Annotated in this window: 91 protein-coding genes and 3 tRNA genes (1 of these 94 running past the window's edge); 64 read left to right on the top strand and 30 right to left on the bottom strand. The window is 67.4% G+C overall.

Annotation, left to right across the window (positions count from 1 at the left end; all coding sequences use genetic code 11):
- From ACFO27_RS06590 to ACFO27_RS06780, 39 genes are all read left to right on the top strand, one after another.
- Positions 1 to 446 carry the 3' portion of a BRO-N domain-containing protein gene (locus ACFO27_RS06590; RefSeq protein WP_376816618.1) on the top strand. The gene continues 469 nt to the left of window position 1, outside the view, so the window shows 446 of its 915 coding nt (coding positions 470–915); the start codon falls outside the window, past its left edge; its stop codon occupies positions 444 to 446.
- Complete coding sequence (locus tag ACFO27_RS06595) at positions 443 to 1,066, top strand: hypothetical protein (RefSeq protein ID WP_376816619.1); 624 nt, start codon at positions 443 to 445, stop codon at positions 1,064 to 1,066. Before ACFO27_RS06590 ends, ACFO27_RS06595 begins: the two co-directional genes overlap by 4 nt.
- Positions 1,063 to 1,431 carry an ASCH domain-containing protein gene (locus tag ACFO27_RS06600; RefSeq protein ID WP_376816620.1) on the top strand — a complete coding sequence of 123 codons (369 nt, stop codon included), beginning with the start codon at positions 1,063 to 1,065 and terminating at the stop codon, positions 1,429 to 1,431. The genes ACFO27_RS06595 and ACFO27_RS06600 overlap by 4 nt, the downstream gene beginning before the upstream one ends.
- On the top strand, positions 1,421 to 2,797 hold the full coding sequence (locus tag ACFO27_RS06605; RefSeq protein WP_376816621.1) for a site-specific DNA-methyltransferase: 1,377 nt from the start codon (positions 1,421 to 1,423) through the stop codon (positions 2,795 to 2,797). Before ACFO27_RS06600 ends, ACFO27_RS06605 begins: the two co-directional genes overlap by 11 nt.
- The gene (locus ACFO27_RS06610; RefSeq protein ID WP_376816622.1) at positions 2,797 to 4,938 is read left to right on the top strand and encodes a phage terminase large subunit family protein; all 2,142 of its coding nucleotides are present in this window, start codon (positions 2,797 to 2,799) and stop codon (positions 4,936 to 4,938) included. Before ACFO27_RS06605 ends, ACFO27_RS06610 begins: the two co-directional genes overlap by 1 nt.
- 20 nt (positions 4,939 to 4,958) lie before the next feature.
- The gene (locus ACFO27_RS06615) at positions 4,959 to 5,489 is read left to right on the top strand and encodes a hypothetical protein (RefSeq protein WP_376816623.1); all 531 of its coding nucleotides are present in this window, start codon (positions 4,959 to 4,961) and stop codon (positions 5,487 to 5,489) included.
- A complete protein-coding gene (locus ACFO27_RS06620) occupies positions 5,486 to 5,809 on the top strand; it encodes a hypothetical protein (RefSeq protein WP_376816624.1) in 324 nt (107 codons plus the stop codon). The genes ACFO27_RS06615 and ACFO27_RS06620 overlap by 4 nt, the downstream gene beginning before the upstream one ends.
- Entirely contained in the window at positions 5,809 to 6,051 is a 243-nt protein-coding gene (locus ACFO27_RS06625; protein WP_376816625.1) for a hypothetical protein, read from the top strand. Before ACFO27_RS06620 ends, ACFO27_RS06625 begins: the two co-directional genes overlap by 1 nt.
- An 81-nt stretch (positions 6,052 to 6,132) precedes the next feature.
- Complete coding sequence (locus ACFO27_RS06630) at positions 6,133 to 6,411, top strand: hypothetical protein (protein WP_376816626.1); 279 nt, start codon at positions 6,133 to 6,135, stop codon at positions 6,409 to 6,411.
- Positions 6,412 to 6,487: 76 nt separating this feature from the next.
- Complete coding sequence (locus ACFO27_RS06635; RefSeq protein WP_376816627.1) at positions 6,488 to 6,745, top strand: hypothetical protein; 258 nt, start codon at positions 6,488 to 6,490, stop codon at positions 6,743 to 6,745.
- Positions 6,746 to 6,824: 79 nt separating this feature from the next.
- Positions 6,825 to 7,577, top strand: a complete 753-nt coding sequence (locus tag ACFO27_RS06640; RefSeq protein WP_376816628.1) for a hypothetical protein — start codon at positions 6,825 to 6,827, stop codon at positions 7,575 to 7,577.
- 95 nt (positions 7,578 to 7,672) lie between these two features.
- Positions 7,673 to 7,903 carry a hypothetical protein gene (locus tag ACFO27_RS06645; protein WP_376816629.1) on the top strand — a complete coding sequence of 77 codons (231 nt, stop codon included), beginning with the start codon at positions 7,673 to 7,675 and terminating at the stop codon, positions 7,901 to 7,903.
- Positions 7,900 to 9,372: a phage portal protein gene (locus tag ACFO27_RS06650; RefSeq protein WP_376816630.1), complete on the top strand. Its 1,473-nt coding sequence runs from the start codon at positions 7,900 to 7,902 to the stop codon at positions 9,370 to 9,372. The genes ACFO27_RS06645 and ACFO27_RS06650 overlap by 4 nt, the downstream gene beginning before the upstream one ends.
- A 50-nt stretch (positions 9,373 to 9,422) precedes the next feature.
- The gene (locus ACFO27_RS06655; RefSeq protein ID WP_376816631.1) at positions 9,423 to 10,505 is read left to right on the top strand and encodes a head maturation protease, ClpP-related; all 1,083 of its coding nucleotides are present in this window, start codon (positions 9,423 to 9,425) and stop codon (positions 10,503 to 10,505) included.
- A 15-nt stretch (positions 10,506 to 10,520) separates the two neighbouring features.
- Positions 10,521 to 11,522 (top strand): major capsid protein, encoded by a 1,002-nt coding sequence (locus ACFO27_RS06660; protein WP_376816632.1) that lies wholly within the window; start codon positions 10,521 to 10,523, stop codon positions 11,520 to 11,522.
- Between the two features lie 2 nt (positions 11,523 to 11,524).
- Positions 11,525 to 11,845: a hypothetical protein gene (locus ACFO27_RS06665; RefSeq protein WP_376816633.1), complete on the top strand. Its 321-nt coding sequence runs from the start codon at positions 11,525 to 11,527 to the stop codon at positions 11,843 to 11,845.
- Positions 11,845 to 12,336 (top strand): glycoside hydrolase family 108 protein, encoded by a 492-nt coding sequence (locus tag ACFO27_RS06670; RefSeq protein ID WP_376816634.1) that lies wholly within the window; start codon positions 11,845 to 11,847, stop codon positions 12,334 to 12,336. Before ACFO27_RS06665 ends, ACFO27_RS06670 begins: the two co-directional genes overlap by 1 nt.
- Positions 12,336 to 12,959, top strand: a complete 624-nt coding sequence (locus tag ACFO27_RS06675) for a hypothetical protein (protein WP_376816635.1) — start codon at positions 12,336 to 12,338, stop codon at positions 12,957 to 12,959. The genes ACFO27_RS06670 and ACFO27_RS06675 overlap by 1 nt, the downstream gene beginning before the upstream one ends.
- Positions 12,952 to 13,278: a head-tail joining protein gene (locus tag ACFO27_RS06680; protein WP_376816636.1), complete on the top strand. Its 327-nt coding sequence runs from the start codon at positions 12,952 to 12,954 to the stop codon at positions 13,276 to 13,278. Before ACFO27_RS06675 ends, ACFO27_RS06680 begins: the two co-directional genes overlap by 8 nt.
- Positions 13,275 to 13,811 carry a phage tail protein gene (locus tag ACFO27_RS06685; RefSeq protein ID WP_376816637.1) on the top strand — a complete coding sequence of 179 codons (537 nt, stop codon included), beginning with the start codon at positions 13,275 to 13,277 and terminating at the stop codon, positions 13,809 to 13,811. The genes ACFO27_RS06680 and ACFO27_RS06685 overlap by 4 nt, the downstream gene beginning before the upstream one ends.
- On the top strand, positions 13,808 to 14,320 hold the full coding sequence (locus tag ACFO27_RS06690; RefSeq protein ID WP_376816638.1) for a hypothetical protein: 513 nt from the start codon (positions 13,808 to 13,810) through the stop codon (positions 14,318 to 14,320). The genes ACFO27_RS06685 and ACFO27_RS06690 overlap by 4 nt, the downstream gene beginning before the upstream one ends.
- A complete protein-coding gene (locus ACFO27_RS06695; protein ID WP_376816639.1) occupies positions 14,317 to 14,982 on the top strand; it encodes a phage baseplate assembly protein V in 666 nt (221 codons plus the stop codon). The genes ACFO27_RS06690 and ACFO27_RS06695 overlap by 4 nt, the downstream gene beginning before the upstream one ends.
- 74 nt (positions 14,983 to 15,056) lie before the next feature.
- Positions 15,057 to 16,568 carry a phage tail sheath subtilisin-like domain-containing protein gene (locus ACFO27_RS06700; RefSeq protein ID WP_376816640.1) on the top strand — a complete coding sequence of 504 codons (1,512 nt, stop codon included), beginning with the start codon at positions 15,057 to 15,059 and terminating at the stop codon, positions 16,566 to 16,568.
- Between the two features lie 34 nt (positions 16,569 to 16,602).
- Positions 16,603 to 17,109, top strand: a complete 507-nt coding sequence (locus tag ACFO27_RS06705) for a phage major tail tube protein (protein WP_376816641.1) — start codon at positions 16,603 to 16,605, stop codon at positions 17,107 to 17,109.
- A gap of 13 nt (positions 17,110 to 17,122) precedes the next feature.
- A complete protein-coding gene (locus ACFO27_RS06710) occupies positions 17,123 to 17,332 on the top strand; it encodes a hypothetical protein (protein WP_376816642.1) in 210 nt (69 codons plus the stop codon).
- On the top strand, positions 17,329 to 17,574 hold the full coding sequence (locus ACFO27_RS06715; protein ID WP_376816643.1) for a phage tail assembly protein: 246 nt from the start codon (positions 17,329 to 17,331) through the stop codon (positions 17,572 to 17,574). Before ACFO27_RS06710 ends, ACFO27_RS06715 begins: the two co-directional genes overlap by 4 nt.
- A gap of 228 nt (positions 17,575 to 17,802) precedes the next feature.
- Positions 17,803 to 20,289 (top strand): phage tail tape measure protein, encoded by a 2,487-nt coding sequence (locus ACFO27_RS06720; RefSeq protein WP_376816644.1) that lies wholly within the window; start codon positions 17,803 to 17,805, stop codon positions 20,287 to 20,289.
- Positions 20,286 to 21,101: a phage tail protein gene (locus ACFO27_RS06725; RefSeq protein ID WP_376816645.1), complete on the top strand. Its 816-nt coding sequence runs from the start codon at positions 20,286 to 20,288 to the stop codon at positions 21,099 to 21,101. The genes ACFO27_RS06720 and ACFO27_RS06725 overlap by 4 nt, the downstream gene beginning before the upstream one ends.
- Positions 21,102 to 21,308 (top strand): tail protein X, encoded by a 207-nt coding sequence (locus tag ACFO27_RS06730; protein ID WP_376816646.1) that lies wholly within the window; start codon positions 21,102 to 21,104, stop codon positions 21,306 to 21,308.
- A gap of 3 nt (positions 21,309 to 21,311) precedes the next feature.
- Positions 21,312 to 22,349: a contractile injection system protein, VgrG/Pvc8 family gene (locus ACFO27_RS06735; RefSeq protein ID WP_376816647.1), complete on the top strand. Its 1,038-nt coding sequence runs from the start codon at positions 21,312 to 21,314 to the stop codon at positions 22,347 to 22,349.
- Between the two features lie 44 nt (positions 22,350 to 22,393).
- On the top strand, positions 22,394 to 22,738 hold the full coding sequence (locus ACFO27_RS06740) for a GPW/gp25 family protein (RefSeq protein ID WP_376816648.1): 345 nt from the start codon (positions 22,394 to 22,396) through the stop codon (positions 22,736 to 22,738).
- Positions 22,735 to 23,625 carry a baseplate assembly protein gene (locus ACFO27_RS06745; RefSeq protein ID WP_376816649.1) on the top strand — a complete coding sequence of 297 codons (891 nt, stop codon included), beginning with the start codon at positions 22,735 to 22,737 and terminating at the stop codon, positions 23,623 to 23,625. Before ACFO27_RS06740 ends, ACFO27_RS06745 begins: the two co-directional genes overlap by 4 nt.
- Positions 23,622 to 24,776: a phage tail protein I gene (locus tag ACFO27_RS06750; protein ID WP_376816650.1), complete on the top strand. Its 1,155-nt coding sequence runs from the start codon at positions 23,622 to 23,624 to the stop codon at positions 24,774 to 24,776. Before ACFO27_RS06745 ends, ACFO27_RS06750 begins: the two co-directional genes overlap by 4 nt.
- Entirely contained in the window at positions 24,754 to 25,134 is a 381-nt protein-coding gene (locus ACFO27_RS06755) for a hypothetical protein (protein WP_376816651.1), read from the top strand. Before ACFO27_RS06750 ends, ACFO27_RS06755 begins: the two co-directional genes overlap by 23 nt.
- A 12-nt stretch (positions 25,135 to 25,146) precedes the next feature.
- Positions 25,147 to 27,729 (top strand): hypothetical protein, encoded by a 2,583-nt coding sequence (locus tag ACFO27_RS06760; RefSeq protein WP_376816652.1) that lies wholly within the window; start codon positions 25,147 to 25,149, stop codon positions 27,727 to 27,729.
- Between the two features lie 80 nt (positions 27,730 to 27,809).
- Positions 27,810 to 28,412 carry a hypothetical protein gene (locus ACFO27_RS06765; RefSeq protein WP_376816653.1) on the top strand — a complete coding sequence of 201 codons (603 nt, stop codon included), beginning with the start codon at positions 27,810 to 27,812 and terminating at the stop codon, positions 28,410 to 28,412.
- On the top strand, positions 28,409 to 28,834 hold the full coding sequence (locus ACFO27_RS06770) for a hypothetical protein (RefSeq protein ID WP_376816654.1): 426 nt from the start codon (positions 28,409 to 28,411) through the stop codon (positions 28,832 to 28,834). Before ACFO27_RS06765 ends, ACFO27_RS06770 begins: the two co-directional genes overlap by 4 nt.
- Positions 28,831 to 29,196, top strand: coding sequence for a diversity-generating retroelement protein Avd (gene avd / locus ACFO27_RS06775; RefSeq protein ID WP_376816655.1), 366 nt, complete (start codon positions 28,831 to 28,833; stop codon positions 29,194 to 29,196). The genes ACFO27_RS06770 and avd overlap by 4 nt, the downstream gene beginning before the upstream one ends.
- A gap of 292 nt (positions 29,197 to 29,488) precedes the next feature.
- Positions 29,489 to 30,601: a reverse transcriptase domain-containing protein gene (locus tag ACFO27_RS06780; RefSeq protein ID WP_376816656.1), complete on the top strand. Its 1,113-nt coding sequence runs from the start codon at positions 29,489 to 29,491 to the stop codon at positions 30,599 to 30,601.
- Positions 30,602 to 30,642: 41 nt separating this feature from the next.
- Here the strand turns inward: ACFO27_RS06780 and ACFO27_RS06785 are convergent.
- The 3 genes from ACFO27_RS06785 to ACFO27_RS06795 all read right to left on the bottom strand — a co-directional run bounded on the left by ACFO27_RS06785 (position 30,643) and on the right by ACFO27_RS06795 (position 30,916).
- Positions 30,643 to 30,719 (bottom strand) — tRNA-Asp (locus tag ACFO27_RS06785).
- Positions 30,720 to 30,739: 20 nt separating this feature from the next.
- Positions 30,740 to 30,815, bottom strand: a tRNA-Glu gene (locus ACFO27_RS06790).
- A 25-nt stretch (positions 30,816 to 30,840) separates the two neighbouring features.
- Positions 30,841 to 30,916, bottom strand: a tRNA-Ala gene (locus tag ACFO27_RS06795).
- A 314-nt stretch (positions 30,917 to 31,230) separates the two neighbouring features.
- Between ACFO27_RS06795 and bioB the strand changes: the two genes are divergently transcribed.
- Positions 31,231 to 32,247 carry a biotin synthase BioB gene (bioB, locus tag ACFO27_RS06800; protein ID WP_376816657.1) on the top strand — a complete coding sequence of 339 codons (1,017 nt, stop codon included), beginning with the start codon at positions 31,231 to 31,233 and terminating at the stop codon, positions 32,245 to 32,247.
- 22 nt (positions 32,248 to 32,269) lie between these two features.
- A complete protein-coding gene (locus tag ACFO27_RS06805) occupies positions 32,270 to 33,169 on the top strand; it encodes an EamA/RhaT family transporter (RefSeq protein ID WP_376816658.1) in 900 nt (299 codons plus the stop codon).
- Here ACFO27_RS06805 and ACFO27_RS06810 read toward each other — a convergent pair.
- Entirely contained in the window at positions 33,155 to 34,510 is a 1,356-nt protein-coding gene (locus ACFO27_RS06810; RefSeq protein WP_376816659.1) for an MFS transporter, read from the bottom strand. The genes ACFO27_RS06805 and ACFO27_RS06810 overlap by 15 nt on opposite strands.
- A 109-nt stretch (positions 34,511 to 34,619) precedes the next feature.
- Between ACFO27_RS06810 and moaC the strand changes: the two genes are divergently transcribed.
- Genes moaC through ACFO27_RS06835 form a run of 5 tightly spaced genes read left to right on the top strand, consistent with a single transcriptional unit; the run spans position 34,620 to position 37,602 of the window.
- The gene (moaC, locus tag ACFO27_RS06815) at positions 34,620 to 35,114 is read left to right on the top strand and encodes a cyclic pyranopterin monophosphate synthase MoaC (protein WP_376816660.1); all 495 of its coding nucleotides are present in this window, start codon (positions 34,620 to 34,622) and stop codon (positions 35,112 to 35,114) included.
- Positions 35,092 to 35,346: a MoaD/ThiS family protein gene (locus ACFO27_RS06820; protein WP_376816661.1), complete on the top strand. Its 255-nt coding sequence runs from the start codon at positions 35,092 to 35,094 to the stop codon at positions 35,344 to 35,346. The genes moaC and ACFO27_RS06820 overlap by 23 nt, the downstream gene beginning before the upstream one ends.
- A gap of 35 nt (positions 35,347 to 35,381) precedes the next feature.
- The gene (locus ACFO27_RS06825) at positions 35,382 to 35,864 is read left to right on the top strand and encodes a molybdenum cofactor biosynthesis protein MoaE (RefSeq protein WP_376816662.1); all 483 of its coding nucleotides are present in this window, start codon (positions 35,382 to 35,384) and stop codon (positions 35,862 to 35,864) included.
- Positions 35,861 to 36,391, top strand: coding sequence for a molybdenum cofactor biosynthesis protein B (gene moaB, locus ACFO27_RS06830; protein WP_376816663.1), 531 nt, complete (start codon positions 35,861 to 35,863; stop codon positions 36,389 to 36,391). Before ACFO27_RS06825 ends, moaB begins: the two co-directional genes overlap by 4 nt.
- Positions 36,392 to 36,393: 2 nt before the next feature.
- Positions 36,394 to 37,602 carry a molybdopterin molybdotransferase MoeA gene (locus tag ACFO27_RS06835; RefSeq protein WP_376816664.1) on the top strand — a complete coding sequence of 403 codons (1,209 nt, stop codon included), beginning with the start codon at positions 36,394 to 36,396 and terminating at the stop codon, positions 37,600 to 37,602.
- A 13-nt stretch (positions 37,603 to 37,615) separates the two neighbouring features.
- Here ACFO27_RS06835 and mobA read toward each other — a convergent pair whose 3' ends face one another.
- The 5 genes from mobA to ACFO27_RS06860 form a co-directional block, all read right to left on the bottom strand.
- Positions 37,616 to 38,197: a molybdenum cofactor guanylyltransferase MobA gene (gene mobA, locus ACFO27_RS06840; protein WP_376816665.1), complete on the bottom strand. Its 582-nt coding sequence runs from the start codon at positions 38,195 to 38,197 to the stop codon at positions 37,616 to 37,618.
- Entirely contained in the window at positions 38,190 to 39,275 is a 1,086-nt protein-coding gene (gene moaA / locus ACFO27_RS06845; protein ID WP_376816666.1) for a GTP 3',8-cyclase MoaA, read from the bottom strand. The genes mobA and moaA overlap by 8 nt, the downstream gene beginning before the upstream one ends.
- A gap of 4 nt (positions 39,276 to 39,279) precedes the next feature.
- Positions 39,280 to 39,741 (bottom strand): universal stress protein, encoded by a 462-nt coding sequence (locus ACFO27_RS06850; protein WP_323026259.1) that lies wholly within the window; start codon positions 39,739 to 39,741, stop codon positions 39,280 to 39,282.
- A gap of 69 nt (positions 39,742 to 39,810) precedes the next feature.
- Positions 39,811 to 40,173 carry a protein tyrosine phosphatase family protein gene (locus ACFO27_RS06855; RefSeq protein WP_376816667.1) on the bottom strand — a complete coding sequence of 121 codons (363 nt, stop codon included), beginning with the start codon at positions 40,171 to 40,173 and terminating at the stop codon, positions 39,811 to 39,813.
- The gene (locus tag ACFO27_RS06860) at positions 40,164 to 41,057 is read right to left on the bottom strand and encodes a ChbG/HpnK family deacetylase (protein ID WP_376816668.1); all 894 of its coding nucleotides are present in this window, start codon (positions 41,055 to 41,057) and stop codon (positions 40,164 to 40,166) included. The genes ACFO27_RS06855 and ACFO27_RS06860 overlap by 10 nt, the downstream gene beginning before the upstream one ends.
- Here ACFO27_RS06860 and ACFO27_RS06865 point away from each other — a divergent pair.
- Positions 41,017 to 41,409 (top strand): GtrA family protein, encoded by a 393-nt coding sequence (locus tag ACFO27_RS06865; protein WP_323026256.1) that lies wholly within the window; start codon positions 41,017 to 41,019, stop codon positions 41,407 to 41,409. The genes ACFO27_RS06860 and ACFO27_RS06865 overlap by 41 nt on opposite strands.
- On the opposite strand, the gene ACFO27_RS06870 is transcribed toward ACFO27_RS06865, so the two are convergent.
- On the bottom strand, positions 41,369 to 43,015 hold the full coding sequence (locus ACFO27_RS06870) for an ArnT family glycosyltransferase (protein WP_376816669.1): 1,647 nt from the start codon (positions 43,013 to 43,015) through the stop codon (positions 41,369 to 41,371). The genes ACFO27_RS06865 and ACFO27_RS06870 overlap by 41 nt on opposite strands.
- Positions 43,012 to 44,121 (bottom strand): glycosyltransferase family 2 protein, encoded by a 1,110-nt coding sequence (locus tag ACFO27_RS06875; RefSeq protein WP_376816670.1) that lies wholly within the window; start codon positions 44,119 to 44,121, stop codon positions 43,012 to 43,014. The genes ACFO27_RS06870 and ACFO27_RS06875 overlap by 4 nt, the downstream gene beginning before the upstream one ends.
- A gap of 178 nt (positions 44,122 to 44,299) precedes the next feature.
- On the opposite strand from ACFO27_RS06875, the gene ACFO27_RS06880 reads away from it, so the two are divergent.
- From ACFO27_RS06880 to ACFO27_RS06890, 3 genes are read left to right on the top strand one after another with little or no spacing between them, the layout of a single operon-like run.
- Positions 44,300 to 44,722 carry a group III truncated hemoglobin gene (locus ACFO27_RS06880; RefSeq protein ID WP_376816671.1) on the top strand — a complete coding sequence of 141 codons (423 nt, stop codon included), beginning with the start codon at positions 44,300 to 44,302 and terminating at the stop codon, positions 44,720 to 44,722.
- A complete protein-coding gene (locus ACFO27_RS06885) occupies positions 44,700 to 46,004 on the top strand; it encodes an NnrS family protein (protein ID WP_376816672.1) in 1,305 nt (434 codons plus the stop codon). The genes ACFO27_RS06880 and ACFO27_RS06885 overlap by 23 nt, the downstream gene beginning before the upstream one ends.
- Positions 46,005 to 46,046: 42 nt before the next feature.
- Entirely contained in the window at positions 46,047 to 46,496 is a 450-nt protein-coding gene (locus tag ACFO27_RS06890) for an RrF2 family transcriptional regulator (protein ID WP_376816673.1), read from the top strand.
- A gap of 10 nt (positions 46,497 to 46,506) precedes the next feature.
- Here the strand turns inward: ACFO27_RS06890 and ACFO27_RS06895 are convergent, their stop codons facing one another.
- From ACFO27_RS06895 to ACFO27_RS06930, 8 genes are all read right to left on the bottom strand, one after another.
- Positions 46,507 to 47,253, bottom strand: coding sequence for a peptidylprolyl isomerase (locus ACFO27_RS06895; RefSeq protein ID WP_376816674.1), 747 nt, complete (start codon positions 47,251 to 47,253; stop codon positions 46,507 to 46,509).
- Positions 47,254 to 47,272: 19 nt separating this feature from the next.
- Positions 47,273 to 47,959: a respiratory nitrate reductase subunit gamma gene (narI, locus tag ACFO27_RS06900; RefSeq protein ID WP_376816675.1), complete on the bottom strand. Its 687-nt coding sequence runs from the start codon at positions 47,957 to 47,959 to the stop codon at positions 47,273 to 47,275.
- Between the two features lie 10 nt (positions 47,960 to 47,969).
- Entirely contained in the window at positions 47,970 to 48,668 is a 699-nt protein-coding gene (narJ, locus tag ACFO27_RS06905) for a nitrate reductase molybdenum cofactor assembly chaperone (protein ID WP_376816676.1), read from the bottom strand.
- 8 nt (positions 48,669 to 48,676) lie between these two features.
- Complete coding sequence (gene narH / locus ACFO27_RS06910) at positions 48,677 to 50,218, bottom strand: nitrate reductase subunit beta (RefSeq protein ID WP_376816677.1); 1,542 nt, start codon at positions 50,216 to 50,218, stop codon at positions 48,677 to 48,679.
- 12 nt (positions 50,219 to 50,230) lie between these two features.
- Complete coding sequence (locus tag ACFO27_RS06915) at positions 50,231 to 53,986, bottom strand: nitrate reductase subunit alpha (protein ID WP_376816678.1); 3,756 nt, start codon at positions 53,984 to 53,986, stop codon at positions 50,231 to 50,233.
- Between the two features lie 58 nt (positions 53,987 to 54,044).
- Positions 54,045 to 55,469 carry a NarK family nitrate/nitrite MFS transporter gene (locus tag ACFO27_RS06920; protein ID WP_376816679.1) on the bottom strand — a complete coding sequence of 475 codons (1,425 nt, stop codon included), beginning with the start codon at positions 55,467 to 55,469 and terminating at the stop codon, positions 54,045 to 54,047.
- Positions 55,470 to 55,802: 333 nt separating this feature from the next.
- Positions 55,803 to 57,002, bottom strand: a complete 1,200-nt coding sequence (gene serA / locus ACFO27_RS06925; RefSeq protein WP_376816680.1) for a phosphoglycerate dehydrogenase — start codon at positions 57,000 to 57,002, stop codon at positions 55,803 to 55,805.
- 83 nt (positions 57,003 to 57,085) lie between these two features.
- The gene (locus ACFO27_RS06930; protein ID WP_376816681.1) at positions 57,086 to 58,966 is read right to left on the bottom strand and encodes a sensor domain-containing diguanylate cyclase; all 1,881 of its coding nucleotides are present in this window, start codon (positions 58,964 to 58,966) and stop codon (positions 57,086 to 57,088) included.
- A gap of 176 nt (positions 58,967 to 59,142) precedes the next feature.
- Between ACFO27_RS06930 and ACFO27_RS06935 the strand changes: the two genes are divergently transcribed.
- Both ACFO27_RS06935 and ovoA read left to right on the top strand, forming a co-directional pair.
- On the top strand, positions 59,143 to 59,856 hold the full coding sequence (locus ACFO27_RS06935; RefSeq protein WP_376816682.1) for a ferredoxin--NADP reductase: 714 nt from the start codon (positions 59,143 to 59,145) through the stop codon (positions 59,854 to 59,856).
- Between the two features lie 102 nt (positions 59,857 to 59,958).
- Positions 59,959 to 62,115 (top strand): 5-histidylcysteine sulfoxide synthase, encoded by a 2,157-nt coding sequence (ovoA, locus tag ACFO27_RS06940; protein ID WP_376816683.1) that lies wholly within the window; start codon positions 59,959 to 59,961, stop codon positions 62,113 to 62,115.
- A gap of 81 nt (positions 62,116 to 62,196) precedes the next feature.
- On the opposite strand, the gene ACFO27_RS06945 is transcribed toward ovoA, so the two are convergent.
- The 5 genes from ACFO27_RS06945 to ACFO27_RS06965 form a co-directional block, all read right to left on the bottom strand.
- Positions 62,197 to 65,031, bottom strand: coding sequence for a bifunctional diguanylate cyclase/phosphodiesterase (locus tag ACFO27_RS06945; protein ID WP_376816684.1), 2,835 nt, complete (start codon positions 65,029 to 65,031; stop codon positions 62,197 to 62,199).
- 110 nt (positions 65,032 to 65,141) lie between these two features.
- On the bottom strand, positions 65,142 to 65,804 hold the full coding sequence (locus ACFO27_RS06950; protein WP_376816685.1) for a GntR family transcriptional regulator: 663 nt from the start codon (positions 65,802 to 65,804) through the stop codon (positions 65,142 to 65,144).
- Positions 65,804 to 67,111, bottom strand: coding sequence for a C4-dicarboxylate transporter DctA (locus tag ACFO27_RS06955; RefSeq protein ID WP_376816686.1), 1,308 nt, complete (start codon positions 67,109 to 67,111; stop codon positions 65,804 to 65,806). The genes ACFO27_RS06950 and ACFO27_RS06955 overlap by 1 nt, the downstream gene beginning before the upstream one ends.
- A 248-nt stretch (positions 67,112 to 67,359) precedes the next feature.
- Complete coding sequence (locus tag ACFO27_RS06960; protein WP_376816687.1) at positions 67,360 to 69,393, bottom strand: TonB-dependent copper receptor; 2,034 nt, start codon at positions 69,391 to 69,393, stop codon at positions 67,360 to 67,362.
- A gap of 98 nt (positions 69,394 to 69,491) precedes the next feature.
- Entirely contained in the window at positions 69,492 to 69,902 is a 411-nt protein-coding gene (locus ACFO27_RS06965) for a DUF2946 family protein (RefSeq protein WP_376816688.1), read from the bottom strand.
- Between the two features lie 245 nt (positions 69,903 to 70,147).
- On the opposite strand from ACFO27_RS06965, the gene ACFO27_RS06970 reads away from it, so the two are divergent.
- The 3 genes from ACFO27_RS06970 to ACFO27_RS06980 are packed head-to-tail and all read left to right on the top strand — an operon-like array spanning position 70,148 to position 72,417.
- Entirely contained in the window at positions 70,148 to 70,948 is an 801-nt protein-coding gene (locus ACFO27_RS06970; RefSeq protein ID WP_376816689.1) for an amino acid ABC transporter substrate-binding protein, read from the top strand.
- A gap of 36 nt (positions 70,949 to 70,984) precedes the next feature.
- Positions 70,985 to 71,665, top strand: a complete 681-nt coding sequence (locus tag ACFO27_RS06975; protein ID WP_376816690.1) for an amino acid ABC transporter permease — start codon at positions 70,985 to 70,987, stop codon at positions 71,663 to 71,665.
- Positions 71,662 to 72,417 (top strand): amino acid ABC transporter ATP-binding protein, encoded by a 756-nt coding sequence (locus ACFO27_RS06980; protein ID WP_376816691.1) that lies wholly within the window; start codon positions 71,662 to 71,664, stop codon positions 72,415 to 72,417. Before ACFO27_RS06975 ends, ACFO27_RS06980 begins: the two co-directional genes overlap by 4 nt.
- A gap of 18 nt (positions 72,418 to 72,435) precedes the next feature.
- Here the strand turns inward: ACFO27_RS06980 and ACFO27_RS06985 are convergent, their stop codons facing one another.
- Positions 72,436 to 73,407 (bottom strand): DMT family transporter, encoded by a 972-nt coding sequence (locus ACFO27_RS06985; protein WP_376816692.1) that lies wholly within the window; start codon positions 73,405 to 73,407, stop codon positions 72,436 to 72,438.
- Positions 73,408 to 73,557: 150 nt separating this feature from the next.
- Between ACFO27_RS06985 and ACFO27_RS06990 the strand changes: the two genes are divergently transcribed.
- Both ACFO27_RS06990 and ACFO27_RS06995 read left to right on the top strand, forming a co-directional pair.
- Positions 73,558 to 74,961, top strand: a complete 1,404-nt coding sequence (locus tag ACFO27_RS06990; RefSeq protein WP_376816693.1) for an aminotransferase-like domain-containing protein — start codon at positions 73,558 to 73,560, stop codon at positions 74,959 to 74,961.
- A 76-nt stretch (positions 74,962 to 75,037) separates the two neighbouring features.
- Positions 75,038 to 75,820 (top strand): uracil-DNA glycosylase, encoded by a 783-nt coding sequence (locus ACFO27_RS06995; protein ID WP_323026231.1) that lies wholly within the window; start codon positions 75,038 to 75,040, stop codon positions 75,818 to 75,820.
- Here ACFO27_RS06995 and ACFO27_RS07000 read toward each other — a convergent pair.
- Both ACFO27_RS07000 and ACFO27_RS07005 read right to left on the bottom strand, forming a co-directional pair.
- Positions 75,761 to 76,981 carry a GGDEF domain-containing protein gene (locus ACFO27_RS07000; RefSeq protein WP_376816694.1) on the bottom strand — a complete coding sequence of 407 codons (1,221 nt, stop codon included), beginning with the start codon at positions 76,979 to 76,981 and terminating at the stop codon, positions 75,761 to 75,763. The two genes, ACFO27_RS06995 and ACFO27_RS07000, sit on opposite strands and share 60 nt — an antisense overlap.
- A gap of 1 nt (position 76,982) precedes the next feature.
- Positions 76,983 to 78,188 (bottom strand): GGDEF domain-containing protein, encoded by a 1,206-nt coding sequence (locus ACFO27_RS07005; protein ID WP_376816695.1) that lies wholly within the window; start codon positions 78,186 to 78,188, stop codon positions 76,983 to 76,985.
- Positions 78,189 to 78,292: 104 nt separating this feature from the next.
- Here ACFO27_RS07005 and ACFO27_RS07010 point away from each other — a divergent pair, with 104 nt between their 5' ends.
- Complete coding sequence (locus tag ACFO27_RS07010; RefSeq protein ID WP_376816696.1) at positions 78,293 to 78,772, top strand: YbaK/EbsC family protein; 480 nt, start codon at positions 78,293 to 78,295, stop codon at positions 78,770 to 78,772.
- Positions 78,773 to 78,790: 18 nt separating this feature from the next.
- Here ACFO27_RS07010 and ACFO27_RS07015 read toward each other — a convergent pair whose 3' ends face one another.
- Positions 78,791 to 79,729: a Rossmann-like and DUF2520 domain-containing protein gene (locus ACFO27_RS07015; protein ID WP_376816697.1), complete on the bottom strand. Its 939-nt coding sequence runs from the start codon at positions 79,727 to 79,729 to the stop codon at positions 78,791 to 78,793.
- A 141-nt stretch (positions 79,730 to 79,870) separates the two neighbouring features.
- On the opposite strand from ACFO27_RS07015, the gene ACFO27_RS07020 reads away from it, so the two are divergent.
- From ACFO27_RS07020 to ACFO27_RS07040, 5 genes are all read left to right on the top strand, one after another.
- A complete protein-coding gene (locus tag ACFO27_RS07020) occupies positions 79,871 to 80,563 on the top strand; it encodes an AzlC family ABC transporter permease (protein ID WP_376816698.1) in 693 nt (230 codons plus the stop codon).
- Complete coding sequence (locus ACFO27_RS07025) at positions 80,556 to 80,876, top strand: branched-chain amino acid transporter permease (RefSeq protein ID WP_323026225.1); 321 nt, start codon at positions 80,556 to 80,558, stop codon at positions 80,874 to 80,876. The genes ACFO27_RS07020 and ACFO27_RS07025 overlap by 8 nt, the downstream gene beginning before the upstream one ends.
- Positions 80,877 to 80,954: 78 nt before the next feature.
- Complete coding sequence (locus ACFO27_RS07030) at positions 80,955 to 81,437, top strand: YajQ family cyclic di-GMP-binding protein (RefSeq protein WP_323026224.1); 483 nt, start codon at positions 80,955 to 80,957, stop codon at positions 81,435 to 81,437.
- Between the two features lie 126 nt (positions 81,438 to 81,563).
- Positions 81,564 to 81,935 carry an MbcA/ParS/Xre antitoxin family protein gene (locus tag ACFO27_RS07035; protein ID WP_376816699.1) on the top strand — a complete coding sequence of 124 codons (372 nt, stop codon included), beginning with the start codon at positions 81,564 to 81,566 and terminating at the stop codon, positions 81,933 to 81,935.
- Complete coding sequence (locus ACFO27_RS07040; protein ID WP_376816700.1) at positions 81,932 to 82,732, top strand: RES family NAD+ phosphorylase; 801 nt, start codon at positions 81,932 to 81,934, stop codon at positions 82,730 to 82,732. Before ACFO27_RS07035 ends, ACFO27_RS07040 begins: the two co-directional genes overlap by 4 nt.
- A 24-nt stretch (positions 82,733 to 82,756) precedes the next feature.
- On the opposite strand, the gene ACFO27_RS07045 is transcribed toward ACFO27_RS07040, so the two are convergent.
- The gene (locus ACFO27_RS07045) at positions 82,757 to 83,371 is read right to left on the bottom strand and encodes an FMN-dependent NADH-azoreductase (protein WP_376816701.1); all 615 of its coding nucleotides are present in this window, start codon (positions 83,369 to 83,371) and stop codon (positions 82,757 to 82,759) included.
- 114 nt (positions 83,372 to 83,485) lie between these two features.
- Between ACFO27_RS07045 and ACFO27_RS07050 the strand changes: the two genes are divergently transcribed.
- Positions 83,486 to 84,517, top strand: coding sequence for a LysR family transcriptional regulator (locus tag ACFO27_RS07050; protein WP_376816702.1), 1,032 nt, complete (start codon positions 83,486 to 83,488; stop codon positions 84,515 to 84,517).
- On the opposite strand, the gene ACFO27_RS07055 is transcribed toward ACFO27_RS07050, so the two are convergent.
- Positions 84,444 to 86,341, bottom strand: a 1,898-nt coding sequence (locus ACFO27_RS07055) for an ATP-binding protein (RefSeq protein ID WP_376816703.1), incomplete at its 5' end; no start/stop codon positions are given. The genes ACFO27_RS07050 and ACFO27_RS07055 overlap by 74 nt on opposite strands.

Below are 86,341 nucleotides of genomic sequence, written 5' to 3' on the forward strand. Positions count from 1 at the left end.
TGGACGCCATGGCGCTGCTGGGCATCGAGGCCCCGGCGCCCGAGGCGCTGGCCGCGCCCCGGCCCGAGGCCGAGTTCCTGCTGGCCTGGCAGCACGGCGCCGTGGTGCTGGCCGACGACGCCGACCCGCTGCCCTTCGTGCCCTGCACCGGGCGGCAACTGCACACGGCCTATCTGCTGTGGTTTCGCCGTGAAAAGCGCCAGGGCTGGCCCCAGGCTGAAACGCAGTTCGTGGGCTTCGTCGGCCGTCAGCCTGGCTGGGTGGCGGGCCGCCCGCAGCAGACCTACCGCGACCGCGCCCACGCCCAGCGCCTGGCCCGCAAGATGGTCATCCCCGCCAACCTCATGCCGCCCATGAGCCAGACCCGCACGGAATGGCTCACCGAGGGCTATTTCAACTTCCAGGCCGCGCTGGGCGCGGCGCAATCCACCGGAGACCAGGAATGAACCACGACGACATCTCTTACGCGCTGGCAAAGCAGCTTGGCAGCGCCTATGCCATCGAAAGCAACTACGGCGCCATCGAACTGGACGATGAACTGCGCCAGGCCATTGACGCCGCTGTGCGGCCGATCCTGCAGGCCCGTTTGGCCGCCGCCGGGAAACAGCCGGATTTCGCCGAATGGTTCGAGAAACAGCAGGGCGTCTCCCTTCTTGATGCCTATGTTGGCAAGAGGATCACGCCCGCGCTGACCAGGGAAATCATGACCCACGTCGAGAGCTATTGGTCATCCCTTCGGGCGCAAGCAGATCCATGCTCGCTGCCCGTTCCCGCTGTCTTTGATGTCCTGAACGAACGCACCCGGCAGGTCGAGGCCGAGGGGTGGACGTCGGAGCACGATGACGAACATGTGGGCGGTGAAATGGCAGTTGCAGCGGCCTGCTACGCCATGCACGGCACCAATCGTTCGGGCCGACTGTACGCCATTAAAACGCTTTGGCCGTGGGATCAGTCGTGGTGGAAGCCAGCCGGACACCGTCGCAACCTGATCAAGGCGGCCGCTCTGATTCTCGCCGAAATTGATCGCCTGGATCGCGCGGTCGCACGCCAGGGTGGCCCGCTATGAAGGTCTTGTCCATTCGCCAGCCCTGGGCTTGGCTCATCGTCAACGGCCACAAGCCCGTCGAGAACCGTGACTGGCCTACGCACCAGCGTGGCCCGATTCTGATCCACGCATCCAAGGGCATGACACGCGATGAGTACGATGGGTGCCAGGATCTGGCCCGATCTCTCGGCATCGCCATTCCAGCATTCGACGCGTTGGAGCGCGGTGGCATCGTCGGTCAGGCCGTGATCACCGGGTGTGTCACGGATCACGCATCCCCATGGTTCTTTGGTAGGTATGGGTTCGTGCTGGCTGACGCCAGGCCTCTGCCGTTTCGGCCGCTGCGCGGGCGGCTCGGGTTCTTCGAGGCCGACTATGCAGATTGAAAGCCTGCCCATCGACCGGCTTGTCCCGTATGCGCGCAACAGCCGCACGCACAGCGATGCGCAGGTGGCCCAGATCGTGGCGTCGATCCGGGAGTTCGGTTTCACGAACCCGATCCTGATTGACGCCGAGGGCGGCGTCATTGCGGGCCACGGCCGCATCCTGGCCGCCACCCGGCTGGGCATGGCCGAAGTGCCGTGCCTGCGCCTGGGCCACCTGACAGACGCCCAGAAACGCGCCTACGTGATCGCCGATAACAAGCTGGCGCTGAACGCGGGCTGGGACGAGGCGATGCTCGCCGCCGAGTTGCGGGATCTGGCGGACATGGACTACGACCTGGGCCTGACTGGTTTCGCCGACGATGAGATCAAGGTGTTGCTGGCTGAACTGGATGCTGCGCCCACGGGCGCCACCGACCCCGATGCCGCACCGCCGAAGCCCGACGTTCCGGTGAGCCGCCCAGGCGACGTCTGGACGCTGGGCCGCCACCGCGTCATGTGCGGCTCGAGCACCGACCCGAAGGCCTGGGCCAGGCTCATGCGCGATGATCGCGCCGATATCTGCGTGACTGATCCACCGTACAACGTGGCCTACGAGGGCAAGACGAAGGATCGCCTGACGATCCAGAACGATTCCATGTCGGCTGGCGACTTCCGCCAGTTCCTGCTCGATTTCTACCGAGCCGTGTTCGACGTCATGGTGCCGGGCGCCCCAATCTATGTCTACCACGCCGATACCGAGGGCCTGAATTTCCGCAGCGCCTTTATCGAAGCCGGGTTCAAGCTGTCGGGGTGCCTGATCTGGCGCAAGAACACCATGGTGCTGGGCCGGTCGGATTACCAGTGGATGCATGAGCCGATTCTGTACGGCTGGAAGCCCGGCGCCGCGCACCGTTGGTATGGCGGGCGCAAGCTCACCACCATCCTCGAGCACGGCGAAGGTGGCGCGGTTCGACGTCTGGACGATGGCCGCTGGGCCGTCCAGGCGGGCGATGACCTGCTGATCGTCGACCCCAGCGCCACGCTCGAGCAGCACCTCGGATCTGTCATCTATCACGACAAGCCCGCGCGCAATGGCGAGCACCCGACCATGAAGCCCGTCAGCCTGATCGAGCGCAACCTGCGCGCGTCATCGCGGGCCGGTGACATCGTCATCGACGGCTTCGGCGGATCTGGCAGCACCCTCATGGCGGCGGATCGCCTCGGCCAGTCAGCCCGGCTGATGGAGCTTGACGGCGGGTACGTCGACGTGATCGTGCGCCGCTGGCAGGACTATAGCGGGGGGGGGGGCGCGCCTGGAGGGGGATGGGGCCTCTTTCAACGAAATCATGGCGGCCCGCGCCGCCGAGATGGTGTAGGGCTGCACTGATGGCGACCTTATCCGACCTGCAAACCGAGCGCGAAAAACTGCGGGCGCTGGAGGCGAAAGCCACATATGACGCCGCGCTGGCTGACACGGCCAGCCACAAGGATGTCGTGGCGGCCGCCGCCGCGATGCGCGCCGCACTGAACACGGCGATGCGCGGCATACCGCGCGTGCTGGCGATGGCCATCGACGGTGAAACCGACGAGACCCGCGTCCACTATCTGCTGTCGGATGCCATCCACACCGCGCTCACCGGCATCGGCGTCGACGTTGAGCAGGCCTGCACGGCGTTGCCCCCAGCCGGTGAGCAGTTCAAGCGTGGCGCGCAACCGCGCGATCTACTGACGGTCAGCCAGTGGGCCGACCGCCACCGCTGGCTGCGCTCTGGCACGAATGCGCCGGGCCGCTGGAACACGGCGCTTACGCCGTACCTGCGCGAGATCATGGATGCGCTCTCCGAGCACAGCCCGGTGCGCTCCGTCGTGTTCAAGAAATCGTCGGGTGTGGGCGGCTCCGAGGTCATGATGAACTGGGTGGGTTACGTCATGCACCACCTGCAGAACAAAGACATGCTGGTGGTTATGCCCACGCTGGAACTGCGCGACAGATCCTTCAACCCGCGCATGGCGAAAATGGTGGAAGAGACCGAAGCGCTGGCGGGCCTGATCTCGCGCTCGGCGCGCGACAAGACGAACCGGGCCGACGTGGTCGAATACGGCGCCCACGCCCGCATCATCCGCAGCGGCGCGAACAGCCCGGATTCCCTGCGTTCCGATCACCTACCTTACGTCATCACCGATGAGGTCAGCGCCTTCCCCTGGGACGTCGGCGGCGAGGGCGACCCGATGACGCTGATCGAAAACCGGCAGCGCACATACAGCCGCGCGAAGTCGTATTTCATCAGCACGCCCACGGTCGCCGGGCGCTGCCGCATCAGCCTGCTGTATTCCCGCAGCGACCAGCGCCGCTACCATGTGCCGTGCCCGTCCTGCCACACGCTGCAGCACCTGGAGTTCGACCGCACGGGCGTCGCCGATCACGGCCTGAAATGGCGTACTGCGCCGCCCGTCGACGAAGAAACCGGCGAGGTTCTACGCCCGCGCGTGCTGTCGGCCTGGTACGTCTGCAAGAATTGCCACGCCGAGATCCCCGAGTCCAGCAAGACCGACATGCTGTCGCACGGCAAGTGGATACCAGCCCGGCCCAGCATCAAGCGCACCCGCGGCTACCACATCAATGCGCTGTACGCGCCCGTTGGCCTGGGCGTGTCCTGGCGCGACATCGCCCAGAAGTGGCTGGATTGCCAGGGCGACACGTCCGAGATGAAGGCCTTTGTGAACACCTATCTGGGCGAGGCCTGGGCCGAGCAGGGCGACAGCATCGAGGATCTCTCGCTGATCTCCCGCCTGGAGGATTACGACCCGATGGCGCTGCCGTTTCGGCTCATCACTGCCGGCGTGGACGTCCAGAAAAATCGCCTCGAGGTCAGTTACGTCGGCTGGGGCGAGAAAGAGGAAGCCTGGCTGATCGACCATGTGATTCTGCCGGGAGACACGGCCCAGCCGGAAGTATGGACGGCGCTCGGCGAGTCGCTGGTCGAGCACAGGGTGCGCCAGGCCGTGGTGGACTCTGGCTACAACACCAGCATGGTGTACCAGTTCTGCGCCACGCGCCGCTGGGCTGTTCCCGGCAAGGGCCTGGCGGGCACGGCTCGCCCGCTGGTCGAGGATGAAAAGCGCCGCATCGCGCGCCTGCGCCGCCGGGTCAAGCACCAGCACGCCGTCGAGCCTATTGGCGTTGACCAGGGCAAGGCCTTGATTTACGCGCGCCTCAAGATGGACAAGATCGGCCCAGGCTACATCCATTTTCCCCGCGAGTCCGCGTTCGACGATGAGTATTTCGCGCAGCTTGGCGCCGAGAAACTTGTCACGAAGGTGCGCGGCACCCGGCCTTTTCAGGAATGGGTGCAGATCCGTGCCAGGAATGAGACCCTGGACTGCCTGGTGTACGCCACGGCCGCGATGCGGCTGTCCCGCGTGAACCTGGATCAGCCGCCACCCCCACCACCAGATCCCAACCATACGGCAGCGCCTGCGCCAGCGCGGCGCCGCCGCGCCGTCAGCCGCGCGCTGTCACCCCGATAACCCGACCAGAGGACACGACCATGAACAACAAAATCGCAGCCAGCCAGAAGAACACCGTGCTGGACGATATCGCCGCCGAGATCGGCCTGCGTGCCACGATCCTGCTGGCCGCCTGGTGGGGTGGGCGCAACATCGTTGTGCCCGACACTCGCCCGGAGCACAGCGTCATCGCCAAGGTGATCGGCGAAGAGGCCGCCCGTCGGTTGAGCGCCGCCTGGCCGGGCGCCCAGATCTTCGTGCCGCGCCTGACGTGGTTCGAGGAAATCCGCAAGGCCAGGCAGGTTCACAACCTGCGGGCGCGTGGCCTGGCCTGGCCCGAGATTGCGCAGGTGATGGTGATGACCCGCCGCGAGGTCGAGGACATGGGCGAGATCGGCCGGTTCGCGGCCGAGGCCGTCGCCCAGGAAAAGACCGGCCGCATCGCCGCACCTCTCTTTGAACTGGAACGCCCACAGGTGCGCGGTGGGCGTGGCGGCCAGACACCCAAGCGCACAAATCGTCCCGCAAAACCTGGGCAGCAGCCCGCCACTAAATCCGGAGAATCATCATGACACTCGCTCATCAAAACGTGTTGTCGGCCGACGATGTGATGGCCTTGATCCGCGCGGCCGAATCCCGCGCTGCCACCTATGAGGAATTCGCCCGCGATATCGAGGCGGCTGCGCTGGAGAAATTGCAGCGCCACGATATCGAGGGCCTGATAGACCGGGCTTATATTGAGTTCGATGCCATGCGCAGCGGCACGGGCGATTTCAAGGGGCAGGTCTGGGATGAGTGCGATGCCTTCAAGGCCCACATGCGACGCTTCGCGTATGCCCGGTATCATGCACTGATCGGCCAGGTGCTGAAATCGAACAAGGACGGGTCGTGATGGACAACATGATGAAGATTGCGGCGGGGATCTATCTGGTACGCACACAGGCCGGATTTCGCCAGGCGATCAAGGCGGAGTTTTCAGACCATTGTGAGGATTGGGTTATGCGAGACGTAGAGGGGTGGCCGACCAGCTATCCTTCCGTCGTCTCCCTGTCGCTGGGTTACAGAGGCTCTTTGTTCGTCGACTGCAACAGCGTTCATGTCAACGTGATTAGGGCTGCAATATCGGATGCTTAGCACCGTCAGTCCAGCGCGCCGCCATGGGTATTTGAGCGCGATTCCGGGAAATCCGGCAGGCTTCCTTTATGAAGGTACAGAATGAGCGACCAAGCAACTGTGGTTTTAATCGGGGGCGACAGGAACGGCGAACACGTGACCGTAGCGGCGCCTCCAAAGAGTTACATCCGTATGGCCCGCCCGCCATGCGGCGGAATGAACCATGACGTAGATACCTACTCTTTACAAGTGCTCGCCCTTAACGATGAGCGAAGGTTTTTCTATGTTCTGGATGGAACGCCGGAGGCTGATGTCATCAACGTGGCGACTGCCCACTGGTATGAGGCTTCTCGAGACTGGATGCCAGACTATCCGGAATAGGATCGAGGGTATTTAAGCGAAAGTTCAGGATTTCCGGCAGGCTTCCTCATAGGTAACATATAAAAGGAAGTGGATAATGAATGTTTCAAATACCCATGAGGTTTCGTTCTTCAACTGCGGCCTGTCGGAGCATCTGCTCTCTGTCCGCCCAGGCGTTTCACAGGATGCGGCTTTGCATTGCGCCGCCGACGTCCTGGCGACGACGCACAGCCTCTTGCTGGCCGCCGATGAGATTGACAGCGAGGCGGCGCGCGCCGCCGCGATCCTGCTTGTCGAGGTCGCTGGTGCAGTTCTGAACGCGACTACACGCCCATCCCCGGAACCGACTGACTGACGCCGCTCGGGTGATGCTATCATCGGTCGGTGAGTTTTTGTAACTGCCACCGACCGATGGTCAGAAAAGGGAATCAACGATGAGCATGGCACTTTTACTTTTCATACTGGCCCTTGCGTGCCTGGTGCTGCTGGTGTTTGGCCTGGTGAAGCCGACCAAGGTGTTTCTTGGTGCTGAGTCCACGCGCGGCAAGGTCGCCAAGGTATACAGCACCGGATTTCTGGTGCTGCTCGTTGCATTCGTTGTCGCTGTTCCAAAGCCAGAACGTCAAGCCCCCGCCTCCGCTGTCGCAGCGGAATCCGCCGCACCCGCGCAGCAGGCCGCCCAGGTGGCCACGGACAGCAGCGCGGCGGGCGCAGCAAAGCCAGAGGAAGTCCAGCGGGAGGCGACCCTGGGCCTTTCTCCAGATGAGTTCCGGCAGCGGTTCAATAGCATCGTCGGCGCCGTGGATGACAGCTACAAGGTCGCCGAGTTCGACGTGGAGGATGGCCCCGTCAATAATACGTTCAAGCGCGCCATTGGCCCCAACGTCGCCATGGTCGGCACCGTCAGCAAGCAGAGCGGCCTGACAAAAGGGCTGATGCTGGTCGTCTCCGGAGGCACTGGCACGGAGAGTGTGAAGGCCGTTGCCACTCTGCTCGCGGCCGCCCAGGCGGCCAACCCGGACGCCCCAAAAAAGCAGGTCGCTGATGCAGTCATGGCCATGACCCAGCAGGCACTGGAAAACATCAAGACAGGCGAATCTGTCAAAAAGACCGTTGGTAATATCGAGTATGTGGCTGGCGCGAGCGACGTGACAGGCCTGATGCTCTCCGTCAGTCCCGTCGAGTAAGCCGGCCCCGCTGACCTGCCAGCAAACCCCGCCGCAGGAAGCCCCACGCCCCAGCAGTCAGACTGGGCGGCATCCACATCAGGACGCCGCCCAGCATGGCCTATACAGCAGAAGACCTCGCCGCCATCGACAGCGCCATCGTTGCGCTGTCCTCTGGCGAGCGTGTCACGGAAATCCGGTTCACTGATCGCCTGGTCAAATACCAGGAAGTCACAGCCAACGAACTGCGCACTCTGCGCGCCGAAATCGTGCGGCAACTCGGCCCGCAGCGCGTCCCGCTGTCCGGTCGCATTTGGGCCTGCACTCAAATCGGGAAGGGTCTATGAGGCCCGCATCGTCGGCCGTTCGCAAGCCGCCGGGGTTGCTTGCCCGCCTTTTCGGTCACACCACCAAGCCTCAAGCCAGCACGCATGAGGCCGCCAGCGTAGGCCGCCGCCTGCGCGCCTGGCTTCCCTGGGACAGTTCCCCGCGCCGCGAGCATATGCGCCTGGCGCTTCTGCGCGCCCGCGCCCGCGATGCCTGCCGCAACAATGCCATCGCCCGCGCCGCGATTGACCGCATGACGTCGGATTTCATCGGGATCGGCGTTTCGCCGAAGCCTTTGGCGCAGGCCGAGACCATGCGCATGCGCCTGATCGATTCCTGGGAGGCATGGTCGCTGGAATGCGACGCGGATGGGCAGACGGATTTTTACGGGCTGCAGACGCTGGCGATGCGCTCCATGCTGGAGTCCGGCGAAGTTCTGGCGCTGCTTGAACCGGATGAGGCGACAGGCATACCGCTGAAAATCCGGCTCATCGAGTCAGACCATCTTCCATTCAAGAACGAAACCCTGGACAACGGGCACCGGATCATCGACGGCATCGAACTGGATAAGCGTGGCCGGCGCGTGGCCTACTGGCTGCACCCGAACCATCCGGGCGACATCAACATCACGAACAATGAGCCGGTGCGCGTTGATGCCCGCCGGGTGCTGCACCTGTTCGAGTCCACCCGACCGGGGCAGTTACGCGGCGTCCCGGCGCTTGCGCCCGTGCTGGTGCGCCTGAAGGATCTGGACGAATTCGACGACGCGCAGCTTATTCGGCAGAAGATCGCCAATTTGTTTGTCGGGTTTATCACCCGGCCCGCGTCCGATCCACTGTCTCAACCCATTGGCCCCGACAACCAGCCCCTGCCGACAGAGCCGTCAGAGCAGCCCGCGCTGGAGTTCGAGCCAGGCCTGCTGCAGGAATTGTCCGAGGGTGAAGACGTCACATTCTCCGAACCGCCCGGTGCGCCGTCCGGCTATCGGGAATTTACCCGCGCTCAACTGCACATCGTCGCCGCCGCCCTGGGCATTCCGTACCCATTCCTGACGGGCGACTATAGCGACATCAATGACCGCGTGGTGCGCGTCGCCATCAATGAGTACAAGCGCCGCGCGATGGCGCTGATCCGCAATGTCCTGGTGCCGAAGTTCTGCGACCCGATCCGCCGTGCCTGGGTGGATGCGGCCGTGCTGTCGGGGGCGTTGCCAACGGGGCAGAGCGATCTGAAGCTCACGCGCTGGACGCCGCACGGCTGGGCGTACATCCAGCCCGTGCAGGATATCCAGGCTGACGTCCTGGCGATCAACAACAAACTGAAGAGTCGCAGCGAGGCATTGCTCGAGCGCGGGTACGACGCCGAGTTGATCGACCGTGAGATTGCGGCCGACCTGGAGCGTGAGCGCGATCTTGGATTACCTCCGTCGCCGACCGCCTCTACCACGCCGACTCCGGAGGAAACCGCGCCGCAGGAACCCGCCAAGTGAGGGGCGCACTATGACCGCAGCTTCTCCCCGGACAGGAAAGGAACCAGGTTATGAAGAAGAAATGGTATGAAATCAAGGCGCTGGCGTCCAATGGCGCGCCGGTCGCCGAGGGCCAGCCAGCCGCGCAGTACGAGATATCCATTCACGGCGACATTGGCTATTGGGGCGTGACGGCCAGCGAGTTTATTGCCGAATTCAGCGCCATTCCGGCTGACGCCCAGATTTTGCTGTCCGTCCATTCGGACGGCGGCGAGGTGCTGGAGTCTTTGGCGATCTATCACGTCATGGCCCGCGCTCGCGACCGCATCACGGCCCGCGTGGAAGGCCTGGCAGCGTCCGCCGCCAGCGCGGTCGTCATGGCTGCGGGCCGCATCGAAATGCCCGCCAATGCGTATTTGATGATTCACAGCCCGTTTTCTGTTGCGGTGGGCGATTACAGCGAGTTGCGCGCCGCCTCGGACGTCATGAAGAAGTTGAACGATAGCTACGCGGCCATCTATTCGGAGCGCTCCGGCAAGGACGTTGCCGAGGTCGAGGCGATCATGGCGGCCGAGACATGGCTCAATGGCGCGGAGGCGGTCGCTGCCGGTTTCGCCGATGTGGTTCTTGACGCGCTGCCCGCCCAGGCACACCTGTCCGAGCACGCCCAGGCGAAATTCCACAAGGCTCCGAAGGCGCTGGTGGACGTCACCGACCCGAAAACGGAGCCTTCCGATCCTCCTGCTGATCCGTCTACCGATCCGGCGAACGTCCCAGCGTCCGATCCGATGTCTGCCGATGCGGTCGCCACGGCATGCGTTGATGCCGGTTTCGCGGCCCTCGCGGCACCGCTTATCCGCGCATCGGCCGATGCTCCGTCGGTCACCCAGCGTTTGAATGAGGCCCGCGAGATTTTGGCCTTGGCCAAGTCCGCCGGGCGCCCTGACGACGCCGAATTGCTGGTGCTGGCGGGGGTGTCCGTAGAGACGGCCCGCGCCCGCCTGACGGCCGCCCGTGCCGCCGGCGTGCCCGATATCAGCGCGCATGCCCCATCGGACGCCCCTACCGAACCACAGGACGATAAGCCCGTCGCTAAGAGGCTCGATTTCCGCAACATCTATTCCGCCCGCCAGGCGGCCAACAAAGTCGCTTGATCCAAGGAGCAAAGCATGAATCTCGGCATTTTCGATTCCGATAAATTTTCCCTGCAGGAACTGACCGCAGCCATCAATGAGGCCCCAGCCCTTCCGTCGCGCCTCGCCACGCTGGGCCTGTTCCAGGAAGACGGCATCACCACGACAAGCCTGGGCATCGAGAAAGACGCGGACACGCTGACCCTTGTCCCCAATCAGGCACGCGACAGCGATACGCCGAACCAGACCGGGGGCAGCACCCGTGGCCTTGTCCTGTTTCCCACGACGCACCTGCCCACCCAGGACACCATCAAGCCCGATGACGTGCAGAATCTGCGCGCTTTCGGCAAGGCGTCAGACGAAGAGACCATGGTGGCCTTCGTCAACAAGCGCTTGCGGAAAATGCGCCGCCGTCTCGATGCCACCATCGAATATCAGCGCGTCGGCGCCATCAAGGGCACCATCGTCGACGCGGATGGCGTTACCGTCATCAGCAACCTGTTCACGCAGTTCGCCCTGACGCAACAGACGCATGAACTGTCGCTGAACGTTGCCAGCGCGGATATTCGCGGCGAGTTGCTCGGCGCGAAGGACAAGATGGAATCCGCCCTTGGAAACGAGGTCAGCACTGGCGTCCGGATGATCTGCGGGAAGACGTTTTTCCGCACGTTCATTGCGCATGACAAGGTACTGAAAGCCTATGAGCGCTGGGAGTCCGGTCAGTTCGCCCGGAATGATCCCCGCGCTGGCTTCGATTTCGCGGGAGTGACGCTCGAAGAGTTCAAGGGCGGCATCGGGGCTTCCCCGTTCATCGCTGACGGCGAGGCATACCTGTTCCCCGAGGGCGTCGAGGATATGTTCATCACGCGCTTCGCGCCGGCGAACTATAACGAGACCGCCAACACCATCGGCCTGCCGTACTACTCCAAGCAAGAACCCAAGCCGTTAGGCAAGGGCATCCTGGTCGAGGCGCAGTCCAACCCCATCAGCATCTGCACCCGGCCGCGCGCGGTCATCAAACTGACGATCAAGGCGTAAGCATGTCCGACGACCGCGATAACACCTTGCGCGTCGAGATCGGGGTCATCCGCCGCAATCTGGAAGAGGTGCATGGCACCATGACCAAGGTTGCGGCGGCGCTGGAACGTTTGACGCGGCTGGAGGAACGGCACGCCCATACGGCATCGGCCCTGGAACGCGCCTTTAATGCCATCTCCAATATCGAGAAGCGCCTGGCCGCCCTGGAGCGGTTCCAGCCCATGCAGCGGCTCACAACAAGCTGGGTGATCAACGGCGTTTGGGCTGTCGCGGGCGCGGTCGGCACCATGGTGATCAACAAGATTTTGACGGGTGCGCCGTGATGAACTTCGATTCCGCGTTCGACCGCCTGATCGGACATGAGGGCGGCTACGTCGACCACCCGGACGACCCCGGCGGCGAGACCAACTGGGGCATCACGCTGCGCACGGCCCGCGAGACGGGCTACACGGGCAGCATGCGCGACCTCACCCGCGATCAGGCCAAGAAAATTTACCGGACGGCGTACTGGGGTCGCGCCCAGGCGGATCAGTATGACCCCGCAATTGCGTTTCAGCTTTTCGATGCTGCCGTGAACCACGGCATCGGCCAGGCCATCCGGTTCCTGCAGCGCGCCGTGGATGTTGCCGACGATGGTGTTGTCGGCCCTGTGACGCTGGCGGCAGTGCGTGCCATGTCCGTCACGGACGTGCTGTCGCGGTTCAACGCGGAGCGCCTGGAGTTTTATACGAAATTGTCTACATGGCCGACGTTTGGCAAGGGCTGGGCGCGGCGGGTGGCCGGAAATCTCAAATATGCGGCGGAGGATTCGTGATGGATTGGAAAGACGTTGCAGGGGTCGTCGGCAAGGCGGCCCCGATTCTCGGCGGCATTCTGGGCGGCCCGGCCGGCGCTGCGGTGGGTGGACTGATTTCCACCGCCCTCGGCACCGACGCGACGCCCGATGCAGTGTCCGACGCGATTCTGCGCGATCCGGATGCCGCCATGAAGCTCAAGGAATTGGAGGTCAACTCCAAGATTGAACTGCAGAAGTTGGCTGTGACTGCGGAGCAGAATCGACTGCAGGCCGCCGCTGCGCAGTTTTCCGCCGAAGCCGCCGACAGGGACAGCGCACGGCGCCTGGCCGCACAGCAGCCGCGTGATTGGGTGCGCCCGACCATCACGATATTGCTGCTGAGTGGCGCGATTGCCATCGTGTGGTTCGTGTTTTCCGGCATGGCCGAGGGCCTGCTGCGCGATGCCACAGCGAGTCTCACCATCGGCACCGTCATTGGGTACTGGTTCAACGAATTAAAGCAGACCCTGGCGTTCTGGTTCGGAACCACGGGCGCCGCGCAGCATTCGGACGCGGACATCCGGCGGTTTGCGATGACGCCGGGCACGGTGACGCTGGACAGCGATGGCAAGCCGGCAATCGCGAAGGCACCCGATGCCTGATTTCAGTGCCTTGGGTGCCCGCATGGACGCGGCGATCATCGTTCACCTGTCCGATGCTGCCACCCTGGACGGGGCGCCAGTGCGTGGCATGTTTGCCGCGCCGTGGATTCAGCCCAGCCTGGGCACTATGCACACCGGGGTCGTCGAGCCGACTTTGCGGGTGCGTGATAGCGTGGCAGCATCGGCCTCTGAGGGCAGCATCGTCGTGGCACCGGCAGGGAGTCTCATTGCGCCGTCTGGCTGCACATTCGAGGTGGTTGGCATCGAGCCGGACGGCACCGGGTTTTCCGCGCTGGTGTTGCGCGAGGTGCAGCCATGATCGACTTCACCGCAGAGTTCTCCCGCGAGGATCTTGATCGCCTGCTGGGCATGTTTCAGATTTCCAAGGAAGCGTGCCGACGCGCCGCCCGGCGCGCTGTCAGGAAAACCGCGAAGTGGACGGAAGGCCAGGCCGCGCGCACGATGTCGGCACAACTGCGCATTCAGCAGAAGATCATCCGTCAGCGCCTGCGGACGTACACCAAGGGCAGCGGCCTCGATCAGAAGGTTTGGCTCGGGCTGAATTCCCTGGCCGCCCGGCGCCTCGGCATCCCGAAGCGACGCGGATCTGGCACCCAGGTTGGCCGCCATTTCTTCGAGGGCGCGTTTCCCATTCAGAGGTACGGTGGCGGCGTGTATCGCCGCACCGGCCCCGGCCGCTTTCCGCTGGAGTTGGCAAAAATGGAAATCGACGAGGTGGGCGCCGACGCGCTGCGCGAGGCGGTAAGGAAAACCGAGGCCCGGCTGTTGGAGATCATGCGTCAGGAACTGCGGTACGAGTTCAGCAAGGCACTGAAAAAGGCCGCGTCATGACGACGATTATCGATTTCGCTGACGCCCTGGCAGACGGCCTGCGCGCCAAGCTCGCGGATGTTCCGACCGTCAGCGCAGATCCGCCGCCCAGACAAAAGCGCAGCCTGAAGCTGCCAGCGGTCTATCTCGATATCGACGATATTGAACCGATGCAGGAGGCGGGCGACTCCCGACTGCTTGCCGATGTCCGCTGGAATGCGTACTGCCTGTTCGACCCGAATCAGGCCCGCGCCGATCTTTTGCTGCGCGCCTTTGCGGCCCGCGTCGCTGTCGCCCTGCACGAAATCCGCCGGCCCGTTCCTGGGCACGGCCACATTCGCCTGTCGCGCGCCGGTGACGATGCCTTCCGGCCAGCACTTGACGGGTATCTTTGCTGGGTTGTGGAATTCAATATCGAGATCGCCCTGGGTGAACTCGAGGCGCCAGGCGTTACGCCGTCAGAGATCCACATCGGACAGAGTCCAGCCATTGGCGAGCATCATGCCGACGACTATGAGCGCATAGCATGAGCGGCCTGGCCGACCTTGAGCGCCGCCTGTCCGATCTCGAGCGCCGATTGGCAAATGTGGTAAGGGTGGGCACCATCGTCGAAACCGATTATGCGCATGGCAAGGTGCGCGTGTTTTGCGACGACTTCACCACTGGCTGGCTCCCCTGGAAAACACGCCGGGCGGGTGGCGATATCGACTGGTGGGCGCCCGAGATCGGCGAGCAGGTGGAAGTGATCGCCCCATCGGGGCTAATGGAGGGGGCCTCCGTTGGCCCTGCACTTTATTCGGATCAGTTTTCGGAGCCAGCGGCGAGTCCGGATCTGCACATCATTCGCTACAAGAACGGAGACACCATCACTCATGACCGTGCCGCCGGATCGCTGCTCATCAAAGTCGCCGGCCCCGTGAACGTCGACGCCGGGGGGCCGGCCACGGTCAAGACGCCCAGCGCGAAGGTCGACGCGCCCGAAACGACCATCACCGGCAATGCCACCATCGAAAAGAAATTGACGGTCAAGGGCGGCATGTCGGTTTCGGGCGGCGCTGGCGGGGCGGCAGCGGAGTTCGAAGGCGGCGTCAAGGTCAAGGGCGGCGACGTCCAGGCCGACGAGATCAGCCTCAAGGGTCACACACACACGGAACAGGGCGACGGCGCCGACGTCAGCAAGCCTCATCCGTAACCTGTACCCCGCCGCAGGAAGTCCGGGCGTTTGAAATTCAACATGTGCGTATCTCCAACCAAAGGAGCATCCACATGCCCGAACAGTTCCTGCACGGCGTTGAGGTTGTCGAACTCGACTACGGCGCCCGCCCCATTTCCACTGTCCGATCCAGCGTGATCGGCCTCATCGGCACCGCACCCGACTCTCAGCCGCAGGCTACTGCCTCCCTGACCCTGGGTTCTGTGTCGGCCAACACGGCGCTGACGTACACCGCCACCGCGCCCGGCGCCGCTGGCAACAACATATCGATCAAATACCGAGATCCTGGCGCACCGGATGCCGTGCTGCAGGTGTCCGTCTCCGGCACCGCGATCACCATCTCCCTCGCCACGGACGCCGAGGGCGTCGTTACCTCGACGGCTACCTTGATCGCCGCCGCCGTGACGGCAAGCGCCGCCGCGAGCGCCCTGGTGACTGTCGATGATACGGACGGTTCCACGGGCGCCGGCGTGGTGCTCGCCAGTTCCACCCGGTTTATGAGTGGCGGCGCCGATGAGGCGTTCCCCATCAACGTGCCGGTGCTGATCGCCGGCAGCCGTTTGGAGGCCGCGCCGCTGGGCGCGTCCGGCACACTTCCCGCCGCTATCGACGCGATCTTCGACCAGGCCGGCGCCATGGTCGTGGTTGTGCGCGTCGAGGAAGCCGACACGCCCGAGCAGACGAAGAGCAACATCATTGGCGGCGTCAGCCCCGTGGGGCAGTATCAAGGCGTCCAGGCCTTCCTGGGCGCGGAGAGCATTGTCAAGGTACAGCCGAAGATCCTGGTGGCACCGGGCTGGACGAACGATCAGGCCGTCGTGTCCGAGATGATGGGCATTGCCGAGCGGCTGCGCGCCGTGATCCTGGCCGATGGCCCGAACACGACGGATCAGGATGCGATCAGCTACCGCGAGAAGTTCGGCTCCCCGCGCGTTTATATCATCGATCCGTGGGTAAAGGTGTGGGACACCGAAGCCAACGCCGATGCATTGCAGCCAGCCTCGGCCCGCGCTGCTGGCATGATTGCCCGCTCGGACAATGATCGCGGATTCTGGTGGTCGCCCTCGAACACCGAAATGTACGGCATCACGGGCACGGCGCGCGCCGTCGATTTCGTCCTGGGCGATGTGAATGCGCGCGCCAATTACCTGAACGAAAACGAGGTGGCCACGATCATTCAGAAGGACGGCTACCGTCTTTGGGGGAATCGCACCTGCTCGTCCGACCCGAAGTGGGCATTCTTGTCTGTCCGGCGCACTGCCGACATGATCAACGAGAGCCTACTGCGCGCCCATATGTGGGCGGTGGATCGGAATATCACGAAGACCTACGTCGATGACGTCCTGGCGGGCGTGAACGCTTATCTGCGCCACCTGGTCGCGGTGGGCGCGATTCTGGGCGGTAGCGCCTGGGCCGATCCGGCGCTGAATACGCCCGATCAGATCAGCCAGGGCATTGTGTACTTCGATTTCGATTTCACGCCGCCGTACCCCGCCGAGCACATTGTGTTCCGCTCGCGTCTGGTCAACGACTACATCGAGGAAGTGTTTGGTGTGGCCGCCTAATCCACGCCGATAACGACAGAAAAAGGAACAGATCATGATCGCGGATATTCTCTATGACCTCAACCTCTTTGTGGACGGTCGCGGCTATGCCGGGCGCGTTAAAGAGATCAAGCTGCCCGTCATCAAGCCGAAGCTGATGGGCTACCAGGCCGGCGGCATGGCCGCCGAGGTCGACGTACCGATGGGCCGGTTTGAAAAACTGGAATCCGAAGCCACGCTCTACGCCTTCGATAAGGACGTGCTGAATCTCATGCGCGTTCTTCCGGGCGAGCAGTTCGCGTTTACGGCGCGCGGCGCCATGGTGTCCGACGACGGCACGAAAAAGCCCGTAGTCGTCACGATGCGCGGCCTGCTGACCGAGGTCGACATGGACACCTGGAAGCCCGGTGATGAGATGCCGCTCAAGCTCAAGATGAGCTTGCGGTATTACAAGCTGCAGATCGATGGCGCCGATGTCTACGAAATCGACCCCGTGAATTACAAGGCCGTGGTCAACGGCGTCGATCAACTCGAAACCACCCGCCAGCATCTGGCAATCTAAAGGAGCAGTACGCATGAAAACCTATCGCGCACTAAAGGCGTTTCCGCACGGTAACAGCCATGTCGCCGCCGGCGCCATTGTGAATCTGACCGACAAACAGGCCACCTTCCTGATCGGATTCGTGGAGCCGGTCGATTCGATACCCACCGCGCCCGCTCTGGCCGAGGCGCCCGCCGCCGACGCTGATGAGGATGGCGGGAAGAAGAAGGGAGCCAAGAAATGAGCGATCGCACGACTGTCGAACTGAAATATCCGGTCGAGATCGATGGTGCCCAGGTGTCGTCGCTGACGCTGCGTCGCCCGAAGGTGCGAGACAACCTGGCGGCCGAAAAGATGGGCGGCTCCAATGCCGAGCGTGAAATCGCCTTGCTGGCCCTGCTGGCAGAGGTTTCCCCCGCTGCTCTCCATGAATTGGATATGGGAGATTATGCGGCCCTGCAGAAGGCCCTCACCAGTTTTTTTTAATTAGCACTCGGGAGACGTGGCGGTTGTGCGCGTACCTCGCAACGGCGACGGGGTTTTCCGTCGAGTCGATCCGCGATATGGATCTCGACGATCTGGCACGCTGGGCCAGCGAGATTTCGGATCTGCGCAAATCCGAGCAGCAGGCCTCGAGGGGGCATTGATCGCGGCCTGCTGCATTTTCACACCCGCGCGCCGCTCGGGGCAAAAAAGTAGTCTGGGGGCTTCCATATGGACAATCTGAATCTCGGCGTCATCATCGGCGCGACGTTGTCCAGCACGTTCAATAATGCCGTCACGTCCGCCCCTAAAAAGCTGCTGAAAATCGGCGACGCTCTCCAGTCGATCAGTCGCCGAGACAATCGTCTGAAGATCCTGCAGGGCGCTGAGTTCGATCTGGAAAAGAGCCGCGCCAAGCTCGCGGCCGTCAGCCGCGAACTGATGCAGGTCAAAGCCGCGATGCGCGGCGCCGACGGCAAAGAACTGGAGGTATTGAAGAACAGGGCCGCTGCCCTTGAGAGGCAGCAGGGCACTTTGGCCACCCGTGTCGAGCGCGCACGCGAGAAGGTGCGCCAGGCCGCCACAGCGCACAAGGAAGCCGCAGCGGCGGCCGACAAGCAGACGGGGAGCCTGGGGCGCCTGGGCAAGTCCCTGGAGACGATTCGATCCCGTGAAGAGTCGCTGGCGCGTGCCATGGCGGCGCAGGAGCGCGCCCAGCAGCGGCTGAGTTCCGCTCGCGCAGGCCTGTTCGATGCCGTGGCCATCGGCGCGGGCCTGAAGGCCGCATTCTCCGGCGCCGGGGAACTGCAGGCGAAGCTCACCGACATCGGCATCACGGCAGATATCCCTGCCGCGAAGATGAAGGAGATCGGCGCGGCGCTCACCACCGTCGCCCGTGAATCCGGCCAGACGCGCGAGAGCCTGGCCTCCGGCCTGCAGGTGCTTGTCGCGGCGGGCCTTGATAGCGACCGGGCCGTGCAGTCCCTGTCAGCCATCGGCAAGACGGCCACCGCCTCCGGCGCGTCTGTGGAGGACGTGTCGCGCACCGTGTTCTCGCTGCTGGACAACCTGAAAGTGGCTCCGGGCGACGCAATCAAGGCGATGGATATGCTGGTCGCCGCCGGTAAGGCTGGCCGGTTTGAACTCAAGGACATGGCGAAGTACTTTCCCGCCATGACCGCTGATGCCGCCAAGCTCGGACTGTCGGGAACCGCCGCTGTCGCCGCCATTGGATCATCGCTGCAGGTCGCCCTGAAGGGCGCCGCCGACCCCAGCGAGGCGGCCAATAACATGAAGAACTACATGGCGAAAATAACGGCCCCGCTGACCGTGAAGAATTTTGCCAAGTTCGGCGTCGACCTGGAAAAGGAGTTCAAGGGCTGGGCGGCAAAAGGACTTAATCCCATTGAGGAATCGCTCAAGCTGGTGCAGAAACTTACGCACGGCGACGCGTTCAAGATGGGCGAACTGTTCAATGACGTGCAGGTCAAGGCCTTCATCACGCCGCTGCTGCAGAATATCGACGAATATAAACGGATCAAGGCGGAGGTCGAATCTTCGACGGGCACGGTGGAAGCTGACGCCGCCCGTCGTCGCAATGAAGACCCCACCCAGAAATGGGCGGAGCTTGGCGAGGCGCTCACTCAATTGCGCGACAAGGCCATCACGCCACTGTTGCCGCCGCTCACGAAACTCATCAATCAGTTCATCGCCGCCGCGGCGCCGGTGTCGGCGTGGATGAGCGAGAATGAGACCCTGGTGGGCGTCCTGGGGTCGACGTTCGCCACGCTACTTGCCGGCAAGGTGGCATTCTCGGCAGCGTCCTATGGCATCGGCCTGGTTCGCGTCGCGTGGACGGCCTTGGGCGTGGCCGCCACGGCCAACCCGCTGGGCCTGGCCCTCAAGGTCATTGCGCTGGCCGCTGGCATCGTCTGGGCGAATTGGGACAAGATCGGCCCGCTATGGAGCAGCTTCTGGTCGTCGGCCACCAGCGTCGTCACCGGCGCCTGGGAAACCATCAAGAACTTGTGGGCAGGCGCCACCAGCTTTTTCTCGGACGTCTGGGTGCAGGTTCAGGCGGCGTTCTCTGGGGGCATCGGCAGCGTCGTGGCGTTGCTGGTCAACTGGTCGCCTGTCGGTTTGATTTACAAGGGCATTAGCTCTGCGCTGTCATCGCTCGGGGTCGAATTGCCCGGCAAGTTCAGCGAACTTGGCAGCATGCTGATCCAGGGCCTGGTGAGCGGTATCGGCAGCATGGGCAGCGCGGTCAAGGGGGCCATCGGCAACGTCGCCGATAACACGATTGGGTGGTTCAAGGAAAAGCTGGGGATCAAATCACCGTCGCGCGTGTTTCTCGGCTTGGGGCAGATGGTCGGCGCGGGCGCCGCGCAGGGCATTGGCAGTACGGCCCGTGCAGTGGGCCGCGCCACGGCCGGCCTGGGCCTGGCCGCGAGCATGGCGTTTCAGCCTGCGCTGGCCGCCGGTATGCCAACCGTCGCCACCGCCACCAGGCTCACAGGCCTGGCGACACAATCGGCCGCTCCGACCGGCACGGCAGCGCAGTCGGCCCAGCAGGCGGCGGCGGTCACACAGCACTTTGAGTTTCACATCACACAACGCAGCGGCGAGGATGCCGAGGCCCTGGCCCGGCGGGTTGCCGAGTTGGTGCGTCGCCAAAACCAAAGCACCCAGCGTGCCGCCCTGGGGGATTGGGCATGATCGGATTTGATATCGACGTCACCAACGTGGCGAAGCGTGCGGCAGATGCCCTCACGGGCAATAGCTTGATCAAGATGGCAAAGGGCTTCGTCGATCAGCCAACCGAGATGCTTGGCGGCCTGGCTGATCGATACGGTTTCACCGCTGCAGGCACCGCGCTGAAGACTGGCCGTATCGATGATCTCGTCTCTGCTGTTGGCGAGGATGCCGTTGGGCTGCTCGCCAAGGAAGGTGCGCGTCAACTGAATGTTGCAATTGACGCGGCCGCAGGCCAGCTTATCGGCCTGCTGCAGGCGCTCAATGGCAGCGATCCGCCACCCGCCGGCGACGTGCTGTTGATCCTGGGGGCCTTTCCGTTCATGGTGGGCACCGCCGCACACCAGAGCCTGAAGCGCACGAACGAGTATAGGTGGGCCAAGCAGGACAGGCTGCTGCGCACGCCAGCGCGGCAGTTTGTGGGCGTCGGTGATGAGCGCGTGGATCTGGATGGCTATCTGCTGCCGCACTATACAGGTGGCGCCGACTCGATCACTGTTCTGCGGGCTGCTGCGGCGCGCGGCGAGCCGCAGGAAATGATAGACCACTTTGGGATGGTCTATGGGCGCTATGTTGTCGAGAGCATCCAGGAAACGGGCAGCGAACTCGACGCCCATGGCCAGCCTCGGCGAGTGGATTTCACTTTGTCCCTATCGATTTATGGGGAAGACGCGCTGCCGCTTGCCGGCGCTGCCGCTGCCGTGGCGATGGCGGCGAGTGGCGATGAGCCGCTGCCATCGGCCGACGCCACCAATCAGGGCACCATGGAGGCGTAAATGCAGACCTACCTCACCCGCCACGGCGAAACCCTGGACGCCATCGCATGGCGCGTATACGGGACAGAGCAGGCCGTGCATGCCATCCTCAAGGCCAACCCCCATGTCACATACCAGCCAGCGGAGTTGCCGCCTGGCCTGAAGCTGACGCTTCCGGATGCCCCCGTTTCAGCCCGTCCGGTGCAAACCGTCCGGCTGTGGGCGTAGGCCATGACCCCGGATTTTCGCATTGTCCACGCGAGCGCGGATATCACCGCCCTGGTCGCAGATCGGCTTGTCACGCTGCGCATCACCGATCAGGCGGGGATCGTTTCCGACCAGTTCGACCTGTCTCTCGATAATCGCGACAATGCCGTGGCGATTCCGAGCACGGGTGCAGCGTTGACCGTCGCGCTAGGCTACAAGGGCCAGCCGCTCTTTGATATGGGTCAGTACACCATCGACGAGGTCGAATCCGCCGGCCTGCCGCGCACGCTTAGTTTGCATGGCAAGGCCGCCAACATGGGAGCGAGTTTCAAGAGCCAGAAGAACCGCGATTGGGACAAGACGACGCTGGGCAAGATCGTGAGCACCGTGGCGGGCGAGCACGGGTTGACGGCAAAGGTTGCCGACAGATTCAGAGACGTGCCAGTTGATCACCTGGATCAGGCCTATGAGTCGGATCTTAACCTGCTCACCCGCCTGGCCGAACAGTACGGCGCCGTCATGAAGCCGGCCGGAGGGTTCCTGCTGTTCGTCGAACGCGGCGCAGGCGTGACGGCTGATGGCAAGCCACTGCCCACTATGCCCATCGTCCCCACCGACACCATAGGCAGCGATGGGTGGCGCACCTCCATCCATGAGCGTCAGTATTATGCGCGGGTGGGTGCGCATTGGGGGAACCGTCGCGCCGCAAAAACGCAATATGTGTATGCGGGCAGCGGCGATCCTGTCATGTATATCCGCCATCCGTACAAATCCGAGCGTGACGCGCTGGCCGCCGCCGAGGCGAAGCTGCGCCAACTCCAGCGCGGGCGCACCAGCCTGAACCTGACTCTGCACGGAAGCCCAGCCATCTGCGCGGAAATGCCGCTGATGCTGGCGGGTTTCGATGCCCTGACGGACGGCGAGTGGATTGCGACACGGGCCGAGCATACGCTCGAGGGCAGCGGCCTTATCACCCGCGTGGAAGCCCAGCGACGCGATGACTTCGATGCCGAGGCGGCTGACCGCGCCGAGCAGGACAGCGCGGCCCCAGCGGGAGAATAACCCCGCCGCAGGAACCTCCAGCCGCCCTGGCCCAACATGGCGCCATGAGCGGAACCAATGCACTTACTGGCGAGTCGCTCGGCGGCCTGGATCATCTCAAGCAGTCGATACGCGACATTCTGACGACCCCAATTGGCGGCCGTGTCATGCGTCGTCAGTACGGCTCGCGCCTTTTTGATCTGCTCGACGCGCCGACGAACCGGCGGATTATGGCAGCAATCTATGCTGCCACCGCCGGCGCACTGCGCCTGTGGGAGCCTCGCTTCAAGCTGCAGCGTGTCGCCGTCGACGCGGTTTCTCCAGGTCGGGTTTCGCTGACGGTTTATGGCCTGTATGTCTACGGTGACCAGCCAGTCCCGCTGTCAATGACCGTCGAGGTAACCGCATGAGCATTGATCTGTCTCTGCTGCCTCCGCCATCGGTCGTCGAGCCCCTCGACTTTGAGACCATCCTGGCGACGATCAAGGCCGACGTGCTGGCCGTTGTCCCCGAGTTGGCCGATGTGCTGGCTCTGGAGTCTGAACCCGCCACGAAATTATGTGAGGTGTTCGCGTACCGCGAATTGCTGCTGCGCGCACGCATCAATAATGCAGCCAAGGCCACCATGCTGGCCCACGCCGAGGATACCGACTTGGACAACCTGGCCGTCCTGTTCGGCGTCCAACGCCTGCCGGACGAAAAGGACGATAGGCTGCGCCGGCGCACGCAGTTGTCGCTCGAGAGTTATTCAACGGCCGGGCCGACAAAGTCCTATCTGTACCACGCGCTGTCCGTGTCCAGTGACGTTCTCGACGCCTATGTGGATAGTCCGGCGCCTGGCGCCGTGCGTATCGTGATCCTGGCTGTGCCGTCTGATGACTATCCGCACGGCGTTCCGTCCCAGGCTCTGCTCGACGCGACGTACTCGGCGGTCAGCGCCGAGGACGTGCGCCCGCTCACGGACGCCCCTCTGACCGTTGCTGCCGAGGTCATTTTCTACTCCGTCGCCGCCTCCCTTGTGTGCTTGCCTGGGGTTGGGCAGGCCGCTGTCATCCAGGCCGCCATCGAGGCGGTCACAGCTTACGTCAACGATCAGTTCCGTTTGGGCTACGACATCACGGTGTCCGGCCTGAAAGCCGCGCTGCGCCGCCCCGGTGTGGCGCGGGTCAACCTCACCTCGCCCGCGCTGCCCGCCGCAGAGTCCGACGATGAGCAGGATGTGCTGGTCGCCGTCTCTGGCTGGCAAGCCGCTTTCTGCACGTCGATCACGGTAACACCTGGAGGCGTGAGCGCATGAGCCTGCTGCCATACAACGCAACCGCGTTCGAGCGCGCACTGGACGCCGCCACGCCGCTGGCGCTGCCGACCCCTATCGCCGACCTCTGGAACCCCGACACCTGCCCGCGCGACGCGCTGCCGTGGCTGGCCTGGGCGCTGCACGTTGACAACTGGGAGGATGCCGCGACTGAGTCGCAGCAGCGTGATGCGATCCGCATGTCGGTGTTGCTGCATCGCAAGAAGGGCACCCCTTGGGCGCTCAAGCGCGCGCTGTCCACCCTGGGCCTCGGCATTGAACTGATCGATCAGCACGAACAGCAGGTCATGTACGCGCAGTACAACCCACCGCGCCTGGATGGCACCTGGAAGCTGGACGGCTCGAGAAAGATCATGCCGTTGAGCGCGATCACGGGCATCCCCCAGGTGCAGCACTGGGCGCAGTTCATCGTGCGCCTGAACCTTGCCGACGTGTCGAACCCGGCCGTCCTGACGAAACTGCGCGCTCTGGTCGAGGAATGGAAACCGCAGCGGTCATGGCCACTGTTCACATACCTGCTGCGCATCTATTTCACCGTCACCATTGGCGCCGAGTCGCATTTCGTGATGCAAAAGCGCGTGCATGCTCCGATCTGGAGCGGCCTGACAATCACGACCCGTCCCGGATTCGTCTGGAAGCTGGGCCGCAACGGTACGGCCGTCAAGCTCGGGCAGTTCAAGCTGGACGGGTCGGTGCAGATTGGCAAGCTGTATGGCGCAGTGCCCGGCCCAAAACTCAAGTCAGCCCGCGTCGAGAGCAGCGCCGCGCTGGCGAAGTACATCAGCATCGATACCCGACCTCGCCAGCGCCTGGGCCTGTCGCACACTGTACGCACGCCCGATCCAGTGACGTTGCACAAGCGCCCGCGCAAGCTGGACGGCACATGGAAGGTCGGCACCGGCACGAAGCTCGGGCAGTTCAAGCTCGACGGCACACCACTGCCTCGCAACCCAATGACAGAAGGCCCGCGTCTCGGCCGCTTCAAGCTGCGCAACCCCGCCCACGACATTCCCGATCCAGCCTACGCCGGGCGCGTGAAGCTGGACGGCACATGGAAGGTCGGCGGCCCCGCCCAGCCAGACTCTCGCATCGTTTCGACAAGGATTCCAGATGGCATCGACGGTCATATCTAACGCCTGGCGCGCGCGCCTCGCCGATTTCCACGCCGCCGGCGCGCCGCTGGCGAAATTCGCGTTCATGTCCTTCGGCGATGGTGGCCACAACCCGGACGATACGCCCAAGGCGCCAGATCCCGACGCGCCTGGCCTGTACCACGAAGTGCTGCGCGTGCCGCTGCACAACGTGAGCCGACCCACGCCATACGCAGTCGAGTGCGAGGGCCGCATCGAGCCGGGTGAGCTGGTCGGCATCAAGGTGTCCGAGGCGATGCTGCTCGATGAAGAAGGCCGTCCCGTAGCTTTCAAGACCTTTGCGCCGAAGGTGCGCGAAGCCGACGAACTTTACCAGGTGTTCATCGAACCCCTTTTCTAATCAGGTGAGACCATGCCCGAAAACAATATCCCCGCACTGCCGCACGACAAAATCACTCCGCTGCCCAATACGGAGCCGGATGCCGTCCCCGATCTCTGGAACACCAGATTCGAGGAAATCGACGATAACTTCGAGGCGCTGCGCCAGCGCGCCGGCGGTGCCGTGGCGGAACTCGAGGCCGCCAAGGGCGATGCCCCGTCCTTTGCGGAGCGAATGAATCAGGTCAGCCAGGCCGTGCAGGATCTGGGCGGTGATCTCGGAAGCCTGCAGGGCATGACAGCGCCGATGCTGGCCCGAGCCGTGCGCCTGGATTGGGACTATTCGGGCAACAACATTTCGATGGAAATGTGGGCGGGCGACTATACCCTCATGGACACACAGCCGGTGGATGTCATCTCGGCAGTCGCTGGCGACGATTCCATCGACGTCGAGGATTCCAGCACGTTCGCAGCCGGGCAGCGATACGTCGTCTACGACGGCACCCATTCCGAGCAGGTTCTGGTCGAGGCGGTGCTGACAGCCACCCGCGTGCGCGTGGCCGATGCACTGACCTGGGCCTATGGCGAGGGGGCATTCCTGGCCCGCACGTCTTTTGCCGTGGCCGATGGCACATCTCAGGCCAAGGCCGGGGATACATATTTTTCGAAGCCGATCAATCTCGGGTTCGATGCCGCCAAGCGCTCGGTCGTGATCCGGCGCAAGCCCACGGCGGCCGCGATCAGCGTCGATTATCTGACGGCCGCGAACCAGTGGAAATCGGCACCGCTTGCCTGGACACGGTCTGGTGGCAAGGTGCCCGCTGGATACATCGATTGCGAGTATGAGTTCACGATTGCGGGCGACACCGCCTTGCGCGTCTCTGTCTCGGGCGGCGCAGGCACCACCGAGGTGCAACACATCATCGGGCTGGGCACCATCACCGGCCTGCGCGGCACGCATACGCCGCCCCTGAAGCCCGTAATGGCGAATCCTCTGGACGGCGCCGAGGGTCTGACAGACCTGCCCACGCTCGCGCTGACAAACTATGTGTCACTGACCGATACCAGCGTGGATGCCGTGCAGTTCCAGGTGTCCACGACAGCGGATTTCGCCGAGATCATGATCGACTCGGGTGCGCAGGTCGGTGGCCTGTCATGGCGTGAGGTCGGCCTGCGCCTGGAGGTGTCCTCGACCTACTATGTGCGCGGCCGTGCCCGTGATGCCGAGGGCGCCTGGTCGCCGTGGTCGGATGCTGTGTCGTTTTCGACCGCCGATTCGTTCGTCTACGTCCAGGCCCCCACCAACGTCAGCCCGGCCGACAAGCTCGAGAACGTGGGCGACACTCCGACGCTGACCGGCAGCAGCTTCGCCGTGTATGCGGGCAGCGATACCCAGGAGGCCGCGCAGTGGCAGATCCGCGAGGCGGGCCAGTCGTATGACTCGGCCACTCTCGATACGGGCGACGACACAGAAAACCTCACGTCGTTTGCCGTGCCGGCCGACCTGCTGAAGTCCGCCAGGACAGAGTACTTCTGGCGCGTGCGCCACAAGGGCCAGAATATCGGCTGGGGCGAGTGGTCGGTTGAGACCAAGTTCACGACGAAAAAGACTTTTGGCACCGTGATCGGCATTGCGCTGGTGACCACGGGTGGCGCCTCGGGCCAGTGGGCGCGCATCGACGAGGATGGGAACGCCAAGGCCACCGACGCCGCCTTCTTCAACGCCCACCCGACTTACGCCGGCATCGTCGACCAGAGCATCGACAGCCAGCAGATGGTGAAAATTCCCGCGTTCTACATCAAAGAAGGCGTCGTACCCTCGGGTACGTTCGCGGGCAAGACGGCCATCTGGGTGTCAGACAAGAAAGAGGCCGGCTTCCAGCTTCACCCCGCGTTCATGGATGCCGGACAGCCCCTGCAGCAGTTCTGGATCGGGAAGTACAAAGCCTCGAATGGAACCGGCAACGTGATGCAGTCCGTGCCCGGCGTCTCCCCGTTGGTGTCGATCAACTTCCCGACGATGGCGGCGCGCGCCACGGCGCGCAACACCGGCGGTGTGACGGGGTTTCAACTCTGGCATGTGTACATGCGCGCCGCGATCCAGGCCCTGGCGCTGATCGAGTTGGGCAACCCGGACGTGCAGACGCTGATCGCCCAGGGCTACGTCAACGCCAGCGCGGCCCAGGCGGTGGATGCCGCCGCGACCCTCGCCGCGTCCTGGCGCGGGATCATCGGGCTGTGGGGCAACGTCTGGGAAATGTTCGACGGCCTGCAGACCGATGGCGACCGGAAATACAAGGTCTGGGACAGGAAGGGCAACAAGACCTACATCACCACGAACCAGATTTGTCCATCGGCCAGCGCCAGCTACATCGTCACGATGTCGGCGGACGAAGGCGCGGACTACGACCTGGGGCCGCTGTTTATGCCCGCGACCGTGGATGCGTCGATCAACAACGGGACGTATGCAGACGGCATGTGGTCGGCAGCGAATTGCGTGGCCTACCACGGCGGGGATTGGAACTACGGCGCGATCTGCGGGCTGTTCTGCTTGAACGTCAGCAACGCCGCGTCGAACTCCAGCGCGAGTGTCGGCGGCCGCCTCGCAAAGGTGTAAGGCATCAAGTTTTTTTGAGTCATGTTTTTCGGGTCCGCGCCAAGCGCGGTGCCCGAGCAACCATCCAATAGGAGCAATCCATGAAGATCGAAGATGGCAAGCTGGTGGTCGATATCGACGGCAGTACCATGCAGGTGCCGCTGCCCGCCGTCGCGGGCACCAGCCGCGTGAAAGCCTGGCAGGTGCCGGAAGCCTACCGCGCCGGGCGTCTGTTTGTGTCGGTCATCCAGCCGGGCCAGGTCGAGGAAGTCCCGGCGTGCGCGCCCGGCTCGGCTCAGTACCTGGGTGAGCTTACGCTTGAGCCGGCCGATGACGCGGCGCTACGCGCCGCCAAGGCCTCGAAGCTGGCCGAGATCAATGCCGCCTGCGACCTTGCCGGCAAAGCCGTGCTGGCGGGCTACCCCGACGTCGAGATCAAGACGTGGCCACAACAGGCGGCCGAGGCGGCGGCGTATCAGGCAGACTCTCAGGCCGAAGTGCCGCTGCTCACGAAGATCGCGGCAGACCGGGGCCTGACCGTTGCCGACCTGGCCACCCGCGTGCAGGCCAAGGAAGCCGCATTCAAGGCGGCGGCCGGCGGGCTGCTGGGCATGCGCCAAGCCCTCGAGGATCAGATCGATGCCGCCGCCGGCGTCGAGGATCTGGCCGGCATCGTGTTCGACGCCGCGAGCGCGCTGGCATGACAAGCTGGCGCTATGTGCTGCATCACCGGGTAGCGGCCCATCATCGGGCGCTATCCGGTATCAGTTTCGATGGCGAGTGGCTGCAGATCCATTGCGGCATGATACGTGTCCAGGTCGGCTATGCCTGGGATGGCTGCAGCCCCGCATTGCGGGTGCCCGGCACTCGCATCTGGCTTGGCGTACCCGATGGCCCGGTTATGGATGATGGCCGCCCGGCGGCCTGGCGCGCATCCCTGCTGCATGACGCGCTGTGCCAGTTTCGCCGCGACATCCCCGGCCTTACACGCGACGCCGCCACGGCCGTACTTGCTGCGGAACTGCATGATGCCCAGGCACCGCTCTGGATGCAGCGGCTGTACCCGGCAGGCGTGCGCCTACTCGGGCCACAGGACTTTCCGGGCGACGGGCCGCGCTTGGCATGAAAGACCCACACCTGACGTTGCTCACCAAGCTCGAGGAACTGGACGCATACACCCACCAGGTGCTGCATCAGTTCCCGCGTCTGGAGCGGCATCTGCTGTGCGCCGAGATGCGCACCAGCACAAACCGCTTCCTGCGCCTGGCCACTGTCGCGTGGAAGCGCCGACAGAAGGCCGCCGCGCTGTTCGACCTGGACGTCGAGATCGAGGTGTTCCGCCTGCTAATTCGCAAGGCCCACCGCCTGGGCTACATCAATGATCACCGGCTGATGGTCTGGATGAAGCACACCAACGAAATCGGGCAAATCGTAGGCGGGTGGATCAAGCACGAAACCACCAAACGCAAGGGGGAAGCCATGCAGTAGCGCCCACAGGCTGTCTTTGAATGGGCAATGGCTTATTACGGCGGGAATTGGAACAACGGCGCGATCTGCGGGCTGTTCTGCTTGAACGTCAACAACGCCGCGTCGAACTCCAACACGAATATCGGCGGCCGCCTCGCAAACGACTATCGCCGGAAGGCGGCTCGCTCATGGGCGGCCGTCCAGTGCGTATCCTTTGGGGCCATTGTCCTGACCATGTTGTCGAAGATAAACAGGGCGCTGCGGCCAGTATTCACGGAGACCGTGGCAGCGCCCGCCCATCACCAGGACATCCATGCCTCACACCATAAACGGCCTATGGGCCGACCTCACCAGCTTCGAGAATCTCTACGCAGCCTTCCGGGGCGCCCGTCATGGCAAGCGCTACCGCCTGGAGGTGATGCGCTATGCGGCGAACCTCGAAGAGAACCTCATCAATCTGCAAAATCACCTGATCTGGAAGTCCTGGACGCCAGGCCGTCAGCGCGAGTTCGTCGTGCGCGAGCCAAAGCTGCGCGCCATCCAGGCGCCGCCCTTCGAGGATCGCGTCCTGCACCACGCGCTGGTTCAGGTGGTCGAGCCGCTTTTCGAGCGCCGCTTCATCCACGACAGCTATGCCTGCAGGCGCGACAAGGGCGTGCAGCGGGCCGTCGCCCGCGTGCAGCACTTCCTGCGCGTGGCGCGCCGCAACTGGGGCGACGAGGTCTATGTGCTCAAGGCCGACATCAGTCGGTATTTCGCGAGCATTCTGCACCCGGTGCTGATGCGCGAGGTCGAGCGGGTCATCTCCGATCCCGACGTCCTGTGGGTCTGGCGCCAGATCCTCACGGGTTACGGCCATGAGAACGGCCTGGGCCTGCCCGTAGGCGCGCTCACCAGCCAGCTTGGCGCGAATATCGTGCTGAACCGCCTGGATCATGTCGCCAAGGATCAGATGAGCCTGCGGTTCTATGTGCGGTATATGGACGATTTCATTGCCGTCCTACCAGACAAGGCCACCGCCCAAAGCGTGCTGTGCGAGTTACGCGCCACTGTTCATGACCTCGGCCTGGAGTTGAACCCGAAGACGGCCATTCACCCGTGGCAGCGCGGTGTGGATTTTTGCGGCTATCGCACCTGGCCGACCCATATCCTTCCCCGCAAGCGCAACATCAAGCGTGCCCGGCAAGACTTCCGCAGGCTGATGTGTCAGTACTTCGCCGGCGAGGTGGATCTAGCGCACGTGCGCCAGCGCGTCGCCTCGTTTGTGGCGTATGCGAAACACTGCGATGCCCGCGAAACCGTGGAGCGAGTCCTGGGCGATCTTGTGCTTGTGCCTGGCCTGCGCGACGCTCCGGTCGATGCCGGGAAACGGGGAGTTTCGACCCCGGACGGGCAAAACATATTCCAAAATTGGAATTTGGAATAAAAAAATGGGCTAGTCAAAGTGACCTAACCCATTGATTTAATTGGCGGAGCGGACGGGACTCGAACCCGCGACCCCCGGCGTGACAGGCCGGTATTCTAACCAACTGAACTACCGCTCCGCAGCGGTGCCAGAAAATCCTGGCGTCCCCTAGGGGATTCGAACCCCTGTACTCACCGTGAAAGGGTGATGTCCTAGGCCTCTAGACGAAGGGGACAGGACATTCGACAACGAAAGTTTTTTGGTGGAGGTAAGCGGGATCGAACCGCTGACCTCTTGCATGCCATGCAAGCGCTCTCCCAGCTGAGCTATACCCCCAAAAACTGGCTTCGTTAACGAAGAAACGAGATTATGCACGAATTTTTTTTCGTGCGCAAGCGAGGCCGGATTTTTTTGTTTCGGCCGTAGAGAAACCGTCTCCATGCGCCTCGGATCACAACTCTTTACATATCGGCCCGCCGGGAAAGATCGCGCCCGAAACCCGGGAAGGCCGCGCGGCTATCCTGAAATAGCCGGCAAGATCAATCCATTACCGGTAATTTGCGGACCGATGACCGGTCGTTCCCGCTTGCGAGGCGGGGCCCGCAGCGCCTACGATCCGGGCTGTTTCCATTCCCCGGAGTCCATCCGCCATGCACGCCCGCGTCCGTCACGAAACCCTGACGCCCGCCTGGTCGGTCCAGGCGATCCTGGATCTGTTCGCCCTGCCCTTCAACGATCTGCTGCTGCGGGCGCAGACCGTGCACCGGGAACACCACCCGGCCAACGCCGTCCAGCAATCCAGCCTGCTGTCGATCAAGACCGGCGCCTGTCCCGAGGACTGCGCCTACTGCCCGCAGTCCTCGCGCTATCACACCGAAGTGGAGCCGGCGCCGCTGATGCCGCTGGACCAGGTGCTGGAAGCGGCGCGCAAGGCGCGGGACGCGGGCGCGCAGCGCTTCTGCATGGGGGCCGCCTGGCGCTCGCCGACCGAGCGCCAGCTGGACCAGGTGATCGGGCACGTGCAGGCCGTGAAGGCGCTGGGCCTGGAGACCTGCGTCACCCTGGGCATGCTGAAGGACGGCCAGGCCGAACGCCTGAAGGCCGCCGGCCTGGACTACTACAACCACAACCTGGACACCGCGCCGGAACACTACGGCGAGATCATCCGCACCCGCACGTTCCAGGACCGCCTGGACACGCTGCGGCGCGTGCGCGGCGCCGGGCTGAAGGTCTGCTGCGGCGGCATCGTCGGCATGGGGGAATCACGCGAGATCCGCGCCGGCCTGATCGCCGCCCTGGCCAGCCTGGACCCCTACCCCGAATCCGTGCCCGTCAATCAGTTGGTGAAGGCGCCGGGCACGCCCCTGGCCGATGCGCCCGACCTGGATCCCATCGAGTTCGTGCGCACCATCGCGGTGACCCGCATCGTCATGCCCCGCGCCGTGGTGCGGCTGTCGGCGGGCCGCGAGAGCATGCACGACAGCACCCAGGCCCTGTGCTTCATGGCCGGCGCCAACTCGATCTTCCACGGCGAGCGGCTGCTGACCACGCCGAACCCGCAGGCGCGGGCCGACGCCCTGCTGTTCGAGCGCCTGGGGCTGGTGCCGATGCCCGACGATACGGTATCCGCAACCCTGGAAACCCACGCGGCCGCCAGTCCGGCCTGACCCTCATCCGACGCGCCCCACCATGCACACCCTGATCCTCAGCATTTCCTTCAGCGTCGCCGTCTCGATCTTCCTGAAGCTGGCCCGCGGCGGCGGCATCCGCATCGACCAGGCCATCGCCGTCAACTACGCGACGGCGGCGGCGCTCAGTCTGTGGCTGCTGCGCCCGCCCCTGGACACGCTGTTCGAACAACCGCCCGCCGTCTGGCTGATCCTGTGCCTGCTGGGAGTGCTGCTGCCCAGCGTGTTTCTGGTCATGGCGGCCGCCGTGCGCCGGGCGGGGATCGTGCGCAGCGACACCGCCCAGCGCCTGTCGCTGATCCTGCCGATCCTGGCCGCCTTCCTGGTGTTCCACGAGGTCCTGTCGGGCCGCAAGGCCTTCGGCATCGCCCTGGCGCTGTGCGCCCTGGCCTGCCTGCTGGCGCGCCCCCGGGCCGCGGCCGCGGCGCCGTCCGGGAACGCCGCGGCGGCGACCGCGCCCGAGGACGAGACGCGGGGATCGGCATCGCGCGGCTGGCTGGTGCTGCTGGGCGTCTGGGCGGGCTACGGCTGCATCGACATCCTGTTCAAGCAGATGGCGCGGATCGGCGCGGGCTTCACCGGCAGCCTGCTGCTGAGCTTCATCCTGGCCGGCCTGCTGATGGGCCTGTGGCTGCTGGTCCGGCGCACCCGCTGGGACGCCCGCAGCCTGACGTCCGGCGTCCTGCTGGGCGGACTGAACTTCGGCAACATCTACTTCTACATCCGCGCGCACCAGACCTTCCCGGACAACCCCACCCTGGTGTTCGCGGCCATGAACATCGGCGTGATCTCGATCGGGACGCTGGTGGGCGCGGGCGTGTTCCGCGAGCGGCTGAGCGCGCTGAACATGCTGGGCATCGGGCTGGCCCTGGGCGCGATCGTGCTGCTATTCCCCCGCTGAGGCCGTCCGGGCCGGGGCCGGAGGCGGCGCCGGTTCGGGTTCCGGTTCCGGCGCGGCCGGCGCCGCCAGGGGGTCGTCGATCACCGGATCGTGCGAGATGTCGCGCGCCGGATCGACGCGCGGATCCAGCACCGCCATCACGTGGGAATTCTGCAGGGTGTCGGCCATGGGCACGAACTGGGTGGGCGCGTCCTCGCTGCGGTGCGTGCCCTTGACCTTCCGTTCGCGGATGAACACCACCAGCAGGGCGGCGCAGGCCGACACGAAGACGAAGTACACGTCCGACCCCCAGGCCCGCATCAGGCCGCCCGCCGCCAGCGGCCCCAGGCAGGCGCCCAGGCCGTAGACCATGTACAGCAGGGCGCTCAGGCCCACCCGCCGCTCGGGATCGACGTTGTCGTTGGCGAAGGCCGCCCCCATGGGATAGAGCGTGAACTGGACGATCCCCAGCACGCCGGAGAAGGCCACCAGGGCCACGTAGGGAAACTCGAACCAGCCCCACAGGGGCACCCCCAGGCACAACAGGAGCAGCGCGCCGATGCGGATCAGGCGCACCCGGCTCATGTGATCGGCCAGCCAGCCCAGGGGCCATTGGAACACCAGGCCGGCCGCCACGGACACCGCCAGGAACACCCCCACCTGGTGATTGTCCATGCCGTGCTGCAGCCCGTAGACAGGCGCCAGGCCATAGAACGCGCCCGTCAGCATGCCGGCCAGGAACAGCACCGTCAGGGACAGGGGCACGCGCGCCACGTAGTAGCGCAGGGCCAGGGGGGCCGGCACCTGCAGCGCCGGGTGCAGGCGCCGCGTCAGCGTCACCGGAATCAGGCTGAGCACGCTGCAGATCGCCACGAACACCAGCGGCTCGGAATCCAGCTTCGGGAACAGCCCCAGCGCCAGCTGGCCCAGCACGGTGCCCATACAGGAAGCGACCATGTAGAAGCCGAACACGGTCCCCCGCGAGGCGTTCTCGGTCTGCTCGTTGAGCCAGCTTTCGATGGCGATGAACAGGCTCACCATGGCGACGCCCGCCACGAAGCGCAGCGCCAGCCAGACCCACAGGCCCTGGATCAGGATCATCGCCAGCACGGTGACGGTGACCAGCGCCGCGCAGGCCGCGTAGGCGCGGATGTGGCCCACGCCGATGATCAGCCGGTGCCCGACCCGGGCGCCCAGCACCAGGCCCAGGTAGTACGCGGCGATCATCGCCCCGACCCAGACCTCGGACACGGACAGCGCCGTCAGCCGCAGGCCCAGGTAGGTATTGAACAGCCCGGAACTGAGCAACAGGATCAGGGTCGCCAGGTACAGGGAGAAAAATGCGCCGATCGTCTTGGCCATGCGGAATTCCGGTCGGGAGCGCCGCCGGCATCCGGCCGGCATTGCCCTCAAGCAAGCATCATAGCAGCGGCGCATGCCGCCCGGCGGCGTCCTCGTTTATCATAGGACCATGAGCGAAACAGACTTCTCCCCCACCCTCAGCCACCTGGATGAAAACGGCCAGGTCCGCATGGTCGACGTCGGCGCCAAGGCCCCGACCGACCGCACCGCCGTGGCCGAGGGCCGGGTGCGCCTGAACGCCCACGCCTGGGGCCTGCTGTCGGCCCAGGCCAATGCCAAGGGCGAGGTCCTGAACACGGCCCGCGTCGCCGGCATCCTGGCGGCCAAGCGCTGCGCCGAACTGATCCCCCTGTGCCACAGCCTGCCGCTCAGCTTCGTCGGGGTGGACTTCTCGGCCGACGAGTCCAGCCGCACGCTGACCATCCGCGCCACCAGCCGCACCCGCCACCAGACCGGCGTCGAGATGGAGGCCATGACGGCCTGCTCCGTCGCCGCCCTGACGGTCTACGACATGTGCAAGGCCGCCGACAAGGGCATCGTCATCGAGCAGATCCGCCTGCTCAGCAAAACCGGAGGCAAGAGTGGCGACTGGCGCAACGATTGAAGTCCTGTATTTCGCCCAGGTCGCGGAACACATGGGCGTGCGGCGCGAAACCCTGCCCCTGGACGCGCCCGTCCAGGCGGGCGACTGGCTGGACGCCCTGGCGGCGCGCTGTCCCGCCCTGGGGCCCTCGGCCCGCCTGAAGCTCGCCATCAACCAGGAACACGCCGGGCGCGCCGCCACGATCCGCCCGGGCGACGAGGTCGCCGTGTTCGAGCCCGTCACCGGCGGCTGAGTCCCGGGCCCGTTCAGCTTGTCCATGCACGCATCATGATCCGCATCCAGACCGAACGCTTCGAAGTCGCCGAACTGGCGGCGCTGCTGCAGGCCCGCGCGGCCGGCCGGGCCGGCGCCCTGGTGCACTTCCTGGGCATGGTGCGCGACTACAGTCCCGACGCCGGCTCCCGCAGCCTGTTCCTGGAACACTACCCGGGCATGTGCGAACGCGAGATCCAGGCGCTGTGCGACCACGCGAAACAGCGCTGGGACGTCCTCGACACCGTGGTGGTCCACCGGGTCGGCGAACTGCCGCTGGGCGACCCCATCGTCTTCGTCGGCGTGGCCGCCGCCCACCGGGGCCAGGCCTTCCAGGCCTGCGAATACATCATCGACGCCCTGAAGACCCGCGCGCCCTTCTGGAAGCGCGAAACCCTGGCCGACGGCCAGGCCTTCTGGGTCGAACAGCAGGCCGCCGACGCCGAGAAAACCGCCCGGTGGGACACTTCCCGGGACACGCCCCAGGACATGCCATGAAAGCCAATCCCGCCCTGCCGCCCGTCAGCCTGCGCTGCGCGGTGCTGACGATCTCCAGCCGCCGCACGGCCGCCGAGGACACGACCGGAGACTACCTGGCCGCCGCCCTGGGCGAGGCCGGCCACGACCTGCGGGCCCGCGCGCTGTGCCCGGACGACCGCTACCGGATCCGCAAGGTCCTCAGCGACTGGATCGCCGATCCGGACATCCAGGTGATCCTGTGCAACGGCGGCACGGGCTTCACTCACGGCAAGTCCGCCATTCCCGCCGTCACGCCGCTGCTCGACCAGGTCGTGCCCGGCTTCGGCGAACTGTTCCGCCACCTGTCCTGGCTGGACATCGGCGCCTCCTCGCTGCAGTCCGACGCACTGGGCGGCATGGCCAACGACACCCTGGTGTTCTGCCTGCCCGGCTCGACGGGCGCCTGCCGCCTGGCCTGGGAAAAGATCCTGCTGTCCCAGCTCGACAGCCGCCAGCTCCCCTGCAATTTCGCCAGCGCCTACCGCGCGGCGCATATGGACACTTGACCATGCTCGACTTCGATGCCGCCCAGGCACGGCTGGCGGCGCGCGGACGCGCGCCCGCCGGACACGAAACCATCCCCCTCGACGCCCTCGCCGGCCGCGTGCTGGCCGAGGACGTCGTCGCCGTCCTCGACCTGCCGCCCGCCGACAACAGCGCCATGGACGGCTACGCGCTGCGCGCCGCCGACGCGGCCGCCCCCGGCGCCACGCTGCCGATCCAGCAGCGCTGCTTCGCCGGCCAGGCGCCCGAGCCCCTGCTGCCCGGCCAGGCCATCCGGCTGTTCACCGGCAGCGTGATCCCGGCGGGCGCGGACACCGTGGCCATGCAGGAGGACTGCCGCGAGGACGACGGCCGGGTCGCCTTCCTGACACCGCCCCCGCCCGGACGGCACATCCGCCGCCGGGGCGAGGACATGCGCGCGGGCCAGACCGTCCTGGCCCGGGGCACCCGCCTGGCGGCCGGCCACCTGGCCGTCCTGGCGGCCCAGGGCTACGACCGGGCGCCCGTCTTTCCCCGCCTGAAGGTCGGCATCCTGACCACCGGCGACGAACTCGTCCCCCCCGGCCAGCCCCTGCCCCCGGCCGCGATCCACAATTCCAACGCGCCGATGCTCGCCAGCCTGTGCGGCGGACTGGGCGCGACCGCCCCGATGCTGCGCCACGCGCGCGACGACGCGCAAGCCACCCGCCGGGCGCTGGCCGAACTGAACGAGGCCTGCGACCTGGTGCTCAGCGTGGGCGGGGCTTCGGTCGGGGAAAAGGATCTGGTCAAGCCCGCCATCGAAGCCCTGGGCGGTACGCTGGACCTGTGGCGGGTGCGCATGAAGCCGGGCAAGCCGGTGGCGCTGGCCGAACTGAACGGCCGCCCGGTGGTCTGCCTGCCCGGCAACCCGGTCTCGGCCTTCGCCGTGTTCACGCTGCTGGTCAGCCCCCTGATCCGGGGCCTGCAGGGCCGCCGGGACGTGCTGCCCCCGGTGCGGCGCGGCATCCTGGACACGGCCCGCGCCGTCGGGGGCGACCGCGACGACTTCCTGCGCATCCAGGCCACCCAGGGCGCCACCGGACTGCCCCGCCTGACGCCGCACACCCAGCAAAGCTCGGGCGCCCTGAGCAGCCTGGCCTGGGCGCACGGCCTGGCCCGCATCCCGGCGGGCGCGCGGCTGGAATCGGGTGCGGAAGTCGACTGGATGGCGCTGTCCGACTGGCTGGTCTGAGACCAGGCCCTGGTTACCGCCAGCGGTCCCAGTCCTCAGGCGTATTCAGGTTGACCAGCGCGTCCGCGTCGGGGAAATCGACGGCGGCCGCGCCGCAGGACCGCAGCCAGCCCTGGACCTGGCGGCCGCCCGCGTCCAGAAACGCCCGCAGCCCGTCCGCCAGGTCGCGGTGCGCCATCAGGCAGAGCGGATGCGGGCCGTCGGGCGTGCGCGCATAGGCCGGGCGGTCGGGCCGGGCCGCCGCGCCCAGCCGCGCGCCCAGGTCGTCAGGCCAGCGCACCACGTCCACCGGCAGCACGAACAGCCAAGGCGACCGCGCCCGCCGCAGGCCCGCCAGCACCCCGGCCAGGGGGCCGCAATCCGCATGGCCGGGATCGTCGCGCACGACCGTGCCGTAGGCGGCGTAGTCGCCCGGATGGCGGTTGGCGCTGATCCACAGGGTTTCCGCCCCCTGGGCCCGCAGAAAGCGGCAGGCATGGGCCGCCAGAGGGTCGCCGCGCCAGGGCATCAGCCCCTTGTCGGCCTCGGGATCCTGGGCGGTGCGCATGCGCCGGGATTGCCCGCCCGCGAGAATCAGGCCGTCGAATTCAACCACCGATGTAGCTCATCTCGATCTTGTGATCGCGGTGAGCCTCGCCGCGCCGCTCGGAATAGCGGTCGTCGCGCGCCTGCCAGACGCCCGCCAGATGCCGCGCCAGCGCCGCGTCGTCGGCCCCGGCGCGCAGCAACCCGCGGATGTCGTGGCCCTGCTCGGCGAACAGGCAGGTGAAGAGCCGCCCTTCGGGCGACAGGCGCAGCCGCGTACAGTCCCCGCAGAAGGGCTGGGACACGCTGGTGATCAGGCCGATCTCGCCCGCGCCGTCGGCGTAGGCCCAGCGGGCGGCGACTTCGCCCCGGTAGCGGGCCTGGACCGGCCGCAGCGGGAATTCGGCGCCGATGATCCGGACGATTTCCGCCCCGGTGACGACTTCGTCCATGCGCCAGCCATTGGTGTTGCCGACGTCCATGTATTCGATGAAGCGCAGCGTGTGGCCGGTGCCCCTGAAACGGCGCGCCATCGGCAGGATCTGGCCGTCGTTCATGCCCCGGCGCACGACCATGTTGACCTTCACGGGCGCCAGCCCGGCCGCGGCGGCGGCCTCGATCCCGTCGAGGATCGTGGCGACGGGAACGCCGCTGTCGCTCATGCGCTCGAACAGGGCGTCGTCCAGCGCATCGAGACTGACCGTCACCCGCGTCAGGCCGGCGTCGGCCAGCGCGCGGGCCTTGCGGGCCAGCAGCGTGCCATTGGTGGTCAGGGTCAGCTCGGGCGGTTCGCCGTCCGGCGTGCGCAGGCCGGCCAGCATCCCGACCAGGTTCTCGATCTGCTTGCGCAACAGGGGTTCGCCGCCGGTCAGGCGGATCTTGCGCACCCCGCCCGCCACGGCGATCCGGGCGACCCGGGTGATTTCCTCGAAGGTCAGCAGGGCGCCATGGGGCAGGAAGGCATGATCCGCGCCGAACAGCTCGCGCGGCATGCAATAGGTGCAGCGGAAATTGCAGCGGTCCGTGACGGAAATCCGCAGGTCGCGCAGGGGACGCCCGAGCGCGTCGCGCACCGTCCCGCCCGGCGCCGGGGCCGCGACGCGGCCCTCCGGCGCCGGCTCGGGCCGGCGAGGGATCACGCTGGGCATGGAATCAGTCGTTTTCCTTGACCCGGTAGACCAGGGTGGCGACCTTGGCCAGGCCCAGGACCTTGACCGTGACGCTGCCCAGCAGCAGGCGCGACAGACCGCTGCGGCCGTGGCTGCCGATGAAGATCAGGTCGCAGCCTTCGGTCTGGGCGGCCTGCACGATGCCGTCGGCCACGTTGAAGTTGGACACCGCCAGGGACTTGGCCTTGACGCCGGCCGTCTCGGCCCGGTCGAGCACGGCCTGGAGATATTTCTGGGCCTGCTCGGCGGCGGTGCGGTCGTAGTCTTCGTCCGTGATGGCGTAGGCGGCGGCCATGCCGTCGAAGCCGACCGTGGCGGCGAAGGGCTGGGTCACGTACAGCGCGACGATTTCCGCGCCGATGGCGCGGGCGAAGCAGACGCCCTTGTTGGCCGCTTGGGCGGAAAGCTTGGAGCCATCCGTGGGGATCAGAATTTTCTTGAACATGCGCGGATCATCCAAAACGCTAACGGGAGACATCAGCATACCTGCTGGCTCTCCGAAATGACAGTCGGATCAGCCCTGGGTTTGATCTACGCCATATTCCCGGGCCGCGAGGAACAGATTCGTGCAGCGCGCGCCCGAGCGGCAGAAGGCCAGCACCGGCGCCGGCAATTCCCGCAGCAGGCCGGCGAACTCGGCCACGTCGGCGGCCGTGATCGCGCCGCTGATCACGGGCTGGTAGCGCGCCTGCAGTCCGGCGTCCCGGGCCGCCCGCAGCACGTCGTCGGACAGGGGCTGCTCGGGGCCGCCCTCGCCGTCCGGACGGTTGATGATGACGGACTTGAATCCCGCGTCCGCCAGGGCCCGCATGTCATCGGGCTGCAGTTGGGGCGCGACGGAGAAATCGGGAGTCAGGGTCTGGTAGGTCAGGGGCATATTGCTTCCTTGGCGCAGCGCGGCGCGCCTTCGATCGTCAGGTGATGTTCCGCCAGCAGCCGGCCCATCAGCGGGCCCGCCAGCACCTCGTGTTCGGCCTGGCGCTGCGCCGACAGGCCGTCGGCGCCATCCGCGCCGAGCGCGGGATGGCACATCAGCACGTCGCCGTCGCGGCACGACGCCAGCCAGCGGCGCATCCAGCCCTCGTAGGCCGGGACGCCGCCCTGGAAATCATACACGCCCAGGAAGCCGGGATTGAGCGCATGGCCGCGCGCGGCCGCCCGCCGCCGCAGGCCGGACGCCCCCAGCCCGGCGATGACCGCGGCCTTGAAGCGCAGGCGCGGCGGCAGGCCCGCCATGCGGGACCGCCCGACGTCGCGGATCCAGGGGCTGCCATTCCGGGGCTCGGGCAGCGCTTCGAGCAGCGCATCGCGGATGCCCGGCAGCTGATGCACGTGCTGGTGGCCGTCGACGTAGTCGGGTTCACGGCCCGTGATGTCCCGGAACAGCGCCAGTTGCCGCCGCACGGCGGCGCGCACGGCATCGCCGGGCAGCCGCCCCAGCCAGGCGGTCCGGATCAGCGTCCCCAGGGGCAGGCACGGGCCGGGCTGGCCGAAGGATTCGGTGAAATTCAGATGCAGGCCGATCTGCAGCCCGGACGCCAGCAGGGCCCCCGTGTCCCGGCGCGCGGCCGGACCGTCGACCAGCAGGCTGGTGGCCGACAGGCGGCCGCGCCCGGCCAGCGACAGGATGCCGGCGTTCACCGCCGGGTTCATCCCGAAATCATCGGCGCACAATACAATGCGCCGGTATCGTTGCCCCGCAGGTTGTGAATCCGGATCCATGTTCAAGAAGCTCGCTGCCCAGATCGGCTGGTTCGTCATTGTAGGCTGCGCGGCGGCGGCCACCCACTGGGCGGTCGCCGTGGCCTGCGTATCCCTGGGCGGCCTGGCGCCGCTGGCCGCCAACGTGGTCGGCTGGCTGGTGGCGTTCGGCGTGTCCTTCGCCGGCCACTACCACCTGACCTTCCGCCTCCAGCGCGCGCCGCTGCGGCGCGCGGCGGCGCGGTTCTTCCTGGTATCGGCGCTGGGCTTCGCCGTCAACGAGGCCGCCTACGCCGCGCTGCTGCGCCTGACGGCGATCCGCTACGACGTGCTGCTGGCCCTGGTACTGATCGGCATCGCCGGGATGACCTTCATTCTGGGGCGCTACTGGGCGTTTCGCCGCAGCCATTGACGGTCTCGGCGGCCGGGACGCGCCACAGGCCCATCTTGCGCGTCCGCGCCAGGGGCTCGCGGCCCGACAGCGCCGGATAGCGGTCGGCCTCGTCCAGCCAGGCCAGCAGCCAGGTCGTCGCATGGCCCGGATCGCACAGGTAGGCCTGCAGCCGCTCCGGCGACCAGAGCCGGTCGGCGCCCCGGTCGGGCGCGAAGCCGGCGGCGTCGGCCAGCTCGCGGCGCCAGTCGTCGCCCCGCATGACATGCGGATCGTCCCAGCGGGTGACCGCGATGACCGGATCGCGCCAGCCGGCGTACATCGGCACGTCGTAGGCGTACTGGCCGAGCATCGCCAGGCGGTCGCCGGGCGCCGCCGACGCCGCCAGCGCCTGGGCGAGGCTCTTGGTGCTGCGCTGCGGGAACAGCACCAGCGCCGCCACGGCCAGCAGGCACAGGCCGGCGGCCACCAGGGCATGCCGCACCAGGCTGCGGCCCGCGCCCGGGGCGTTGGATTCTTCCCGCTGCTCGAAGGTTTCCTGGATGAACCAGGCCAGCGGCGGCAGCACGGCGATCACGTAGCCGACCAGCTTCGAGGCGGGAATCGAGAAGAACACCAGCACCACGGCCAGCCAGGACAGCATCAGGCCGCGCAGCACGCGACGGTCGACCTGTTCGATCCGATGGGCGGGCGGCACGAACGCCGTCTGCAGCGGCCCCCGGGGCTGGAACCAGCGCCACAGCTGGATCGACCAGGGCAGCGTCAGGCCCAGCACCACTGGCACGTAGAACCAGAACGGGTGCGGATTGTTGAAGCCGGTCTCGAGGAAGCGCCGGAAATGCTGGTAGACGATGTAGTAGTCGAAGAAGCCGGGGTGGCGCGCCTGCATGACCGCCATCCAGGGCAGGGTCAGCGCCAGGAACAGCAGGATGCCCGGCCACCACAGCAGGCGCCCCAGGGCGCGGTACTGGCGCCGGCCCAGCAGCCAGAAGAACAGCACCCCGCCCGGCAGCACGATGCCGATCAGGCCCTTGGCCATGAACCCGGCCGCCGCCGCCGCGTACATGGCCGCCAGCGACCCCGCGTCCGGACGCAGCTGCTCGCGGCGGAACACCGCGTCGGCGCCCGCCATCACGGTCAGGCCCATCAGGGCGGCCACCAGCATGTCCAGGTTGGCGTAATGCGCCGCACCGAACAGGAAGGGCTGCACCGCCAGGATCAGGGCCGTCCGGCCCGCGGCGCGGCCGCTGGCGTAGCGGCGCAGGAAGACGTAGAAGACCGTCACCAGCGCCGTGGCGGCCAGCACCGAGCACAGCCGCCCGGCCCAGGCGTTGTCGCCGAACAGCGCCAGGGACGCCGCCGTCAGCCAGTAGAACAGCGGCGGCTTGTGGAAGAAGGGCAGGCCATCCAGGCGCGGCGTCAGGTAGTCCCCCGAGGCCAGCATGTGCCAGGCCACCCCGACATAGCGGCCCTCGTCGGGCAGCAGCAGCGGGTACGCCCAGGTCGTGGCCGCCAGCCAGAGGAAGGTGAACAGCGCCACCCAGGGCCAGGCGCGCCGGGCCCGCAGGCGCTGCCAGAGGGATTCGCCGGCGTCCACCAGCCGCGCTCCGAAAACGGGAAATTTCATGCCTGGCGTTCTCCCGGCGAAAGCGGATCGGCAACCGCCCGCGGGGCGTCCGCATCGGCCGCGGCGGTCCCCGCGTAGCGCGGCGGCGGGACTTCCAGCCCGGGCCGGGGACCGGATCCGCCGGAGCCGCCTCGGTCAGGGCCGCCGCGATCGGGGCCGGCGCCGTCCAGCCCCGTCCCCGCGCGCTCGCGCAGCAGGTAGACGGGCCGTCCCTTGACCTCGGTGAAGATGCGGGCGACGTATTCGCCCACCACCCCCAGCGACATCAGGTTGACCCCGGCGAAGAACAGGATCACGGTGATCAGGCTGGCCCAGCCGCGCACCGCGTCGCCATAGAGCAGGTGGGACACGATGATGAACAGGCCGTACAGGAAGGCCAGCAGCGACACGCAGGCGCCCAGCAGGCTGAGCAGGCGCAGCGGCCAGGTGGTGAAGGCCGTCAGCCCGTCCACGGCGAAGCGCAGCAGCTTCAGGGGCCGGAAGCGGCTGACGCCGTGCAGCCGCTGGGGCGGCGTGTAGGCCATGGCCTCGGACTGGAAGCCGACCCAGGCGAACAGGCCCTTCATGAAGCGGTCGCGTTCCGGCAGCCGCTTCAGGGCGTCGACCACGGCCCGGTCCATCATGCGGAAGTCCCCGGCGTTGGGCGGCACGCCCAGGCCGTTCGAGGTGCGCATCAGGGCGTAGAACAGCCGGGTGCCGATGCGCTTGAACCAGGTCTCGTCGTCGCGCGTGGCGCGCACGGCGTAGATCATGTGCGCCCCGGCGCGCCAGCGCGCCAGCATCGCGGGGATCATGTGCGGAGGATGCTGCATGTCGGCGTCCAGGCAGACCACGGCGTCGCCGCGCGCCACGTCCAGCCCGGCGGTCAGGGCGGCTTCCTTGCCGAAGTTGCGCGACAGGCGCAGATAGACGATTTCCGGATGCAGGCTGGTCCAGTGGCGCATCAGTTCCGGGGTGCCGTCGGTGCTGCCGTCGTCGACGACGATGATTTCCGGCACGCAGTCCTGGCGCGCCAGCATGGCCAGCAATTCCGGCAGCAGCACGCCCAGGTTGGCCTGTTCGTTCAGGCAGGGGATGACGCAGGACAGGGTGACGGGTTCGGACATGGTGGGGAAACGCCGGCAGCGCGGGGCGGGGGCGCAATCCAGGAAAACGGAGGACGAAGGAAGACTCCGATCATAACTGAACGCCGTGCCCGGCGGCCATGCGGATCCTCGCGAAATTTTGCGGTTCTTCATGAAGATACCTATAATATGAATCTTTGAAATCCCGACCCGCCGCCGCATGGAAGACACTCCGGTCTGTACCGAGGACGAGATCACCACCCTCGTCCACCATTTCTACCGCCGCGTCCGCCAGGATGCGGTCCTGGGGCCGATCTTCGACGCCCACATCGACGACTGGGACGAGCACCTGGAACGCATGGTGCGCTTCTGGTCGTCGCTGCTGCGGCGCACCGGCACCTACAGCGGCACGCCCATGCCGCGCCACGTCGCCCTGCCGGGCCTGGACGGCCCGATGTTCGTGCGCTGGCTGGACCTGTTCCGCGACACGCTGGACGAATTCGACAACCCGCCCTTCACCGCCCAGGCGGAGGACTTCGCCCGCCGCATCGCCCGCAGCCTGTGGTACGGCTACCAGATCAGCCACCAACCCGACCAACCCGTGACGGAGTTCGACGCCCATGTCCCGCCTGCTCAATATTGAGGAACCGGCCGCCGCCGCGCCGCGGCCTTCCATGACGGCCTTCCTGGCCCTCGGATTCCGGCCTCTGTACCTGGCCGGCGCCGCCTGGGCGCTGATCTCGATCGCCCTGTGGATCTTCGCCCCGCAGGTGCTGGACGGCCCCCTGCCACTGGTCTACTGGCACGCCCACGAAATGCTGTGGGGCTTCATCATCACCATCGCGGTCGGCTTCCTGCTGACCGCCAGCGCCACCTGGACCGGCTTCAATCCCCTGTCCGGCCGGCCCCTGGGCCTGCTGTGCCTGCTGTGGGTCGTGGCCCGCATCGGTTTCCTGGCGGGCGGACTGCCGGGCTTCTGGATCGCCACGGCGGCCGAGCTGCTGTTCTTCCTGGCCGCCGCCATCAGCCTGATGCGCGTGATGGTCAAGGGCCGCAGCCGCCGCAACTACGGACTGCCGGTGGTGATGCTGGCGCTCGGCGCGGCCGACCTGCTGTACTTGCTGGCGGCCTTGCGCGGCGACTACGTGCTGCTGATGCAGCGCTTCGATCTGGGCCTGATCGGCATGGCCGTGATCGCCCTGCTGATCGCCCGCCGCGTCATTCCCTTCTTTTCCATGCGCATGGTCCAGGGCCTGCAGATCCCCATGCTGACCCGCTCCGGCCACGTCCAGATGGTCTTCAGCGCCCTGGCGCTGGCGGCCGGCGTGCTGATGCAGATCGTGCCGCCCGCCCAAGGCGGGCCGGCCTTCCTGCCGCTGTTCATGGCCGCCAGCCTGGCGCTGACCGGCCTGATCAGCCTGGGCCAGCTGCTGGCCTGGCGGCCGCTGGCGGTCCTGCGCAAGCCCATGCTGTGGATCCTGTACCTGGGCTACGCCTTCATCGGCATCGGCCTGCTGGCCGCGGCGGTCCAGGTCAGCGGCCTGCTCGACCCGTCGCTGCTGCGCGGCATGCTGGCGCGCAGCGCCACGCACGTCCACCTGATCGGCATGGCGGGCTTCTGCATCCTGATCATCGGCATGCTGACCCGCACGGCCCTGGGCCACCTGGGGCGCCCGCTGGCCCTGGACCGCAGCATGCTGGCCAGCTACTGGCTGATGGTCGCCGCGGTCGTCTTCCGCCTGGCCGCGCTGTGGCCCTCGGCCGCCAGCCAGTCCCTGCTGCACCTGGCCGCCTGCGCCTGGATCCTGTGCATGGGGCTGTACCTGTGGCGCTTCGCGCCGATGCTGATCCGCCCCCGGCCGGACAAGCCCGCGCCCGCCGTCGCCCCGCCCCGGGCGGCCGCCCAGCCGGCCCAGGCGCGTTGACGCCCGCGCCGACCCAGAGCCCGCCTTGAGCCAGAGCCCGACATGCGCCTGACCAACATGAGCGACTACGCGGTGCGGCTGCTGATCTATCTCGGCAGCCACCGCGAACGCCTGTGCACGATCGCCGAGATCGCCCAGGTCTACGGCATTTCCGAGCCGCACCTGATGAAGATCACGCACCGCCTGGCCCAGCGCGGCTGGATCCGCACCGTGCGCGGCAAGAACGGCGGCATGGAACTGGCCCACGAACCCGGCGAGATCCGCCTGGGAGCGCTGATCCGCGACATGGAAAACGATTTGGCGCTGGTCGAGTGCATGGGGGCCGACAACCACTGCATCCTGAGCGGCTGCTGCGGCCTGAAGCCCATCGTCGCGGGCGCGATGAAGGCCTTCATGGATCATCTGGACGCCCATACCCTGGCCGACGTGATCCCCCCCGTTCCGCCCGCCGCGATCCGCATCGCGCCCGAGCGCGTGGCGGCGCGGGCCTGAAACTTAAGCCCTATTGCACCAGCGGCGAATCCGCGCCCTGCATGGGGATGCCTTCGATGCGGGCGGCCCCGACCAGCTGCTGCAGGTACTGGTGCACGGCCCGCCGCCGGCTGGATTCCTCCAGCCAAGCCGCCAGCCGTTCGCGCACGGCATCGAACGGCAGCGCACGGCCTTCGGCCTTGCGGCCGGTGCGCACGATGTGGAACCCGAAGCGGGTCTCGACCAGTTCGCCGCCCAGGGTGTATTCGGGCAGGGCGAAGACCGCCCGCTCGAATTCCGGCACCATCTCGCCGCGCGTCAGTTCACCCAAGGAGCCGCCCCCGGCTCCGGAGGGACAGTTGGAATAGGTCCGGGCGAAGGCCGCGAACGATCCCAGGCCCTCGCGGTGCAGTTCGGCCAGCACGCCGTTGGCCCGGGCGCGCAGCTTCTGCACGTCCAGGCCGGAAGTGGCCTGGAACAGGATGTGCCAGGCCTCGACCAGGTCGCCTTCGCGGAATTCGTCGGGATGCTGCTCGTAGTAGCGCCGGCAGCTGGCCTCGTCCGCCTCGGGTGTCCGCACGTCGTGGGCCAGCACGGATTCGAGCAGCGCGGCATCGTCCTCGGCCGACAGGTCCAGTTCGGCGGCGCGCTGGCGGCACAGGGCGCGCAGCACCAGCTCCTGGCCGGCGGCCAGGCGGGGATTAGCTTCCCGCTGGTGGCGCGGGACCTCGGCCAGGATGTCGGCCTCGGTGATGAGCGTGTCGTTGACGGTGATCATGCCTCGTGTCCCGGTTCGCTCAGCGCGGCCGCACGATCTGCCAGGCCCGCGTCAGGTACGCGACCGAGGCGAAGCCCGACCACACATGCACCAGGCGGGTGAAGGGGAAGATCACGAACAGCGTCATGCCCAGCACCATGTGCAGGCGGTAGACATCGGGCACGCCTTCCATGGCGCCGACCGCGCCGCCGCGGAAGGTGACGATGCGCTGCGCCCAGTCGCCCAGCTGGATCATCACCGCGCCGTTCGTGTGATGCACGGACGTGAAGATCGTGGCGATGCCCATCACCAGCACCAGCAGGATCCACAGCAGCGTCACCCAGTCGGACAGGTTGGAATTGTGGGCCAGGCGGATCTCCGACCAGCGGCGGTGGATCAGCAGCAGCAGGCCGATCAGGCACACGACCCCCAGGACCGCGCCGACCACGATGGCCATCATCTGCTTGAACTCCGTCGTCACGCCGAAGGCGTGGTAGACCGCCGGCGGCGTCAGCAGCCCCACCAGGTGGGTGAAGAACAGGGAAATGATGCCGATGTGGAACAGGTTGCTGCCCCAGCGCAGCGATCCCCGGCGCAGCAGCTGGCTGGAATCGCTCTTCCAGGTGTACTGCTCGCGCTCGAAGCGCAGCAGGCTGCCCACGAAGAAGACGGTCAGCGCGATGTAGGGATAAACCCCAAAGAAAAAGAGATCGAGCGTGGCTTTCATGGGAGTCTCCTCAAGCCTGGCCGCCGGCCGGACCGGCCTGGCGGGAACGGGGCGGATGGAACACGATGGGCTGGACGCCGTCCCCGCGGCCCGGGCGGCGCATGAGCAGGGGTTCGGTGCCGTCGGCCTCGGGGCCGAAAGTGATCAGGGTCTCTTCCATGTCCCCTTCGGGGGGATCGGGCAGGACCTCGGGCTGCACGTCGGTCATGGTCCGCAACTGGGCGAACAGGCAGGCATAGGGACTGCCCGCTTCCGCCAGCTTGTCACCCAGCCGGGCCAGCACGTGGATCGCGTCGCCCAGCAGGTCCTCGGCCGCCTGGGACGGGATCTGGCCGAGGAATTCCAGGAACAGCGGCACGTAGTCCGGCAGTTCCGTGGTGGCGGGCTCCAGCCCGTGCTTCAGGTATTCGTTGCGCAGATCGACCATGGCCTGGCCCCGGTCGCGGGACTCGCCGTGGACGTGCTCGAACAGGTGCAGGGAATGGGCGGAGCGGCGGTCGAAGGTGGCGACGTACTGTTCCTGAAGATCGATCAGGTCGGTGTCCTGCTCGAGGAAGGCGAACAGGGGAGCCAGCCGGGCGCGCGCCTCGGCCGGCAGGTCGGCGGACAGTTCCGGCAGGGCGTCCAGCCATTCCTGCTCGGGATAGCCGAGCAGGACGGACAGGACGGAATAAACCGGCGCCGTACGGGAAGTCGTGATGGTATCCATGCGTCCCCCTAGGCCGTGCGGGCCGGGTCGAGGAACACCACGCTCGGCTTGCGCTTGTTGCGCGGCTTGCCGAACAGCGAACCCTCGGACGTGCCGCCCGAGCAGCCGTTGCCGAAGGTAAAGCCGCAGCCGCCCCGGATCTCGAAGGCGTTCTCGGCGTTTTCCCGGTGGGCGGTCGGCACCACGAAGCGGTCCTCGTAGTTGGCGATGGCCAGGTAGCGGTGCATGTCCTCGACCTGGTGCAGGGTCAGGCCGACCTGGTCCAGGATGTCGTGGCGTTCCTGGCGGTCCACCGAGCGCGCCCGCATGAAGGCGCGCATGCCCAGCAGGCGCTCCAGCGCCGTGGCGATCGGCGCCTCGTCGCCGGCCGTCAGCAGATTGGCCAGGTAGCGCAGGGGGATGCGCAGGGACTGCACGTCGGGGATTTCGCCGAACGCGCCGATCTGGCCGCTGTTGGCGGCGGACTGGATCGGCGAGAGCGGCGGCACGTACCACACCATGGGCAGGGTGCGATATTCCGGATGCAGGGGGAAGGCGATCTTCCATTCGACGGCCATCTTGTAGACCGGGGAATTGCAGGCCGCGTCCAGCCAGTTTTCGGGAATGCCGTCGGCCAGGGCCTGGCGGCGGACTTCCGGGTCGTACGGATCCAGGAACAGGTCCAACTGCGCCTGGTACAGATCCTTTTCATGCATCGTGCTGGCGGCGGCCTCGATGCCGTCGGCGTCGTAGAGCAGCACGCCCAGGTAGCGGATCCGGCCCACGCAGGTCTCGGAACAGACCGTGGGCATGCCGGCCTCGATGCGCGGGTAGCAGAAGATGCACTTTTCCGCTTTGCCGGACTTCCAGTTGTAGTAGATCTTCTTGTACGGGCACCCGGACACGCACATGCGCCAGCCCCGGCACTTGTCCTGGTCGATCAGGACGATGCCGTCCTCGGCGCGCTTGTAGATCGAGCCGGACGGGCAGCTGGCCACGCAAGTGGGGTTCAGGCAGTGCTCGCACAGGCGCGGCAGGTACATCATGAAGGTGTTTTCGAACTGCCCGTAGATGTCCTTCTGCACCGCCTCGAAGTTGTAATCCTGCGAGCGCTTGGCAAACTCGCCCCCCAGGATTTCCTCCCAGTTGGGCCCCCACTCGATCTTTTCCATGCGCTGGCCGGTGATCAGGGAACGCGGCCGCGCCACGGGCGGCGTGGTGCGTTCCGGGGCCTTCTGCAGGTAGTCGTAGTCGTAGGTGAAGGGCTCGTAGTAGTCGTCGATCTCGGGCAGGTTCGGATTCGAGAAGATGCGCGACAGCAGGCGCAGCTTGCCGCCCTGGCGCGGCTCGATGCGGCCGTTGTCGCGGCGGCGCCAGCCGCCGTTCCAGCGGTCCTGGTTTTCCCAGTCCTTGGGGTAGCCCACGCCGGGCTTGGTCTCGACGTTGTTGAACCAGGCGTATTCCATGCCCTCGCGGGACGTCCAGACGTTCTTGCAGGTGATCGAACAGGTATGACAGCCGATGCATTTGTCCAGGTTCAGGACCATGGCGACTTGCGCGCGGATTTTCATGTGCCGGACTCCTCAGGCCTGCGTCTGGGCGGAGACCTCATGGGTCTCGTCCATCCAGTCGATGTTTTTCATTTTTCGGACGACCACGAACTCGTCGCGGTTCGAGCCGACCGTGCCGTAGTAGTTGAAGCCGTAGGACAGCTGGGCATAGCCGCCGATCATGTGCGTGGGCTTGAGCACGGTGCGGGTCACGGAATTGTGGATCCCGCCGCGCTTGCCGGTGACCTCGGAACCCGGCACGTTCACGATCTTTTCCTGGGCGTGGTACATCATGGTCATGCCCTCGGGCACGCGCTGGCTGACCACGGCGCGCGCGACCAGCGCCCCGTTGACGTTGAAGACCTCGATCCAGTCATTGTCCACGATGCCGGCCTTGGCCGCGTCGATTTCGGACATCCAGACGATCGGGCCGCCGCGCGAGAGCGTCAGCATGATCAGGTTGTCCGAATAGGTGGAGTGGATCCCCCATTTCTGGTGCGGCGTGATGAAGTTCAGCACCACGTGCGGCTCGCCGTTGCTGAACCGCTTGTCCAGCATGGGCTCGATGGTCTTGGTGTCCACCGGCGGCCGGTACACGCACAGGGATTCGCCGAAGTCGCGCATCCAGGGGTGGTCCTGGTAGAGCTCCTGGCGGCCGGTCAGCGTGCGCCATGGGATGAGTTCATGCACGTTGGTGTAGCCGGCGCTGTAGCTGACCTTGTCGGACTCGATCCCCGACCAGGTGGGCGAGGTCAGGATCTTGCGCGGCTGGGCCTGGATGTCGCGGAAGCGGATCTTTTCGTGCTCGCTGGACTTGACCAGGTGGGAATGGTCCCGGCCGGTGAACTTCGACAGGGCCTCCCAGGCCTTCAGGGCCACGTGGCCGTTGGTTTCCGGCGCCAGGGTCAGGACGGTCTCGCAGGCGTCGATGTCGGTGAAGATGCGCGGCTGGCCCTGGCCGACGCCGGGCGCGCGTTCGCGGCCGTTCAGCTTCCCGAGGAATTCGACTTCTTCCTTGGTGTCCCAGGAGATGCCCTTGCCGCCGTTGCCCAGCTTTTCGGCCAGCGGCCCGAGCGTGATGAAGCGCTCGTAGACGTGCTTGTAGTCCCGGTTCACGACCATCATGTTCGGCAGCGTCTTGCCGGGGATCAGGTCGCATTCGCCCTTGCGCCATTCGCGCACGTCGTAGGGGTCGCTCAGCTCGCCCGGGGAATCGTGCTGCAGGGGCTGCAGCACCAGGTCCTCGTCCGGCAGGTCGGCGTCAACCGCCAGCTCGGAGAATTTCTTCGCCAGGTCCTTGTAGATTTCCCAGTCGCTGCGCGATTCCCAGATCGGGTCCACGGCCGCCGACAGCGGGTGGATGAAGGGATGCATGTCGGACGTGTTCAGGTCGTTCTTTTCGTACCAGGTGGCCGTGGGCAGCACCACGTCCGAATACAGGCAGGTCGTGGACATGCGGAAGTCCAGGGTCACCAGCAGGTCGAGCTTGCCCTGGGGCGCGTCCTCGTGCCAAGCGACTTCGAGGGGCTTGGCGCCGCCCGCCTCGCCCAGGTCCTTGCCCTGCACGCCGTGCTGGGTGCCCAGCAGGTGCTTGAGGAAATATTCATGCCCCTTGCCCGACGACCCCAGGATGTTGGAGCGCCAGACGAACATGTTGCGCGGGAAGTTGTCGGGATGGTCGGGATCTTCGCAGGAGAATTTCAGCGAGCCGTCGCGCAGGCCGTTGACGGCGTAATCCTTGGGCTCCTGGCCGGCCGCGCGGGCGTCGCGCACGATCTTCAGCGGATTGGTCTGCAGCTGCGGCGCCGTGGGCAGCCAGCCCATGCGCTCGGCGCGCACGTTCATGTCGATCAGGCTGCCCTGGTATTTCGAGGGGTCCGCCAGGGGCGAGAGCAGTTCCGGCACCCGGAGCTTCTCGTAGCGCCACTGGTCGGTGTGCGCGTAGAAGAACGAGGTGCCGTTCATGTGGCGCGGCGGGCGCAGCCAGTCCAGCGCGAAGGTCAGCATGGTCCAGCCGGTCTGCGGACGCAGCTTTTCCTGGCCCACGTAGTGGCACCAGCCGCCGCCGGACTGGCCCACGCAGCCGCACATGGACACCAGGTTGATGATGCCCCGGTACGACATGTCCATGTGGTACCAGTGGTTCAGGCCGGCGCCCAGGATGACCATGGACTTGCCTTCGGTCTTGTCGGCGTTGTCGGCGAACTGGCGGGCCACGGTGATGACCTTTTCGCGGTCCACGCCGGTGATGCGCTCCTGCCACGCGGGGGTGTAGGGCACGTCGTCGTCATAGGACGCGGCCGCGTTGTCGCCGCCCAGGCCCCGGTCGATGCCGTAGTTGGCCACGAACAGGTCGAACACCGTGGCGACCAGGACGTCGCCCTCGGCGGTCTGGACGCGCTTGACGGGCAGGTTGCGCACCAGCACCTCGTCGTGGTCGGTGCCCTGGAAATGGTCGTGGTGGACGCCGCCGAAATACGGGAAGGCCACCGGCGCGACCTCGTCGTAGGCGTCGATCAGGGAAAGGCGCGGCCGCACGTCGTGGCCCCGGGCGTCCTTCAGTTCCAGGTTCCACTTGCCGGCGTCGCCGCCTTCCTGCTGCCCCCAGCGGAAGCCGATGGAGCCCTGGGGCACGATCAGCTCGCCCGTGTCCTCGTCGCAGGCGACGGTCTTCCATTCGGGGTTGTTGTCCTGGCCCAGCCGGTCGGCGAAGTCGTCCGCCCGCAGCTTGCGGTCGGGCACGTAGCGGTCGCCCTGGCGCACCAGGCGCACCAGGAAGGGCATGTCGGTGTACTGGCGGCAATAGCGGTCGAAATAGGCGCTCTTGCCCGCCAGGTGGAATTCCTTGAGGATGACGTGGCCCATCGCCAGGGCCAGGGCCGCGTCGGTGCCCTGCTTGGGGTGCAGCCAGATGTCGCCGAACTTGGCGCCTTCGGCGTAGTCGGGAAACACGGACACGACCTTGGCGCCGCGATAGCGGGCTTCCACCATGAAGTGGGCGTCGGGGGTCCGCGTCTGCGGGACGTTCGAGCCCCACAGCATGATGAAGGTCGAGTTGTACCAGTCGGCCGATTCGCTGACGTCGGTCTGCTCGCCCCAGGTCTGCGGGCTGGACGGCGGCAGGTCGCAATACCAGTCGTAGAAGCTCAGCAGCGACCCGCCCAGCAGCGACAGGTAGCGGCTGCCGGACGCATAGGACACCATGGACATGGCCGGGATCGGCGAGAAGCCGGCGATGCGGTCCGGGCCATGGCGCCGGATGGTGTGGATGTTGGCCGCCGCGATGATTTCGTTGACCTCGTCCCAGTTCGACCGCACGAAACCGCCCAGGCCCCGGGCGGTCTTGTAGCTGGCGGCCTTCTCCGGGTCGGACACGATGGTCTCCCAGGCCTGGACGGCGCCCATCGTCTTGCGCTGCTCGCGCCACAGCCGGGCCAGGCGGCCGCGCAGCATCGGGTACTTGACGCGGTTGGCGCTGTACAGGTACCACGAGAACGTGGCCCCGCGCGGACAGCCGCGCGGTTCATGGTTGGGCATGTCCGGACGGGTGCGCGGATAGTCGGTCTGCTGGGTCTCCCAGGTAACCAGGCCGCCCTTGACGTAGATTTTCCAGGAACAGGAGCCGGTGCAGTTCACCCCGTGCGTGGAGCGCACGATCTTGTCGTGCTGCCAGCGGTTGCGGTAGGCGTCCTCCCAGGTGCGGTCTTCGCGGACCACGGCGCCATGACCGTCGGAAAAGGATTCCTTCGGGCGGGAAAAATATTTCAGGCGGTCGATGAAATGGCTCACGGTGGATGCTCCATTGAAAAATGGGTTCGGCCGGGGACGGGCGGCTGCCAGCCGCGTCTCAGCAGGGAATTTCGGCGCGGCGGCGCGAGTAGTACCACCAGGTCACGACGAGCGAAACGGCATAGAACACGACAAAGAATATCAGGGCTGCGTACGGCGTGCCTGTGAGGGCGAAGGACGTGCCGAAGCTCTTGGGGATGAAGAAGCCGCCGTAGGCCCCCATGGCGCCGCTGAATCCCAGCACGGCCGCGGATTCCTTGGCGCCCTCGGCATCGGCCTGGGCCTGGCCGTCCGGCCCGCCGGCGGCGTGGCGGCGCTGGGCCAGCGTATTGAAGATCACGGGAATCATGGCGAAGGTGGAGCCGTTGCCGATGCCGGTCAGGAAGAACAGGAACAGGAAGGACAGCAGGAAGCCGAGGAAGTTCCCGGGGGAGTTGTCGCCCGGCAGCGAGAACATGGCGCCCAGCACCCCGACGATCATCAGGAGGAACGTCCAGAACGTGACCCGCGCGCCGCTGATGCGGTCGGACAGCCAGCCGCCGAAGGGCCGCGCCAGGGCGCCCACCAGGGGGCCCAGCCAGGCATATTGCAGCGGACGGATGTCGGGGTACAGGTATTTGATCAGCAGCGGGAAGCCGGCGGAAAAGCCGATGAAGGAGCCGAACGTGCCCAGGTACAGGAAGCACATGATCCAGTTGTGCTTGCGCTTGAAGATGACGGCCTGGTCGCGGAAGGACGCCTTGGCGTCGGCGATGTCGTGCATGCCGACCCAGGCCAGCATGGAAGCGATGATGATGAACGGCACCCAGATGAAGGCGGCGTTCTGGGCCCAGACCTCGACCGGACCGCCGTGGGCGCCGGACAGCGTGGCCATCTGCGGTTCACCCGCCCAGGGGCCGAGGATGCCCATGGAGATGACCAGCGGCGCCAGGAACTGCACCGACGAGACGCCCAGGTTGCCCAGGCCGGCGTTCAGGCCCAGGGCGGAACCCTTGCGTTCCTTGGGGAAGAAGAAGCTGATGTTGGACATGGACGAGGAGAAGTTCCCGCCCCCCAGGCCGCACAGCAGGGCCAGGATCAGCATGGTGGAATACGGCGTGGTCGGGTCCTGGACCGCCAGCCCCGCCCCGATGGTGGGCAGCAGCAGGCTGGCCGTGGTCAGCGCCGTCCAGCGCCGCCCGCCGACCACGGGCACCATGAAGGAATAGAAGATGCGCAGCGTGGCGCCGGACAGGGCGGGCAGCGCCGCCAGCCAGAAGAGCTCGTTTTCGGTGTACTGGAAGCCCAGGTTGGGCAGGTTGACGGCCACCACGCTCCACATCTGCCAGACGGCGAAGGCCAAGAACAGGGCCGGGATCGAGATCCAGAGATTGACGTTGGCGATCGCGTTGCCTTCGCGGGCCCAGAACGCCCGGTCTTCGGGCGTCCAGACGGTGAGCAGGCGACCGCGGCGGGCCTTGGGTGAAGCATCGGAGAGGCTCATGCGAAGGCTCCTGGTTTTAGGAAGCCCTAACCATAAGCCCCCACACGCGGTAAGGGCGATGATCTGAATCAAACAGCGGCCGATTTTCCGGACCGTCTGTGAAGCAGGATCATGTCAGCGGGCCACCTGGGAATGCAGCCCCAGTATAGTGGCATGGCCCGATGGCGTAAAAGCCCCCACGCTGCGCAGGCTTATGCCTGCTTGCTGCCCCCCAGGGGGGCGCTTTTTGCCTTGGGGCGGCCCAGCGGCAAAAAACCCCCACGCCGCGCAGGCTTATGCCCGCTTGCTGCCCACCTCGCGGCCCGCATGCCGCTCGGATTCGCCAGGCGCGGGTCAGACCCGGTCGCAGCGGATCGTGATGGGGTGGCGCCGCAGGCCCTCGATGACCTGGTCGGTGGCCTCGCCGTCGACGTCGGTGATGGCGTAGCCGATCTTGCCGCGCGTCTGCAGCTGCTGGCTGACGATGTTCAGGCCGTATTCGCCCATCAGGTTGCTGAGCGCGCCCATGGCGCCCGGCACGTTCTGGTGGATGTGGATGATGCGCGCCGCGCCCGCCTGCTCGTGGTAGGAGATTTCGGGGAAATTGACGGCGCCCTTGGTCGTGCCGCTGCTGATGAAGCGCTTGAGCTTTTCCGCGACTTCCCGGCCGATGTTTTCCTGGGATTCCTGGGTGCTGCCGCCGATGTGCGGCGTGAGGATCACGTTCTGCATGCCGCGCAGGGGGCTGTCCAGCGCCTCGTCGCGGCTCTTGGGCTCGGTGGGGAACACGTCGATGGCGGCGCCCGACAGGTGGCCGGACTTCAGCGCGCGCTGCAGCGCGGGGATGTCCACCACCGTGCCGCGCGAAGCGTTGATCAGGATGCTGCCCGGGCGCATCGCGGCGATGGCGTCGGCGTCGAGCAGGTTGGCCGTGTCCTTGCCGCCGGGCACGTGCAGGGTGACCACGTCGGCCTGGCCGAGGAATTTCTTCAGCGAGGACGTGGCATGGGCATTGCCCAGGGGCAGCTTGGCCTCGATGTCGTGGTAGATCACGCGCATGCCGAAGGATTCGGCCAGGATGCCGACCTGGGAGCCGATGTTGCCGTAGCCGACGATGCCCAGCGTCTTGCCGCGCGCCTCGTAGGCGCCATCGGCGGTCTTGTCCCAGAAGCCCTCATGCACGCGGGCGTTCTTTTCGGGAATGCGGCGCAGCAGCAGGATGGCCTCGCCCAGCACCAGCTCGGCCACCGAACGGGTGTTGGAGAACGGCGCGTTGAACACCGGGATCCCCCGCAGGGCGGCGGTTTCCAGGTCCACCTGGTTGGTGCCGATGCAGAAGCAGCCGATGGCCCGCAGGTCAGGCAGGTCGGCCAGCACCGCCTGGTCGAGATGGGTCCGGGAACGGATGCCGACCGCCTGCGCGCCCTGGAGGGCCTCGCGCAGGGCATCACCCGAGAGCGCCCCCGCGTGCGTGACGACATCGTCGAACCCCGCCGCGACAAAGACTTCCCGGGCGCTGGCGTGTATGTTTTCGAACAGGACTATGCGTGGCATTTCGACCCTTTCCGGCAAATGAAAAACATTCATTGTGCGATATTTCAAGCATCTCGTCAGGGTCATCCCTAATGGGACAAGGGTCAAGCGGCGCCATCCGCCACCAGCCGGTCCCGTCCGGAAGCCTTGGCGCGGTACAGGTTTTCGTCCGCGCGGCGGAACAGGGACTGCGGGGTTTCGCCTTCCTTCCATTGGGCGGCGCCGGCGCTCAGGGTGATCCCGATCGCATGGCCATCCCCGAGATCGATGGGATTCCGGCGCACGTGATCCAGCACGCCGGCGGCCAGGATGACCGCGTCGTCCAGCGAGGTGGCCGGCAGCAGCGCCACGAATTCCTCGCCGCCGAAGCGCGCCAGCACGTCCGAGCGGCGCCGCAACAGGTTGAGCAGCACCTCGGCGACCCAGCGCAGCGCGGCGTCGCCCGCGTCGTGCCCATGGACGTCGTTGACCCGCTTGAAATGGTCCAGGTCGAACATGACCAGCGTCCCGCGCACGGCCGCGCCCTCGGTCTCGGCGAACCGCGCCAGCGCCTCGTCCAGGCCGCGCCGGTTGAGCAGCCCCGTCAGCGGATCGTGCAGGGTCAGTTCGCGCAATTGCCGGTTGGCCTGCTCCAGCGCCCCCATGGTGGCGCGCAGGTCCGCCGTGCGGGACTGGACCTCGTGCTGCAGCGAGCTGCGGGCGCCCGCCTCGATCTCCAGCGCCCGATGCATCAGGTCGTGCAGCTGCATGACCTCGGCATAGGTCAGCAGGAACATCTGGCTGCCCAGGGCGATCTGCATCCAGCGTTCCTGGGCCATGAACCCGGGGATGTAGCCGAAGGCCGCCAGCCCGTAGGCCAGGTAGCCGGCGAAGAACACCAGCCAGGACAGCACGTACCAGCGCGCGGCGCGCTCGCCCCGCCGCAGATGGCGCAGGCCCAGGCCGAACATGGCCGCCATGCAGGCCAGGGCATAGGCCGTGTCGATCTTGATGATGAGTTCGTAGGGCACGATCAGGCTGGCCGCGAGCAGCGCCGCGCCGGCGCCGGCCAGGAGGCGGATCAGCCGGGACTGGCGCGGCCATCGGTCGGGCCCGATGCCCAGGAAATGGCGCGTGAACCAGAGCAGGCTGAGAATGGCCAGGATCTCGGTCAGGGGCACCGAACGGTTCGCCAGCCAGGGCCAGTCCGGCCACAGGTACTGGAACGACAGGCCGGACATCGACGTCAGGAACAGCCCGGCGCAGACGATGTAGGCGGTGTTGTAGAGAGACTGACGGATCCGCAGCCGCAGATAGAGCGCGGCGTTGAACAGGGCCAGCATGACCAGGGCGCCCAGGAACATGCCCTGGCTCAGGCCGTGGTCCTGGGTCCAGCCGATGGCCGAGGCGCCCGAATGCAGGGACAGGGGCACGTTGATCGCCCCGCTGCTGTGCACCCGGAGGACGACCGCGAGCGACTGCCCGGGCCCGAAATCGAGGGGCAGCAGGAACAGGCGATGGCGCACGGGCCGCGCGCCGAAGGGCCGGGCGTCGCCCATGCGCACCGTGCCCAGGAGCCTGGGCGACGCCCGGGGACCGGTTCCGGTCCCGAGGTCGTAGGTCCAGGCATCGACCTCGTCGAGCAACGGATAGTCCAGTTGCAGATACCAGGTGCGGCCCGCGCGTTCCAGGTTGCGCAAAGGCACGTAGATCCAATAGTCGGACTGGTTGTGCCGGAACACGAGCTGATCCGCGTCCCGGCGGCTCATCGGCAGGCGGCCGCCGAGGATGTCCTCGGGCCCGAGGGCATGGGCCTCGTCCCGCAGGAAGCACAATTGCGGCAGCGAAGGCACGTCGGACTGCCCGGGGGACAGCCCGAGCACGGGACAGGCGGCCTCGGGCGCGGCCGCCAGGGCCCGCGCCACGCCGCAGAAACACAGCGCCAGGACGATCACCGCGGCGATGCGCGACCGCCACCGCGCACGTCCGCCCGACGGCATCGCCATGCCGCGCAGTCCATGGGCAATCCGGTCGAGATCCGACAGGTCAGTCTCCCCTATGACACAGACGTGAAACGTATTATTGTTTTTCCGCATCCAAGGAGTGCCCGGTCCAGACCGGGCATCCCGAGAAGATTATGGATCAAAACCCGCCCGCGGGGGGCGATTCCAAGGAGAACGCCATGGCCACCTGGCCCAGCGCATTGCTGCGCATCGACGACATCGCGCGCGACACCGTCGCGGTGCATTTCCGCAAGCCCGGGGACTTCCTGTTCCAGCCCGGCCAGACCCTTTCGCTGACGCTGCCATCCGACGCGCCGGACGCCCCGGCCCTGCGGCACACCTTTTCGCTGGTCAGCGCTCCGCACGAGAGCGAGCTGTGCATCGCCACCCGCGTCCGCGCCACTCCGTTCAAGCAGGCCCTGGCGCGGCTGCGGCCCGGCGCCGAGCTGCGATTCAGCGGCCCCTACGGCAAGCTCACCCCGCCGGCCGCGACGGACCGTCCCCTGGCCCTGATCGCCGGCGGCATCGGCATCACGCCCTTCGTCGGCATGCTGCGCGACGCCGCACACCGGAACTCCGGCCAGCGATTCTTGCTGCTCTATTCCAACCGGACCCGGGAACAGGCCGCCTTCCTGGACGAGCTGCGCGAACTCGCGCGGATCAACCCGCGCCTGCGCCTGCTGGCCACCCTGACCGGCCCGGCCGACGGCGCCTGGGACGGGCTGCGCGGCCGGATCGACGCGGCCATGCTGCGACAGGCCCTCCAGGGACTGGACGCGCCCCTGTGCTACGTGACCGGCGCTCCCGCCATGGTGGAGGAGATCCGCGCGCAACTGGCCGAGGCCGGCGTCCCGGACGACGCCATCCTGGACGAGAGCTTCCACGGCTATTGACGCCCCGGCGCCCGCGCCGACGGCCTCGCCCGCCGCGAGGCCGTGGTAGTCTAAACAGTTCCGCACGCCTTGCCGCAAGACCGAATCCGCCAGGAATCCGATATGCCCTCCACCGCCGCGCCCCTGCCTCCCTCTCCCGTCGGCCGCACCGCGCCCGATGCCCTGTTCACGCGCACGCCGAACCTGGCCGAGCCGGACACGGCCCGCCTGCGCGCCTCCATCCGGCGCTATTTCCTGGACACCTTCGACCGCTACGAATCCCTGTTCCAGTGCCTGGCCAGCGACGAGGCCTACGTCGTCAAGCCGATCCCGCTGCGCCACCCGCTGATCTTCTACTTCGGCCACACCGCGACCTTCTTCGTCAACAAGCTGATGCTCACGCGCCTGATCGACCGGCGCCTGGACCACCGGCTGGAGTCGGTCTTCGCCGTCGGCGTGGACGAGATGAGCTGGGACGACCTGGACGACGCCCACTACGACTGGCCCTCCGTGGCCGAGGTCCGCGCCTACCGCGGCCGCGTGCGCGCCCTGGTCCTGGACCTGATCGACCATGCCCCGCTGCAATCCCCGATCGACTGGCAGAACCCCTGGTGGGCGATCATCATGGGCATCGAGCACGAGCGCATCCACCTGGAGACGTCCTCGGTCCTGATCCGCCAGCACGCGCTGAAATACGTGCGCGCCGTGCCGGAATGGGCGCCCATTCCCGACGCCGGCGGCGAACCGCCCGAGAACGATCTCGCGCGCGTGCCCGCCGGAACGGTGCGCGTGGGCAAGGCATTCGACGACCCGCAGTACGGCTGGGACAACGAATACGGTTCCCACACCGCCGAGGTCGAGTCCTTCGAGGCCGGGCGCCACCTGGTCAGCAACCGGGAATTCCTGGCCTTCGTCGAGGCGGGCGGCTACCGCAACCACCGCGACTGGACCGAGGAGGGCCGCCAGTGGCTGGCCTACAGCCAGGCGGAGCACCCGACCTTCTGGGTCAAGAAGACCCAGGGCTGGTTCCTGCGCCTGATGACCGGGGAAGTCCCCATGCCCTGGTCCTGGCCGGTCGAGGTCAACTACCTGGAAGCCAAGGCCTTCTGCAACTGGAAGGCGGCCGAGACCGGCCGGCCCGTGCGCCTGCCCACCGAGGACGAATGGTACCGGCTGTACGACGCCGCGGGCCTGCGCGACCCCGGCGACCCGCCCTGCACCGCCAACCTGCACCTGGACCATGGCGCCTCGTCCTGCCCGGTGGACACCTGGCGCCACGGCGACTGGTACGACGTGGTGGGCAACGTCTGGCAATGGACCGAAACGCCCACCTATCCGTTCGACGGCTTCGACGTCCACCCAATCTACGACGACTTCACGACGCCGACCTTCGACGGGCGCCACAACCTGATCAAGGGCGGCTCCTGGATTTCCTGCGGCAACGAGGCCGTGCGCGCCTCGCGCTACGCCTTCCGGCGGCATTTCTTCCAGCACGCGGGATTCCGCTACGTGGTGTCCCACGCGCCCGCCGAGGCCCCGGCCGCCTATTACGAGACCGACAAGCTGATGTCCGAATACGCCGAATTCCACTACGGCGATTCGTATTTCGACGTGCCCAACTTCCCGCAGGCCCTGGCGCGGCGGGCCATCGAGGCCATGGGCGAACGCCCGCGCCGCCGCGCGCTGGACCTGGGCTGCGCCTCCGGCCGGGCCACGTTCGAACTGGCCCGGACCTTCGAGCGGGTCACCGGGGTGGACTTCTCGGCCCGCTTCATCAACCAGGGCGTGCAATTGATCCAGACGGGCCAGTTGCGCTACACCCTGGCCGACGAAGGCGAACTGGTGTCCTACAAGACCCGCACGCTGGCCGAACTGGGCCTGGGCGACGCCGTCGACCGGGTGGAATTCTTCCAGGGCGACGCCTGCAACCTGAAGCCGCAGTACGCGGGCTACGACCTGATCCTGGCCGCCAACCTGATCGACCGTCTGTACGACCCGGCGCGGTTCCTGGACCAGATCCACGAACGCATCGTCCCGGGCGGCCTGCTGGTGATCGCCTCGCCCTACACCTGGCTGGAGGAGCACACGCCGCGCGCCTCCTGGCTGGGCGGCTTCAAGAAGGACGCGGAGAACTACACCACGCTGGACGGCCTGAAGGACCACCTGGCGCCGCACTTCCGGCTGCTGGCCGATCCCGCCGACGTGCCCTTCGTCATCCGCGAGACGCGGCGCAAGTTCCAGCACACCCTGTCGGAACTGACGATCTGGGAACGGCGCTAGGACGCCCCCACGTCGCGCCTTGCAAGGCGCTTCGATTCGTCAGGCACCGAGCAGTCCGCAGGGACTGCCCGGTGTCCGGACTCATCCATAGCGCTGGACGAAGTGTTCGAAGGCGTCGGGCTCCAGCGGCCGGCTGAAGTGATAGCCCTGGATGTCGTCGCAGCCGCTGGCGCGCAGGAAATCCAGTTGCTCGGCCGTTTCCACGCCTTCGGCGATGGTGCCCATGCTCAGGCTGCGGGCCATCTGGATGATGGCCGACGCGATCGCCTGGTCGTCCACGTCGGAATCGATGTCGCGCACGAAGCTCTGGTCGATCTTGAGCTTGTGGATCTTGAAGCGCTTGAGGTAGCTGAGCGATGAATAGCCCGTGCCGAAATCGTCGATCGCCAGGCGGATGCCGCGCTGATGCAGATCCTGGATCTTCTGCGCGGCGGTTTCCGGCGTCTTCATGGCGGCCGCCTCGGTGAGCTCCAGTTCCAGGCAATGGGGCGGCACGCCCGCCTCGTCCAGCATCCGGCTGATCCGGTCGGGCAGGTCGGGCTGGTCGAACTGCACCGCCGACAGGTTCACGGCGATGACCAGGCCGGACAGGCCGTGGTCCAGCCAGGTCCGGATCTGGCGCAGCGCGGTGCGCAGCACCCAATCCCCGATGGACACGATCAGGCCGGATGATTCGGCGATCGGGATGAACTCGGCCGGACTGACCGCCCCCCATTGAGGGGAGTCCCAGCGCAGCAGCGCCTCGGCCCCGAAGACGCGGCATTCCGACAGGCGCAGCTGCGGCTGGTAGACCAGCCGCAGTTCGCCCCGCTGCTGCGCCTGCTTCAGGGCGTGGCTCAGCGCGATCAGGCGGGCGGAACGGGCCTGCATTTCGGGGGTGAAGAAGCAGCTGCCGTTGCGGCCGTCGGACTTGGCCCGGTACATGGCGGTCTCGGCGTGCTTGAGCAGGACTTCCAGCTGGTCGGCGTCGGCCGGGAACAGCGCGATGCCGATGGAGGCCGTCAGGAAGATTTCCTGGCCGCCCAGCCGCAGCGGCAGCGCCACGGCGTCCAGCACCGCCTGCGCCCCGCGGGCGGCCTCCTGCTGGCCCGCACCCGGCAGGATGGCCAGGAAATCGTCGCCCGACAGGCGCGACAGGATGTCCTGCGCCCGCAGGGCCGTGCGCAGGCGATGGGCCATTTCCTGCAGCAGGGTATCGCCGGCCTGGTGGCCCAGGGAATCGTTGATGTCCTTGAAACGGTCCAGGTCGATCCACAGGACGGCCAGCGCGCGGAATTGCCGGCTGGCGTACTGGAAATGCTCGTGCAGCAGGGTGCGGTTGGGCAGCCCGGTCAACTGGTCGTAATGCGACAGCTGCTGGATCCGGGCGGCGGCCTGCTTCTTCTCGGTGATGTTTTCCTTGAGCGACAGGTAGTTGGTGATTTCCCCGGCGGCGTTGCGCACCGGGTAGACCAGCACGGATTCCGTGAATTCCTGGCCGGCCTTGCCAAGGCTGACCAGTTCGCCCTGCCAGGGCTCGCCCCGGGCGATCTGGGCGGTGATGCCGAGCACGGTCGATTCCGGCATGCGGGGCGACCACAGGTCCATCGGGCTGCGTCCCAGCAGTTCCTGGTTGGTGTAGCCGCTCAGGCGGCTGTAGGCGTCGTTGACGTATTCGATGCGGTAGGCCGCGTCGAGGATCATGATGGACACCGGGCTCTGCGCCACCGCCAGGGAGAACTTGCGCAGCATCTGCTCGCTCTCGTGGCGCTGCGTGACGTCCCGGGAAATGACGACATAGCGGTCATCCTGGCCCGTCCGGGCCGGCTTGCGCGCCACGGACAGCTCGAACCAGCGGGTGTCCGCGCCGACCCGCAGGCTGAGGATCCGCCCGCGCGAAACCCCCTGCCGGCCGGCTTCGCCGAGCGCCGCGAGGACCGTGTCGGCGGCCTGCGGCGGCAGGATGTCCGCGACCAGCCGGCCCTTCAGGCTGGTCCTGGACAGGGCCGCCCCCATGTCCTGGGCGGCGTGCACGTCCAGGTAGCGGCCCTGCGCGTCCATTTCGACCATCAGGTCGGGCAGGGCGTCCAGCGTCGCCTGCAGGCGCTGCCTGGATTCTTCCAGCATGGCGTAGGGATGCTGGACGGTTTCCACGAAGACGGCCCGGTACAGGTAGAGATAGGCCAGCACCTTGTAGCAGTGCCCGAACAGGTTGTAGACGTCCATGGCGCCCATGTAGCGCGTCATGAAGAATTCGCTCTGGGCCATGATGCAGGCGGCCGCGAACAGCGCGCCGGCGTTGAAGCGGCGGGGACGGCGCATGAGCCACAGCAGCCGGACGGCCGCCAGCAGGTTCAGGGCGACGATCCCATATTCGACGCCGATCGTGAACGAGGTCGGCCCCCAGCCCGGAACGTAGGTGGGCGGCAGCCACGCCGGGGCGCGGAAGGACAGGACCGTCACCCCGAGGACCAGCAGCAGGACGAACGATTGCCAGCCGCCCAGGGGCATCCGGACCGGGCGGATCCTCCAGGGCAGCCAGACCGCGGCCAGCAGGCCCAGCGCGCCCACCAGCCGGGCGACCAGCCAGAAATAGGTGCTTCTCGCGTGCGAGCCGGGGACGATGAAATCCGGCATGCCGTCCAGGGACAGCACATGCAGGAAGTCCAGCAGCGCCACCGCCAGGAAGGCGCTCGCCAGCCACAGGAGATTGGCCGGCAGGTTTTCGTGGCGCGAACTCCAGATGACCCCGAAGATCAGGGACGCCACCACGATGGACAGGGTTTCCAGCGCCATGTGCAGCGGCAGGAAATTGCTGACGTCGCTGGCGGCGGCCGGCAGGCGCAGGGTCGTGACCACAATCAGGATCACCAGCAGCGCGCTGGCGGCACCGAAGGCGCGGCGGGATTCCGCCAGATGGGCCGGATGGATGGTCATGGACGCTGCTCGTGGAACGTGCAGACCAATGTAACGGGCCGGCACCCCATCGGCAAGCCCGGTCCAACCCGGATCGCGGCACGGGCATCGGGCGGTCCGCCCGGGCGGGGTCAGCCTTCTTCGTACAGCCCGATGCCCCACCAGCGCAGGGTGCCCGACAAATGGGCGCGCACGGCCCGCATGGCGTCTTCCTCGCGCCCGGCCAGCACGGCGTCGATGATCCGCAGGTGCTCGTCCATGGCGGGAATGATGCGTTCGGGCAGCAGCCGGCGCGACTGCTGCAGCACGGTGATGCGGTCATGGTTGCTGGCGTAGACGCCCGCCGCCAGCGGGTTGCCCAGCGCCCCGGCCAGCGCCAGATGCAGTTTCCAGTCGACCGCCATGGCCCATTGCTGGAGTTCGGGCGTGATGCCGCTGAACGCCTGGTCCCTGACGGCGGCATGCTCTTCGCGCAGGGCCCGCATCGGCGCCTCGCCCAGCCGGGCGGCCAGGATCCGGGCGCCTTCCTGGTCGAGCATGCAGCGCAGGTGGAAACAGGACCGGATCGTGTCGGGCGTGGGCTCGATGACCAGCACCCCGCGCTTGGGCAGGATCCGCACCAGGCCGGCGGATTCGGCGTGCTTCACGGCTTCGCGCACGGGCGCCAGCGGGAAGCCGGTCTTTTCCACCAGCTCCGCGATCGAGACCAGCTGGCCGGCCCGGACTTCGCCCCGGAACAACAGGTCCCGGAAGGCCAGGAAGGACTGGTCGGCCAGCAGCATGTCCTTCGCCATCACGCCTGTCCTGGGGCTGAAGCCGCGTCCTCAGCATCGCGCAGATCAACCTCGATCCTGCCATCCAGCACATCGTGGGCACGCTGACGGTCCACGTCGCCTTCCCAAGCGCCGATGACGACGGTGCCAACGCAATTGCCGATCATGTTGGTGAGCGCGCGCGCCATGCCCATGAACCAGTCCACCGACAACACCAGCACTAGCCCGATCGCGGGGATGTCAGGGATCACGCTGAGCGTGGCCGCCAGGATCACGATGGCCGAGCCGGGCACGCCATGGGCCCCCTTGGATGTCAGGAGAGACACGCCCAGGATCAGCAGCAGGTGAGAGAATTCCAGCGGCGTGTCCGTCGCCTGAGCGATGAAGACGGCGGCCAGCGTCAGGTAGATCGAGAAGCCGTCCAGGTTGAACGAGTAGCCGGTCGGCACGACCAGACCGACGGTCGAGCCGCGTACCCCCATGAGTTCGAGCTTGCGCATGACTTGCGGCAGGACTGCGTCGGAAGAGGCCGTGCCCAGCACCACCAGCAGTTCCTCCCTCAGGTAGCGCAGCAGCTTCAGGATGTTGAAACCCGCCAGGCGCAGGATGATGCCCAGCACGACCAGCACGAAGATCACGCAGGTCACGTAGAACAGGGCTACCAGCAGCCCTAGCGATCCCAACGTGCCCACACCGTATTTCCCGACCGTGAAGGCGATCGCCCCCAGCACGCCCAGCGGAGCCAGCTTGACAATGAAACCGATGATCTTGAAGAACACATGCGACAGGCTGTCGACCAAATGGACCACGGGACGACCGCGTTCTCCCAGCAGGGCCACCGCGACGCCGAACAGGATGGAGATCAGCAGCACCTGCAGGATGTCGCCCGAGGCGAACGCGTCGACGAGCGTGGTCGGAATGATACGCATCAGGAAGCCGACCGTATCGGTGGCGCCGCCCACGCGCGACGTGTAGGCCGACAAGGCGCTGGGATCCAGCGTGCCTGGATCGACATGCATACCGTGCCCGGGCGTGAACAGGTAGGCCAGTGCAATCCCCAGGGCCAGCGCGAAAGTCGTCACGACTTCGAAATACACCAGGGCCTTGATCCCGACGCGGCCCACCTTGCGGATGTCGCTGGTGCCACAGATGCCGTGCACCACGACGCAGAAGACCAGCGGCGCGATGATCATCTTGATCAGCTTGATGAAGCCGTCGCCCAGCGGTTTGAGCGACGTTGCGAATTCCGGCCACGCCACGCCCACGATGATCCCCAGCACCAGGGCGATCACCACCTGTCCAAACAAAGTCCTGTGAAAACGCTTCATTGTCTCGCTCCTTGTCCTCGAGGGTACGCTGCCGATCCGGCAGTCGCCATGTCAGAATAGATTTCTACATATATTTGATCTGACATGTCAGTTATAACATCAGATGCCTTGACAGAAAATAAATTTTGAATCGGGAGAAACCCCGAGACATCATCGACGCACGACGCTCAATCTCAGGCGAACGATGCTGCTGCAATCGACACCATCCCCGGTCCCCGCGCAACAGGCGGGGATGGTGCCTCTCCCGGTCAATCCAGCGCGATCTGCGCCTTCAGCCAGAAGACCCGGCCCGGCTCGTTGATCCGGGTGTCCACGAAGGACACGCTGCCGGGAATGTCCACGCCCGATTTGGACAGGTGCTCGGCGTAGGTCTTGTTCAGGACGTTGTCCACGCCGGCGGTCAGCAGCACGGTCTTGTTGGGCCGCCAGCCGGCGTTCAGCGACAGCACGCCGAAGCCGCCGGTGGAACCGAGGTCCTTGCCGGCGATGCCGCCCATGCCCTCGTCGTAGCGGTTCTGCGAAGCCACCAGGCGCCAGAGGATGCCCGCGGAATACGGCCCCTGGGCATAATTCAGGCCCAGGCGGGCTTCCAGCGGCGGCTGCTGCGCCAGGGCCGTGCCGTCCGTGCGGTTCTTGCCGTACACGTAGGACAGGCTGGCCACGCCCTGCCAGGACGGGTGGAATTGCCAGGAGGCGTCCAGTTCGCCGCCCATGACCGTGGCGTCGACGTTGCGGGTCAGGCTGCGGTTCCAGTCGATGAGGATGTAGTCGTCCACGCGGCTGTAGAAGGCCGAGGCCGACAGCGAGTAGGGACCGCTGCGCCAGTTGGTGCCAACGTCCAGCTGGTTGAGCTTTTCCGGCTTGGTGGACAGGAAGGCGCTGTTGGTGCCATCGGAGCCGGCCTTCATCAGTTCCCAGTAATCGGGGAAGCGTTCCGAATGGCCGAGCCCGGCGTACCAGGTGCTGTTGTCGCCATAATCCCGCTCATAGCGCAGGAAGCCGCTGGGCAGGGTACGGTCGCTCGTGCGCCCGGCGGTGACCGACTTCGAAGGCATGCGCTTGTCGCGGGCCTCGATCCAGTCGACCCGCAGGCCGCCGACCACGCGGTCGGCATCGGTGAGGAACCAGGTGCTTTCGCCGAAGACGCCGTGCTGCTCGAAACGCATGTCCTCGGCCCGGGCCGCGTCGTGATAGGCGTCATAGGCCGCATCGGCCGAGGGCTGCATGCCGCTGCCCCGCGCGCGGTGCACGTCCTGCTTGGCGTCGACCCCGACGACCACTTTCCAGGATTCGGCCGGCAGCAGGGTCGTGCTGAACCGCCCGCCCACCGTGCGCCGGTCGGGATTGCTGGCCATGTAGGACTTCTGGCCCATTTTGTTCACGCTCGGCGAACGCAGGGTGTAGTTGTCCATCACGTGGTCCACGTAGTTGTAGTAGACCCGCCCCTCGATTTCATCGACCAGCCCGCCCATGCGCTTGCGCTCGAACATCAGCGAGACGTTCTCGCGCTTGAACTTCGAGCCGTCCATGCTGCGGTCGGCGTAGGCCGCGCGGCCGTCGCTGCGCGCGGCGGACAGCTCGATGCGCGTCTTGTCGTCGGGCGTCAGGCCGATGGCGGCGTGGCTGCTCCAGCGCAGGTACTCGGAATGCACGCGGTTGCCGTCGCCATCCTTGTAGTCGTCGGCCTGGGCGCGGGTGCCGCCGGCGCGCACGTACGCCTGCGGCCCGCCGACCAGCACGTCGGCCATCTGGTCGTTGCGCCCGAAGCTGCCCAGCGTCAGGCTGCCGTCGGCTTTCCAGCCGAAGGATTCCATGCGCTTCACGTCGCGCTCGAAGAGCACCACGCCGGCCGACTGGCCCGCGCCATAGCGCACGCTCTGCGGCCCCTTGAGGACGGTGACGCGGTCGTAGGATTCGGGGTAGACGTAGGCCGTGGGCGGGTCCATGCGCCCGCCGCAGCCGCCGTAGATTTCCTGGCCATCGAGCAGGATGCCCAGACGCGAGCCGGAAAAGCCGCGCAGTACCGGATCGCCGTCCGTACCGCCCTTGCGGATCACGGAAAACCCGGGAATGCTCTTGAGAAAATCCGCGCCATCATGAGCGGGCACGGGCTGGCGCGGCGCTTTCGGGTCGGTCCGTACCACCAGGGGCTCGTCCGCGGCGGGCGCGGTGACGACCACGGGGGACAGCGCCCGCACGGGCTGGGACAGCGCGGCCCGCGGCAGGCCGAGCGACATCAAGGCGACCGGGATCCCGGCCACCCACAAGGTTTCCTTCTTCATTGAAGTCTCGTTATGCGAAAAGGCTGAAAGACATCCAGGGCCGCCCGCGGCCGATACAGCAGACCGGAGCGGCCCCGAAAACAAGAAAAATCAGGGTTTCAGCATGAACGAGGCGGGGGACAGCGCGCGGGCGGCCATTCCCAGGACCCGGCGATCCGGGCTGCACAGGGAGTTTCGTCGAACCCTGCCGCGGGCTGGGCCCAGGGCGAGGCCGGCACTGCGGTGCCGGCGATGGCGGCCGTCGGAGGAGCGGGATAAGTGGCGCACAGCGGGCAATGCCCGGTCCGGAGCATGCGCGGCGTTCCGGAGCCGTCCGGATCGTCCGATCCGGACGACAGATCCATGACCACCATGCCGGCCGGCGTGCAGGCCACGATCTGCACGCCCCGCAAGGGATCGGACGACGGAATGCCGGCGAACACCGGCCCGATCACCTGGAGCCAGAGCCCCAGGACCAGAAGCCAGTGGATGACGAGGCATCCGCGTGTGCGCTTGTCCGCATGTCGCATGTGCAACATTCTATGCGGCCTCTTTCGCGCCCAGGTTGACGGCGGTCAAGCCGCGCGGCGACCGCGCCCGCCGGCGGGCGCGGCGCGGACGGCCGCCCGCGTCCGGCGCAGATTCATATTTCCAGAAGCGATATGCAGATAGGCCGAAAACCTTTGCGACTTCAAGGGCGCCTCATTAGAATGAAAACCTATAAAACGCGGTGTTCATATAACCCTTTGAATTAATTGATCCCCACCCGCCCATCATGAAGAAAAATCTCTCCGCCCTGCTGTTCGCTTCCCTGCTCCCCCTGCTGGCCGCCGCACCGGCCGCCCAGGCGGCCACCGACGACCTCGCGGCCATCCAGAAGGCCGGCGTCCTGCGCATCGGCACCGAGGGCACCTACGCGCCGTTCTCCTACCATGACGCCAAGGACAACCGCCTGGTCGGCTTCGACGTGGACATCGGCCGCGCCATCGCCAAGCAGCTGGGCGTCAAGGCGGAATTCGTGGAAGGCAAATGGGACGGCCTGATCGCCGGGCTGGACGTCAACCGCTACGACGTGGTCATCAACCAGGTCGGCATCAGCCCCGAGCGGCAGGCCAAGTTCGACTTCTCCAAGCCCTACATCGCCTCGGCCGCGGCGCTGATCGTGCGCGAGGACAACGACACGATCCACACCTTCGCCGACCTGAAGGGCAAGCGCTCGGCCAACACCATCACCAGCAACTTCGGCAAGCTCGCGCAGCGCAGCGGCGCGGAAGTGGTGCCGGTACAGGGCTTCAACGACGCCATCGCCCTGCTGACCTCGGGCCGCGTGGACGCGACCGTCAACGACCAGCTGTCGTTCCTGGACTTCAAGCACCAGCGGCCCAAGGCCAAGGTCAAGGTCGTCGCCACCGACGACAGCGCCGAGTTCGGCCAGTCCGGCGTGCTGATGCGCAAGAACCAGCCGGCCCTGAAGGCCGCCATCGACAAGGCGCTGGACGCGCTGCGCGACGACGGCACCTACAAGCAGATATCCGAACGCTATTTCGGCGAGGACCTGTCCGCCAAGGTCAAGTAAGCCCGCCCCGCGACACGATCCCAAGGAGACCCGACCGTGCCGGACTGGCTGCGCCTGATGACGGACTCCCTCTGGCCGCTGCTGGTCGGGGGAGTCAAATTTACCGTGCCGCTGGCGCTCCTGTCCTTCGCGATCGGACTGCTGCTGGCGTTCCTGACCGCGATCGCGCGGCTGTTCGGGCCGCCGCCGCTGGTGGCGCTGGTCCGGTTCTACGTCTGGCTGATACGCGGCACGCCGCTGCTGGTGCAACTGTTCGTGATCTTCTACGGCCTGCCCAGCGTCGGCTTCGTGCTGGACCCGCTGCCGGCCGCCCTGATTGGCTTTTCGCTGAACGTGGGCGCCTACAACGCCGAGGTCATCCGCAGCGCCATCGAGGCCATCCCCAAGGGCCAATGGGACGCCGCCTATTCGCTGAGCATGACGCGCGCGCAGGCGCTGCGGCGCACGGTGCTGCCCCAGGCGGCGCGCGTGGCCGTGCCGCCGCTCGCCAATTCCTTCATCGCCCTGGTAAAGGACACCTCCCTGGCCGCCGTGATCACCGTGCCCGAAATCTTCCAGGCGGCCCAGCGCATCGCCTCCGTGACCTATGAGCCGCTGATCCTGTACGTGGAGGCGGCCCTGATCTACCTGGTGCTCTGCTCCTTCCTGTCGGCCGCGCAGACCCGCCTGGAACGCCATTTCGGCCAGCACGCCGTCTTCACCGAGAGGCAGCGATGATCGAACTGCGCGGCATCCGCAAATCCTTCGCCGGCCACGAGGTGCTGCACGGCGTCGACGTCATCGTCCCCGAGGGCCAGGTGACCGCCCTGATCGGCCCGTCGGGCAGCGGCAAAAGCACCCTGCTGCGCTGCGTGAACCTGCTGGACGTCCCGGACGCGGGCCGGCTGACGCTGGGCGACGAGACCCTGGAATTCCAGCCGGGACGCCACCCGCCGCGCCCGGCGGTGCAGCGCATCCGCCAGCAGACCGGAATGGTGTTCCAGAACTTCCAGCTGTTTCCCCACCAGACCGCCGTGCAGAACGTGATGGAGGGCCTGGTGACGGTGAAGGGCTGGAGCCGCGAGCGCGCCCGCGAACGCGCCCTCGGGCTGCTGGACAAGGTCGGCCTGCGCGAGAAGGCCGAGGCCTGGCCGTCCAGCCTGTCGGGCGGCCAGCAGCAGCGCGTGGCCATCGCGCGCGCGCTGGCGCCCGAACCGCGCGTGCTGCTGTGCGACGAGCCCACGTCGGCCCTGGACCCGGGACTGGCGGCGGAAGTGGTCGCGGTCCTGGCGGACCTGGCCGCCGAGGGCATGACCATGCTGATGGCCACCCACGATCTGCGCCTGGCGGCGCAGATCGCCCGCCAGACCGTGTTCCTGCAGGACGGCGCGGTCATCGAGGCCCGGCCGTCCGCCGAGCTGTTCCGCAATCCGCGGGACCCGCGCACGCAGCGCTTCGTGGCCACGCTGCGGGCTGATGCGGCCGTGTAGGACGGCCGCGGCGGTTCATCAAGGATTGGGACATCCCTCCACCTCGCGGCCTGCGGGCCGCCCGGATTCGTCAGGCGTGGAATAGCCCGCAGGGGCAGTTCCACGTCCTGTCTCATCCAGCGCCGGCGCCGTTGCCGTGTATTTCGCCCCCGCCACGCAGGCCACGACGAAGGCGGTGACCGCCAGCATGACCGGCGTGACGGGTTCGCCCAGCAGCCAGGCGGCCAGCATCAGGCCCATGAAGGGCTGCAGCAGCTGCAGCTGGCCGACGGCGGCGATGCCGCCCTGGGCCAGTCCCCGGTACCAGAAGATGAAACCCACCAGCATGCTGAAGACCGCCACGTAGGCCAGGCCGCCCCAGGCGGACGCGGCCACGCCGGTCCACACGGCCGGACGCAGGACCACGGCCAGGGGCAGGCTGACCGGCAGCGACAGCGCCAGCACCCAGCAGATGACCTGCCAGCCGCCCAGCCGGCGCGACAGGCGGCCGCCTTCGGCGTAGCCATAGCCGCAGGTGACGATGGCGATCATCATCAGGGCGTCGGCGCCCAGCGAACCGGAGCCGTCCCGGCTGAGCGCGAACCCGGCCACCGAGGCCGCGCCCAGGACGGCGAACATCCAGAAGGCCCGGGAAGGCCGCTCGCCGCCCAGCCAGGTGCCGAAGATCGCCGTCGCCAGCGGCAGCAGGCCGATGAAGACCAGGGAATGCGCCGAAGTGATGGTGCGCAGGGCCAGGGCGGAAAACAGGGGAAAGCCGAACACCACCCCGAAAGCCACCAGCAGCAGGGTGCGCAGGTCGGCCCGCCCGGGCCGGGGGCTGCGTGTGAGGGCCAGCGCGGCCAGGGCCAGCAGGCCGGCCAGGGCGGCCCGCGCCGCCGTGACGAACAGGGGGTCGAGCCCCAGGACGGCCAGCCGGGTCGCCGGCAGCGAACCGCTGAAGATCGCGACGCCGATCATGCCGTTGATCCAGCCGCGCGTGGTGGTGTTCATCCGTGCTTCCTTTTTCCGTACGGGGGTAGGCGAGGACTCCAGCTTGCCTTGCCCTCCGGACGGAATCCAGATACAGTGCAGTACAGTATCCTGAAACTGTACTGATCGAATCTCACCGACCCGTCCCCGACCCGGGGATGGCCGCCGCCCATGGATACCCCGCTCCCTCCTGCCCCGGGCCGCACCACCGGCATCATGCGGTTCGTGCGCCAGCGCATCGCGGCCCGCGAATGGCCGCCCGGCTCGCGCCTGCCGTCCCTGCGGGCCATGGCGCAGCAGCACGGCGTCTCCAAGTCCACCGTCGTCGAGGCCTACGACCGCCTGGCGGCCGAAGGCGCCATCCGCGCGCGCGCCGGCGCCGGCTTCTACGTCGCCGGGCCCCTCGCCCCGCTGGCGCTGGCGGAAATCGGTCCGCGCCTGGACCGCCAGATCGATCCCCTGTGGGTGTCGCGCCAGTCGCTGGATCTCGGCGCCCAGGCCCTGAAGCCCGGCTGCGGCTGGCTGCCCGACGACTGGATGCCCCGGGACGCCATCCGCCGCGCCCTGCGGCGGGTCGCGCGCGATCCGGACGCCCCGCTGACGGACTACGCCCCCGCCCTGGGCCTGCCGGCGCTGCGCACCCAGATCGCCCGGCACCTGGGCACGCGCGGCCTCGCGGTCGATCCCCGCCACATCCTGCTGACCGATTCCGGCACCCAGGCCGTGGACCTGCTGTGCCGCTTCCTGATCGAGCCGGGCGACGCCGTCCTGGTGGACGACCCCTGCTATTTCAACTTCCTGGCGCTGCTGCGCGCGCACCGGGTCCGCATCGTCGGGGTGCCCCACACGCCCGACGGTCCGGACATGGACCGCTTCGAGGCCGCCCTGCGGGAACACCGCCCGCGCCTCTACGTCAGCAACGCCGGACCGCACAACCCGACGGGCGCCCGCCTGTCGGCCGCCAAGGCGCGGCGCATCCGGGCGCTGGCGCGCGACCACGATCTGATCCTGATCGAGGACGACATCTTCGGCGATTTCGAATCCCGGCCCTCGGCCCGGCTGGCGGCCGACGACAGCCGCGACCGGGTCGCTCAGGTCGGCAGTTTTTCCAAGACCCTGTCCGCCAGCCTGCGCTGCGGCTACCTGATCGCGCGCGAGGACTGGCTGGACGCCCTGGCCGACCTGCGCACCGCGACGACGTTCTCCGGCGCCGGCCTGACCCAGGCCGTCATCGCCCGGCTGCTGCTCGACGGCGCCTGGCAGCAGCACACGCGGCTGCTGCGCCAGCGCCTGGCGCAGGCCATGCCCCGCGCGATCCGCCTGCTGGACGCGCTGGGCCTGCGGCCCTGGCACGAGCCCGAGGACGGCATGTTCCTGTGGTGCCGGCTGCCGGCCGGCATCGACGGCGCGCGCCTGGCGCAGGCGGGCCTGCAGCAGGGCCTGATGCTGGCGCCCGGCAACGTCTTCAGCCAGTCGCAGGCGGCCGGAAACATGATGCGGTTCAACGTGTCGCAGATGGACGATCCCCGCCTGCCCGATCGTCTGGCTACACTGATCAGGACCTGTCCGCGCTGATCATGGCGGCGCCGGACCGGCCGGCGCGTCCGGCGCCACTCCCCATTCCCCGAACTTCCGATCCCGACAAACGATCATGCTCCCCCCGTCCGACACCGAAGTGCTCAACGCGTTCAAGGGTTCCCTGCGCGCCCAGATCGACACCCTGCCGCCCGCCTGGAAATCCGCGCTGGATGCCCCCCACCTGCGGGGCATCCTGGACCGGCTCGACGCGATGCTGGCCGAACGGCTGGCCGCCGGGGCCTGCATCTTCCCCTTGCGGCCCTTCCGCGCCCTGACCGAAGTCCCGCCGGACGCGGTCCAGGTGGTGATCGTCGGCCAGGATCCCTATCACGGGCCGAACCAGGCCCAGGGCCTGGCGTTTTCGGTGCCGGATTTCTGCCCCACGCCGCCCAGCCTGCGCAACATGTTCAAGGAGCTCGCCCAGGAATACGGCGAACCCGAACAGCCGCCGCGCAACAGCCTGGTGCGCTGGGCGCGCCAGGGCGTGCTGCTGCTGAACACCTCGCTCACCGTCGAGGCCCACCAGCCCGCCTCGCACGCCAAGAAAGGCTGGGAGCACATCACCGACGCCCTGATCATGCGGGTGCTGCGCGAGGCCCGCCCCAAGGTCCTGCTGCTCTGGGGCTCGCATGCCCAGGCGCGGCGCGCGCTGCTGGACATGCAGCCCCCGGCCGGTCCGGTCGAAGTGCTGATGGCCAACCACCCCTCGCCCCTGTCCGCCCTGCGCCCGCCGCGCCCCTTCATCGGCTGCGGCCATTTCCGCCAGGCCAACGACTGGCTTCAGGCGCACGGGGAATCAGGCATCGACTGGATGCTGGCCCGCACGCCCGCGGCCGCCCCCGGCTACGGCGGCTGAGGCGTCCCCTTCCGGATCGCCGGTCCACAGGCGGGCGCAGTCGCGCCCGGCGTCCTTCGCCTGGTACATCGCCTGGTCCGCCCGGGCCAGCAGCAGGCCCAGTTCATTGCCGCCTTGCGGCGCGCAGACGATGCCGATGCTCGCGCTCAGGGGCTCGCAGATCCGGCAATCGCATTCCCGAAGATGGCCGCGGATCCGCTCCGCAAGGCCCAGGGCGCCCTCGGCGTCCATGTCCGGCGCCAGGATCACGAATTCCTCGCCGCCGATGCGCGCGCACAGGTCGCCCTTGCGCACGGCGCGGCGCAACACCCCCGCGAAAGCCGCCAGCACCCGGTCGCCGGCCTCGTGCCCGCAGCTGTCGTTGATCCGCTTGAAGCGGTCCAGGTCGCACATCAGCAGGGCGACGGTCCGCCCCTGGGCCAGGGATTCCCGCAGCATGCCGCCGCCCCGCTCGTACAGGGCGCGCCGATTGGCCAGGTCGGTCAGGGCATCGTGCAGGGCCGCATGCCGGTACCGGCGCTCCGAGCGCGCGCCCACCATCATCAGGACGGCGAAGGCCACGCCGATGAAGAACAGCATGCCCTCGAACACCGCCATCGGAAAATCGAAGCGCAGCCGTCCCGGTTCGGGCCCCGACAGGGACACCACGGCCATGCGGGCCGCGGTCAGCAGACCATGCAGCAACAGGATGCCGGACGGCAGGACGGCCAGCCGCGTGTCCCCCTTCCCGCGCGGACCGAACCCCAGTTCCCACAGGGACGCCCCGGTGTAGGCCAGGGTCGGCAAGCCGTACGCGACGACGCGCGCCACACTCGAGGACACGAACCCGGGCCACAGGCAGACCAGGCACCAGGCCAGCGGGCCGGCCACGATCCACGGCCACAGCGGCGGCTTCCCGGAAAATGCCCGCAGGCCGGTCCAGACGCAGGCATGGGCCAGGATCAGCAGGGCGCCGAAACTGGTCACCGACCGCTGCCAGGCGCCGCCCGGGTCCGCCACCCCCAGCAGGAACCCCGCTCCGATGAGCAGCAGCGCGACGCCGGTCCACCCCAGCGTCCGGTCGCGGCGGCCCAGCAGGGTCGCCGCCAGGATCAGCCCGCCCACCAGCAGCAGGATCGGAATCTCCGCGATCAGCAGCGTGCGCGGGTCCAGGCGGCCCACGTCAGGCCTCGACGGAAGACGATGCGGCTCCGGCGGCGCGCGGCCGCGCGGCCGGGGCGGGCACGCGGCCGGCCGACTGGCGGACGCAATCCCGCCCCGAGGCCTTGGCTTCGTACAGCGCCCGGTCGGCGCAGGCCAGCAGGCGGTCGAGGTCGTGTCCGTCCACCGACGCGCAGGCGATGCCGATGCTCACGCTCAGGCGGCCGGTCGTCCGGGAGGCGCGTTCCGCCAGGCCGCGGCGGATCCGGTCCGCCAGGTCCAGGGCGCTCAGGGGGCCCAGGTTCGGCGCCAGGACGACGAATTCCTCGCCGCCGATGCGCGCGCACAGATCGCCCGCGCGCACCCGGGCGCGCAGGACGTCCGCGAACAGGGCCAGGACACGGTCGCCCGCGTCGTGCCCGCGCTCGTCGTTGATGCGCTTGAACCAGTCCAGGTCGCACATCAGCAGGGTCATGTCCCGGCCCTCGCGCCGCGCCCGCGCCAGGGCCTCGGCGCCCTGCTCGAACAGGGCGCGCCGGTTGGGCAGCCGGGTCAGGGCATCGTGCAGGGCCGCATGGCGGTACCGCCGTTCCTCCCGCGCGCGCACCAGGATCAGGACACCGAAGGACAGACTGATGCTGAACAGGATGCCTTCCAGTATGGTCACGGTGAAATCCGGCCACAGCAGCCAGGACATGCCCGGCACCCGGACGGCCGCCACCACGCGATAGAGATAGAACAGGCCATGGGCGGCCAGCACGATCAGCAAGGGGAACACCGATCCGGCGTCCTCGCGCCGCTCGGGCCACAGTTCCCGGCCGGCCGCCACGAGATAGCCGATCGACAGCAGGGAAAAGACCAGGAGCCGCGCGGCGTCCGAGGCCATGAACCACGGCCACAGGCACAGCATGAACCAGACCGCCGCCCCCGCCAGCAACACCCGCCCGCGCGCGGCCCGGCCGACGTAGACCCGCAGGCCCGCCCAGACGCAGGCGTGCCCGGTGATCAGCAGCATGTTGGACACCATGATCACCGGATCCCGCCAGCCGGGCACCCCGCGCGCGATGCTGATCACGAAACCCGTCCCGCCGATCAGCAGGGCGCCCGACATCCACAGCAGCGTGCGGTCGCGCCGCCCCTGCAGGGCGGCCAGCAGCATCAGCCCGCCCACGAGAAACAGCACGAAGGATTCAACGATCAGCAGAGTGCGGGCATCCAGGTTCAGCATCGGGCCATCGCCTTCTTTTTCCTGTCCGGAAAACCCGGATTGTTTCAAAGCATTTCACGTCTGAAATGCCTATGATGATAGACGGAATAACCCTGGAATTTTAGATGACGATCGAATCCGTCCGACGGTTTTTCGCCCGGCACGCCCCCGACCTGGACATCCTCGAACTGGAGCAGAGCACCGCCACCGTCGCCCTCGCGGCCGAGGCCCATGGCGTGGCGCCCGGCCAGATCGCCAAGACGCTGTCCCTGCGGACGGGCGACTCCGTCGTCCTGGTGGTGGCGCGGGGCGACGCGCGCCTGGACAATCGCAAGCTCAAGCAGGCCTTCGGCGGCCGCGTCAAGATGCTGCCCGCCGACGAAGTCGCCGACCTGACCGGCCATCCGGTGGGCGGCGTCTGCCCCTTCGGCCTGGCCCGGCCGCTGCCGGTCTACTGCGACGTCAGCCTGCGCGATTTCGACGTCGTCATGCCGGCGGCGGGCTCCATCAGCAGCGCCGTGCGCATCGATCCCGAACGCCTGGCCCGGCTGACCGGCGCATCCTGGGTGGACGTGTGCCAGGCGGCCGTCCCCGCGGACGCCTGAACACCCCGTCGTCCCGCTTCAACGGTCCGCGGGTTCATCCAGGACCCGTTCGACGCCTTCGGCGCCGGCCGCGTCCAGCCGCCCGGCCTGGCGCGCCAGGACCACGCCCCGGCGGCACAGTCGGTCGTACAGGTCGCGCATGTCCGGATCGACCTCCTGCAGCGCCTGGCGGTGCAGGCGCACCGTCCCCGCGTCCCCGCGCGACACCGGACCCGGCATGCCCGCCGCCACGCCGCTGCGTTCCAGGGATTCCAGCGTGCCCCGCAAAAGCGGCAGCAGCGCGTCCAGCGCCTGCCGTTCCGTCGCTCCCCAGGACTGCCACAGGCGCACCGCCTCGCCCAGCAGGGCGTGGACGTGCTGGGACGCGTAGCCCCCCGAGGCGTGGTAGCGCACGCGTGCGCCCGGCGGCAGGCTCAGGCCGACGCAGCCCAGGCGCTGAGCCAGTTCGTGCAGCAAGGCGTCCAGCGGCGGCTCCGCCTCGATGGCCACGGTGCAGCCCGGCAGGCTGGCGAGCGCCGCCCCGGGGTCCGCGCCGAAGGCCTGCATGGGATGGAAGCCGCCGATCAGCGCGCCCGCCTCGGCGGCGGGCCGCAACGCGGCAACGGGCGTGGCCCCGCTGCAATGCGCCACCGCCTGGCCCGCGCGCCAGGGCACGGCGCGCGCGATCCCGGCGATCAGGGCATCGGGCGAGGTGAGGAACACCAGGTCGCAATCCCGCGCCACGGTGTCGGGATCGCCGACCTGGCAATCCGGCAGCGATTCCGCCAAGGCCCGGGCGCTGGCGTCGGAGCGGCTGGCGACCCGGACGACCGGGACGCCGGCCGCCCGCAGGGCCAGGGACAGCGCCCGCGCCAGCCGGCCCGCGCCGATGAAGCCGACCCGCGGCGCCCCGGGCTCGGGCGGCGTCCACGCCGCCGCCGGGCGCATCGATGTCCTGGATTCCTTCGATTCTTCCATCCGTCTTTTCCTCGTCCCGATCCCGCCAGCCGTCCGCTCACGCCCCGCGGGCCACGGACCGGAGGGCGCCGCGCGTGAAGTCCCTATAATTGTAGGCTCGCGCGCCCGGCATGCCCCGCCGCCCCACCCTGCTTCCCGATCATGTCCTCCGCCTCGAATCCGCTTTCGATCCCCAGCCTGACCGCCCCCGTCGCCATGGGCTACGTGCCGCTGGGCGCGGTCTTCGGCTTCCTGTTCGTGCAGGCCGGCGGCTCCGGCTGGCTGGCCCTGGCGTCCAGCCTGCTGATCTATGCCGGCGCCGCCCAGTTCATGATGGTGCCGATGCTGGCCGCCGGCCTGCCGATCAGCGCCATCGTCCTGGCGACCCTGGTGCTGAACCTGCGCCACGTGTTCTACGGCCTGTCCCTGCTGAACACTCTGCCGGCCAGCCGCTGGCGGCGCTGGTACTGCATTTTCGCCCTGACCGACGAGACCTATTCCGTCCTGACGGCGCTGCCCGCCCGGGAGCGGGCGCCGCGCATGGCCCTGATCAGCGCCCTGAACCAGGGCTGGTGGGTGCTCGGCACCGCGCTGGGCGCCGTGCTGGGCGCCCAGGCCCAGGTCGGCCTGGCCGGACTGGACTTCGTGCTGGCGGCCCTGTTCGCCGTGCTGGCCGTCGAGCAATGGCGCGCCCGGCGCGACGCCGTGCCGATCTGGATCGCGGCCGCCGCCTACGCCGCCGGCTGCGTCCTGATGCCGTCCCAGGCGCTGGCCATCGCCATCGCGCTCAGTCTACTGGCCGCCGCCCTGAGGCCCGCCCGGCCCGCGCCGGCCGCCGGAGCCGCCCATGACTGACACCGGCTACGTCCTGACCGCCATCGCGCTGATGGCCCTCGTGACCATCTTCCTGCGCGCCCTGCCCTTCATCGCCGGCCACTGGCTGCGCCGCCACCCCATCGTCCACAAGCTCGGCGACTCGCTGCCCCTGTCGATCATGGTCCTGCTGCTGATCGACACCGCGGCCGGCCAGGCGCGCGGGCACGACGGCCTGCCCTGGCAAGAGCTGGCCGCCGTGGTCCTGGTGGTCCTGCTGCAATGGCGCACGCGCCAGACGCTGCTGAGCATCGCGGCGGGGACCGCGCTGTACGTGGGGCTGCGGGCGCTGTAGCAGGCCCCGGGCCACGCCGACCGCCCGGCGCAGCCCCTACAATCGGGATATCGCCCTCTTCTTCCAGGAGCCCTCCCCATGCCCAGCTTTGACGTTGTCTCCGAAGTCGACAAGCACGAACTGACCAACGCCGTCGACCAGGCCAACCGCGAACTCGCCACCCGTTTCGACTTCAAGGGCACGGATGCGCGTTTCGAGCTGGAAGGCTACGTCGTCACCCAGTCGGCGCCCAGCGCCTTCCAGCTCAAGCAGATGACCGACATCCTGCGCGGACGCCTGTCGGCGCGCGGCATCGACGTGCGCTGCATGGACGAGGCCGAGCCGCTGGAAAACCTGGGCGGCGCCCGCCAGAAGATCACCATCCGCCAGGGCATCGAACAGGCCGTGGCGAAAAAGCTCATCGCCGCCGTGAAGCAGGCCAAGATCAAGGTCGAGACCCAGATCAACGGCGACAAGCTGCGCGTGTCCGGCAAGAAGCGCGACGACCTGCAGCAGGTCATCGCCCTGCTGCGCAAGACGGACGTGGAACTGCCGCTGCAGTTCCAGAACTTCCGCGACTGAACGAACGGCCGCGCTCCACGGCCATCCTCCGGCCATTTCCACGGCCATCCCAGGCCACCCATGCATTGTGCAATCCGCACCAATAAACCATAATATGTGCATGATGAACATTCCCGGGAGACTGCCGTGACCGCCCTGCCCAACACCGTGCCCGCACCGGACGCCGTGCTGGCCAAGGCCGTCCTCCGGGCGGCCGAGCAGCTCGGCCTGCGCCAGGCCGGGCTGGCCGACGTCCTGGGCATGCACCGCACCGCCGTCAGCCGGATGAAGACCGCGCAATCGCTGGACCCCGCCTCCAAACAGGGCGAGCTGGCCCTGCTGCTGGTGCGCCTGGCCCGCGCCCTCTACGCGCTCACGGGCGGCGACGTCGAATGGATCCGGCATTTCATGCGCGCCCCGAACCGCGTCACGGGTGGCGTACCGGCCGAGCAGATCGCCACCATCCAGGGACTGGTGACGGTGCTGCGCTTCGTGGACGCGATGCGGGGCAAGATTTGACCGCCGCGCGCCAGGACGGCGGCGGCCCGCGGGCCGGCTCCGAAGCCGGCGGGCTGTGGCGGGAATGCGGGGGCGAACGCCGCATCGGCCCGATCCAGGGCCTGCTGCACCGCCTGGTCGAAAGCCAGGAGCACATCGCCACCCTGGGATACGTGGACACGCTGGAGGAACAGGCCGTCCTGGAAGCCCTGCTCGACGAGGCCAAGCCGTCCTGGCCCGCCGGCGGCGAATGCCTGCACTATCTGCTGCGCACGCCCTTCCGCTACCCGCCGCTGCCCTGGGGCTCGCGCTTCGGACGGCCCCACGAACCCAGCCTGCTCTACGGCGGCCGCGACCTCGGGGCGACACTGGCCGAATCCGCCTATTACCGCTTTGTGTTCTGGTTCTCCATGGACGCGCCTGCGGCCGGGGACGCCATCCAGAGCCAGCACACGCTGTTCTCCGTCGGCTACCGCACGGAACACGGCCTGCGGCTGCAGGATCCGCCTTTCGACGCCCATCGGGCCGCGCTGGCCGATCCCGCGCGCTACCAGGCGACCCAGTCGCTCGGGACCGCCATGCGGGAGGCGGGCGTCGAAGCCTTCGAATACCGCTCGGCGCGCGACCCCGCGCAAGGCCTGTGCGTCGGCCTGTTCACGCCGCGGGCGCTGGCCGGAAAATCCCCACGGGACATGCGTCCCTGGCTGTGCCAGCTGAGCGCCCGCGAAGTCGCGTTCAAGCCGGTCGGCGGCCGCGCCGTCCACACCTACCCGCTCGACGCGTTCCTGGTGGACGGCCGGCTGCCCATGCCCGCTTGACGCGGGCCCGCATCGGCGGATGGCTTACGCGGCCAGGGCCAGGATGTCTTCCTGCGCCTGGGCCAGGCCACGCTCGCGGCTTTCGGGACCCATGTCCATGCCTTCCGCGCGCACGACGCGGATGTCGGTCACGCCCATGAAGCCGAAGATCGTCTTCAGGTAGCTTTCCTGGTGCTCCATGGCGTTGCCGGCGTCGCTGGTCGAATACACGCCGCCGCGGCTGAGCGCCAGGATCACGGTCTTGCCGCCGAGCAGGCCCACCGGGCCATTCTCGGTGTACTTGAAGGTGCGGCCCACCTGGGCCACGCGATCCAGCCAGGCCTTCAACTGGACCGGAACGGTGAAGTTGTACAGCGGCGAGCCGATCACCACGACATCGGCCGCGATCAGCTGGGTGACCAGCGCCTCGGAAATCTCGTTCTCGCGCCGCTGGATGTCGGTCAGCGCCTCGGCCGACGGCGGCAGCCGGAAGCCCAGCGCGTCCAGCGACAGGGGCGCGGGCGCCTGCAGGGCCAGGTCCAGGTATTCCACTTCCAGGCCGGGGTTCGCGGCCTTTTGCTGCTCGACGATCTTGCGCGTCAGGCCGCGCGTGACGGAGTTCTGGCCGGAGATGCTGGAATCGATGTGCAGCAGTTTCATGATGGGTCCCGTTCGGATGACAGAGCTGGAAGGACGCCATTTTCCATTACGCGACGATCATTGATAAGATGCCTCGAAAAGCATAGATTGTTCTATTTTTGAACCTAATCGACCATGCACGACCTGAACGACATGCGCTATTTCGCCGAAGTCGTGGATCACGGCGGCTTCGCGGCCGCGGCCCGGTCGCTGGACCTGCCGGCCTCCCGGCTGTCCCGGCGGATCGCCCGGCTCGAGGCCGAACTGGGCGTGCGGCTCCTGCATCGCACCACCCGCAAGCTGTCCCTGACGGCGGCCGGCGAGCAATACCATCGCCATTGCGTCGCCGTGCGCGACCAGGCGGACCAGGCCCAGGCGGAACTCGCCCAGATACTGACCGAACCGCGCGGCCCCTTGCGCATCTCCTGCCCCGTGACCCTGGCCCAGGCCACCATCGGCCCCTTGATTCCCGGCTACCTGGCGCGCCATCCCAAGGTGCGTCTCGACATCCAGGTCAGCAACCGCGTCGTGGACCTGGCCGAGGAAGGCGTGGACCTCGCCCTGCGGGTCCGCCCAACCCTGGACGACAGCGGCAGCGCGATCATCAAGCAGCTCGGCCTGAGCCACGGCCTGCTCGTCGCCAGCCCGGAACTGCTGCGGCGCCACGGCCGGCCGGCGCAGCCCGCCGACCTGGAGCGCTTCGACGCGGTCGGCATGTCGGCGTCGGGCGGCAAGGTGCGCCTGCGGCTGCTCGGCCCCCAGGGCGCGCGGCACGAGGCCGCCTGCCGCCCCGCCTGCGTCGCGGACGACCTGATGACGCTGCGCTTCGCCATCCTGGGCGGCGTCGGCGTCGGCATGCTGCCCGACTACATGTGCCACGAGGACATCGCCCAGGGGCGGCTCGAGCGCATCCTGCCCGACTGGTCCCTGGTGTCCGGGATCGTGCACGCCGCCTACCTGTCGCGGCGCGGCATGTCGCCGGCGCTGCGCTCCTTCCTGGATTACCTGGGCGAAAAGCTGGCGCAGGATCCGAACGGCGACCTAGTGGGGGTTTCGCCGCTGAACGGCGCGGGCGGGGCGGCCGGAGCGGCGCCTACGCGGCCCGCAGCGCCCCCATCTCCAGCACCCGCGCACCCAGGTCGCGCCAGCGGTCGGGGTGGCAGGTGAACAGCAGAATCTGGTGGCGCTGCGCGGCGTCGAACAGGACGCGCTTCATGCCGTCCAGGCGTGCGTGGTCACTGTGCACCAGCGCGTCATCCAGGATGATCAGCGTAGGCCGCCCCGCCTCGCGCAGCAGGTCGGCATAGGCCAGGCGGCTGATCAGCCCCATCTGCTCGCGCGCGCCGAAGCTCAGGGCGTCCACGTCCTCGTGGGATTGCCCGCCCGCGCCCGGACGGACCAGCCGTTCCGGCAACAGGTCCTCGTCCACGTCGAGCCGCGCCTGCGGAAACAGCAACTGCAGGTAATGGTTCAGGTGGCGCTGCAAGGGCGCCTGGATGCGGCGCGTCAGTGCCTGGCGGCCGGCCCGCAACAGATCCAGCAGCAGGTCCAGGGCCTCGGCCCGGCGCTTCAGTTCGTCGCGGCGGCGGCCGATAAATTCCGCTTCCCGGGCCAGGTCGGCGCGCTGCTCTTCCAGCCCGTGGGCGCCCAGGGCTTCGAGCCCGCTCTGCACCCGGATGGCTTCCTCGCGGCGCTCGTTGGCCGCCTGCTCCATCTGGATGGCGGCGCGTGCGAAGCGCTGCGCGTCCTGCCGCAGGAGGTCCGGACGGGCCTCGGCGATCCGACGATCCAGCGCATCCAGCGTGTGCCGCAACGCCGTTTCCCGGGCCTGTAGATCGAGCAGCCGGGCGGCCAGCTCCTGCGCCTGCCGCTGCCGGTCCGGCGCCTGGATCGCATCCTGCAGGCGCTGCCATTCGGCCCGGGCCGTGCGGCCGGCCTGCTCCGCCAGGACGAGCGCCTGGGCCTGCCGCGCGGCCCGCCGCTCCACGGCCTGCAGGCTTTCCCGCGCGGATTCCAGGTCACGCTCCGCCGCGGCCTCGTCCAGGATGCCGATATCGGGATCCTGCGTCCCGGCCGGGTCCGGCGGCAGGGCCGCCAACGCCCCGGACACCGCCTGGCGCTTCTGTTCGGCCAGGGCCAGGCGATTCGCCAGCGCATCCACCCCCTGCGGCGCCAGGCCGCCCAGGCGGGACTCGTGCAGATCGATCTCCCGCTGCAGGGTCCGCGCCTGCTCGGCCAGGTCCTCGGCCTGCCGCAGATCCGCCGCGCCCAGGCCGGCCAGCAAGGCCTCGATCCGGCCGAGGTTTTCCTGACGGCGACGCGCCAGATCGGCCACGTCCTCGCCTCCGGGCCGGATATGCAGCCGGCCGACCCCCGGCACGTCCAGCTCGATGGATTCCAGCAGCAGGCGCTCGCCCCGGCCGGACAGGGTCTCGTCGCCCGCGCGGATCCGCTGCCGCGGCAGCAGATCGTAGGCCAGGCGGGTGGCGACGGACTGGCGCACCGCATCGAGTTCCGCCAGCGTCCGGTCCAGGGACCGCAACTGCTTCAGCGCGTCTTCGTCCAGCCGGATGCCCAGGCGCCGTTCACGCAGGACCTGCACATCCGCCTGCAAGGTCCGCGCCTGCTCCAGGTCGGCCACCAGCCGCGCCTGCTCGGACGCCAGCCGATCCAGATCGCCCGCCAGGACGGCCCGCTTGGCCTGCCCCCGCGCGGCCGACAGGCGCGCCTCGGCCTTCCGGTAGGCCTCGCCCGCTCGCGCCACCTGCCCGTCGATCCGGGGCTGGTCCGCCCGCAGTTCGGCCAGGCGCTGCCCGGCTTGCCTCAATTCTTCGGCGCGCTGTTCCAGTTCCTGCTGCTGGCGTCCGTGCATCGCTTGCTGCTCGCGCGCATGCCGCAGGCTGGTGGCGCAGTGTTCCAGGGCCTGCGCCTGGCGTTCCCGGTCCTGGCGCCAGCCCTCGACCTCGGCCAGCCGCGCCTCGGCCTCGGCGG

The sequence above is a fragment of the Castellaniella denitrificans genome (assembly GCF_042653765.1).
GTDB lineage: Bacteria > Pseudomonadota > Gammaproteobacteria > Burkholderiales > Burkholderiaceae_B > Castellaniella > Castellaniella denitrificans.

Excerpts from the sequence above, each read along its gene's own strand:
- ACFO27_RS06750 (WP_376816650.1), top strand. The coding sequence starts at position 23,622 with ATGAGCCTGCTGCCATACAACGCAACCGCGTTCGAGCGCGCACTGGAC.
- ACFO27_RS07020 (WP_376816698.1), top strand. The coding sequence starts at position 79,871 with ATGTCCTCCGCCTCGAATCCGCTTTCGATCCCCAGCCTGACCGCCCCC.
- ACFO27_RS07010 (WP_376816696.1), top strand. The coding sequence starts at position 78,293 with ATGACGATCGAATCCGTCCGACGGTTTTTCGCCCGGCACGCCCCCGAC.
- ACFO27_RS06755 (WP_376816651.1), top strand. The coding sequence starts at position 24,754 with ATGGCATCGACGGTCATATCTAACGCCTGGCGCGCGCGCCTCGCCGAT.
- ACFO27_RS06595 (WP_376816619.1), top strand. The coding sequence starts at position 443 with ATGAACCACGACGACATCTCTTACGCGCTGGCAAAGCAGCTTGGCAGC.
- ACFO27_RS06740 (WP_376816648.1), top strand. The coding sequence starts at position 22,394 with ATGAGCGGAACCAATGCACTTACTGGCGAGTCGCTCGGCGGCCTGGAT.
- ACFO27_RS06920 (WP_376816679.1), bottom strand. The coding sequence starts at position 55,469 with ATGAGCCTCTCCGATGCTTCACCCAAGGCCCGCCGCGGTCGCCTGCTC.
- ACFO27_RS06720 (WP_376816644.1), top strand. The coding sequence starts at position 17,803 with ATGGACAATCTGAATCTCGGCGTCATCATCGGCGCGACGTTGTCCAGC.
- ACFO27_RS06610 (WP_376816622.1), top strand. The coding sequence starts at position 2,797 with ATGGCGACCTTATCCGACCTGCAAACCGAGCGCGAAAAACTGCGGGCG.
- ACFO27_RS06685 (WP_376816637.1), top strand. The coding sequence starts at position 13,275 with ATGATCGACTTCACCGCAGAGTTCTCCCGCGAGGATCTTGATCGCCTG.
- ACFO27_RS06745 (WP_376816649.1), top strand. The coding sequence starts at position 22,735 with ATGAGCATTGATCTGTCTCTGCTGCCTCCGCCATCGGTCGTCGAGCCC.
- ACFO27_RS06985 (WP_376816692.1), bottom strand. The coding sequence starts at position 73,407 with ATGAACACCACCACGCGCGGCTGGATCAACGGCATGATCGGCGTCGCG.
- ACFO27_RS06655 (WP_376816631.1), top strand. The coding sequence starts at position 9,423 with ATGAAGAAGAAATGGTATGAAATCAAGGCGCTGGCGTCCAATGGCGCG.
- ACFO27_RS06725 (WP_376816645.1), top strand. The coding sequence starts at position 20,286 with ATGATCGGATTTGATATCGACGTCACCAACGTGGCGAAGCGTGCGGCA.
- ACFO27_RS07015 (WP_376816697.1), bottom strand. The coding sequence starts at position 79,729 with ATGGAAGAATCGAAGGAATCCAGGACATCGATGCGCCCGGCGGCGGCG.
- moaA (WP_376816666.1), bottom strand. The coding sequence starts at position 39,275 with ATGCCCAGCGTGATCCCTCGCCGGCCCGAGCCGGCGCCGGAGGGCCGC.
- ACFO27_RS06625 (WP_376816625.1), top strand. The coding sequence starts at position 5,809 with ATGGACAACATGATGAAGATTGCGGCGGGGATCTATCTGGTACGCACA.
- ACFO27_RS06695 (WP_376816639.1), top strand. The coding sequence starts at position 14,317 with ATGAGCGGCCTGGCCGACCTTGAGCGCCGCCTGTCCGATCTCGAGCGC.
- ACFO27_RS07050 (WP_376816702.1), top strand. The coding sequence starts at position 83,486 with ATGCACGACCTGAACGACATGCGCTATTTCGCCGAAGTCGTGGATCAC.
- ACFO27_RS06935 (WP_376816682.1), top strand. The coding sequence starts at position 59,143 with ATGGCCACCTGGCCCAGCGCATTGCTGCGCATCGACGACATCGCGCGC.
- ACFO27_RS06765 (WP_376816653.1), top strand. The coding sequence starts at position 27,810 with ATGAAGATCGAAGATGGCAAGCTGGTGGTCGATATCGACGGCAGTACC.
- ACFO27_RS06870 (WP_376816669.1), bottom strand. The coding sequence starts at position 43,015 with ATGAAATTTCCCGTTTTCGGAGCGCGGCTGGTGGACGCCGGCGAATCC.
- ACFO27_RS06665 (WP_376816633.1), top strand. The coding sequence starts at position 11,525 with ATGTCCGACGACCGCGATAACACCTTGCGCGTCGAGATCGGGGTCATC.
- ACFO27_RS06615 (WP_376816623.1), top strand. The coding sequence starts at position 4,959 with ATGAACAACAAAATCGCAGCCAGCCAGAAGAACACCGTGCTGGACGAT.
- ACFO27_RS06855 (WP_376816667.1), bottom strand. The coding sequence starts at position 40,173 with ATGCCCCTGACCTACCAGACCCTGACTCCCGATTTCTCCGTCGCGCCC.
- ACFO27_RS07025 (WP_323026225.1), top strand. The coding sequence starts at position 80,556 with ATGACTGACACCGGCTACGTCCTGACCGCCATCGCGCTGATGGCCCTC.
- ACFO27_RS06760 (WP_376816652.1), top strand. The coding sequence starts at position 25,147 with ATGCCCGAAAACAATATCCCCGCACTGCCGCACGACAAAATCACTCCG.
- ACFO27_RS06660 (WP_376816632.1), top strand. The coding sequence starts at position 10,521 with ATGAATCTCGGCATTTTCGATTCCGATAAATTTTCCCTGCAGGAACTG.
- ACFO27_RS06930 (WP_376816681.1), bottom strand. The coding sequence starts at position 58,966 with ATGGCGATGCCGTCGGGCGGACGTGCGCGGTGGCGGTCGCGCATCGCC.
- ACFO27_RS06980 (WP_376816691.1), top strand. The coding sequence starts at position 71,662 with ATGATCGAACTGCGCGGCATCCGCAAATCCTTCGCCGGCCACGAGGTG.
- serA (WP_376816680.1), bottom strand. The coding sequence starts at position 57,002 with ATGCCACGCATAGTCCTGTTCGAAAACATACACGCCAGCGCCCGGGAA.
- ACFO27_RS06885 (WP_376816672.1), top strand. The coding sequence starts at position 44,700 with ATGTCCCGCCTGCTCAATATTGAGGAACCGGCCGCCGCCGCGCCGCGG.
- ACFO27_RS06640 (WP_376816628.1), top strand. The coding sequence starts at position 6,825 with ATGAGCATGGCACTTTTACTTTTCATACTGGCCCTTGCGTGCCTGGTG.
- ACFO27_RS06850 (WP_323026259.1), bottom strand. The coding sequence starts at position 39,741 with ATGTTCAAGAAAATTCTGATCCCCACGGATGGCTCCAAGCTTTCCGCC.
- ACFO27_RS06995 (WP_323026231.1), top strand. The coding sequence starts at position 75,038 with ATGCTCCCCCCGTCCGACACCGAAGTGCTCAACGCGTTCAAGGGTTCC.
- ACFO27_RS06810 (WP_376816659.1), bottom strand. The coding sequence starts at position 34,510 with ATGGCCAAGACGATCGGCGCATTTTTCTCCCTGTACCTGGCGACCCTG.
- ACFO27_RS06945 (WP_376816684.1), bottom strand. The coding sequence starts at position 65,031 with ATGACCATCCATCCGGCCCATCTGGCGGAATCCCGCCGCGCCTTCGGT.
- ovoA (WP_376816683.1), top strand. The coding sequence starts at position 59,959 with ATGCCCTCCACCGCCGCGCCCCTGCCTCCCTCTCCCGTCGGCCGCACC.
- ACFO27_RS06895 (WP_376816674.1), bottom strand. The coding sequence starts at position 47,253 with ATGATCACCGTCAACGACACGCTCATCACCGAGGCCGACATCCTGGCC.
- ACFO27_RS06635 (WP_376816627.1), top strand. The coding sequence starts at position 6,488 with ATGAATGTTTCAAATACCCATGAGGTTTCGTTCTTCAACTGCGGCCTG.
- ACFO27_RS06690 (WP_376816638.1), top strand. The coding sequence starts at position 13,808 with ATGACGACGATTATCGATTTCGCTGACGCCCTGGCAGACGGCCTGCGC.
- ACFO27_RS07005 (WP_376816695.1), bottom strand. The coding sequence starts at position 78,188 with ATGCTGAACCTGGATGCCCGCACTCTGCTGATCGTTGAATCCTTCGTG.
- ACFO27_RS06770 (WP_376816654.1), top strand. The coding sequence starts at position 28,409 with ATGACAAGCTGGCGCTATGTGCTGCATCACCGGGTAGCGGCCCATCAT.
- ACFO27_RS06835 (WP_376816664.1), top strand. The coding sequence starts at position 36,394 with ATGCTCGACTTCGATGCCGCCCAGGCACGGCTGGCGGCGCGCGGACGC.
- narI (WP_376816675.1), bottom strand. The coding sequence starts at position 47,959 with ATGAAAGCCACGCTCGATCTCTTTTTCTTTGGGGTTTATCCCTACATC.
- moaB (WP_376816663.1), top strand. The coding sequence starts at position 35,861 with ATGAAAGCCAATCCCGCCCTGCCGCCCGTCAGCCTGCGCTGCGCGGTG.
- ACFO27_RS06700 (WP_376816640.1), top strand. The coding sequence starts at position 15,057 with ATGCCCGAACAGTTCCTGCACGGCGTTGAGGTTGTCGAACTCGACTAC.
- ACFO27_RS06865 (WP_323026256.1), top strand. The coding sequence starts at position 41,017 with ATGTTCAAGAAGCTCGCTGCCCAGATCGGCTGGTTCGTCATTGTAGGC.
- ACFO27_RS06705 (WP_376816641.1), top strand. The coding sequence starts at position 16,603 with ATGATCGCGGATATTCTCTATGACCTCAACCTCTTTGTGGACGGTCGC.
- ACFO27_RS06605 (WP_376816621.1), top strand. The coding sequence starts at position 1,421 with ATGCAGATTGAAAGCCTGCCCATCGACCGGCTTGTCCCGTATGCGCGC.
- ACFO27_RS06960 (WP_376816687.1), bottom strand. The coding sequence starts at position 69,393 with ATGAAGAAGGAAACCTTGTGGGTGGCCGGGATCCCGGTCGCCTTGATG.
- ACFO27_RS06950 (WP_376816685.1), bottom strand. The coding sequence starts at position 65,804 with ATGGCGAAGGACATGCTGCTGGCCGACCAGTCCTTCCTGGCCTTCCGG.
- ACFO27_RS06990 (WP_376816693.1), top strand. The coding sequence starts at position 73,558 with ATGGATACCCCGCTCCCTCCTGCCCCGGGCCGCACCACCGGCATCATG.
- ACFO27_RS07030 (WP_323026224.1), top strand. The coding sequence starts at position 80,955 with ATGCCCAGCTTTGACGTTGTCTCCGAAGTCGACAAGCACGAACTGACC.
- avd (WP_376816655.1), top strand. The coding sequence starts at position 28,831 with ATGAAAGACCCACACCTGACGTTGCTCACCAAGCTCGAGGAACTGGAC.
- ACFO27_RS06735 (WP_376816647.1), top strand. The coding sequence starts at position 21,312 with ATGACCCCGGATTTTCGCATTGTCCACGCGAGCGCGGATATCACCGCC.
- ACFO27_RS06710 (WP_376816642.1), top strand. The coding sequence starts at position 17,123 with ATGAAAACCTATCGCGCACTAAAGGCGTTTCCGCACGGTAACAGCCAT.
- ACFO27_RS06730 (WP_376816646.1), top strand. The coding sequence starts at position 21,102 with ATGCAGACCTACCTCACCCGCCACGGCGAAACCCTGGACGCCATCGCA.
- ACFO27_RS06675 (WP_376816635.1), top strand. The coding sequence starts at position 12,336 with ATGGATTGGAAAGACGTTGCAGGGGTCGTCGGCAAGGCGGCCCCGATT.
- narH (WP_376816677.1), bottom strand. The coding sequence starts at position 50,218 with ATGAAAATCCGCGCGCAAGTCGCCATGGTCCTGAACCTGGACAAATGC.
- ACFO27_RS06955 (WP_376816686.1), bottom strand. The coding sequence starts at position 67,111 with ATGAAGCGTTTTCACAGGACTTTGTTTGGACAGGTGGTGATCGCCCTG.
- ACFO27_RS06650 (WP_376816630.1), top strand. The coding sequence starts at position 7,900 with ATGAGGCCCGCATCGTCGGCCGTTCGCAAGCCGCCGGGGTTGCTTGCC.
- ACFO27_RS06620 (WP_376816624.1), top strand. The coding sequence starts at position 5,486 with ATGACACTCGCTCATCAAAACGTGTTGTCGGCCGACGATGTGATGGCC.
- ACFO27_RS06600 (WP_376816620.1), top strand. The coding sequence starts at position 1,063 with ATGAAGGTCTTGTCCATTCGCCAGCCCTGGGCTTGGCTCATCGTCAAC.
- narJ (WP_376816676.1), bottom strand. The coding sequence starts at position 48,668 with ATGGATACCATCACGACTTCCCGTACGGCGCCGGTTTATTCCGTCCTG.
- ACFO27_RS06860 (WP_376816668.1), bottom strand. The coding sequence starts at position 41,057 with ATGACGAACCAGCCGATCTGGGCAGCGAGCTTCTTGAACATGGATCCG.
- ACFO27_RS06890 (WP_376816673.1), top strand. The coding sequence starts at position 46,047 with ATGCGCCTGACCAACATGAGCGACTACGCGGTGCGGCTGCTGATCTAT.
- ACFO27_RS06780 (WP_376816656.1), top strand. The coding sequence starts at position 29,489 with ATGCCTCACACCATAAACGGCCTATGGGCCGACCTCACCAGCTTCGAG.
- ACFO27_RS06880 (WP_376816671.1), top strand. The coding sequence starts at position 44,300 with ATGGAAGACACTCCGGTCTGTACCGAGGACGAGATCACCACCCTCGTC.
- ACFO27_RS06630 (WP_376816626.1), top strand. The coding sequence starts at position 6,133 with ATGAGCGACCAAGCAACTGTGGTTTTAATCGGGGGCGACAGGAACGGC.
- ACFO27_RS06965 (WP_376816688.1), bottom strand. The coding sequence starts at position 69,902 with ATGCGACATGCGGACAAGCGCACACGCGGATGCCTCGTCATCCACTGG.
- ACFO27_RS06970 (WP_376816689.1), top strand. The coding sequence starts at position 70,148 with ATGAAGAAAAATCTCTCCGCCCTGCTGTTCGCTTCCCTGCTCCCCCTG.
- bioB (WP_376816657.1), top strand. The coding sequence starts at position 31,231 with ATGCACGCCCGCGTCCGTCACGAAACCCTGACGCCCGCCTGGTCGGTC.
- ACFO27_RS06680 (WP_376816636.1), top strand. The coding sequence starts at position 12,952 with ATGCCTGATTTCAGTGCCTTGGGTGCCCGCATGGACGCGGCGATCATC.
- ACFO27_RS06825 (WP_376816662.1), top strand. The coding sequence starts at position 35,382 with ATGATCCGCATCCAGACCGAACGCTTCGAAGTCGCCGAACTGGCGGCG.
- ACFO27_RS06715 (WP_376816643.1), top strand. The coding sequence starts at position 17,329 with ATGAGCGATCGCACGACTGTCGAACTGAAATATCCGGTCGAGATCGAT.
- ACFO27_RS06670 (WP_376816634.1), top strand. The coding sequence starts at position 11,845 with ATGAACTTCGATTCCGCGTTCGACCGCCTGATCGGACATGAGGGCGGC.
- ACFO27_RS06875 (WP_376816670.1), bottom strand. The coding sequence starts at position 44,121 with ATGTCCGAACCCGTCACCCTGTCCTGCGTCATCCCCTGCCTGAACGAA.
- ACFO27_RS07045 (WP_376816701.1), bottom strand. The coding sequence starts at position 83,371 with ATGAAACTGCTGCACATCGATTCCAGCATCTCCGGCCAGAACTCCGTC.
- ACFO27_RS06805 (WP_376816658.1), top strand. The coding sequence starts at position 32,270 with ATGCACACCCTGATCCTCAGCATTTCCTTCAGCGTCGCCGTCTCGATC.
- ACFO27_RS06645 (WP_376816629.1), top strand. The coding sequence starts at position 7,673 with ATGGCCTATACAGCAGAAGACCTCGCCGCCATCGACAGCGCCATCGTT.
- moaC (WP_376816660.1), top strand. The coding sequence starts at position 34,620 with ATGAGCGAAACAGACTTCTCCCCCACCCTCAGCCACCTGGATGAAAAC.